The organism is Martinezella calliandrae, assembly GCF_030272695.1.
Lineage (GTDB): Bacteria > Pseudomonadota > Alphaproteobacteria > Rhizobiales > Rhizobiaceae > Rhizobium > Rhizobium calliandrae.
Map to the genome: position 1 here is coordinate 1 of NZ_JARFYN010000027.1, position 87,959 is coordinate 87,959.

Consider the following 87,959-nt stretch of genomic DNA (forward strand, 5'->3'; position numbering starts at 1 on the left):
CCTGATTCATATCTTCACTCATAGGATTCCCAGCATGATTCATGCTGAAAATGAACGATTTCCCATCCTGGCGCTACGTGGGATGGCCTACGCGCTTACCTTTCAATTGCGATCACATTGTCCATCACCTGTTTCTCCTGTGCTTTAACACCGGCATGGGCATGGCGGGTCATCAAGCTATTGAATCTACGTACACCTTGACATCAGCGGCATGCGGCCCAGTTGCAATTCAACGGCAAGCTCGCCTTTGCATGCACATTGACTCATACCCAGCTTTGGAACAAATAGGGAACATACTCGCATTTGGACGAGATGAAAACCCGATTTTGACGAAGGCTCCGAATGGCGCAGTATGGCGCGAACCTGATTGTCACCGAGCTTCGAGATCGCATCCAGCATCTTGAGGGTACGGCCGCCCGGCCGAAAACTGTCCTGCCATTTGGCGTGCGGGAGATCGACGAGCGGCTTCCAGGCGGAGGCTTGGCATATGGCGCGATCCACGAATTTGGCGGTGGCGGTGCTGGAGCTATCGACGGAGCCGCCGCAGCCATGTTCGCAGGAGGGATCGCTGCCCGGACGAAGGGCATGGTCGTCTGGTGTCTGGCTCGTCCAGACATGTTCGCTCCCGCATTGGCCCAGGTCGGCCTTCATCCGGATCGCGTCATCTATGTCGAAGCGATCAAGGAAGAATATGTCCTGGAAGCCTTCGAGGAGGCTTTGCGGTTCCGGGGACTGGGCGCGGTCGTCGCCGAAACGGTGCGTTTGCCGATGGTGATTTCGCGTCGTCTGCAGCTGGCCGCCGAAGGTTCCGGCACCATCGGTCTGATAATCCGACGATGGCGACGGCAGACTGAGGCGGGGGATTTCGGGCACCCGACGGCAGCAGCAACGCGATGGCGAATATCGGTCCTGCCGTCCGAGCCGCTTCCGGTGCCAGGTGTCGGGCGAGCACGATGGTTGGCGGAGCTGATCAGGGTCAAAGCGGGTGAAAGTGCGGATTTTGAAATAGGTGCATGTGATGCCCAGGGTCGTATCAGTCTTCTTTCCGACGCTGGCGACGGATCGGATCAGACGCGCCGATCCGTCCATACCGGTTGAGACGCCGGTCGTCGTTGTCGCCAGGAGCGGTTCGAAACGATGGTTGTCGGCCGTTGACGTGAATGCTGCGAGGGTCGGTCTGCATGTTGGCATGCCTGCTGCAAAAGCGCAGGCGTTGGTGCAGGGCCTCCATATGGTCGATGTCGATCCCGCCGCTGATCATGCAGCGCTAGAACGCCTGGCGCTTTGGGCACTGTCTCAATATTCGCCAGTAGTCGCAGCTGATCCACCAGATGGCATCGTGATGGACACCGAAGGAGCCGATCATCTTCAGGGCGGCGAAGAGCTGATGCTGTCCGGTCTCGTGAACCGGTTTCGCGCACGGGGTCTGCAAGCTCGTGCCGTCGTCGCCGATACCTGGGGAGCTGCATACGGGCTGGCACGTTCCATGATGACCGAAACGAAGATCATTCCGACAGGGAAAACGGCAGATGCAGTTGCGCGACTTCCTCTTTCGTCGCTGCGGCTGAATGCCGAGACGGTGATCAGCCTGCGCACGCTTGGCTTCCATACCGTCGGCGAGCTGGCCGCGACGCCGCGTGCGCCATTGGCCCTTCGCTTTGGTCCTGAGATTGGTCGTCGTCTCGACCAGATGTTTGACCGGGTTGCCGAGCCGATTGATCCGATCCGTTGTCCCGAGATCATCGAAGTCCACCGCGCCTTCGCCGAGCCGATTGGTGCGGCAGAGACCATCGCAAAATACATCTCGCGGCTCGTGACCAAGCTCTGTCTGGAGCTTCAGGCAAGGGGGTTGGGTGTCCGGCGTACCGACCTGATCGTCCACCGCGTCGACAACACGATCCAGGCACTCAGGGCGGGGACGGCAAAACCGGTGCGCGACACTATCTGGTTGACGAAGCTGCTGCGTGATCGCATCGAGCGCATCGATCCAGGTTTCGGCATCGAGAAGCTTAGCCTCGCCGCCACCATGGTCGAGCCCCTGGACGACAAGCAAATCGCATCCAGCCTGGTCGAGGACGCCACGGTCGACGTCGGCGCGTTCGTCGATGTATTGGGCAATCGGGGAACCTATCGCATCTATCGCATGGCACCGTTCGCAAGCGATGTTCCCGAGCGATCAATCCAACGCATATCGGCCGTCGCCCCCGACGTTGGGAAAACCTGGCCGATGATCTGGCCCCGTCCTGTGCGGTTGATGGATCGGCCCGAGCTGATCGAGGTCATGGCTCTGCTGCCTGACCATCCACCCGTCTGGTTTAGCTGGCGCGGCAAACGGCGGCGTGTGAAGCGGGCGGACGGACCCGAGCGCATCTTCGGAGAATGGTGGCAACGAACATCGGAATGGGCTGCCGTTCGCGACTATTTCACCGTCGAGGACGAAACCGGCGAGCGCTACTGGATTTTCCGGTCCGGCGACGGCGTTGATCTCGATACCGGCTCGCATCGCTGGTTCATCCATGGAATCTTCGCATGAGATATGCCGAGCTGCAGGTCACCACTCATTTCAGCTTCCTGCGTGGAGCATCATCGGCTGATGAGCTGTTTGCGACTGCAAAGGAACTGGGCATCGAGGCGCTCGGCATCGTCGACCGCAATTCTCTTGCCGGTATCGTGCGGGTGCTGGAGGCATCTCGTGCGACCGGACTGCGGCTGGTCGTCGGTTGCCGTCTCGATCTGCAGGATGGCATGTCGATCCTGGCCTATCCGACAGATCGAGCGGCCTATTCTCGGCTGACCCGGTTGCTGACGCTCGGGAAGGGGCGGGGCGGTAAAGCCAACTGCATCCTCAACCTCGATGACGTCGCGCTCTATTCGGAAGGTCTGATCGGAATCCTGGTGCCGGACCTTCCGGACGAAACCTGTGCGATCCAGCTTCGGAAGATGGCGGAGGTTTTCGGTGACCGGGCCTATGTTTCGCTCTGCCTGCGCCGACGGCCAAACGACCAGATGCGGTTGCACGAAATTTCCAACATGGCTGCTCGACATCGGGTGAAGACCGTCGTCACCAACGACGTCCTGTTCCACGAGCCCGGACGCCGCCAACTGCAAGATGTCGTCACCTGCATCCGCACAGGAACCACAATCGACGACGTCGGCTTTGAGCGCGAACGGCACGCAGACAGGTTCCTCAAACCGCCGGAAGAGATGGATCGCCTGTTCGGTCGCTATCCGGAAGCACTTGCCCGAACAATGGAGATCGTCGAGCGCTGTCGTTTCAGCATGGAAGAGTTGACCTACCAATATCCGGAGGAGGCCATCGTTCCTGGCATGACCGCCCAGCAGTCGCTGGAGCATTATGTTTGGGAATGCGTGCCCAATCGCTATCCCGAGGGGCTGCCTTCCCACGTGGAAAAGATTATCCGACATGAACTGGCGCTGATCGAGACCATGCGCTACGCTCCCTATTTTTTAACGGTTTTTTCAATCGTCCGCTTTGCCCGGTCCCAAGGAATCCTCTGCCAGGGGCGTGGCTCCGCCGCAAACTCGGCCGTCTGTTTTGTGCTCGGCGTCACCTCCATCGATCCGGATACCAACGACCTGCTGTTCGAGCGCTTCGTCAGCCAGGAACGCGACGAACCGCCCGACATCGACGTGGATTTCGAACACGAGCGTAGGGAGGAGGTCATCCAGTGGATTTACAAGACCTACGGCCATCACAAAGCGGCGCTCTGCGCGACGGTGACGCGCTACCGGACAAAGGGTGCGATCCGGGACGTCGGCAAGGCGCTCGGCCTGCCGGAGGACCTGATCAAAGCTTTGTCGTCGGGCGTTTGGGCATGGTCAGAAGCCGTCGGCGAAAAGCAGGTCAGAGACCTCAACCTCAATCCGGATGATCGGCGTCTTGCGCTGACGCTCCAGCTTGCCCAGCAGCTCATGGGAGCCCCACGTCACCTTGGACAGCACCCTGGCGGCTTCGTTCTCACGCATGATCGTCTTGACGACCTGGTGCCCATCGAACCCGCATCCATGGTCGACCGCCAGGTGATCGAATGGGACAAGGACGATGTCGAAGCGCTCAAATTCATGAAAGTCGACGTGTTGGCACTCGGAATGCTGACCTGCATGGCCAAGAGCTTCGCATTCCTCCGCGAGGAGAAGGGTATCGATCTCGATCTCGCGACAATCCCGCAGGAGGACCCGGCAACCTACGCGATGATCCGCAAGGCGGACACGCTCGGCACATTTCAGATCGAGAGCCGGGCTCAGATGTCGATGTTGCCGCGCATGAAGCCAAGGACCTTTTACGATCTCGTCATCCAGGTGGCCATCGTCCGCCCCGGTCCGATCCAGGGTGACATGGTGCATCCCTATCTGCGCCGCAGAGAGGGCAGGGAGAAGCCCGAATATCCTACGCCAGAATTGGAAGCCGTCCTCAGCAAGACCCTTGGCGTGCCACTGTTTCAGGAGTCGGCGATGAAGGTCGCGATGGTCTGTGCCGGTTTTACGGGCGGCGAGGCCGATCAATTGCGCAAAAGCATGGCGACCTTCAAGTTTACCGGCGGCGTCTCGCGCTTCAAGGACAAGCTCGTCTCCGGCATGATCCGCAACGGCTACACGCCAGACTTTGCTGAAAAGACGTTCAGCCAGCTCGAAGGTTTTGGTTCCTATGGTTTCCCCGAAAGCCACGCCGCCTCCTTCGCGCTGATCGCCTACGCCTCCAACTACATCAAATGCCATTTCCCTGACGTCTTTTGTGCGGCGCTCCTAAACTCGCAACCGATGGGTTTCTACGCACCGGCACAGATCGTGCGGGATGCCCGGGAGCACGGCGTCGACGTTCGACCGGTTTGCATCAACCAATCCCGATGGGACTGCACGCTCGAAGCTATCGACGGCTCGGATCGTCATGCCGTCCGCCTGGGCATGCGCATGGTGCGAGGCCTGGCAACGGCGGATGCGGCTCGGATCGTTGCCGCCCGTGCCGATCAGCCGTTCGATAGCGTCGATGATATGTGGCGACGGTCTGGTGTGCCTGCCACTTCGTTGGTGGAGCTTGCAGAAGCGGATACCTTTCTTCCGTCCCTTGGGCTGGAACGGCGTGATGCGCTGTGGGCGATCAAGGCACTCCGTGACGAGCCGCTCCCACTTTTTGCAGCGGCCGCTGAACGCGAGGCAAGGACGATTACTGAGCAGGAAGAGCCAACGGTCGAACTCCGACAGATGACCCAGGGACACAACGTCGTCCTCGATTACGGGCACACCGGCCTGACCCTGCGGGCGCATCCTGTCAGCTTCCTGCGTAAGGAATTGGTCGAGCGTCGTGTCGTTACCTGTGCGGAAGCAATGTCCGCTCGTGATGGTCGATGGCTTATGGCAGCTGGACTGGTACTGGTTCGCCAGCGGCCCGGCTCCGCGAAGGGCGTCATCTTCATGACGATTGAAGACGAGACAGGCGTTGCGAATGTCGTCATCTGGCCAAAGCTGTTTGAGCGGTCGAGACGCGTCGCGCTCGGGGCTTCGATGATGGCGATCAATGGCCGCATCCAGAGGGAGGGCGATGTCGTTCACCTGGTTGCGCAGCAGCTGTTTGATCTGTCTGGAAGCCTGTCAGGCCTTGCGGATCGCGATCTGGAATTCCGATTGCCGACCGGGAGGGGTGACGAATTCGGTCATGGAACGCCCGGCAGGCCGGATTCTCTGAAGCCATCGGACCAAGGAATGAAGTCACGAGACTCCTTCATTCCCGACCTTCATATCGATCAGCTGAAGGTGAAAAGCCGGAATTTTCATTGAGCCAAGAGGGGGTTTCAGAAGAATGGCCCTCCTGATGTTTACTTCGCCGCCCAATTTCCATCACCGGACGAGCGTCCTAGCCTTTCGCCGTATTAAACGCGCTGTTAACCGCCGGACAACTACCGTTGATTGAGCCAGATTCTTATACAGAAAACATTTTGGACCTTGAAATAGTGCGCCATGCGCACTATTAGTATTCGCGGAGTGATTAATGCCGGTGGTGGTCAAATTTGGAAATGTGAAGATTCATGTGTATGCGAACGACCACAATCCCCCGCATTTCACGTATCCACTCCAGATCATGATGCGCTGATTTTGATTTCCGATCTAACTGTCCTTCAAGGTCAAATTACGAAGAAGAACTTTGAGATCGTTGTCAAATGGGCTTCGGAAACTGGGAATAGAGAGAAGCTAGAAAATGAATGGAGTCGCCTCAATGAACGATGACCTCATCTCGATTGGCACCCCTCTCCCTCGCGCCGCAAAGGCTGAGTGGATTGAAAAGCGACTTGTCCGCATCACCTGGAAGTCTGGAAAGACTTCTGTTGTTGACTTGGCACCGGCTCTACTCAGCCGAAGAGTTTATATCCCACTGCGCGACGACGACAGTTTGTTTGCGAAGCTTCGTGTCGACGAGTACGGCACCGGAATCGAATGGCCAGGCGGTCTAGACTTTTCGGCTTTGTGGCTCAGCAAACTTCCATCGGTGGAATTCGACAACGAGTCATTTCGCGACGCCATGGATGACTTGGGAATGACATTGGAAGGTATGGCTGCTGCTTTGGACATCTCTAGGAGGCAAGTAGCTGACTATCGAAAGGCAAAGCCGATTCCGCGAAATGTTGCATATGCGACCCGCTATCTTGTTGAGGCCGCACATAAAAACGAAAAACGTTCGGAAGAGATGACCGCGTAACCTCAGACTATCGAAAGCGCGGCACTGCAGCTCCAGCCGAAGCTGGGTCTCGGCAGCTATAAGACTGCCTGGCTTCTGCTTCACAAGCTCCGCCGGGCGATGGTCGATCCGGACAGGCGTCCGCTGCGCGGCATCATAGAGATCGACGAGACGAACGTGCCGTTTCGCCGTAAGGATGAGCCTGAAGGCGGTGGTCAGGGGCGCAGCCCCATCGGCAAGATTTTCATGATCGGGGCGGTTGAGGTTGAGGTTGGAAAATATCCAGCACGATGCCGCCTGCAGCGCATCGTCAACATCAACCGCGAGAGCCTGCACGCCTTCATCCGGGACAACACCGCCGTCGGCAGCCTGCTTCTCACTGACGGCAACACGGCCTATAGGCGCTTGAAGGATCGTGATCATCAGGCGATCAACCTGAGCGCCGAAGATGCTCCTCCTGCCCATAAAGTCCTGCCATGGGTGCATCGCCTCTTCGCCAATTTCAAGCGATGGAGCTACGGGACATATCACGGCGTCCGCGACAAGCATGTCGACATCTACGCCGACGAGTTTGTCTTCCGCTGGAACCGCCGCCGACATTTTCAGACCAACGTCGATACCATCCTTGGTCTCGGACAGCGGATCGGGCGCATGCAATGGTTGAAATCCTACTTCGCATGCGTTCCCCCATAAATAGTCCTCCCTAAAGGCTGGACTATTCGGTACCTTCCCGCAAGCGCCTCCGATTTCTATATCGAAACTTTTGTGGTTTAGAGCAGCGTTGTACAAGTGACGCTCGATAGGCGAGTAGATGTCGTTGGACGAAGTTTCCGGATCGCGCTCGAAGAACGCGGAGTCGTGTTTACCCCGCAAAGCGAAGCTCCGGCAAGGGCGTCCCTTGGCGCTCGGGCCGGTCGAAATCCAGGTCCATCAGGTATTGTTGAGGATAATGCGGCGGCGCATTAGGGTGCTAGGCGGCTTCCTGATGTCCTTTTTGAACGCGGCGTTCATCGAGAGGAAGCGGGCCGCGGGCAGGGGATTGCGTTCGTGCGGGGATTGCTCTCAAGAATTGATAGTCAGAAGTGAAATGCGTCGCCCTATTGGAGTGAATCCGGCGGTCGCGAGTTTGTCTGAGGCGGTCACCGATGGCGCTTCAACGGTCTGAGAATCTCTAAATTTGTGTAGCATGTTGGAACTTCAATCGGTTGGCTGAATCATAATTGGTTGGTTTCGACAAGCACCCGATCCGGGGGCAGACCGCGGGCGTTGACGTCATCGATCAGATGCGCGGGAAAGCGCGTTGCAATTTCATCGAGCGTGTGCTGCGCCGTGCGCTGGATTTCGCGGGCGCGCATGAGCTTGAATATGCGAGATGCCTCGCGAAGTGCTGTGCCAGCCATGGTCATTGCTCCTTTTCGGCTGCCGCTATCGATTTCGTTAGGACTAATATGGTGCTTCGTTGACATTCAGACAAATGAAATGATATGGTGCTTAAAATCAGAAAAATTGAAGGACACCGTTATGACCGTACCTTTTCGCCGGCCCATACCGCTGCTCGACAATGAAGTTCTGCGCACCTTTGTCGCCATCGCCGAAACCGGCAATTTCTCCACAGCCGCCGATGCGGTTTACCGCACGCCGTCTGCAGTCTCGATGCAGATCAAGAAGCTGGAAGAACAGTTGGGTGTGACGTTGTTCCTGCGTGACGCGCGCTCAGTCAGCCTGACGCAGCACGGCGAGATGCTATTATCCTATGCTCGCAACATCCTGGCTCTCTCCAATGAGGCTGTGTCGCGCTTCATTATGCCCGAGCTCAGTGGCGTTGTGCGGCTCGGCGCTCCTGATGATATCGGCGAGCGCCTGTTACCGAGCATTCTGAAGAGTTTTTCGGAGAGCTATCCAGGCATCATGGTCGATGTGACCGTCGATATGAGTCTCCAGTTGAAGAAGCGCATCGAGGAGCAGCGGCTGGATCTGGCGCTGATCAACTGCGCGACGCGGCCATTCCCGACCGATGGCGAGGTTATCTATACCGAGCGCCTGGTCTGGGCCGGGGCAAAATGCGGTACGGCCTATCGGCGCGATCCGTTGCCGATCTCGATTTGGGAAGATGGATGTATCTGGCGATCAGAGGCTTTGGCGCAGCTCGAGCGGCACAAGCGGCCTTACCGCGTTTCCTACCTTAGTGCCCATACAATGGCACAGCGCGCCGCCGTGGTTTCGGACCTGGCGATTGCGCCGTTTCCGCGCTCCTATGTCACCGATGACATGACTGTCCTTGGCCCGAACGAAGGTCTGCCCGAACTCACCTCCTTCGACATCCGCCTGCTGACGGCATCGCAGATGACCGGGCCGATGAAGGCCGTGGCGGACAGCATCCGCAATGCGTTCGTGGAGATTGCACGCGCTGCAGCCTAAAGCGCATCTCTGGGATGAGACTATTGCACTTTAGGTTCTGAGTTTTCGCATGTCGTTATCGCAATACTGTTGCGCACTGTTTTGCGACTTCTCTGAGGCGGCGCGCTTTTATTATTCGCGGCTGCGGCGACGTCTGCGACCGCCGCCCTCGCTGCCTGCATCGTCGGCAAGCTGCTTGCGTTCCGGCAATGTCACGACCTTCGAAAGTTCCGGGAATGCGTCGACCTTGTTCGGCAGCGCCATGGCGTAGACGAAATGCTCCTGAAATTTTGATTCAAGAGCCGTCTCTATCTTCTCGATCCTGCTGACGGTTTCCTCGATTTCGCGGCGATGGCCGCGATTGAGCAGCGCCATACGCGCGCCGGTGCCGGCCGCATTGCCGACCGCCTTCACCTTGTCGAGGGCGCAATCCGGTATCAGGCCAAGGACCATCGCGTATTTCGGATCAATGAAAGTGCCGAAGGCGCCGGCAAGGCCGATGCGATCGACATGGCTGATGCCTTGCTTGTCCATCAGCAGCTTGACGCCGGCATAAAGGGCCGCCTTGGCAAGCTGGATGGCGCGCACGTCGTTTTGCGTCACACTAATGCGTGGCTCGCCGTCGCGCAGCAGATAGGAGTAGGTCCGCCCATTCTGCAGGATGCGGGGCGAGCGCGCCGTCATGCTGCCGTCGACGACGCCATCTTCAGAGATGATGCCGGTCAGGAACATCTCGGCGACAACCTCGATGATGGCCGAGCCACAAATGCCGGTGACGCCGACCGCAGCGGCTGCGTCTTCGAAGCCCGGCTCGTCTGACCATGGCTCGATACCGATGACACGGTAGCGCGGCTCGAGCGTGCTGGGATCGATGCGCACGCGCTCTATGGCGCCCGGGGCGGCGCGCTGACCGCTGGAAATCTCCGCGCCTTCGAAGGCGGGACCGGTGGGCGAGGAGGCTGCTACGACGCGGTTGCGGTTGCCGAGCACAATCTCGGCATTGGTGCCGATATCGACCAGCAGCATCATTTCGTCCTGCCGGTGCGGCCCCTCGGCCAGCGTCGCGGCTGCGGCGTCGGCGCCGACATGGCCGGCGATGCAGGGTAGCATATAGACGCGGGTGCCGGCATTCATCGGCAGGCCGACTTCCGTCGCCGTCAGATGCACAGCCCCGGAGACGGCGAGCGCGAAGGGCGCGCCGCCGAGCTCGGTCGGATCAATGCCGAGGAAGAGATGATGCATGATCGGATTGCCGACGAAGACTGCATCCAGAATGTCCTGGCGCGAGACACCGCCCTGGGCGCAGACCTTGTCGATCAGTCCGTTCAGCGCTTCGCGCACGGCATTGGTCATGGCGCCACGGCCATCGGGGTTCATCATGACATAGGAGACGCGGCTCATCAGATCTTCGCCAAAGCGGATCTGCGGATTGGATGCGCCGGCAGATGCCACCGTGCGGCCCGACAGCAGCGAGGAGAGGTGCATGGCGATCGTCGTCGAGCCGATATCGCAGGCGATGCCATAGGCTTCGTTCTTCAGGCCCGGATAGAGTGCGATGAGGCGAGGGCGGTCGCCCTCATGATCCCGGTGGATCGCGGCGGTAACCTTCCATTCGCCCTTGCGCAGGATCGATTGAACCTGGGGGATGATGTGAAAGTCGACTTCGAGATTGTCGTATTTCCAGTCGGCCGCCAATGCGGCTTTCAACCGGTCGAGATCGCCTGATGGCTTGTGCATATCCGGCTCTTCGACCTCGACGTAGCACATATGCACCGCCGTATCGCGAGCGATGACGCGCTCATCGGCGGCCTTGCGCACCACCTGCGCATTGATCACCGTATCCTGCGGCACGTCGATGACGAGATCGCCCTTTATGAGCGCCGAGCAGGAGAGGCGTCGTCCTTCGGGAAGATCGCGGACCTCGGCATAGCGCCTCTCTTTCGGGCCGATTGGCGAGAGATGGTCATTGGCGGAGACGATCTTGTGCTTGGCGAAATTGCCCTCCTGCACCGAGACCTGGCAACGCCCGCAGGTCGCGCGACCGCCGCAGACGCTCTCGACATAGACGCCAAGCTGGCGAGCCGCCTCCAGCACCGGTGTTCCGACTGCGAAACGGCCACGCTTGCCGGAGGGCATGAAAAGGACGAGGGGATTGGTGCTGTCGCTGGCTTCGGCCACGGATCAGCCTTTCTGTTTGGTAAGGCGGCGCACATTCGATCGAACGCGCTTGCTGTAGGGCTTTACGGTCGCCCGGGCGATTGCATCGGCGGCGCGCCGCGATGAGGTGGCGCCGCCGGTTGCGATCGCTGTTGTTGCCGTGATGTTCTGTTGGGCCATGGCGATATTGGCCGCGACGGCGCTTTCCGCCGCAGCCATCATCTTTTCTAAGACCATCCGGTTGAGTTCTGCGGTGTTCATGGCACCGCCGGTCAATGCCGCCGTCCACATTTGTTGCGTGCGCATCGCGATCACCATCGGCGCCTGAAACCAGAGCGTCGCGAGATCGTTGGAAAGCCGGCGGCTCGGATACATCGCTATTCCCTCGCAGCTCCGGTGCCCGCACGCGCAGCGCGACCGCCGCGACGTCCGCCGCCAGCGGCGGGAGCGGCCGATGAGGGTGCTGCGGCACCGCCCTCGGCCGGCTTGTAGTCGCGATACGTCATGATCCAGTTGGTGCAATTGGCGTCGGTGCCGTTCAGTACGTTTGCGGCGCGGACGGCTTCCATTTCCTGCGGGCGGCAGGGATTCATGATCGCCGAGGTCATGCCGGCGCCGATGACCATCGGGATGAAGCCAGCATTGATGCCATGGCGGTGCGGCAGGCCGAAGGAAATATTGGAAAGGCCGCAGGTGGTATTGACCTTCAGCTCGTTGCGCAGGCGGTGCAGCAGCGCGAAGACCTGACGGCCGGCGTCGCCCAGCGCACCGATCGGCATGACGAGAGGATCGACGACGATGTCATGCGGCTTGATGCCGTGATCCATGGCGCGTTCGACGATCTTTTTCGCGACGGCGAAGCGGACATCGGGGTCCATGGAAATGCCGGTCTCGTCGTTGGAAATCGCGACGACGGGCACATCGTATTTCTTCACCAACGGCAGGATGGCTTCTAGCTTTTCCTCCTCGCCGGTGACGGAATTGACCAGTGGCCGGCCCTTGGCGACTTTCAGCGCCGCTTCAATGGCCGCCGTCACCGAACTGTCGATCGACAGCGGCACGTCGACGAGGCCCTGGACGATTTCCAGCGTCTGCACCAAAAGGCCCGGTTCCGTCTCGTTCGGATTGACCGAAGTGACCCCGGCATTGACGTCAAGCATGGTCGCGCCGGCGGCTACCTGTTCCAGCGCGTCCTTGATGACGGTATCGAAGTTGCCCTCGATCATCTCGGCGGCCAGCTTCTTGCGCCCCGTCGGGTTGATGCGTTCGCCAATCACGCAAAAAGGCTGGTCGAAACCGATGACGATTTCGCGAGGGGCTGAAGCAACGATGGTGCGCGTCATATCTGATCCTCTGGTCAGTTTGCCCGATAGAGGTGGTCTATCGTGCGATGATTTGGGTTACAAGCCAGGCCGGCTCCTGCGCCCGCCTGTTGCGAATATTCTCGTTCAATGCGTTTGGTGCGGCGGATGATGGGCGGCCGCTTCGGCCATTTGCTGCTGGTTCTCCTCCATGCCCCCGCGGATATGTTCCAGGCGCTCGGCGACAAGCACGTCGGTTCGGTTCGCCTCGTGCTTCCATGGCTGGCGGCCTTTCAGCACGCCCGATTCATGCACCATCTCTGCGACATATTCTTCCTGGCGATAGGCCATGACATGGATGCCGGAAACGCCCTCGATCTCCTTCACCTCGTTGATGATGTCGATACAGAGCTTCTTGCCTTCCTTCTTTTGATCCTCGGCACCTTCGATGCGCTTGATGATCGCGTCCGGAATGTGCACGCCCGGCACGTTCGAGCGCATCCAGCGCGCGGTTCTGGCGGAAGCCAGCGGTCCGACACCGACGAGGATAAAGCACTTCTCATCAAGGCCGAGATCCCTGACCTTTTTCATGTAGTCGCGGAACATCGCCACATCGTAGCAATATTGGCTTTGGACGAACTGCGCGCCGGCTTCGATCTTCTTTGCCAAGCGATAGGGCCGGAAGTCATAAGGCGGCGCAAACGGATTGATGGCGGCGCCGAGAAAGACTTTCGGCGGTGACGTCAGCTTGCGGCCGGAGAGGAACTTTGCGTTGTCGCGCATGATGCGCACGGTCTCGAGGAGCGACATGCAGTCCAGATCGAAAACCGGTTTGGCGCCCGGCTGATCGCCTGCCTGCACGCCGTCGCCGGTCAGGCACATGATGTTGCAGACGCCCATCGCGGCGGCACCCAGCACGTCGCCCTGAATGGCGATGCGGTTCTTGTCGCGGCAGGCGATCTGCATAATCGGCGCATAGCCCATGCGCGTCAGCAGCGCGCAGATGCCGACCGAAGACATGTGGCAATTGGCGCCGGAGGCATCGACCGCGTTGATGCCATCTACCCAGCCGTCGAAGATCGAGGCGCGTTCGTAAACATCTTCGGCATCGGCGCTGTCGGGCGGGTTCAGCTCCGCGGTGACGGCGAACTCGCCGCGACGCAGCACGCGTTCCAACCGCCCGAGCGAGGAATGGCCGGGCAGGGGATCGAGCGGCAGATGGGCGCCAAGCGGATTTTCATCTATATGCGCCATCGATCAAGCTTCCTTCTTCGCCGCTTCACGCGCGGCTGCGGCCTCTGCTGTCACGCGCAGCCAGGAGGAGGTTTCGCGCAGCGACTGGTTCACCGGCTTCTGTACCTTCAAGATCGCATCGCCACCGACCATGTTGCGCGAGCCGTTCCAGGCCTGCACCCAGACGCAGGGCATGTCGGGCTCCACTTCGCAATTGCCATTGGCACGCACGCCGCCGCAGGGGCCGTTGCGCAATTGCTTCGGACAGTTCATCGGGCAGGACATGCCGGTTGACGACAACGCGCATTGCCCACACATCCGGCAGTCGAAAAGAAATCCCTTCACATTGCGCTCGACGAAGGTGATCGGTCGTTCGACGCGCTCATAGCCGATCGATTTCCAGAGTGGATGCAAAAGCAGGAACGTATCGGCGAAGCGATGATAAAACCACTCGAGGAAGCGCGAATTGCGTACGGCCCAGAGGCGGACTGTATATTTGCGGCGGGCCCGTCGGTTCGGCGAAACGCCTGATGGCGTATAGGCGCCGCTGGCCGCCTTTGCTCCAGCAGCGGCATTGCCCGGTTTCTGAACTGCATCAGCCATTGTCGCGGCCCCCTGCCTTGACCAGCGCGACGAGACGCTCGCGGTCGTAGGCAGCTTCGAGTTCGCTTGCGGCCTTGTCGGCCTCTGCTTCAAGATCGTCGGAGACGGGCATGGGATCGGCTTTGCGCCATTCTGCCAGATAGTCGTCCGTCTCCGCGGCGCCCGTGCGCATGGCGCACATGTCGATCGCCTCGGTGAAGCGAAGCGACAGTTCGCGCTTGGCTGTCTGCCGTCCCTTCTTGATGATGATCTGGGCGGGAATATCCCGCCAATAGACGACAATGCGATCGGCCATGCAAATTCTCCTCTTTGATCAAGAATGCACGTCCGCCGATCCGGGGACTGCGCTTGCGGCGACGCCGTACATGCTGAAAAACGACGTCGCGCAGAAACCGTCTTCTCTGCTGTCGCCTTTAGTCACCTTTGAGTGACATCGTCTTGTTTTTCGCGGCAATTCACGGATTTCGGCGCCGCCACCATGGTCGCGTCTCGTGGCTGCCTCAGTTAAGGAGACGGGCGGCGATGTCGTAATCAGACGGCCAGCAATTCGCGGGCGAGATCGCCGTAGCCGGTGAAGCGGTATTCATAGTCGAGGCCGAGATAGGCTGCCGCTGCTTTTGCTTTTTCCTGCAGTGCCGGGTCCTCTTCTTGCGACAGATAGACGACCTTGCGGTAGTTGCCGAAATATATTTCCTTCAGCTCCGGATGCCGGTCGAGGCCGAGCGGTACGACGACGAAGGATAAGAACTGGCGGGCTAGGAAATCGGTGAGGAAGAAAGAGGTAACGTCGTCTTCCCGGGCGGCGAAGGCCTCGTTGCCACTGAAGAAGGAATAGCAGTGGGGGCCAGAGAGGCGATCGATTTCTTCGCGCTCGCAGATCTTGTCGATGTCGCCGCCGGTGCCGCAGTCGGCATAACCGACGAAAATCTTCTTAAAGCCGCGCGAGCGCGCGTCCGCGATAGCCTCTTCGAGGGCCGGGGCGATCTTCTGTGGATAGGAGTGATAGATGGCGGGAAAACAGTGCAGGTCGATGTGATCGAGGTTATTGATCCTGGTGATCGCCAGTATCTCGCGCGCGATTGCACCGCACGCGATCACATGAACTTTTTGCGCGATTACGCGTTCATTGGGCGAGGTATTCGTCTCCGCCTTTTGCCGATCAATATCCATTCCGAAAGGGCTCCGATCATGACTGCACCGACACTCACCAAAATCGCGGCCGCCTGCGCAGTCCTTATGGTACTCGCTTCGTGCGCCAACACAATTCGCGGCATGGGCAGGGATACGGCCAATGCGGTTAACGCGACCGAAAATGCCGGTCACCAGGTAAAGAGAGCGGTCGTCAACTGATCTGGGATGCCGGTCGGCCGGCGGCAATCCCTGCCGCCGGCCTTAGCATTCGTCGAAATCAGGCGTTGGCAGCGTGGCTGTTGTGCTTGCGCTTCATGAAATCCTTGGCGGTTTCGACCGCCACGGCTGCGTCACGGCAATAGGCATCGGCACCGACTGCCTTGCCGAACTCCTCGTTAAGCGGCGCACCGCCGACGAGTACGACATAGTCGTCCCGCATGCCCTTTTCCTTCAGCGTATCGATGACGACCTTCATGTAGGGCATGGTCGTCGTCAAAAGCGCTGACATGCCGAGAATATCAGGCTGTTCGCGTTCGATCGCGTCGAGATAGTTTTCGACCGGGTTATTGATGCCGAGATCGATAACGTCGAAGCCGGCGCCTTCCATCATCATGCCGACAAGGTTCTTGCCAATGTCATGAATGTCGCCCTTGACGGTGCCGATCACCATCTTGCCGAGCTTCGGCGCGCCGGTCTGCGCCAGCAGCGGCCTGAGGATCGCCATGCCGGCCTTCATTGCATTGGCGGAAAGCAGCACTTCAGGAACGAAGAGAATGCCGTCGCGGAAGTCGATGCCAACGATGCGCATGCCTTCGACAAGCGCTTGAGTGAGGACATCATAGGGCACCCAGCCGCGTTCGAGGAGGATATTGGTCGCTTCCTCGATTTCTTCCTTCAGTCCGTCATAGAGGTCATCATGCATCTGCTGCACGAGTTCCTCATCCGAAAGTTCCGCGAGAATGATTTCGTCGTCAGACATGCGCTCCATCCCGTTTTCGTGCGATGCATCAGAGGCTTGTATAAAACACTGCTGGCTTTACCGATAGACCCGAAGCCTGACAAAACCCTTTTCGAAAGCGACGTCGCAGGGATCAATCGCGACGCATGGAAATGAAGCAATTTCGCCTTGCCCATGTCTGTCCTATGCTAGTCGCTGGCGCATAAAGAAACGTCCGGGCGACGGAATCGGTTAGCATGGGGCAATGACAGACGCATTCATGCGCAGGAGTGAGGAAGCATCATGGACGATAACATTGAGCAACCGGCCGCTGGCGGTGATGGTGGCGGACGGCGTTCGCGCAGCGAGGGCAGAGGTGCGGCCGCTCGGCGCGCATCGCGCAGCGGCGGTGGGCCGGGTCCGTCGCTTCCATATATTACCCGCAGGATTGGCGTCTACGAAGTATTGGACGAGGAAGGCCTGCAGCTCATCGAGCGCAACGCCGATACCGTGCTTGAAGAAATCGGCATCGAGTTTCGCGACGACGCAGAAGCGCTGGCGCTCTGGAAGGAAGCCGGCGCCGATGTTAAGGGGCAGCGGGTCCATTTCCCGAAGGGGCTCTGCCGGGAACTTTTGAAGACGGCACCGAAGGAATTCACCTGGCATGCGCGCAATAGCGCTCGCAACGCCCATGTGGGCGGCAAGGCGACGATCTTCGCGCCGGTCTACGGCCCACCCTTCGTCCGCGATCTCGAGGGAAATCGTCGTTACGCAACGATCGAGGATTTCCGCAATTTCGTGAAGCTCGCCTATATGGCGCCGTCGATGCATTCGTCAGGCGGCACGGTCTGCGAGCCGGTCGACATTCCCGTCAACAAGCGTCACCTCGATATGGTCTACAGCCATATCAAATATTCCGACAAGCCGTTCATGGGCTCGGTCACCGCGCCGGAACGTGCCGAAGACACGATTGCCATGGCCAAGATCGTCTTCGGCGATGACTTCGTCGAAAACAATTGCGTCACCCTGAACCTGATCAACGCCAACTCGCCGATGGTATTCGATGAGACCATGCTCGGTGCATTGAAGGTCTATGCGCGGCATAACCAGGCCTCCGTCGTCTCCCCCTTCATCCTTTCCGGCGCAATGAGCCCGGTGACGGTTGCGGGCACGCTGACGCAGATCCTGGCCGAAGTGCTGGCCGGCGCGTCCTTCACGCAGTTGATCCGCAAGGGATCGCCGGTGCTCTACGGCACTTTCGCAGCCTCCATCTCGATGCAGTCGGGTGCGCCGACCTTTGGTACGCCGGAGCCGTCGCTGGTTTCCTACGGTTCAGCCCAGCTTGCACGCCGCCTCGGCCTGCCGTTCCGTACCGGCGGCTCGCTCTGCGCCTCCAAGGTGCCGGATGCGCAGGCAGCGCACGAATCTGCCAATACGCTGAACATGACGCTGCTTGCCGGCACGAATTTCGTGCTGCACGCGGCCGGCTGGCTCGAAGGCGGCCTCGTCTCCTCCTACGAGAAGTTCATGATCGACCAGGATCAGCTCGGCATGATGCAGAAAATGGCCGCGGGCGTCGATCTTTCGGAAAACGGTCAGGCGCTGGACGCTATTCGCGAAGTCGGGCCCGGCAGCCACTATCTCGGCTGCGGTCATACGCAGGCCAATTTCCAGACGGCCTTCTACCGCTCGGCGCTCGCCGACAACAATTCCTTCGAGCAGTGGGAAATCGAGGGCCAGAAGCGCATCGAGGAACGCGCCAATGCGCTTTGCCGCTCCTGGCTTGATCACTATGAAGCGCCGCCGCTCGACCCAGCAATCGACGAGGCGTTGCTGGCATATATCCAGAAGCGCAAGGATTCGATGCCGGACGCTTTCACCTGAAGAGAGCCCGAGGCCGCCAGGGAGCAAGGCGGTGCGGTACGCGTCGCCGATCTCATCCAGAAAGAGGTCTGGCGGCCCCACTATCAATATAAGGGGCCGCGATGAGCGGCGGCTCTATCATAGTCAGCAAACTCCGTGCGGCGCTTGCTCCGCACGGAATTTTTATTCGCGGGACCGTCTCCTTTGGCAAGGGCGAGGGACCGGCATTGGCCGACGGGAAGCAGGCGCGGAGCGTGGTTCTGCTCGGAAATATCGGCGGCTCCATCTGGGAGCCGTTTTCCCGGTGGCGGCAATCGACGGAAAATGCCGGCCGCAAGGATCCGCTGGACGACTGGTCGAAGGCGATCATCCGGCCGCTCGCCGCAGCATTCGACGCCACGGCTTATTTTCCCTCCGACCCACCGTGGCAGCCGTTTCAACGCTGGGCCATACGGGCGGAGGGTTTGAAGGCATCGCCGCTCGGCATCCTGATCCATCCAGACTATGGCTTATGGCACGGCTATCGCGGCGCCCTCGGCTTTGCCGACTTGATCGGAGAAACTGAACCACAGACGGTTGTTTCACACCCCTGCGACCAGTGCGTCTTAAAGCCTTGCCTGACGGTTTGTCCTGTCGATGCCGTCGCGCCCACCGACTTCGATGTTGCCGGCTGTCGGTCGCATCTTCGCTCGGCGGCGGGAAAGGTCGGCTGCATGGTCGATGGCTGTCTGGCGCGCAATGCCTGTCCGGTGGGTTCCGGCTATCGTTACCCCAAGGGGCAGCTTGCCTTTCACATGGCGGCACTTCAATCTTAAAAGGCCGAGGGATTTCCTTCTTTTGTGCTATTTCCCCTTTGCTCCAATGTCTGCGAAATCCGCTGCGGAGTTGTGCGTTTGAGCCGATTGCTGACCATGCTTGCTGTCCTTGCCTGTGCCAGCTCGGCCTTTGCCGATGAAGCCTGCCGCAAGGTCCTGCATCTCGCAGACAGCTATACGGTCTGCACTTTCGATCCCGCCATTGATGGTATCCAGCTTTACCAGAACGACCGCAGCGGCAAGCCCTACGGCTCCTTCCGGGCACTGGAGAGGGATTTGATGCAAGATCGGCTCTTTATCCGCTTCGCCATGAACGGCGGCATGTACCGGGACGATCAGTCGCCTGTTGGCCTCTATATCGAAAATGGTAGAGAGCAGAGAGCGATCAACACCAACAAGGGATGGGGCAATTTTCATCTGCTGCCGAACGGCGTCTTCTACATCCTGCCGGGCCATGCCGGCATCATGGAGAGCAAAGCCTTCATCGCTTCCGGCATCAAGCCGTTCTACGCGACGCAGTCCGGTCCGATGCTGGTGATCGACGGCAAGCTGCATCCGTCGTTCCTCGCCGACAGCACCAGTTTCAAGACACGCAACGGCGTTGGCATTTCGGCGGACGGTAAGGTGATCTTCGCCGCATCCGACGGCGCTGTGCGCTTCCACGATTTCGCGACCCTGTTCCGCGACGACCTCGGCTGCGCCAATGCGCTCTTCCTCGACGGCGGCATCTCCAGCCTCGATATACCGGAATGGCAGAGGCGGGACGGACAGTTTCCGCTCGGCCCGATCATCGCCGTGACGCAGTCGCTGCCGCAGTGAACCGAGCGGCCCACAAGGTTGGAGCCAGCCACATTCGCTAATGGACACGACGGGAGGATCGTAGGTCCTTCGGATGCGCTGTATCGGATTGGGGCTTCGAAATCATCAATGACGGAAATTGCAAACAGGGCAAAGGCTCTGATCTTCATGACGGCGCGCGATTGCGAAATGTATGTGAGGCAATCCCTGGCGAGCCTTTCGCGGCAAACGCACGATGATCTGCACGTCCTTTTCGTCGATGATTGTTCCGAGGATGACACTGGTATCATTGCGGCAGCACTCCTCAACGATCTCTTTTTGAACCGGCACACCTTTATTCGCAACGATGCGCGATGGGGAAAGTCGCGCAACGTCTGGGAGCATCTGAGGCCGCGCACGAATATGGCGGAGTTTATCGTCATCCTCGATGGCGACGATCAGGTGATCATTCCGACCATCATCGAGCAGATGTCGCGGTGCTATGCAGACGGACAGGATGTCGTCTGGACGAACTTCATCACCGACGGCGGCGGGATTGGCGGTAACGGTGCTCTCGATCCCAATCTTTCGCCACGTCGGCAGGGCTGGAAAACCAGCCATCTCTTCAGCTTCCGTGCCTCTTTGCTGGACAATGTTCCCGAGGGCTATTTGCGTGATAGCGCCGGCCAGTGGTACATGGCAGCCTGCGACATCGCGCTTGCCTTGCCTATTCTCGATCAGACGCGCCGCTATGAGTTTATTCCGGTCAATGCGCATCGCTACACGGCGACCAATCCCTATTCTCATCACAATCTCGACCCACAGTCTCGTGGACTGAATTCCACCGCGCAGCAGCGCTCGGCGCAGGAGGTGTTCAACAAGCCGCCCCTGCCGTTGACCCGCCCGGCAAAGAATGCGACGGCGGCGCGGGTCCTTGCTCCGGCGTCCGTCGAGAGCCGCCCGCTCGCCACCGCTGTCGGAGCCGGGCAGGCGTGGCAGGAGACGGCCAGCGAAATCCTTATCGCCGGATATCCGACTTTGCTCGACGCCCAATCGGTCGCCGGTCGGGATCCGTTGACGCCGATGCAGATCTGGGCGCTTCGCCGCGCCACGTTCCAAAGGAGCGAAACGCCGAATATTCTCCATATCGGTGCGCCGCGCTCCGCCTTGGTGCTGGCGTCCCTTATTTCCGGTCTCGAGGCCGGGTTGAACTGCCTGTGTATCTCGCCGGAACAGGTCGCAGACATCGAAGCGCGCTTCATCGCCAGCGGTCAGACGGACAGGATTTCCATCATAGAGACTGAGCCTACCAATGTGAGCTTCGAGAACGTTTCCGCGATCTTTCCGGACACCAGACCGATCGGCGAGGACGTCAAGTTCGACCTGGTCGTCGTGGATCTGAAAAACACCGCCTATCCGGCCGAGAGCGCGTTGCTTGCCCTGCCGGCGCTGGCAAACAATCTGTCGCCTCGAGGTTTTAATCTTTGCGTTTTCGCCGAAGACCGCGCGATCGAAGAGTTGGCCGCCAAGCGTTGGGCGAGCGTCAGTACGGGCCTCAAATTCTGTCTCGATGCCATAGGCGGTAGCGGATTGATGGTCGTCGGCGGCCGCTGACGATGCTTGCGATCGCGCCAGCGCATCACCGTTAAGCCTCCGTGATAAACCTCTGCATATTGGAAAGTACCGCGATGACACTGCAAGCCACGGTCGCCTGTGAAGTGAACAGCTACCGGATCCCGGTCCGGTTCCACCTTCCCAATCCGAACGATCATATCCAGAGGATCATCCTGCATAGCCAAGGCTTTTACGAACGAGCCATGCTGGAGGATATCGGGTCGTCCCTGCCTGAAAATGCTTTCGTGGTCGATGTCGGCGCCAATATCGGCAATCATACGCTGTTCTTCAGCGCAGTGATCGGCGCTCGGACGCTGGCCATCGAGCCGAATGCGGAAGCATTGCGCATTCTTCGCGCCAACATAAGCCTGAACGGCTTGCAGGATCGCGTCGACGTCAAGCCGATCGCGCTGGGTGCCGAAGCGGGCATGGGGGATGTTGTCGAGGAAGACCCGTCCAAGATGGGGATGGCGCGCGTCAGGCTTGCAACCGACGGCCAGGTTCCGGTGGCGCGTCTTGACGATGTCGTTCGGGAGCAGCATGTCGACCTGATAAAAATCGATGTCGAAGGCATGGAGACCGATGTGTTGCGCGGTGCCATGGGCACGATGGTGCGATGCCGGCCGAGGTTGCTGGTCGAGGCGGCGACAGCGCAAGCTTTGCTGGATGTGGAGGCCATTTTGCGGCCGCTCGGCTATCGCAAGATCAAGGTGTACAACGAGACACCAACCTATTTGTTTGAAATGAAATTTGCCGACCCTTATCCGGACAGGCGGATTAAGGCTATTGAACCCGCACATATTGCCGCCCTGCCGCCGACGAAAGTGATCGTGGCGGGCATGGCGACGGTAGCGGGCAACGAGATCGCGCTGCGGGCGGCGGTCATGTCGCTGCTGCCGCAGGTCGATCGGCTTTATGTCTATCTCAACGGCTTTATCGAGGCGCCGCGCTTCATCGCCGAGCATCAGAAGATCCGGCATTTCATCGACACCGATGGCAGCCGTTATGGCGATGCCGGAAAATTCTGGGGACTGGAGCAGGTCGAGGATGCGATCTATGTCACCTGTGACGACGACATCATCTATCCCGACGATTTCGTTGCACGCATGATCGGCGAACTGGCGCAACTGCGTGGTCGAGCGGTCGTCAGCGTACATGGCTCGATCATCCTGCAGCCGAGCCGCGGCTACTACAAGGAACGCGGTCGCGCCGTCTTTCATTATGAGCGTAGTCTCATGCGGCGCCGGCGGGTCCACGTGGCAGCGACGGGTACCAGTGCTTTCCATTCAAGCCTGGTGAGAATGAAGCTCACCGATTTTCGTCACCGCAACATGGCGGACATCTGGCTTGCCGAGTATCTACACCGCCAGGGTATTCCGGCCTATGCCGTGCCGCGAAAGGATGGCTGGCTGCAGACGATAGAGGTGCCGCGTTCGTCGATTTATGCCCAGTCGGCGGCCGGCACCGGTTCAAGCTATGATAGCTCGAGCATGCAGGACGAGGTATTGTCTTCGATATATCCGCTCTCGCTCCTCGGATCAGACGCGGCCGATAGCTCATCGATCATCTATCTTGTCGATACCGACCGGCCGGACGGGCTGGTGGAATTCATCCTGGCGGTTGCCGGGCGCGAGCGCGATCCAACCATTTTCGTCACTTGCGATCACGAGACCGAGGATATGCGCGGTGTGGCGCTTCATCCGGATTTTCTTTGCGAAGTGCACCTCGTTGCCCGCAGCGGCGGCAAAACATCCTCCTACCTGGAACTTTTGTCGAAGAATGCGCAGCGCGTGAGGGGCTGGACCATTCGCAATGGCAATGAATTGAAGCCGGCCGCCGGCAATGAATGGGAAAAATGGTTTGAGCCGATCGCGCCGCAGGCCAGCTAGCCCAGTCATGCTTGGCCAATTGACCCTATGCTGCATCCTGCAGATCGGGGTGGTCTATGCCGCTGACCTTCGCGCTGGCGTTGCGGGTGATCTATCGAGGGCGCCTAAACCAGCAGGCTGATTTCCTTTCCAAACCTGGGGACCTGAAAGTTTCATGATCGATTTCTCCAACGTTGACCTGCTTATCGTCGGCGCAGGTTTCTATGGTGCGACGATTGCCGAGCGGGTTGCAAACCAGCTTCAAAAGAATGTTCTCCTGATCGATCGCCGCAGCCACATCGGCGGCAATGCCTATAGCGAATTCGACAACGAGACCGGAATTGAAGTCCACCGTTACGGCGCGCATCTTTTCCACACGCCGAACGAAACGGTTTGGACCTATCTGAACAGATTCACCGGATTTACCGATTATAAGCATCGGGTCTATTCGACCTATCGGGATCAGGTTTATTCGATGCCGATCAATCTCGGCACCATCTCCCAGTTTTTCAACCGGCGTCTTTCTCCGGATCAGGCACGGGCGCTGATCGCGGACCAGGCGGCCGAGATGGCGGGGCGCAATCCCGCGAACCTGGAAGAAAAGGCGATTTCGCTCATCGGTCGTCCGCTCTACGAGGCGTTCATCCGCGGCTATACCGCCAAGCAGTGGCAGACGGACCCACGCGATCTGCCGGAACATATCATCACGCGGCTGCCCGTCCGCTATACGTTCGACAACAGATATTTCAACGACAAATACGAGGGCCTGCCGATCGACGGATATACGGCGATTTTCGAGAGGATGCTGAAGCATCCCAAGATCAATATCGCCCTTGGCGTCGATTTCTTTTCGCTGAAATCTTCCCTGCCGCCGGGGCTTCCCATTGTCTATACGGGGCCCATCGATCGGTATTTCGACTATTCGGAAGGGGAACTGGGTTGGCGTACGATCGATTTTGAGAAAGAGACCCTCAACACCGGCGACTTCCAGGGCATGGCGGTCATGAACTATGCCGACGAAACCGTCCCGTACACGCGCATCCTCGAGTTCCGCCACTTCAATCCCGAGCGAAGCTATCAGACGGAAAAGACAGTCGTGGTGAGGGAATATTCGCGCTCGGCGCGGCGCAAGGACGAGCCCTACTATCCAATCGACACGCGCCAGGACAAGGACGTCTTCCTGCGGTATCGGGCGCGCGCCGAAGCTCAGACGAATGTCCATTTCGGCGGACGGCTCGGTACCTACCGCTATCTCGATATGCACCAGGCAATCGGTGCGGCCCTGAAGGCTTTCGAGAGCCGTGTCCTTCCGCATTTTGCCGAGGGACAAGCCATTGGCGGCGAGAAATAGGCAGACGGACTGAATTTGGCCGGCCACCGGCGCCTTCGGCGCCGCTTGTCATAGATCGGCGTCGCTTGGACGATGCAGCCATCCAACAAATTATCGAGCGGGATGACCTTTGACGAGGACATCCCGCTCGATTTGTTTCTAGCTCCGCCGACGGCGCTCGCGCGAAGGCGCGGCTCCGCCTTCATTGGCGGTCTTGTTGCGCAGCGGGCCGATCCGCTCGATGATCGTTTCGAGCGTCGGGCGAGGGCCGGGCGTGTAGCTGTCGAGCGCCTGGCGCATGGCGGCGAGATGGCCGCAGGAGGTGCCGCAGCAGCCGCCTATGATCTTGGCGCCGGCGTCGCGTGCAAGGCGCGCATAGTCCGCCATTAGCGGAGGCGTGCCGGAATAATGGATCTCGGCGCCGCGATATTCCGGAATGCCGCAGTTGCCCTTGACGATGACGGTCGCAGCCGGATCGGCATCGGTTATATCGAGCAGGCTCGAGAGAATGTCCGATGCGCCGACGCCGCAATTGGCGCCAACGGCGAGCGGACCTTCGCCGACATCCTTTGCAACGCCGTGAATGTCCTTGGGAGGCAGACCCATCATCGTCTTGCCGGCAGTGTCGAAGGAGCCGGTATAGGTGTAGGCGAGGCCGACCTTGACGGCGGCTTCGGCGGCGGCGTGGATTTCCTCAGGCGACGACATCGTCTCGATCCAGGCGACGTCGACGCCTCCGGCTTTCAGACCCTCGATCTGCTCGGCGAAGGCGGCAACGGCATCCTCATAGGTCAGCGCGCCAAGCGGCATGAGCAGTTCGCCGGTCGGGCCGACGGAGCCGGCGACGATGACTTTGCGGCCAGCCTTGTCGGCGACGGCACGGGCGATCTCCGCTGCCTTCTTGTTCAAGCTGTGGACGCGGTCCTGCGCATGGTGCAGCTTCAATCGATGACGTGTACCGCCGAAGGTATTGGTAAGGATGATGTCGGCGCCGGCATCGACGAAATCCTGATGCAGCTTGGTGATCCGCTCGGGATGCTGTTCGTTCCAGAGCTCCGGCGCTTCACCGGCCTCCAGACCCATGGCGAAAAGATTGGTGCCCGTCGCGCCGTCAGCAAGCAGCACGCCCTTTTCGGCAAGAAGATCGGTTAAGGGGTTGGCTGGGACGGTCATGGCGTCTCCTCGAATGGCTCGGATAAATCGGATCGAAATGTAGATATAAACATTTCTTTATATGAGTACAATACCGGGATGGAGGCAGAGGCTGCCCGATAACAGGATGGACAAGAAAAAAAGCGCCCCTGGGGCAGGGCGCTTTCAGCATTGCGACGATGATGCGCTCAGGCGGCCGCCATCTGCGCCTTTTCATGCGTTGTCGGCGTCACCATGGCGGCGATCATGGCTTGCAGATCGATCATGCCGATTGGCTTGCCAGCGGCGTCGGTGACAACGGCCGCGGTGTGTCCGCCATCGGTCATCTGTTTGGCCGCCACTTCCAGCGTCATGTCAGCGGATATGCGGACCCCATGCGGCTCGCCGGCAATTGGTTTCATGATCGTCTGGGCCTGGATGACGCGGCCGCGGTTCACTTCCTTGACGAAGGCGGTGATGTAGTCATCCGCAGGTCTTAGCACGATTTCCTGGCCGCTACCCTGCTGAACGACCTTGCCGTCGCGTAGGATGGCGATCTTGTCACCCAGCCGCAGCGCCTCGTCGAGGTCGTGGGTGATGAAAACGACGGTCTTCTTCAACTCCTTCTGCAGGTCGAGAAGCACGCTCTGCATGTCGACGCGAATGAGTGGGTCGAGTGCGGAGTAGGCCTCGTCCATCAGCAGGATGTCGGCGTCGTTGGTCAGTGCGCGAGCCAGTCCAACGCGCTGCTGCATGCCGCCTGAAAGCTGATTCGGATAGTGATTCTCGAACCCCTTCAGGCCGACGCGCTCGATCCAGTTGCGGCCCTTCTTCTCGCTTTCGGCCCGGGCCACCCCTTGAATGTGTAGGCCGTAGATGGTGTTTTCGATCACCGTGCGGTGCGGCAGCAGGGCAAATTTCTGAAACACCATCGCCGTCTTGTGACGGCGGAACTCACGAAGGGCATTCTCGCCCATCTTGCAGACGTCGACGCCATCATAAAGCACTTCGCCGACGGTCGGTTCGATCAACCTGTTGATATGCCGGATCAGCGTGGATTTGCCGGAACCCGAAAGGCCCATGACGACCGTGATAGCGCCTGCCGGCATGTCGATGCTGATATCCTGCAGGCCGAGCACATGACCATGGGCCTCATTGAGCTCGGCCTTGCTCATCCCGTTCTTGACTGCGTTCACATAGTCTCGTCCGCGAGGACCAAAGATCTTGTAAAGGTTTTTGATCTGGATCGCGTGACTAGCCATGGATGACCTCCGAGTGCTTCTGGAGCCGTCTGCCGTAGGCCTGGCTCGTTCGGTCGAAAATAATGGCGATGGCGACCAGAGCGAAACCGTTGAGGAAACCTACGGTGAAAAACTGGTTGTTGATCGCCTGCAGCGTGTTCTTGCCGAGCCCACCGACGCCGACCATCGAGGCGACGACGACCATGGCAAGCGACATCATGATGGTCTGGTTGATGCCGGCCATGATTGTGGGCAAGGCAAGCGGAATCTGCACGTTGAACAGTTTTTGCCCATGGGACGAGCCAAAGGCATCGGCCGCTTCCAGCACCTCCTTGTCGACGAGGCGGATGCCGAGATTGGTCAATCGGATCATCGGCGGGACGGCGTAGATGACAACGGCGATCAGCCCGGGGACTTTGCCGATGCCAAAGATCACGACGACGGGGATAAGATAGACGAAGCTCGGCATCGTCTGCATCACGTCGAGGATGGGATTGATGATCGATTGCAGCCGGTCGGAACGGGCCATCAATATGCCGATGGGCAGGCCGATGACGATGGCGATGAGCGTGCAGACGGTCACCATGGCAAGTGTCACCATGGTGTCGCCCCAAAGGCCGCAGACGCCGATCAGAACCATCGAGATGGCCGTGCCGGCAACGATCTTAAGATTGCGGCTGGCCGCATAGACGACGATCATCATGACGAGCAGCACGATGAACCAGGGCGTATTGGTGAAAAGCCATTCCAGGTAGTTCAAGAACCACTGCAGCGGCTGGACCACGGCATCGATGACGTTGCCGTAGGCGCGTACCATTCCCCTGAAGCCGTCATCGATGTTCTTGCGCGCGGCGCGAATGAGAGTGTCGTCGATTGCCGGGAAATTACATAGAACATCCGGCAAAAAACTGCATTGAATAGCCATGGCCTTCCCCTTCTTGTCCGGTTTTGCCCAGCTAGTGCGTGTGGCCGTCACGCCCCGATGGTAGGCAGCACTGCGACCGGTTCGTCAGGCTGCTTCAGTCTTCTTACAACATTCGCCGGCGCCATTCTGCACTTGTTGCGACTTGGGGCTGGGCCGGTCTGTCGGTATGAGTGTCACCGCAGTCGCCGTGAATGCGAAATTGGCGACCGGCAGAGCGCCAGCCGCCAATTAAGGTATCATATCAAAGCGAAGCCTTGACCTTGGTCGCTACTTCCGGAGAAACCCACTTGGTCCACATGTCGGGATAGGTCTTCAGGAAGTATTTTGCACCGTCTTCGTTCGTGCCTTGATTGTCCGTCATCCAGGCGAGAACCTTGCCGACCGTGCCGTTGTCCCATTTGCGGGTCTTGACGTAGTCCATGGCAATGCCTGCCTTAGAGGCAAAGGCCTTGGTCACCACGGTGTAGACGTCCGAAACCGGATAGGAGTTGACCTTCGGGTTGGCGCAGTCCTGGATTGCCGTGCAGGCGTCCCATTCCTTCTTGTCATGCGGCACGTTGAAGCTCAGGCGCACCATGTCGTATTTGCCGAGGATCGCGGTCGGAGCCCAGTAATAGCCGAGCCAGCCGGTCTTCTTTTCGAAGGCGCTGGCGATCGAGCCGTCAAGGCCGGCGGCCGAACCGGTGTCCACCAGCGTGAAGCCGAGCTTTTCGGCGCCGAGCGCCTTAAAGAGATTGGCCGTGGAAATCTGGCAGTTCCAGCCCGACGGGCAATTGTAGATGGCGGCCTTCGAGGGATCTTCCGGGGCGGGGAAGAGCTCCGGATGCTTCAGCGCGTCCTGGACGGTCTTGATGTCCGGATGGGCATCGGCGAGGAACTTCGGTATCCACCAGCCTTCGACGCCGCCATCGCTCAGAAGAGGCGCTGCCTCGATCAGGCGGCCTTCGGAAACGGCTTTGTCGAGCGCCGTGCGGACTGCGTTGACCCAGAGTTCGGGTGCGACGTCAGGCTCGCCCTTTTCGTTCATGGAGGTGAAGGTCGGCTGCGTGTCGCCGGTGACGAGCGTCACGTTGCAGCCATAGCCGTTCTGCAGGATGATCTTGTCGACCTGCGCGGCGACGCCGGCCGATGCCCAGTTCATTTCTGCGATCGAAACGTCGCCGCATTGCGCAGCATGTGCCGAGCCAGCCAAAGCATAGGCACCGAGTGCGAAGATGGCGGAAGCAATCAGCTTCTTCATTGGATAATGTCTCCCAGTTTCTCGTTAAGTTACCAAAATCGTCTCCAGGCAGACGCCTGTCGATTCGGCGTCAGCATGGTCGAACCACAACCGTTCATCCGCGCTGACGACGTTTGCCCGGTCCCCTGTCATGCTGTCGTGCGTTCCCTCGTTTTGCGGCGGCAAAACCCTGTCGCAGCCGTGTTCTTTTCGCATCGACTGCAAGCAGCCTAAGGATTTGAGTGAAGAAATCAACCTGTCGTCAGGCGAACGGGCTTATTGCGGCTTGTCGAAAAGCTTATATAAGCGCTTGAATTGGCCCATTTTCTACTATTCGTGGCTGTAAAATGGGCATTGAAGGTGCGCCGCGCGCGCCGCGAGCGGCGCGAAATCAATGATCGCTAAAATATCGTGTCCGACGAAGACTTTTTATATTCCATTCGCGTCGTTTTCGTCTCTCGAGACAAACCAGAAAAAATTTCGAAAAAATTTTCTGATTCATCCTTATTTAAGACCTTAATAACCGTCCGGTAACGATGTCCGGCTATCTATCGAAGCGTGGCGGGGGACACCGCTGCTTCTCCGGATCAGGTTGAGCGTACCGGAGAAAGCGAGCCTTGCAGTGTGAGAAGCAAGCGAGCCGGCGTTTTTGGCAAACCGTGTCGATCCTCGGATCGCGCGGTTTTCGCGTTTCAGGGCTTGCCCTAACGGCCTCATCGAGAATCGATGTAGGATCTCAATTGAATGATCAGGGGTGCGATGGCTGCGTGCAGCCGAATGGCGGAAAGCGCAAAGCCGCCAATGCGGTCGCATGGCGGCTTGCGGTACGATGGGCTGGTACGATGGGCTGGCGGCTTGACGGCCAATCAACCGACGCTATAGGTGCGGATGAAGCCGATTGGGCCGAAGCGGGTATCGAGCTGCTCAAGACGGCTCTCGGGGCGGCGTGACGGCAGTTTCGAGTTCCAGGCGATCTGGATGGAATTCTTGTTGTTGAAGATGAAGAGCATCGGGGTTTCCTCGGGCCGGATCGGCCGGCTGTCGTTGTTTGAATTGGTGCTGAGATAATCATCTTCAGGATGGCGAACAATGGATGAAGTCGTCATCCGATGTCGCAAATAGAATATATAAGAAAGTGATGCTTTTTTGCCTCGGAGATCTGGTTTTTGCTGTTAATCATCGCGGCGGAATCAAGGCGAAAACCCGGGGTTTTCGGTGGTAGTGCCATATCGGAGCGATGAGGGATGACGAAGGCGATCATGCTGCAGGGGACCGGCTCCGATGTCGGAAAAACGGTATTGGTCGCCGGGCTGTGCCGCCTTTTCGCCAACCGAGGCGTTCGGGTGCGCCCGTTTAAGCCGCAGAACATGTCGAACAATGCAGCGGTCGCCGAGGATGGCGGCGAGATCGGCCGGGCGCAATGGCTGCAATCGCTCGCCGCGAGGGTACCGTCGTCGGTGCATATGAACCCGGTGCTTCTGAAGCCGCAATCGGAGACCGGCAGCCAGATCATCGTGCAGGGCAAGGTCTGGGGGCAGGCAAAGGGCAGGGATTATCAGGCGCTGAAGCCGCAACTGCTCGGCGCCGTCCTGCAGAGCTTTGCGACCATGCGTGCCGGAACCGACCTGGTGATCGTCGAAGGCGCCGGTTCGCCAGCCGAGATCAACCTCAGGAAAGGCGATATCGCCAATATGGGTTTTGCCACTCGCGCCAATGTTCCCGTCGTGCTGGTCGGCGATATCGACCGTGGCGGCGTGATCGCTTCGCTGGTCGGCACGCATCATATCCTGCCGGATGAAGACCGGCGGATGATCCGCGGCTACCTGATCAACAAATTCCGTGGCGATCTCTCGTTGTTCGGCGAAGGGGTCGATGCCATCGGGGGCTTCACCGGCTGGCCATGCTATGGTGTCGTACCGTGGCTGAGGGCGGCAAGCCGGTTGCCCGCCGAGGACTCAGTGGTACTGGAACGGCTGGCGCGCGGTTCGGACGGTGCGCTGAAGATCGCCGTGCCCGTTCTGCCGCGCATCTCCAATTTCGATGACTTTGATCCACTACGCGCCGAACCGGATGTCGATCTCGTCTTCGTTCGCGCCGGCGAGCGGATACCCGCGGATGCGGGCCTCGTGGTCCTGCCGGGCTCGAAGTCGACCATCGGCGATCTCATGGATCTGCGGGCACAGGGGTGGGATCAGGATATAGCGGCTCACGCCCGCCGTGGCGGCCGCGTCATTGGCATTTGCGGTGGCTACCAGATGCTCGGCCGCAGGGTGCATGATCCGCTCGGCATCGAGGGATTGGTGACGGAGATACCGGGGCTCGGCTTGCTCGATGTCGAGACCGAGATGGCGCCGGAAAAGACCTTGCGCAACAGCCTGGCTTTTTCCAGGGAATACGATGCGCCGCTTTCAGGCTATGAGATCCATCTCGGTGTGACGCACGGCGTCGATTGTAATCGGCCCTCGACCATGATCGACGGCCGGCCGGATGGCGCGCTCTCCAGCGACGGCCTGATCATGGGCACCTATCTGCACGGGCTTTTCACCAGCGATGCCTACCGGGCAAAGCTGTTGGCGAGTTTCGGCCTAACGGGCGAGCGGGTTGATTATCGCGCCGGCGTCGAAGCCGCGTTGGACGAGATTGCGGCAGAGCTGGAAGCGGTGCTCGACCCTGCCTGGCTCGACAGCCTGGTGCATTAAATCTCGCCCGAAACCTCGCGGCGCCGACGGTCGAGTTCTTCGCTGTAGCGGCGCAGAGTGTAACTTTCCGTGAGTAGACCGATCACCTTGCGCTCGATCAGATCGTTGATCACTACCAAAGCTTCGCTTTCGGTCTCGTCGAACAGCGCTGCCGCTTGTTTCGCGTTCATCTGCGGCTGCAGGAAGTCGTTGCGATGGCGAATGAAGTCGGCAAGGCCGTGCTCTTCATCGTCCTTCTCGACCGGGCTCGCATAAATGTCCGGCATAAGCACCATGCCGGCATATTTCTCGTCCTTGTCGATGAGAATGACACGCTGGGCCGAGCCGATCGGAAAGCGCTGGCGAAATTCCTCGATGCTCATGTCGACGCGAGCTGTGTGCACATCCGGACGCATCATGCGGGCGACCGTCAGGTTGCGGATCCAGCCGACGTCATGGGCGCTGCGGATACTTTCGCCGCGCAGATGGAAGCGCCAGGTCGCGAACGAATAGCCGAATGTGGTGCGCACCACCAGCGACGACGTGATAACGGCCGCGAGTACCAGCACGGTGATCGGAAAATCGCCGGTGATTTCCAGCGCCAAAAAGGTCATGGTCAGCGGCCCACCGATAATGGCGACGGCCAGCGAACTCATGCCGACGACGGCATAGATGACCGGCGTCAGCGTGGCATGGTCGAAATAGGGAGCGCAATAGGCGAAGATTTTCCCGAGCAAGGCGCCCATGAACAGCGAAGCGAAAAACAGGCCGCCTCTGAAGCCGGAGCCGATCGATACCGCCGAGGCGAGCGACTTCAGCAAGAACAGGCCGACAAGGGCCGACAAGGTGACCTCGTTGGCAAGGTTCAGATGCAAGGCGCCATGGCCGGCGGAGAGAACCTGCGGCGAAATCATCGCCAGAAGCCCGACGACCACACCGCCGAGCGCCGGGCGGAAGGGCGGCGCGATCGAACTCTTGCGCGCCATTTCTTCAATGAAAGCGACGCCCTGCATGATCAGGATGCCTACGCCGGCGCAGAAGCCGCCAAGCAGGATCGCCGGGATGTAGTCGGCTGGGACGACCGCGCCGAATCGATTGACATCAATGGCGAATTCATCGCCCGCCAGCAGGCGGGCTATAAGGGTCGAGATCAGGGCCGAGACGACGACGGGCGTCAGCGTTAGGATCGAATAGGTGCCGATGATCAGTTCGAAAGCATAGAAGGCGCCGGTGAGCGGCGCATTGAAGGCGGCCGCGATGGCACCGGCGGCGCCGCAGCCGACCAGCATTCTAAGGTCGGCGCGGCGGAACTGCAGCTTGTGGCCGATTTTCGAAGCTATGCCGGCGGCAAGCTGAGTGTAGCCGGCCTCAAGTCCCACCGAGGCGCCGAAACCATTGGATAGGAGGTTCTGCACCGCCACCAGGATGCTGTCCGTCAAGGACAGGCGGCCCCCATGCAAGGCATTGGCTTCGATCGGGTCGACCATCGGCTTCTTGCGCGTTCGCGACAAGATGAAGATCATGAGGCCGAGCAGGATGCCGCCGGCGATCGGGGCCATCAGCAATAGCGATTTGTCGGTAATGTTGACGGCGGCTGCGCTCAGTCGGTCGTCATCGGCGATGCCGTAGACGAGGCTGTGCAGTTCGCGTGAGATCAGGCTCATCGCCGTGACGGCACAGCCGGAGGTGATGCCGACCAAGGCGCCGGCAAAGACCAGACCGAGCTCGCCACGACGGAAAAGTGCCCTTAGCCGGCTAGCGCTGACAAAGGCGGAGAGAACGCCTAGACGGCGCGGCTGGAATTTTTGCAACATGGGGAACGGACGACAGTTTTGTGCTCAGCGACATACACTCAGCTTCTATAAACTCCTAACATCAAAGAAATACGGCAAAAAGATCGCCGAAACCCGTGACTTTTGCGCCAATTTCGCTGTCGGGACAGCCGATGTCGTATCTGTCGCCTTGATTGACTTGCGGGGGGCGAAAGCCTAATCATTGCAAAATAACGAATGGTTCCTGAGCGGCGATCTGCCGCATGGGATGAAAAGGGAATGTGAAGGAGCGGACCCAAGTCGGGCGTTCTCATCACAGCCGACCCCGCGACTGTAGAGCGGTCAGGGTCTTCCATCCGGTCCGTGGGTGTTTCGCTGATGGGTCTCGCATGGTGCGGGCAGGCAAAGCAGCTTTGGGACGGAAAAGCCACTGGCGTGGCATCATGATCAACCAGGGCTGGACGCCTCTAATTCTACGAATCGTCCGCCTTTTCATGATGTTTGCCGGGAAGGTGAGGGAGATCCGCTGGTGCAGGGTCGGGGGCGACCGGTTTCGGTCCGCCCCCGCTTGCTGCGCCTCATCCGCGAGCCAGGAGACCTGCCATACGTGCCGGGCACGAGGCCCACCCCAGGGACGGATGTCCCGGCTGCCAGCACGGAGGTTGTCATGGCGCGAAACGAGTTTTTGGCGTGCAAGCGCCTGCTTTTCGGCTTCCGCGGCGTCGTGCCGGCCGTCGCCTTTGTGTTGGGACGGATATAGCCGATGCCATCCTCAACCTCTCGCGCCGTTCTTGTTCTCGGCGGTGCACGCTCCGGTAAATCCCGGCTCGCCGAAAAGCTGATCTCAGACACCGGCCTTGAACGTCACTATCTGGCGACGGGCCAAGCCTGGGACGACGAAATGCGCGATCGCATAGCGCAGCATCGCGCCGATCGCGGCGATCTTCTCTGGACGACGCATGAGGAGCCGCTTGATCTGACTGCGCGGCTGGCGGCAATCGACGGCGAGGGCAGGGCCGTTCTCGTTGATTGCCTGACGCTTTGGGTTACGAACCTGATGATGGCCGAGCGCCATATCGCGACGGAATTTGCCGCTCTCACCGAATTTCTACCAGGCGCAAAGTCGCGGCTCGTCCTCGTTTCCAATGAGGTCGGGCTCGGCATCGTGCCCGAAAACCCTATGGCGCGCGCGTTTCGCGATCATGCCGGCCGGTTGCACCAGATGATCGCGGCGGCGAGCGCCGAAGTCTATTTTATCGCGGCGGGGCTGCCGCTGAAAATGAAGGGTTGATCCGCATGAACCAGGAAAAGATTCCCGCCACCGTCATCACCGGCTTCCTTGGCGCCGGCAAGACGACGATGATCCGCAACCTCTTGCAGAGCACCGGCGGGAAGAAGATCGCCTTGATCATCAACGAGTTCGGCGATCTCGGCGTGGATGGCGACGTGCTGAAGGGCTGCGGCGCGGACAACTGCACCGAGGACGATATCATCGAACTGACCAATGGCTGCATCTGCTGCACCGTCGCAGACGATTTCATCCCGACCATGGCCAAGCTTTTGGAGCGTGAGGCGCGTCCCGACCATATCGTCATCGAGACGTCGGGTTTGGCGCTGCCGCAGCCGCTGGTGGCCGCCTTCAATTGGCCGGATATCCGCACCCAGGTCACCGTCGACGGTGTTATCACCGTGGTCGATAGCGCCGCCGTCGCCGCCGGCCGTTTTGCCGATGATCACGATGCCGTCGAGGCCCGTCGCGTCGAAGACGGCTCGCTTGATCACGAAAGCCCGATCGAGGAACTGTTCGAGGATCAATTGACCTGCGCGGATCTCATCGTCCTCAACAAGACCGATCTGATCGATGTTGCCGGCCTTGGCCGTGTCCGTAGCGAAGTTTTCTCTCGCACAGCGCGCAAGCCGACGATCATCGAAGCAAAGAACGGTATCGTTCCGGCGGCCGTCCTGCTCGGCCTCGGTATCGGTACGGAGGGCGACATTGCCAACCGCAAATCGCATCACGAGCTGGAGCACGAGGACGGCGCACCGCACGATCACGATGAATTCGACAGCTTCGTCGTCGAACTCGGCCCGATTGCCGATCCGGCGGTCTTCGTCGAGAAGCTCAAAGGCGTCATTGCCGAACACGATGTGCTGCGCCTCAAGGGCTTCGTCGATGTGTCCGGCAAGCCGATGCGACTGCAGATCCAGGCCGTCGGCAGCCGCGTCGATCATTATTTCGACCGCGCCTGGAGGCCGGGCGAAGCGCGCGCGACGCGGCTCGTGGTGATTGGGCTGCACGAGATGGATGAAGGGATCGTCCGCAAGGCGATAGAAGCGTTGGTCTAAGGCGAAGCCATGCATCTCCTCCTAGCCCAAAAGGGAACGATCAGCGACGGCGAGGAGGCGATCGATCTCGGCCAGTCGCCGGGCGATATCCTGTTCCTGTCGGCGGCCGATACCGAGCTTGCGGCGATCGCCGCCGCCCATGGGCAAGGGGAAGCCGCTCTTTCGTTGCGATTGGCGAGCTTGATGAGCCTCAAGCATCCCATGTCCGTCGACGCCTATGTCGAACGGACGGCGCGTCATGCGAAACTGATCATCGTGCGCGCGCTCGGCGGGGCCAGTTATTTTCACTATGCGCTCGAGGCGCTGCATGCCTGTGCCGCTCGTAGCGGCGCCCTCATCGCGGTACTGCCTGGGGATTCGAAACCTGATCCTGGGTTGACGCCGTTTTCCAATATCGCACTCGAAGACCTCAATGCGCTCTGGTCCTATCTGATCGAAGGCGGCGAGGCCAATTCGCGGGCATTTCTCGCCTATGCCGAGGCGATGCTGTCGGGAGCGGAGAGACCGACGCCGGCAGCGCCGTTGATGAAGGCCGGGATCTGGTGGCCGGGCAGGGGTGTGATCGGGGTCGAGGAGTGGAGCTCGATCTCCGCCTCCAGGATGGCAAGGGGGGCGGGAGTTGAACCCCCGACCGTCGCCATTTCTTTCTACCGGGCTCTTGTGCAGAGCGGCGAAACCAAACCGGTCGAAGCCATGATCGAGGCGCTCATTTTAGAGGGCATGCGGCCGTTGCCGGTGTTTGCCTATAGCCTAAAGGATCCGGTTTCGGTCGGTATTCTCGAAAGCGTTTTCGTGGAGCTGAAGCCGGATGTCGTGATCAACACGACCGGTTTTGCTGTTTCAGCGCCCGGGGCCGATCGCCAGCCGACCGTGCTGGAGGCGAGTGACGCCGTCGTGTTGCAGGCGATCTTCTCTGCATCCTCTGAGGAGGCTTGGGACGCCTCCTCGCTGGGGCTGTCGGCGCGCGATCTCGGTATGAACGTCGCATTGCCGGAGGTGGATGGGCGTGTGCTTGCGCGCGCTGTCTCGTTCAAGGCGGCAGCCCGCTATGATGATCGCGTCGAGGCCAACATCGTTGCCAGCGAGCCGGCCGAGGACCGCATGCGCTACACGGCGCGATTGGCAGCCAACTGGACGCGTCTGCGCAAGACACCGCCGTCTGATCGGCGGGTGGCGCTGGTCATGGCCAACTATCCCAACCGCGACGGACGACTGGGCAACGGCGTCGGGCTCGATACGCCGGCGGCCACGATGGAGGTTTTGAAAGCGATGCAGGCGACGGGCTATCGCCTCGCCGATCTGCCGGTGGACGGCGACGCGCTGATGCGTCATTTGATGGATGGGCCGACCAACTCCGGCCATGACGGCAAGCTCGTTCGCGAGACGCTTTCTCTAAGCGAATACAAAGATTTCCTGGCATCTCTTCCCATCCAGATTCACGATGAGATCGTCAAGCGTTGGGGAAATCCGGAAAGCGACCCCTATGTTCGCGAGGGCGTCTTTGCACTGCCTTTCACCCGTTTTGGCGACGTGCTTGTCGGCATTCAGCCGGCTCGCGGCTACAATATCGATCCGAAAGAAAGCTATCATTCTCCGGACCTCGTGCCGCCACATGGCTATCTGGCTTTCTACGCGTTCCTGCGCCAATCTTTTGCGGCCCACGCCGTCATCCACATGGGCAAGCACGGCAATCTCGAATGGCTGCCGGGCAAAGCGCTGGCGCTATCGGCGACCTGTTATCCAGAAGCAATCCTCGGGCCCCTGCCCCATCTCTATCCCTTTATCGTCAACGACCCCGGCGAGGGCACACAGGCCAAGCGCCGCACCAGCGCCGTAATCGTCGACCATCTGACCCCGCCTTTGACCCGCGCCGAAAGCTACGGCCCGCTCAAGGACCTCGAGGCGCTGGTGGACGAATATTACGAGGCCTCCGGCGGCGATCCCCGCCGTATTCGGCTGCTGCGCAAACAGATCCTCGATCTGGTCGCCGACATCGGCCTCGATCAGGATGCGGGCATTGCCAAGGGCGAAGGCGAGGATGAGGCGCTGAAGAAGCTCGATGCCTATCTCTGCGATCTCAAGGAACTGCAGATAAGGGATGGACTGCATGTCTTCGGCGTCTCGCCGTCCGGTAGGCTGCTGACGGATTTGACGGTTGCCTTGGCGCGCGTACCGCGGGGATTGGGCGAGGGTGGTGATCAGAGCCTGCAGCGGGCGATCGCGCGGGATGGGTTGGCGCAGCTTGCGTCGTTCGATCCCTTGGATTGCGACATGGCGGCAACTTGGACTGGTTACCGCCCCGATATTCTCGCCGATATTTCTGACGCTCCCTGGCGCACGCTGGGCGATACGGTCGAGCGCATCGAACTCCTGGCCGCTCGTCTCGTCTCAGGCGAAATCGCTTGCCCCGAAGACTGGCGTCAAACCCTCGCCGTTCTTGTCGAGATCGAATCCCGCCTGAAACCTTCTATTCTCGTCTGCGGTGATGCTGAAATCTCCGCCTTGCTGAAAGGTCTCGACGGTCGGTTCGTGCCACCCGGCCCTTCCGGTGCGCCGACGCGCGGCAGGCCGGATGTTTTGCCAACGGGCCGTAATTTCTATTCGGTCGACAGCCGCGCCGTCCCGACGCCGGCGGCCTATGAGCTTGGGAAGAAGTCGGCAGAGCTTTTGATCCGCCGCTATGTGCAGGATCACGGCGAGTGGCCGGTCTCCTTCGGCCTGACGGCCTGGGGCACATCGAATATGCGCACCGGCGGTGACGATGTTGCCCAGGCGCTCGCCCTGATCGGCGTCAAGCCGGTTTGGGACATGACTTCACGGCGTGTCACGGGCTATGAGATCGTTCCACCCGCCAAGCTCGGCCGACCACGCGTCGATGTGACGTTACGGATTTCGGGCTTCTTCCGCGATGCCTTTCCAGAGCAGATCGCGCTGTTCGACAGGGCGGTCCGCGCGGTCGGATCGCTGGATGAGGATGCTGCAGACAATCCCATTGCCGCGCGCATGCGGGGCGAGATGGCTCGCCTGGAAGCTGCCGGATTGGACGCGGTTTCGGCAAGCCGGCGTGCCGGTTACCGCATCTTCGGCTCGAAGCCCGGCGCTTACGGAGCCGGCCTTCAGGCGCTGATCGACGAAAAGGGTTGGGAGCGGCGCGCCGATCTCGCCGAAGCCTATCTCGTCTGGGGCAGCTATGCCTATGGTGCAGGCGAAGAGGGCCGTGCCGAGCGCGGCGTGTTCGAGGAGCGGCTGCGCTCGATCCAGGCGGTGGTACAAAACCAGGACAATCGAGAGCACGACCTGCTCGACAGTGACGATTACTACCAGTTCGAAGGCGGCATGGCAGCGGCGGCGGAGCAGCTCGCGGGCACCCGTCCGTCGGTCTACCACAACGACCATTCCCGCCCGGAAAAGCCGGTTATCCGCTCGCTGGAAGAGGAGATCGGCCGTGTCGTGCGGGGCCGCGTCGTCAATCCGAAGTGGATCGATGGTGTCATGCGCCACGGCTATAAAGGTGCCTCCGAGATATCGGCCACGGTCGACTATCTCTTCGCCTTCGCCGCAACGACGGGCGCCGTGCGCAATCATCATTTCGAGGCGGTCTATCAAGCTTTCGTCGTCGACCCAATGGTGCGTGATTTCATGGCGCAGAAGAACCCGGCCGCTTTAGAGGAAATGAAAGGGCGCTTGCTGGAAGCGATCGATCGTCAGCTATGGACGCCGCGCAGCAATTCGGCACAATTCGATCTGCAGGCTTCGACTGGGGATAGGGAGGTCTTGGCGTGAGTGTGATCGATGATCTTCTGCAGAGCTTTCACCATTACATCGCTTCACGGAGCGATCCCACACTGAGGCGTTTCGTCGAGGGCGTCGATTGGCGGATGGATGAGCGGACGCTTGCGGCCCACAGTTTGCCCGTTGTGGACTATCTGAAGGGGCTCCACCGGCCGGCCGACGCCGCGGAGGGTGTCCTGTTTTCCAGCCTCGTGGGCGCTTGCGGCGCATTGCACTGGGCTCAAACCTATAGCATCGCCGATTTCGGCGCTGATTTCCTGCAGAAATACGGTTGGGTCGAGCTTTTTGGCACGCGTGGCCACTTTGCCAGCGACGAAGTCGCCGGTGGCTTCCTGGTGCTCGGACCGGATGTGCACTATCCGGACCATCATCATATCGCCGAGGAAATCTATATCCCGCTGACGGACGGATCGCTATGGAGCAAGGATAGCCAAGCCTTCCTGCCGCGCTGGACAGGCGAGATCATCCACCACCCGTCCGATATTCGTCACGCAATGCGAACCGAGGGGACGTCGCTGGTGGCGCTTTATCTCTGGCGTGGCGGACCGCTGGCGCAGAAATCGATAATTCAAGGGAGAAAAGAATGAGCGAAGAAGTGGTCGAAACAGGTACCGACGCGCCGAAGAATGACGAGGCCCGCCATGCCGACAAGATGGCCAAGAAGAAGGTCGCGCGCGACAAGATCATGGCGACCAAGACAGACGAAAAGGGCCTGATCATCGTCCATACCGGCAAGGGCAAGGGCAAATCGTCGGCCGCCTTCGGCATGATTTTCCGTCACATCGCCCACGGAAAGCAGTGTGCTGTCGTGCAATTCATCAAGGGTGCGATGTGGACGGGCGAGCGCGATCTCATCGAAAAGCATTTCTCCGACATTTGCCAGTTCTACACCATGGGTGAGGGGTTTACCTGGGAGACGCAGGACCGTGCCCGTGACGTCGCCGCGGCACGTGCCGCCTGGGAAAAGGCCAAGGAACTGATCCGCGACGAACGCAATTCGATGGTGCTTCTCGACGAGATCAATATCGCGCTCCGTTACGACTATCTCGATATCAACGAAGTCCTCGACTTCCTGAAAACCGACAGGCCGCACATGACGCACGTCGTCTTGACCGGCCGCAACGCCAAGGAAGCGCTGATCGAGATCGCCGATCTCGTCACCGAGATGGAGCTCATCAAGCATCCGTTCCGCTCCGGCATCAAGGGACAGCCGGGCGTCGAATTCTAATTAGTTAGAGCAGCGATGCACTTCTGTCGGCGGCGGCGATGTCGAGCCTTGGATCGCCGACCCTAAAGGTTGCTGGCGACGCGAACCTCGTTTTCGGCAAGGCTGACTTCTTCGCCGTCCGCCTTGTCCTCGCGGACATGGCAGGACACTGCCGCCGACAGGTCGATGAGTGCGAACTCGATGCTATTCAAAAGTGGCCAGACGCTCGCGGACAATGTCCCGCATCTGCGCCGCCCGTTCAGCGCCGATTGAACCATCTGCCAGCGGCGGCGGCAAAGCAAGAGCGTCGAGGCCGTGCGCAAGGGCCACGGCCAGCTCATCCATGGCGGTATCCGCCGCGGCCGCCGGTATGCCCGCCGTCGCCGCAAAGCGCCTGAAATCCGCTCTTTTGAGCCGTTCGTCCTTGTCGCTGATTTTGAGCGCCATGTGGTCGCTCTGCAGGTTCGGAAACACGCGCGTCGTCACTGCGTCGTAGAGCGGCGCCATGCGGACCGAACCAAAATCCCTCCGTCGTGGCTCCGCTATTTTCAGAACGGCCATGTTCTTCAGATGCATATCGCCATCCGCGATCAGCCAGGCGAAGAGTGCCCGCCGCAAGACCAACAGCAGGTCCGCATCCGGATCAGTAGAGAGCGGGCGGAGGGCGGCCGCGATCCGCTCCATGGTGCCCGTGTATTTATCTTCCGCTCGCACGCCGAGAACGGATGCCATGTCCTCGAGCGCCAGACGGCGCATATCGTCAAGGCTTGTGCGGATATCAAACCGCTCAACTGCGAGGGCGTGCGGCATGCCATCCGGCATAGCGACGAGTGCAATGGCGGGCACGATGAACCCGGCCGCCCGGCCAAGTTCCATGGATTGCCATTCGATCGCGGGCAGCGCCTCAAATCCCGACGTTCCGGCGGGCTTGAGGATATGCGTGAACGGCTTGTTCGTACTGGGCATAAGGCTGCCGTCGGCATCGAGAAACATCGGCGCCTTGATCTGCACTCCTGACAGGCGCGGCGTTTCGCCCGTCGCGAAGATTTTCGCCAGGTTCTGTTCGAACGTATCCTGGATGCTGCCGCGGCCGGGACCGGCATAGCTTCCTGTGAACAGGTGATTTGCCGTGAAGGTGTTCAGCCGCGTCAGTAGAATATCGGCCGGAAGCGCCGTCAGCTCGCTGGCTCGCTCTACAATCGTGATGTTCGACATATACCGCTTGCCGGTGTGTAGTTCCGCCCGCTCGTCGGGGCTGTTCAGCACGCGGTTCAGCCAGCCTTCCGACAGCAGCGACCCAATGAAGGGGGGCAATCTGCCGGGCGTGGTCTGGCGCACAAGCGGCGGCCCGTCCGGATCAGACGCCTTCCATCGCCATTCGAAGCCATCATGCGTCAGGTTGCCGATCGGCGCGCCGTGCCATGCCACGATCAGGTCGAGCGCGGCCTGATTGGGAACGGCGACGGCGGCTGCAGGTTTCCGTTTGAGGAAACGTTCGGCGGCGCTGCCTTCGGCAAGCCAGTCATTGTCGCGGGCAAGCTTAAACACCGCATCCGCGGCGTTCTCCGGACTTCCATATTCTTCAATCAGCCGCGCGGCGATCGCCTCTTTCATGTCTTCGTCGAACGAGGCCGCATGTTCACTACGGATGCGGAAGGCTTCCAGAAAACGCTGGCGCAGTGAAGACACGTCCACGCGGAACTCGCCCATGTCGTCGCCAACCGCCGCTTGGGCGACGGAAGGGTGGTCCGGCGCTTTGTTCTGAATGATTTCGAGCGTCCTGATGCGCTGCCGCTGCACGCGGCGACCGGTAAGGAACAGCCGGCCATCGCGCATCGGGCCAAGTAGAACCGCACTGGCGGCCGACAGGTAGGCGTTCGGATAAAGATATTTGGCGATGCGTACAGCATGGGTCCGCACCGTCTGGTCTATATCGTCGTCGGCATCGACATAGATACCGCGCATGAGCTGGACCAACTTACCGGCTTCCGCCTGGCGATGACCGCGCATTTTGTCAATGTTTTCGCCGACGAGATGGAGAGGCACGTTATGTAACTTTCGCGTATTTCAGATACGGAAAAGTTACGTCAACTTTTTTGAAAATTCAAGAAAATGAAACTATCGCGTATCTGAAATACGCGATAGTTTCAAAATTGAAATTTACTATGGCGTTTTCCTTTAAGTCATTGATAAACAAAAGATGAGGCGGGAGCCTGTTGTGAAAGCCATTCGAAGCTATCACCATGATAAAGCCGCGCCTTGTCTATTTCGAAAGCCTTGGGGTCCGTGCCGAAAGCCGCCTGTCCCCCATCGGCGCAGGTTGTCCTGAACCCGCCCGTCTAAGGGCGTCCGGAGGATAACCCACGGCTCCCATTGAGAGCGCGGCACTGCACGACCGCGCCCTGATCGGCCTGATGATTTATTCCTTTAGCCGCATCGGCGCTGCTTCGAAAATGAAGGTCGAGGAGGAGATCGCCACAGAATGGCTTTGGACATACAATCATGAACGCCCCAACATGGGCATTGGCGGCGTCACACCCGCCCAGAAACTAAAAATGGCCGCGTGAATTCTACCGTCGAACCCCGTTAAAGCGGGGAGGATTACCGGACTAACCGCTGAATACCTTACTTCCGCCGCCTGCCAACTGATTTTGATGGCCTCGATCGGGCGGTTTCAGCTCTTCTGCACGACTGTCGCGATCTCTCTCAACGCCTCGGCTGTCGCCTGATCCGCAGGAAAAAGGGATTCGATCGCCAGTTCCGCCAGGGTAATATCGACGGGCGTGCCGAAGATTGTGGTGGTCGAAATAAACGAGAGGCGTGCGCCGTCGATGATGAGTTCCAGGGGCACGGCAATACCCGCATAATCGCGGCTTTGCGAGCTTGGCCTATGCGTTGTGGGATAGGCCGAGAGTTCCTTCAGCAAATCGGAGAGCACCGGGTCGCCGGTGGCTGTGATCTGCTGACGCAGCCTTTCAAGCAGATGCGCGCGCCACTCCGATAAATTGAAGATATTGGGTGCAAGGCCGTTCGGATGCAGGCTAAGCCGCAAGATATTCACCGGCGGCTTGAGCAGCGCAACGTCAGTGACGCGGGAGAGCAGAGGCGCGACAGCATCATTGGCGGCGATCAGGGTCCAGTGCCGGTCGATCGCCAATGCCGGAAAGGGCTGGTGGCCCTTTAGAATGACATCGATAGCCCGGCGTGCCGGAGCTAACGCCGGATCGTCGAGCGAGCGCTCAGGGAAGACCGGCGCGAGGCCGGCAGCCAACAGCATCGGATTGCGGTCCCTGAGTGGCACGCCCAGGCGCTCGGCGAGATGCATCAGCATCTCGCGGCTCGGAAGTGCGCGCCCGCTCTCGATGAAGCTGAGATGCCGTTGCGATATTTCGGCTTCGAGGGCGAATTCGAGTTGGCTCAAATGGCGGCGCTGCCGCCATTCGCGCAGCAGATCGCCGAGAGAGCGAGCGGGGATCATCATAGGGACGCTGGCGCCTGGTCGAGAAAGCCATAAACCGTTTTCAGCCGCTCGCCGTCGAGAATGGCAAAATCCGTGCCCTTGATCAGAGGCTCGTCGCCCTCTGTGCCGAGGCTCCAGGAGAAACGAAGCTTGTCGCCGTAGCGATCGGCCGGGCCGGCGAGCTTGAAGCGGAAGCCGGGAAGACGGTTATGCACGGCGGCCACCAGCGCATCGATCTCTTCATGTCCCTCACCGCGCATCAGCGGATCGACGTAGCTGCAGGGTTCCGTCCAGGCCTCGGTGATGAGGGCGCGGCGCCGTTCTGCATCGATTTCGTTCCAGACGGCGAGATAGCGTTCGGCAATGGTTGTCGCATCGGTCATCGGGTCAACTCCTTTGGATCGCCTGAACCGTTCAGGCAAGGCGATCATGGGCGAGCCCCTCAGCACTATCAATTACGTCGCAGGTAATCAAAGCCGGCTGATATCAAAACCCCAGCCAGATGCGAACGGGATTGGTCGGGTCGGCCAGCAGCTTGATGGCAAATGCGATGCAGACGATGACCAGCAGCGGCTTGATCAGCTTGGCTCCGATGCGCATGGCAAGCCGCGAGCCCGCCTGAGCACCCAAGAACTGGCCGAGACCCATGGTGAGGCCGACCTTCCAGAGGATGACGCCAGAGAAAGTGAAGACGATTAAGCCACCGAGGTTCGAGCCGAAATTCAATAGCTTGGTGTGAGCCGTCGCCTTCAGCATGCCGAAACCGACGAGTGTCACGAAAGCGAGCATGAAGAACGAGCCCGTGCCAGGTCCGAAGGCGCCGTCATAGAAGCCGATCAACGGTACGAAGGTAAAACCGAGCAGCGCCGCGCTCATGCGGCCGTGTTTTTCCATATCGTTGAGATTGGGCTTGAAGGCGAAATAAAGCGCGATGGCGATCAGCAGGAATGGCAGGACGATGCGCAGGATATCGCCTGGCATGATCGTCGCCAGTGCGGCGCCCAACATGCCGCCGATAACCGCCATTACGGCCATCGGCACTTGCGTGTGCAGCTGCACATGACCCTGGCGGGCATAGGCGATCGTTGCGGAGGCGGCGCCGCAGATCGACTGCACCTTGTTGGTGCCGAGCGTTTGCAATGGCGGGATCCCGGCAAGCAGCATGGCAGGTACGGTGATTAGCCCGCCGCCGCCGGCGATCGAATCGACAAAACCGGCGAAGAAGGCGGCGGCAAAGAGCAGAAGCAGCAGATGAAGGGTGATGTCTTGCAAAGCAGGGAACTCTGGGGGGTGAAATTCAGACGCCTTCTGGCACTAGAGGCGCGCCAGGGCAATTGCCATAGTGACACAGCCGGCGAAATTGACGGGCAGGGGTTGGATCTGTAGATGGTCAGGTGATGCGTTTTTGCCCTATCTTTGTGCATGGCCCCTCATCCTAGCCCTCTCCCGGTTCCCAACGGGGTGAAGGGACGACGGAAAAACCCGCAGGACCTTGTCACTCGATGGTGAGCGAGGAGGTCAAGGCGCTGTCGTTTCCTCTCCCTCTGCATTGCAAAAAAAGGGCTAGGGTGAGGGGCCATGCACAAAGACGCAGCAGGCGAGAACGTGCCCAATCATCACTGCCGTCGCTGAGGCCCCATGACGACCCCTGATCCTATGACCCGCCGCTACTTCCTCGGTCTCGGCTGCGAACGCGGTACGGACTGGAACGATGTGCGCTTGCTTGCCGAGCGCGCACTACAAGAGGGCGGGATAGAAGCCGATCAGATCCTGGCGATCGCCTCGATCGATACGCGCAGCAACGAGAAGGCGATCGTGGAGACGGCTGCATATCTTCGCCTATCGTTGCGCTTTTTCGACGCCGCAACGCTCGAGCGTGAGACGCCGCGTTTGAAGAATCCGTCCGAGCTCGTCTTTGCTCGCGTCGGCTGTCATGGCGTCGCAGAAGCGGCTGCGCTGGCTGCCGCCGGACCCATTGCAGACCTTGTCCTTCCGAAAATCAAATCCAGCTTTTCCACCGCTGCAATTGCGAAAATTGGCTGATTGTTGGTTCGCCGGTCTCGATTTGTCGCAATCTGTGGCGAATTCACGCGAGATTCCATCCGATATTGCAGAACTGGCGGCCGTGGCTATGGTGAGCATTTCGCCGATCGCGGTTCTCGCGTCTCCCGGCGGCCTCGCAAACATGATCCCAAAAAGTGCGGCGCGGTTTTTGGATAAGGTCAACCTTGATCAAAAGGACAATAAGGAAAAATCATGCACAAGGTCATTTACGACACGGACCCTGGTGTCGACGACGCCATGGCGCTTCTCTTCCTGCACCGCCATCCCGATATCCATCTTCTCGGCGTCACCACGGTGTTCGGCAACGCTTCCGTTGATACGACGACGCGCAATGCGCTGTTTTTAAAGCGCGAGTGGAGCATTCCGTGCCCGGTTGCCCGCGGCGCCAGCGTCACGTTCGATCCTTCACGCAAGGAGCGGGCTTGGCCGACCTACGTGCACGGTCATAACGGCCTCGGGGATATCGAAGTGCCAGCGACGATCGATCTGCCGGTCGATCCTCGCCCGGCCTATCAGTTCATCATCGATACGGTCCGCGCCAATCCGGGTGAGGTGACGCTGGTCGCCGTCGGCCGTATGACCAATCTGGCATTGGCGCTGAAGCACGACCCCGAGATCGCCAGTCTGGTCAAAGACGTCGTCATCATGGGCGGCAGCTTCTATGTTCCGGGCAACGTGACGCCAGTGGCTGAAGCCAATATCCACGGCGATCCGGAAGCCGCCGACGCCGTCCTGACAGCATCCTGGAAAGTCGTGGTCGTCGGTCTCGACGTCACTGCGGTCACGACGATGAGCCGCAGCTATCTTGCCGATATGGCAAAGGCCGGCGGCCCGTCCGTACAGTTGCTGTCAGATCTGTCGCAGTCCTATATCGACTTCTACAGTCATGCGGTGGACGACGGCATGATGGTGCACGATAGCTGCGCTTGCGTCTATGTCGTGGCACCGGAGCTGTTCAATACGGTCGAGGGCTCCGTGCGTGTCGTCTGCGGCGGCATTGCCGACGGCCAGACGATCGTCAAGCAGAACGGACGACGTTTTGCGCCGAACGAATGGGATAATCTACCGAACCAGATAGTCTGCACCGGCATTCGCTCGCAAGCGGTTATCGACCTGATCCGCGACGTGATCCTCGGCAAGTGAACCACTGAAGCCGGATTGAGAGGGCGGCTCGGCTGCCCTCTTTAAAAGCCTTGTTCTCAACGCAAGCCATTTCATAATATTATCAAATGCTTTCGCCGCCTTCCTACAATCCGGATCAAGGATTTGGAGCGATGAATCGCTTTTGCTTCCGGCGTCTTCGTCGTCTTGGGGAAAGCGAATAGCGCAGCACCGCTGCTGCAGAGACCCGCTCTGCCCTATTATCCCCGGATAGAGATGGGGGTCGAACCGAAGCCGCCTTATCCCATTCTCAAGATTGCAATTTTGCCCATCCGGGCATAGGACAGGTGGGATGAACGATACCGCATTTTCCAATCTGCCGGCGCTTGAGCCGGGCTCCGTCTGGCTCGTTGGCGCCGGGCCGGGTGATCCCGGACTTTTGACCTTGCTCGCGGCCAAAGGACTGGCGCAAGCGGATATCATCGTGCACGACGCGCTCGTCAACGAGGATTGTCTGAAACTCGCCAATCCCGGTGCTCTGCTGGAATATGCAGGCAAGCGCGGTGGCAAGCCGTCCGCCAGGCAGCGGGATATTTCGCTGCGTCTTGTCGAGCTGGCGCGCGCGGGCAAGCGTGTGTTGCGGCTGAAGGGCGGCGATCCCTTTGTATTCGGTCGCGGCGGCGAAGAGGCTTTGACGCTGGTCGAACACGGTATTCCTTTCCGTATCGTACCCGGCATCACCGCCGGTATTGGCGGTCTCGCCTATGCCGGCATTCCCGTCACACATCGCGACGTCAATCATGCCGTGACTTTCCTGACGGGCCATGATTCGTCCGGCGTCGTGCCGGACGCGATCAACTGGGAGGCGGTCGGCAAGGGCTCGCCGGTCATCGTCATGTATATGGCGATGAAGCACATAGCTCAGATCAGCGCCAACCTCATTGCCGCCGGCCGTTCGGCCGACGAGCCGGTCGCTTTCGTCTGCAATGCCGCGACGCCTGCGCAGCAGGTGCTGGAGACGACGCTCGGGCAAGCCGAAGCCGATGTCGCCGCGTCCGGCCTGGAGCCGCCGGCGATCGTCGTGGTCGGTGATGTCGTGCGGTTGCGTCCTTGCCTCGATTGGCTGGGGGCTTTGTCCGGCCGCCAGCTCCTTGCGGAGACGGAGGTGCGGGCGGCTGCGGCTCATAAGGTGTCGGCATGAGCGGCCTGCTGATCGCCGCGCCGGCCTCGGGCTCGGGCAAGACCACGGTTACGCTCGGCCTGTTGCGAGCGTTGCGAACAAGAGGAATTGCGGTGGCGCCGGGTAAAGCCGGCCCCGACTATATCGACCCTGCTTTCCTAGCGGCCGCTACCGGTTCGCCCTGTCTCAATTTCGATCCCTGGGCCATGCGCCCCGAATTGATCTCCGCCAATTCGGCGCTGCATCGTGCCGGCGGACGGATGCTGGTCATCGAAGCGATGATGGGGCTGTTTGACGGCGCGGCGGATGGTTCCGGCACGCCGGCCGATCTTGCCGCCTTCCTCGGGCTTTCCGTGGTGTTGGTGGTCGATGCTTCGCGCATGTCGCAGTCGGTTGCCGCCCTTGTCAGCGGCTTTGCCAATTTCCGCGCCGATGTCCGCATCGCCGGGGTAGTCCTAAACCGCGTCGGTAGCGACCGGCACGAGGCGATGCTGCGCCGGGCACTCGAGGCCGTGGGTATCCCCGTTGCCGCCGTCATTCGCTCCGACAAGGGGCTCGCGCTGCCGGAGCGGCATCTCGGGCTGGTGCAGGCGGGGGAACATGCCGGGCTGGAGGCGTTCATCGAACATGCGGCAGAGACGTTGTCGACGGCGTGTGATTTCGGGTTGCTGCTGCGCGCCGCTCACCAGAATATCGTCCGGCCATCCGCCGCCAACATTGCCCGGCTGATGCCGTTCGGACAGCGCATCGCCGTGGCGCGCGATATCGCTTTCGCCTTCTGCTACGAGCATATGCTGCTCGGCTGGCGGCGACGGGGGGCGGAGATTTCGTTTTTCTCGCCGCTTGCCAATGAGGCTCCGATAGCGGACGCCGACGCTATCTACCTGCCCGGCGGCTATCCGGAACTGCATGCTGGCAAGCTTGCGATTGCGACCCATTTTCACGGGGCAATACAGGCTGCAGCCGAGAAGGGCGTGCGAATTTATGGCGAGTGTGGCGGCTATATGGTGCTGGGCGAGGGATTGGTGGATGCCACCGGTACGCGCCATGAAATGCTCGGCCTGCTGCCGGTCGTTACCAGCTATGAGAAGCGCCAACGGCATCTCGGTTACCGGCGCGTGGCGCCGCTTGCCGGCTCATTCTTCGACCGGCCGATGACCGCGCATGAATTTCACTATTCCACCATCGTCTCCGAAGGCGAGGCGGATCGGCTATTTGCGGTCAAGGACGCGCTCGGGGCCGATCTCGGCACGGCGGGCCTGCAGCGCGGCAATGTCGCCGGTTCCTACATGCACCTGATCGACCTTGCCGGTGATAAGGTATGACGAGCAGGATCGTGCACGGCGGCGGCATTACGGCGGCGGCTCGTCTTTACGGCGGGCGACCGGAGGACTGGCTTGATCTGTCGACTGGCATCAATCCAAATCCCATCGCTTTGCCGGAGATCCCTTTGTCCACATGGCATCGGCTGCCGGACCAGCATCTGGCCGAACGGGCGAGGGAAGCCGCGCGGACCTATTATCGCAGTGGCGATATCCGGCCTTTGCCGGTCCCTGGTACGCAATCGGTGATCCAGCTTCTGCCACGGCTTGGATCGGCCGGTAATGCCGCCATCCTGTCTCCGACCTATGGGGAATATGCCCGCACCTTCGCGCTCGCCGGCTTGCCTGCCCCTGGGATTGCCAAGATCGATGATCTTACCCCCGAACACAAGCTGGTCGTCGTCGTCAATCCCAACAATCCGGATGGCAGGACGCTGTCGGTCGAGCGTCTGCAGCAATTGCATGATCGGCTGCGGGAACGCGGCGGCATGCTCGTCGTCGACGAAGCATTCGGGGATATGGACCCCGAAAGCAGCCTTGCCCCGCACGCAGCCTTTATGCCGAACCTCATCATCTTTCGCTCATTCGGCAAGTTCTTTGGCTTGGCCGGTCTGCGTCTCGGTTTCGTAATCGCGCAAGACTCGATCTTAGAGCGTTTCGAAGACTGGCTGGGCCCTTGGGCGGTTTCCGGGCCGGCGCTTTCACTGGCCACCTCCTTGATGACTGGCGAGAGCGCCTCCATTCGCAACCGCATTCTCGATCGCAGATCGGCGCTAGCTGCGGTACTTCGCCGGGCCAAACTCAAGACGATCGGTGGCACGGGGTTGTTCGCGCTTGTTGCCGATGATTGTGCAAGCGACATATATTCGCATCTCTGCGGCCATCATATTCTCGTCCGTAAGTTCGACTATGCGCCGAATTGGCTGCGCTTCGGCCTTGCTCCAGACGAGGAAGCCGATCGCAGGCTTGCCCGGGCGTTCGAGGATTATTCGATATGATAATCGACTTACACTTGCTTATCCTCGTTCTGGCCCTGCTGTTGGACCGCCTGATCGGCGATCCCGATTGGCTGTGGCAGCGCCTGCCGCATCCCGTCGTGCTTTTCGGCAGGGCGATTTCCTTCTTCGACCGCCATTTCAACACCAAGCATCTGCCGGGTTCGGTGCGGCGTCGCAATGGGGTGATGTCGATCGTCGCGCTGCTTTTCGGCGCGGTCATAGCCGGCTTTGCCGTGCATGGGCTGCTCGTCTTTTTCGGCCGGCTCGGCATCCTGCTCGAAGCAGGGCTGGTGGCGATCTTCCTGGCGCAGAAGAGCCTTTCCGATCATGTCGGCGAGGTGTCGAAGGCGTTGCGCACCGAAGGACTGGACGGCGGACGTCGCGCCGTAGCACGCATCGTCGGGCGAGATCCTGAAACCCTGGATGAATCCGGCGTTTGCCGCGCCGCGATCGAGAGCCTTGCCGAGAATTTTTCCGATGGCGTCGTGGCGCCAGCGCTTTGGTATGCCATTTTTGGCCTGCCGGGCCTGTTTGTCTACAAGATGCTGAATACGGCCGATTCGATGATCGGCCATAAATCCGAGACCTATATCGATTTCGGCTGGGCCGCAGCCCGGCTGGACGACGTCGCCAACTGGCCGGCGGCGCGACTATCGATCCTGTTGATTGCCGCCGGCGCGCTCGCCAAGAAGGGGATTTCCGCGCTCGGCAACACGATCCGCGTTGCGGTCCGTGACGGTGGGCTGCACCGCTCACCGAATTCGGGCCGGCCGGAAGCGGCGATGGCGGGCGCGCTGGATATCCAGCTTGCAGGGCCGCGTGTCTATGGTGGTGAGATCGTGCGCGAACCGATGATCAACGGTTCGGGCCGCGACACCGCCACCGTCAGCGATGTCGAGGCCGGCATCTCGATCTTTCATGCGGCATGCACGATGCTGACGCTCTTTACCTTTGTCGTCTTCCTGCTGCTGCTATAGATGGAGGATTCTGCGTTAACGAATTACTCACTATCTGTATTAATTTAGTATAATCTGAGAGCTGGTAGATTTGCCTTTCATCGGAATTGTTTCGAAAAGAAGCAACGGTGGAAGGGGACAAGATGAGACGAATACTGGCAGCCGTTGCCGCATGTCTGTGCGTGCAATTTCATGTCGCTTCAGCGCAGGCTGGAAGTGTAATTGCCAAAATTGATCTTCGATCGCAGACGATGACCGTTTCCGAGGACGGCGTTTTGAAGTATCGCTGGAAGGTATCGACGGCGCGCAGGGGCTATGTGACCCCGATCGGCTCCTATACGGCGAAATGGTTGTCGCGCGATCATCGCTCGAAGAAATACGACAATGCGCCGATGCCTTATGCGGTGTTCTTCGACGGCGGCTATGCAGTGCATGGCACCTATGAACTCAGACATCTCGGCCGGCCTGCCTCGCATGGCTGCATACGTCTCGAGCCGCAAAACGCCGCAACCTTCTTCTCTATGGCCTCGCAGGCCGGTCTGAGCAATACTCGCATCGTCATCAGCCAATGATCGTCGCTTGTTCATTGCTCCGGCGGTCTGCTCGTGGTTGTGGTTAATTTGCTCAGCATGGCCTTCAGGCCGCAATACTGCCGCATCTTGCTCGCATGTCGGCCGTTATTCCGGCAATTGTGCACGGCAAGTATCTTTGCTGTTTGAGCAACAGTGCTTGGTCAAATTACTGGGGTCTCAGGCGGAAACCATTGGCTTTTGGAATGGATTTCCCTATGAGGAGGGTTGAATTATCATTTCAAGAGGTATGGGCGTGACTGCTACATTCGACAAAGTTGCCGACATCATCGCTGAGACCAGCGAAATCGACCGTGAAACGATCACCCCAGAGAGCCACACGATCGACGACCTAGGTATCGACAGCCTTGATTTCCTGGACATCGTCTTTGCCATCGACAAGGAATTCGGCATCAAGATTCCGCTGGAACAATGGACGCAGGAAGTCAACGAGGGCAAGGTTTCGACCGAGGAATACTTCGTCCTCAAGAATCTCTGCGCCAAGATCGACGAATTGCGCGCCGCCAAGGGCTGAGCAACGTCTTTGCTTTTTTGACGCCCAGCCGCCCCTGAATATGGCGGCCGGGCGGTTTTGTTCCTAATTATCGCATTCTTCCCGGGCCAAGCGCGCCACCGGGTCGAATCGGAGGCGTTGATGCTGTTGGAATATTTCCAGATGATTGACCGGGTCCAATCGGTCGATCTGTCCAAGGGCGTTTTGAAGGCGCATTCGGTCGTCCCGGCCAAGAGCCCTGTTTTCGAAGGCCATTTTCCCGGCATGCCGCTCGTTCCCGGTGTCCTCCTCATCGAAACCATGGCACAGGCGTCCGGCATGCTCGTGCTCGCCGCGACGAAGTTTGCCTATATGCCGTTCCTGATGTCGGTCGACGGCGCCAAGATGCGCACTTTCGTCGAGCCGGAAGCCGAACTCGACATCGTCGCGGAACTGGAGCATGACGGTTCGGGCTTTGCGGTGACGAAGGCACGGATCACGATCGCCGGCAAGAAGATCTGCGATGCGCAGTTGAAGCTGCGCACCATGCCGTTTAATGAGGTGCCGCTCGCCGATATCGTGCGCAAGCGGGCAGGTGAGGTCGGGCTTCTCGACGCTATCGCTGCCAATGGCTGACGTTTCAGGCTTGCATGGCGCCGCATTCTAAGAGGATTGATGAATGAGCAAGGCTCTAAATGATGTGGTGATCACGGGTATCGGCATCGTCACTTGTCAGGGTGTTGGCAAGGATGTGCACGTCGCCCTGCTGAAATCGGACCAGGCGCCGCCGACCATCGTCGAAACCGAGAAATTCAAGCCCTATCCCGTGCATCCGCTGCCGGACATCGACTGGTCGCAGCAGATCCCGAAGCGCGGTGATCAGCGCCAGATGGAAAACTGGCAGCGCATTGGCGTCTTTACAGCCGGCCTGGCGCTGGATGACGCTGGATTCAAGGACGATCTCGAGGCTTGCGGCAGCATGGACATGATCGTTGCGGCCGGCGGCGGCGAGCGCGACATCAATGTCGATACGCTGATCGTCAATGAAGGCTTGAAACGTAATGATCGCGAAGTGCTTCTAAACGAGAAGCTGACGACGGAGCTTCGTCCGACGCTGTTTCTGGCGCAACTTTCCAATTTGCTCGCCGGCAATATCTCGATCGTCCACAAGGTCACGGGTTCGTCGCGCACCTTCATGGGCGAGGAGGCTTCCGGCATTTCGGCCGTCGAGACCGCTTTTCATCGGATCAAGTCGGGCGAATCGAGCCACGCACTGGTCGGCGGCGCGTTTTCTGCGGAGCGCCTGGACATGGTGTTGCTGATCGAATCGGTGAGCGCGCACGCGACGGGTGATTGGCATCCACTCTGGTCCCGCAAGCCGGAAAACGGCGGCGGCATGATCCTCGGTTCGCTCAGCGCCTTCCTGGTGCTTGAATCGCGCGCCCATGCCGAAGGCCGTGGCGCACGCATCTACGCAACGATCGACGCCATCGAAGGCGATCGCGGCAGCCGCGACGACGGCAAGTTCGAAGCGAGGCTTGAGCGCTTGCTCGAGCCTGCCAAGGGAGCTGAGGGTGACAGCACCGTCATCTTCTGCGGAACGACGGCAATTCAAGATCTCGCGACCCGCGAAAAGTCCGTGCTGGAGGCGCAGCTTCCGGCATCGGCCATTCGCGGCTATGCCGGTATCTCCGGCCATGGGCTTGAAAGCCAGTTTCCGCTCGGGCTTGCCTTGGCAGCGCTCGCGGTTGCCAACAGGGCCAAGGTGCCGCCTTTCGACGTCACGCATGAAAAGCCGATGAGCGCCGGCGCGCAGAAAGCTGTCGTGACCACCGTTGGTCATGCGCGCGGTGAAGGTGTCGCCGTACTTTCCGCCGAAGCGTGAGGAGTTAAGATCATGACCGCATCTGCCTATAAGGATCATCTTGGCCGCCCGATCGTCGCCGTTACCGGCATGGGCATCATCACCTCGCTCGGCCAGGGACTGCAGGACAATTGGAACGCGCTTTCATCGGGGACGTCGGGCATCCATGGCATCACGCGTTTCCCGACCGACGGACTTTCGACGCGCATTGCCGGTACCGTGGATTTCATCGACATTCCGGTGCCGAACGCCGTCGAGCGCTCTTATGCCTTCGCCCGCGAGACCACGACCGAGGCGCTAGCCCAGGCCGGCATTTCCGGCGATTTCAACGCACCGCTTTTCCTTGCCGCACCGCCGATCGAACCGGAATGGAGCGCACGTTTCGAGCTGGCCGACCGGTCGCCGCCGGCGGATCATCCGGGCGACGCCTATGAGCGTTTCCTCGCCGCCATGCGTGAGCGCCCCGATCCGGCTTTCCACGAGGCGGCCCTGTTCGGCGCGATTTCGGAGCGGCTCGCAGATCGTTTCGGCACACGCGGGCTGCCTGTGACCTTGTCCACGGCCTGTGCATCGGGCGTGACCGCGATCCAGCTTGGCATCGAGGCAATCCGGCAGGGCCGTACGACGCGTGCGCTGACGGTGGCGACCGATGGTTCGCTCAGCGCCGAAGCGCTGATCCGCTTTTCGCTGCTTTCGGCACTGTCGACGCAGAACGACCCGCCGACCAAGGCATCCAAGCCGTTCAGCAAGGACCGCGACGGCTTCGTCATCGCAGAAGGTGCCGCAACGCTTGTGCTGGAATCACTGGAGGCGGCGGTTGCGCGCGGCGCCAAGATCCTCGGCATCATGAAGGGGGCCGGCGACAAGGCCGATTCCTTTCACCGTACCCGCTCGTCGCCGGACGGCGGCCCGGCGATCGCAACGATCCGCGCCGCTCTGGCGGATGCGGGGATGGCCGAGGCCGATATCGGCTATATCAACGCCCATGGCACATCGACGCCGGAAAACGACAAGATGGAATACGGTTCCATGTCCGCCGTCTTCGGTGAGCGGCTGTCCAGCATCCCGGTATCGTCCAACAAGTCGATGATCGGCCATACGCTGACGGCGGCTGGTGCGGTCGAAGCGGTGTTTTCGCTGCAGACGATGCTGACCGGCACGCTGCCACCGACCATCAACTACAACAATCCCGACCCGTCGATCATTCTCGACGTCGTGCCGAACAAGAAGCGCGAAAAGCAGGTGGGCGCCATCCTTTCGAACTCTTTCGGGTTCGGCGGGCAGAATGCCAGCCTTGTCATGGCGCTTGAACCGGCTTAATCGGACTTCTGAAAAACCGGATATAATTGCGCCCGAGTGGCGAGGGACTTTGTTATGCGCGCTTTGCAACTGATCGACGACCGCAAACTTGAGATCACCGATCTGCCGGAGCCGGAGGCGCCAGCCGCGGGTGAGGTGACCCTGCGTGTCAAAGCGGTCGCCCTCAATCATATCGATGTCTGGGGCTGGCGCGGCATGGCCTTCGCCAAGCGCAAGATGCCGCTCGTCATCGGTGCTGAGGCTGCCGGCGTCGTCGAAGCGATCGGACCGGGGGTCGCCAACGTGCTGCCCGGCCAGCTCGTGTCGATCTACGGTGCGCGCACCTGCGGGCTCTGCCGCCATTGCCGCGAGGGCCGCGACAATCTGTGCGAACATGTCGGCGGCGTACATGGTTTCCATCTCGACGGCTTCGCGCAGGAGAAGGTCAATCTGCCGGCGCGCTTGCTGGTCCCGGCTCCTCCGGGTGTCGATGCGATCGGTGCGGCGCTTGCGCCCGTCACCTTCGGCACGGTCGAGCATATGCTGTTCGACAATGCCAAGCTGGAGCCGGGTGAGACGATCCTCGTTCATGCCGGCGGTTCCGGCATCGGCACGGCCGCCATCCAGCTTGCAAAGAAGATCGGCTGCACGGTCATCACGACCGTCGGCTCCGACGACAAGATCGAGAAGGCCAAGGCGCTCGGCGCCGATCACGTCATCAATTATCGTACCGACCGCTTCGAAGGCGTGGTGCGTAAGCTGACCAAGAAGATGGGCGTCGACGTCGTCTTCGAACATGTTGGCAAGGATACCTGGGCCGGGTCGATGCTGTGCATGAAACGCGGCGGGCGTCTCGTCACATGCGGGTCGACCTCGGGCGTCTCCACCGACATGAACCTGATGATGCTGTTCCAGCAGCAGTTGAAGTTGCTTGGCTCCTTCGGCTGTCGCATGGAAAATATGGCGAATGCCATGCAGAAGATGGCGCGCGGGCTGGTGCATCCGGTGATCGACACCGAAGTGAGCTTCGGCGATATCGACCGAGCCCTGGAACGGATGGAATCGCGCCAGATTTTCGGCAAGATCATCCTCAAAATGGATTGATCGGCGTGAAGCTCGTCATTACCCGGATCGTGCTTGCCGTCCGGCATTTCCGCCAATGGCTGATCGCGCAGATCATCTTCGGCTTCCTGAACTTCCTAAAACTGTTTCCGGCCGATGGCGGGATCAACTTCGCTGACTGGCTGACCCGCAAGATCGGGCCGCGCATGCGTCGCCACAAGCTGATGCTGGCGAACCTGCACAACGCTTTTCCCGAGAAGAGCGATGCGGAGATCGGGGAGATCGCGCTTTCAAGCTGGGGCAATATGGGGCGCCTGGCAGCGGAATATGTCTTCCTCGATCGGCTGTTCGATTTCGATCCTTTCAGCGAGAAGCCGGGCCGCATCGAGGTATCCGGCATTCCGATCTTTGTCGACCTCATGGAAAATCCGAGGCCCTTTATCGTCTTTACCGGACACACGGGCAATTTCGAACTGCTGCCAGTTGCGGGGGCGGCTTTCGGGCTGAAGGTTACCGTACTCTTCCGCCCCCCGAACAATCCCTATGTGGCGCAGAAGGTTTTCGATTTTCGCGCCAAGCGCATGGGAAACCTAGTGCCCTCGCATGCGGGATCGTCTTTCACCCTGGCCCGGCAATTGGAGGCCGGCAGCGGCGTCGGCGTGCTGGTCGACCAGAAATTTCGCAAGGGGCTGAAGACGTTGTTCTTCGGTCGCGACGTCAAGACCAATCCGCTGTTGCCGAAACTGGTCCGTCAGTTTGATTGCGAGGTTTACCCGGCTCGCTGTATTCGGTTGCCGGATAACCGTTATCGGCTGGAAATCGAGCCGCGACTTGAGATGCCCCGCGACGAGCGCGGCAACCTCAACCTGGCCGCGACGGCGCAGTTGCTGAACGACAAGGTCGAAAGCTGGGTAAGAGAACATCCGGAGCAATGGCTGTGGTATCACGACCGCTGGAATATCAAAAAGTCTGTCTTTTAAAGGTGTTACTTAAATAAGGCCGTTCGTAGCAGAACGGATCAATTTAATCCCTACGAGCTTCCATATTGACCTTAGGTAAGCCTCGACTTTCGGAAAAATTCGCCTTTCCCGGGAACTTCAATCTATCAGGATTGAATGTGAGGGTAAGTCATGTTATCTCAACCGCAAGAAAGTTTGGCGAGATAGCGGACGCCAGGCTGAAGATCCTTGTTCACAGCAGCTTCGGGGTTGAGGCCCGAGGCTAAACTATGGGCAAGGACAGGAGGGCAATTTGCTGGCACTCTTTCATGCCTTCTCCATAAAATGCACCCAGATTCAGCGGGCGATCAAACTGGGTGATGATGAACTGGTTGGTTCACTCGATCGCGAATTGGAGCCGCTCGTAACAGCGATCCTGTCCTATAAAGCCACCAGCCTTCTCGAAATGTACATGCAGCTGCAATTCATGAGCAACCTCATCCGCGAGGAATCGGATGATCGCTCACGGGTGGTGCGTAATTCTGCGTCGCTGTCGTCGCTGATCGATCGCTATTTTGGCGGCGCCAGTCAGGCTGCGGCTGAAGTGCTGATGGCGTTTTCCGCAAAGAAAAACGAGCAAGCAGGCGAGGCCGCGGGTTTCGACGACGACAACGTTTTGAACGATGTCATTCTCGACAGCCTGCCGGACCGTGTCGCTGTCATTACGCGCGATTATCGTTATCTCTATAGCAATGCAGCCAATTCCGAGTTTCTGGAATCGAAACCGATCGAGCTGGTCGGCCGGCATGTTTCCGAATTCATCGGTTCTGAACGGTTTGAAAACGGCGTCAAGTCAAAGCTTGACGCATGCTTCGCCGGTCAGACGGTTGAATGCCTCTATCCGTCCTATCACCCGATGGATGCCAATAAGACCCTCCATTGCCGGATGACGCCGCTGCGTGCCACCAAGTCGAGAGGCGAAGTGACCGGCGCTCTGTTGGTCGTCCATGAAGTCGGCGTCGTTCCGAGGAACATGCTGGTTGCCTGACCGGCCGTTTCAGCATCCTGACAAGGGAGTTGCGATCGCGTGCGCCATGGGGTGGGCGCAGTCGGCTGTCGTTCTCCTCATCGAAGCCTTGAGAAACCGGCCGTCGAGCCTCTATCTGTTAATTCAATTTGCGGTGCTGGAGCGGTTTTTGCGTTTCACAGCTTCGTTTTCCCGCTCTACTGCTTTGTTTTTACGCAATTGCCGGCGGAAAAGTGCGCGCAATAGCTCGCCACCATCGCCAATTGTTACCTGTCTCAGGAGAGGCAGGACTTCAGGGAATTGGCGATGCCTCGCATCAGGTTGAAATAGAGATCCGGTCCTTGCGGCAGCGTCGCAGCTTCCGGATCGAGCACGCCCGACTTAGCTGATGTACCCTGGATGACGACGTTGACAAGTTTCGGCTCGAATTGCGGCTCGGCGAAGACGCAGGTAGCGCCGAGATCGGCGACCTTGCCGTGGATTTCCGCCACCCGTTGAGCGCCGGGGATGCTTTCGGGGCTTACCGTGATCGAGCCTGCGACACGTACGCCGTAGCGGCGCTCGAAATATTGGTACGCATCGTGGAATACGATGAACGGCTTGTCCTTGATCGGCGCGATGGTCGACGCGATTTCCGCATCGAGCGCGTCCAGTTTGTCGTCCAGTGCCTTCTGGTTCGCTTCATAGGAAAGGGCGTTGGCGGGATCGGCTGCGACCAGTGTCGTGGTGATCTCGGCCGTCATCGCTTTGGCATTGTGCGGATCGAGCCACAGATGTGTGTCGAACGCTCCATGATCGTCTGAACCGCCCGCATTTGCCGCCGGTTCGTCGCCATCGTCATCCGCTTCGAACGCGCCGCCCTGGCGGAATTTCAGCTTGGCGATGCCCGGTGCCTTATCGAGTTCGACGACGAGGGCGTTCGAGCCGAGGGCCGAGAGCGGCTTCTCCAGGAAAGCTTCCATGCCGGGACCGACCCAGAAGACCACCTTCGCCGATTGCAGCGCCCGCGCATTGGAGGGTTTCAGCGCATAGGTGTGCGGCGAGGCGGCGCCGTCAACGATCAGATCCGGTGCGCCGACGCCCTGCATGATCGCTGCGACGAGCGAGTGAACAGGTTTGATCGATACCACCACTTCGGGCGGATCTGCGCTTGCCGGGGTAGCCAATAGCCCGAAAAGCAACAAGGAAGCGGTGAGGGGGAGGATGGCCTTTGCCGGGGTCATGCGATACTGACCTTGAATGAGTTTGTTATGTTATTACATCAATTGCGTTATGCTATAACGTGTGCGATAGCAAGGCGCAACAGCACAAATGGAAATTTCATGCTTTCTTCCATGGACAATAAGGGCCAGCCGCTTGTGTCGCTCCATGACGTCGGCGTTCGCCGTGGCGGCCGCTGGCTGGTGCGCGGCGTCGATTTTTCTGTGAGCCGCGGCGAGATCGTCACGTTGATCGGTCCGAACGGTTCCGGCAAGTCCACGAGCGCAAAGACTGCGATCGGCGTATTGAAGCCGGATGAAGGCAGCGTCGAACGTATTGCCGGCCTCAAGGTCGGTTATGTGCCGCAGAAACTTGCCGTCGACTGGACCCTGCCGCTCAGCGTCCATCGTTTAATGACTTTGACCGGGCCGTTGGCCGAAACGGAGTTGAAGGCAGCACTGGAGGCCGTGGGGATCGCCCATCTCGCCAAGGCGGAGGTGCAGCATCTTTCCGGTGGCGAGTTCCAGCGGGCCTTGCTGGCTCGCGCCATTGCCCGCAAGCCAGACCTGCTGGTGCTGGACGAACCGGTACAAGGCGTCGATTTCAGCGGCGAGATCGCGCTTTATGATCTCATCAAATCGATCCGCAATTCCGAAGGCTGCGGCATTCTGCTGATCTCGCATGATTTGCATGTCGTCATGGCCGCGACTGACACTGTTGTTTGTCTGAATGGCCATGTCTGCTGCCGCGGTACGCCCCAGGCGGTTACTCAGAGCCCGGAATATGTGAGGCTGTTCGGCACTCGGGCGGCCCAGTCGCTGGCGATCTACAGCCATCACCACGACCATACGCACTTGCCTGATGGCCGCGTGCAGCATGCCGACGGCTCGATTACCGATGATTGCCGCACTGACGACGGCCATCATGGCCATGGCCATGGCCATGACCATCACGACCACGACCATGAGTATGCTCACCGCGACCATGATCATCATGCCGCGGGAGAACGCCATGTTTGACGATTTCTTCCTCCGCGCCGTCGTTGCGGGCGTCGGGCTGGCGCTGACCACCGGACCGCTCGGCTGCTTCATTATCTGGCGGCGCATGGCCTATTTCGGCGATACGATCTCGCATTCGGCATTGCTCGGCGTGGCGCTGTCGCTGCTCTTCCAGCTCAACCTGACACTCTCCGTTTTCGCGGTCGCGGCGGCCGTGTCGATCCTGCTCCTTTTCCTCCAGCGTCGCCAAGCGCTGTCGGCGGATGCGTTGCTCGGCATCTTGTCGCATGCGACGCTGGCGATCGGCCTCGTCATCGTCGCTTTCATGAGCTGGGTAAGGATCGATCTCATTGCTTTCCTCTTCGGCGACATTCTCGCCGTCAACCGCTCGGATATTGCCCTGATTTGGGGCGGTGGCATTCTGGTTTTGGCGGCTATTGCCTGGCTTTGGCGGCCGCTGCTCGCCTCCACTGTCAATCCGGAACTCGCCGAGGCGGAGGGGCTTGAGCCGGAGCGGGCGAAGCTGTTCTTCATGCTGCTGATGGCCATCGTCATCGCCATCGCCATGAAGATCGTCGGTATCCTGCTGATCACCGCGCTGCTGATCATTCCTGCCGCTACCGCTCGCCGCTTTGCCGCGACGCCCGAGATGATGGCTGTTTTTGCGTCGCTGATTGGTGCCGTCGCCGTGGTTGGCGGGCTGTTCGGTTCGTTGCGTTACGATACGCCTTCCGGCCCGTCGATCGTAGTGGCGGCGCTCGTTCTGTTTATCATTAGTCTGCTGCCCCTTGCCCGCAGGGCCGGCGCGCCGGCGGCGCATCAGGGAGGACAGGAAACATGACCACTCCGATACTCACCAAGAACCAGTCGCTGGTTTTCGATGTCCTGACCAAGGCCGAGGCGCCGCTCAGCGCCTATACCATCCTCGATAAGCTGCGCGATCATGGTTTCCGCGCGCCGCTGCAGGTCTATCGAGCGCTGGACAAGCTGCTGGAATATGGCGTCGTCCATCGCCTCGAGAGCATCAACTCCTTCGTCGCCTGCGCCCATCCGGACGAGAATTGCCATAGCCACGGCCTCGTCGCCTTCGCTATCTGCGAAAGCTGCGGCCAGGTGATCGAATTCCACGACCATGAGGTGGACCATCGGCTGATGCACTGGCTGAAATCGCATAAGTTCAAGGCCGAGAAGTCGACCATCGAAATCCGCGGCCATTGCGCCAGCTGCGCCGCTTGAATTTCAGTGCGGCTTTATCCCTAAAGCGGCGAACTTTCGGGGACGCCACCTAATCCAGTCTCTTGAGGTCGCGTGCAAAACGCTGCCAGTTGGCGATGTAGTTGCGGGCCGAGCGGCGCAAGCCTTCAATCGCAGCATCATCCAGCGTGCGGATCGCCTTGGCCGGAGCGCCAACGATCAATGAGCCGTCGGGAAATTCCTTTCCTTCGGTCACCAGTGCATTGGCACCGACAAGGCAATTCCTGCCAATCTTTGCGCCATTCAAGATAGTGGCGCCCATGCCGATCAGCGAATTGTCGCCGATCGCGCAGCCGTGGATGATCGCATGGTGGCCGATCGTGCAGCCTTGACCGATGGTGGCCGGGAAGGCGGGGTCGGTGTGCACCATCGCCCCCTCCTGGATATTGGTGCCCTTGCCGATAACGATCGGCTCATTGTCGCCGCGCAGGACCGCGCCAAACCAGATGCCGACATCTTCGCCGAGCTCGACCTTGCCGATCACATTTGCGTCGGGCGCTATCCAATAGCGGCCGGGATCGGGCGTCTTCGGCACCAGGCCTGCGAGGGCATAAAGCGGCATCTCGTTTCTCCCCGGTTAAACGACGTTTAGCGTTAAGGCCGCGACGCCATCGACGGCGCAGGTGATCGTGTCGCCGCGCGCCACAGGTCCGACGCCGGCCGGCGTGCCGGTCATGATGATATCGCCCGGCGCTAGCGCAAACAGCTTCGAGAGCTCGGCAATAATTTCCGGCACCTTCCAGATCATCTGCGACAGGTCGCCTCTTTGCGCCGACTCGCCGTTGCGCATCAGCCAGATGGCGCCCTTGTCCGGATGGCCGACGCGTGTTGCCGGGACAAGAGCCGAAACGGGGGCGGAATGTTCGAAGGCCTTGGCGACTTCCCAGGGACGCCCAAGCTTCTTGGCTTCACCCTGCAGGTCGCGGCGGGTGAAATCGATGCCGACGGCATAGCCGTAGATGCAATCCAGCGCCCTCTCGGTCGCAATATCGGCGCCGCCGCCTTTCAGGGCGATCACCAGCTCGACCTCGTGATGCACATCCGACGACAGCGGTGGATAGGGGAAATCACCGTTTGCAAATAGATTGTCCGGATTTTTCTGGAAGAAGAACGGCGCTTCGCGGCTAGGGTCGTGGCCCATCTCGATTGCATGGTCGGCGTAATTGCGGCCGACGCAATAGACGCGGCGCACGGGGAAGAATGCGGTTTCGCCTTCGATCGGCAGTAGGACAGGCGCGGGCAGGGCAATGACGGTGGCAAATTGTTCGGTCATGACAATCTCTTCAAATAGTTCGTCTGCTGCCAGAAGATCCATGTCTTCCGGTTCCAACGCCAACCTAGCACCAATGGGGCAGAGGAGAAAACCAACCTTCGGAAAGGTTTGAGTATAAAGCGTCGAGGGTTTTGCGCTGACACTCTGAGGAACAGTGGCAGGACGTTTGCCCTGGCCCGCCCCCGCTCAGCCCCTGTCGATTGTCGAGATGATGGGAATTGTGGCATAACCAAACCATGGCGATAAATGTTTTGGGGGTCCACATCAATCGCGACGGCACGGGACAGGCGGCGGGCAATTCGCTTGCGTCGGCCTATTGCGTGGCGGTTGTCTGCTGGTTGCTGTCGGCTGGCGTCTATATCGCCGCGAAATGGGTGTCTCACGAAATGCCGCCCTTCGCGCTTTGCTTCTGGCGCGTGCTGATCGCCTGCGCGATCCTGCTGCCGATCGTGCGCCGGCATTTTGGCGCCATGGTTGGCCTTGCGCGGGCTCGTCCGCTCGAACTGCTGTGCATTGGCGGCATCGGGCTTGCGATTTGCCAGGGCCTGCTCTTCACCGGCCTGGAACATGCGGACGCCACGACGGCCGGCATTATCATGGCTCTGATCCCCATCATCACCATGATCTTTGCCCGCCTCATTCTGGGCGAGCCGATGGGAACCTGGCAGGTGACGGGATCTTTGATCGCTTTTCTCGGGATCGTGACCATCGTCGTCAAGGGCAGTCCGGCCGCTTTGATGCGCCTCGATATCAATCCCTCGGAGCTGTGGATCGTCGCCGGCTCCTTCTGCTTCAGTCTTTATACGGTTCTGCTCCGCCGCGCCAAATTCGACATAGAGCGCCTTGCGCTCCTGGTGTTGCTGCTCGGTGCCGCGGTGCTCACGGCGCTGCCTTTCTATATCTGGGAGCTTGCGTCCGACGAGCGCTCCGCACTCAACGGCAACGGCCTGATCGCTCTCGCCTATGTAGCGATACCTGGCGGAGCGCTGACCTATTATCTTTTCAATCGAAGCGTCGAGGCTCTGGGTGCGGCCCGGGCGGGCGTGATGCTCTACCTCCAGACAATCTTCACCGCCGTGCTCGCCTATCTGCTTCTTGGCGAGCAGTTGCAGTTCTATCATCTCGAAGGCGCGGCGATCATCATCGTCGGCCTGCTACTCGTCACCCTGCTGAAACCTAAGACCGAACTCGCGGCGGCAAAGCGCTGATGCTTGCAGTCACGTTGTGGTCAGCCAGTGCCACGCTCTCGCAGATGAGGGCTTGCCGCCTCGTTTGAACTTTGACGCCATCTCGCTTTATTCCTATCTCTGCTGTATATCGCCTCTCGAAATCGTGCCCATCTTGTTGCTATCAGCTTTTTAAGGTCGCTTTGACGCAGCAACAGACGCTTCGAGCGGGCCAGAACAAAGTTTATGCGATGAGACAAGACATGACAAAATCGGCAGAAAAGCCCGGAGTGCCGGCGGATGGCCTCTATAGCCGCAAGCCGGTTTTTGCCGTTGCACCCATGATCGACTGGACGGATCGGCATTGTCGGTATCTGCACCGGCAGATCAGCCGCCACGCGCTGCTCTATACCGAGATGGTGGTGGCGGATGCGATCATCCACGGGCCACGCGACCGGCTGCTCGGTCATGATGCCAGCGAGCATCCCGTGGCGCTGCAGCTCGGCGGCTCCGATCCCGCCAAGCTTGCCGAAGCCGTGCGGATCGCCGGGGCCTATGATTACGACGAGATCAATCTGAATGTCGGCTGCCCATCGGATCGCGTGCAGTCCGGCACGTTCGGCGCCTGCCTGATGCTGACGCCGGAGACGGTGGCGGATTGTATTGCGGCGATGAAGAAGGTTTCCATGATCCCGGTGACGGTGAAATGCCGAATCGGCGTCGATGAGCAGGCGCCGGAACAGGCGCTGCCCGATCTCATCACCCGCGTGCTCGACGCCGGCGCGGATGCGATCTGGATCCATGCCCGCAAGGCCTGGCTGAAGGGCCTGTCGCCGAAGGAAAACCGGGAGATTCCGCCGCTGGACTACGACATCGTCTACCGGATGAAAGAGCGTTGGCCCAATGAATTCATCGGCATCAACGGCGGTATACAGACGCTGGACCAGGCGCAAGCACATCTTGCCCATGTGGACGGCGTCATGCTCGGGCGCGCCGCCTATCAGAACGCGGCCGTTCTCGCCGATGTCGATCATCGCTTCTATGGCGAACCGGCGATCGAGCCGGATTGGAGCGGCCTTTGTGACCGCATGATGGCTTATGCGGAGCGCCATATCGCCCATGGCGGCCGCCTGCAGCATGTCGCCCGCCACATGGTCGGCCTGTTCGCCGGCCTGCCGGGCTCACGCCGCTACCGGCAAATCCTCTCCACCGACGCCAACAAGCCGGGCGCGGGGCCGGAGGTGATCGCGGCGGCATTCGCGGCGGTGGATTTTGTCGGCGAGGGCGAGCGCGTAAGCGCGTAAGGGCACGCCGCCTGCTCGCCCTTGGCGGGCGAGAAAGCAAAAACCTAGGCTTAGATGAGGTTTCGCTCCTCTTCTAAGTCTTTGTTTTTGCGGGATCTGGGGGTCGAAATTCCCAAAAAGAAAGAAATTGCTTTGTCGCCCGCCAGGTGAGATAGGCCATCGCGCTTGTCGTACCGAACGACCCATGGCTTGGGATACCCCCACAAACGCAAAAAAACGGCGCGGTTTTCACCGCGCCGTTCGAAACTTTAGCCAGGTATCAACTCAGACTTAGGAAGCCCGGATGTTGACAGCCTTCGGGCCCTTGCCCATACGATCCGGCTCGGTGTCGAAGGTGACCTGCTGGCCTTCGCGGAGCGACTGGATGCCGGAGGCCTGGAGAGCGGAAATATGGACGAATACGTCCTTAGCGCCGCCGTCCGGGGTGATGAAACCAAAACCCTTGTCCTGGTTGAAAAACTTTACGATGCCCTTGGTGGCCATTGGGATAGTCCTTTTCCCTTCAGTCTGATGTCTGCCCGGGCTGCCCCGAGCGGTTTAGTCTTTGCCCTACGCAAAGACCAGTCGAGAAGTCACGTACGGGGAAAGAACGTCTACGCAGAGGATAAACCTCTGAGGCTGCCTCGCGCAGTCGGCATTGCCAAATCAGTCCAGTCACCGGCAAGCAAATGCCCGAGCGGGCATATGGGTGACAGGATTTGCGACAAAAGGCAAGGGGGAATATTGGGGCAAAGCGAGAACGGCGCCAGATAGGGCGGGAATTTCAAGGGGTTGGAAATGATCCGTTGTCTCGACGCCATGGTGTGCCATGACGGAACACAGATGATGGGGTGGCTTGGCGGCCGCTTGTCTCCTAGCTTGTCTCCTTGGCATGCATTTAAGAGATAGCAGAACCTCCCAGCCGCTACGGCTTCGACGTGGCCGTTTCCCGCTGTGTTCCTCGTGATGACGGCCGGGACGTGGAAAGGGTCGATCGGGCTCCCCGGCTGTCCGCCATCAGGCTAGTTCGCCACACAATCGGCGAAGACCTGTTGACCTCCACGACGACTAATTGGGCATCACGCGATAAACGCACGCAGTTCCTTCAACTCCGCGAAGCGGAGCATCGAAGGCAACCAACCTATGCCCGGCAAGCAGAGGGCCGACGCCCGGCGCCGAAAAGAGCGCTTCGGAAATGCAAATTTCCCCTGCGCCAGCCAGCGACTGCACGCGTGCGGCAACATTGACGGTCTGGCCGAAATAGTCGAGGTTTTCGTTCAAGCTCACTGCGATCGAAGGACCGCAATGGGCTCCGATCTTCAAAATGAGGCTGGGGTCGCCATGAGCAGCATTATAGCGCTCGATAACCCCCAGAATGTGCAGCGCGGCCGAGACTGCATCGGCCGGGTTGTGGAAAGCAGCCATTACGGCGTCACCGATTGTCTTGACGATCGCGCCCGAATGCTCCTGCACCGTCGCGCCGAGCAATGCGAAATGTTCGCGAACCAGCGCATACGCATTGAGATCGCCAAGCCGCTCATACATTGCGGTCGATCCCTTGAGGTCGGTGAACAGCAGGGTCACCTGACGGATACCCAGACCTTCCTTCTCGTCAACGTTTTCCGTGCGGAACAGGCGCCGAAAGGTCTGTCGGGCAAGCAGCATCCCGGCCGACATGTAGGGATCGAAGTCGAGAACCGGCTTGATCGTCTGCGCCAGGATTTCGGGTGGCCAATTGATAAGCAGCAACGAGCCGCGTACGGCACCGGTGTTCTGCACTTCGATGATAACGGGGCCGGGCGGCACTGCCGGCAGCGAAGCGGAAAACCGTTGCCCGTCATAGCCGATCCGCAGGCGTGTCGGGTCTGTTACGGTCTCGCCTGCGATCGGCAATGCGAAACCGGCCTGGGTCTGGACATTGACGCCTGCCAGGGCGCCGGGACCGAGGTCCGCCCGCAACGTCGTGATCGAACCGGGCGGCAGGAAAGAGAGGCCGCGAACCAGTCCTTGCAGGACATTGAGAAAGCGGACTTGTTGGCCGGGTATCCGTGCGTCGCTCAGGAATCGCGCCTTCCAGTGAAAATCCTCGACCGAGAGCGAGCCGGGGTCATGAAAGGCCAGCCGGCGCAGGTGTGGCGACACGGTGAAGGTGACCTCGATGAAGTCGTCGAGATTGGTTTCACCGCTGACATCGCACAGACCGCAGACATAGTGGGTCTTCAACGTTCGCAAGGCGCCGAAACTGTCGAGCACCATACCGGACTGCGGGCACACGACGTCCCAGCTCATCGCGAACAATCCGCTTCGGGTGGCATGGAGAAACAGATCAATACTTTCCGCCTCCGAGATGGCGCGGTCGCGTGCGAATGCGAGGGGATTGACGCGGTAAAGGGACAAATCGTCGCCGCTGCGGATCAGTGATTCGAATTTGGAGATGACGAGGGGACTCCAGGACCGGGCCTGCTCGATCTCAGTGATTTTGCTTTCAAGGAGCCTTTCCTGAACGTCAGTCATGTGGCACCTGCGCTTCAGCAATCGATCAGGTTTGGCCGTGTCGTCGGACCTGTCTTGGCTACCTGAGACTATAGCAAAGAATGGAACGCGCGTCCGCTTGGGCTTAAACAACCCGGCTCCTGCAATCGCCTTGCCGATTAGCCGTGAGGGCGATGCGTCGGCTTGTCTTAAGGCGGCGATCGGGCAGGCGGCGTCCGGCCTCGAGTCTTCAGTGAGAACCCCATTTTAAAAGGACTTTGGATGGATGACTCCGTCCGGTGACAAGATGCCCGGGACGCTTGCCTAAGTCCTTCCCGAAAGCCGGCAGACTGAGCTCAATTTCTATCCTGGGATAGCGTCTCTTTACCTGAGGTCGTGCTCCCTTTTGGCAGAGCGCGACGGCTCTCCAAAAAGCGTAAAACCATACTCCCTCGTCGCCTGTGCGGGGCAAGGTCAATATCACTGACAAGCTTCGCGCCGCCCTCGCGCCGCTCCAATGTGATCTTGCGGCTATGATAGGCTTCCAGCTCGGCGCGATGCGCCACGCTGATGATGGTGACCTTCGGCAATTCGCGGATCACCGTCTCCATCATCTTATCCTGACTCTTCTCATCGAGCGCTGATGTTGCCTCATCCAGTACGATGATATCGGGATTGTGCAGCAGGAGACGCGCAAACGCGAGCCGCTGCTTTTCGCCACCAGACAGCGTCTGGTCCCATGGCGCGTCGTCCTCGATCTTGTCGTTTAGATAGTCGAGCCCGACCTTTTCGAGTGCGGCCTTGATCTCATCGAGCGTCCAGCTGTCGGCGGCGCTCGGGTAAGCGACGGCACGGCGAAGCGTCCCGGAGGGGATATAAGGACGTTGTGGTAGCATGAACAGTCGTCTGTCGGCGCGAAAGTCGATGCTGCCGTCACCCCAAGGCCAAAGACCGGCGATGGCCCGCACCAGCGTGCTCTTTCCCGTACCGGATTCTCCGGCCACCAACACCCGCTCGCCGGGTTCGACCACCACCTGGGTTTCCTTGACCACAGCAGTGCCGTCGTCAAGCGACACGGAGAGCTCGTTCAGGCTGACCATCGCTTCGCCTTCGGTTTCACCGTGCTTGATGCGTCCCACGGCGTCGCTTTGTTCCGCGCGCTCGAGCCCGTCAAGCGAGACCATCAGCGAAGCAATGCGCCGTGCGCAGGCGTTCCAATCGGCCAGACGAGGGTAGTTATCGACCAGCCAGCCGAACGCGCTCTGAACGATCGCAAAGGCAGAGGCAGCCTGCATGACCTGCCCAAGTGTCATGCTGCCTTCGAGAAACTTTGGAGCGCAAAGCAAAATCGGCACCACCGGCGCAAACAGGCTCGACCCCTGCGACACAAGCGTCGTGCGCATGTGTTGGCGCGCAAGGAGCGCCCATTGCCGGAGCACATTGGCGAAGGTCTTTTGGAGATCACTGCGCTCCTCCTCTTCACCGCCGAGCAATGCGATGCTCTCGCCGTTTTCCCGCACATGCGTCAGCGTGTAACGAAATTCGGCTTCCACCTGGTTCTTGACCTCTGAGACATGAACGAAATGACGGCCGATGACTGCCATCGAGCTGGACGTAATCGCGGCATAGAGGACCGCAGTGACGACGAGGAAGCCGGGAATGGTCACGAGCGAACCGGCGATGGTCAGGGTGAGTGCCCCGCCGATTGTCCAGAGCACAATGATGAAGGTCGAGGCCGACAGAAAGGCCGACATGACACCGGCGATGAAATCGACGGGTGATTCCGTGGCAATCCGCAAATCCTCCGAGATGCGGGCTTCGGGATTCTTGTGGTCGCCGCCGATCAAGTTCAGCTGATAGTAACGGCCATTTGCGAGCCAGCGTGTGAGGACGGCGGTCGTGAGCCAGGAACGCCAGTGACGTTGGATCGTCATGCGAAGGGAGACTTGCATGACACCGAGGGCGACGCTTCCGAGCGCGAGCGGCAGGAATACAGCGCTTAGAAAATAGACGGTGCCGGCATTGTGTAGCTCTATGGCGTCAAAAATTGCGCGATTCCAGATATTGATTCCATATTGGAGGCCAACATTGGTGCCGATCAGGGCTAAAAGCCCGATTGAGCACGGCCAAGCGAGCCGGTCGCCGCCGCGGCCCCAATAACCGCGCGCGCTGATCCAGAAACGCGCGAGCAAATACCTCTTGCGCGCCTGCTCTGCCTCCCCAGGTGTCAGTTTTGGGTCGGGTTCGACGACATCTGGCGGCGACACGACCTCGGCAGTCGAGGCCTTTTCGGGGTGCGACTGCTCTTTACCGTGCGGGTTGTTGCCCCCGACCGATATTGGATTGGATTTAGCGTCGGTCATAGCGCGACAACGGCTTAAAAATCGAAAGGTTTCATGGGGCGGGTGTCAAACACGGCGCGGGAGGGCGCGCCTGAGAAAACGAGGCGGTCGCGGCTGCAAGGACGGAGGAAATGCTCGCATGCCGCCATCGACAGCATTTTTTCGCAATTCAGTGGCGATGCCACCAAAGCTCAAGGGCCTCTTCTGGCCCATAAGCTGCCGCCAGAAAACTGAAAACCTCTTACCGTCCAGGTCGACCCGTCTTCCCCTTGGTCCGGCCCTTGCGCTGCTTCTCGTCCACCGCATCCTCATAGGACCCCACACCCGGCTTTGCTCGAATGATCGGCTTTTCCGGTACCTTGCCGAGGACCGGTTTTTCCGTCCTGCCGACGGTCATTTCATCGAGGGTGTTTTTGCGGAAGAGGGGCGTGCCGGCGTCGCTGCCGGAGCGCATCTCGTCGAGACTGGGTTTGGCGAAATAGGAGCGCTGCGTCTCTGCCTCTTTGTTCGAGACGGGCGGGCCTGCCGCCTCACCATGAGGGCTAACTCCTGATGCCGTGCCTGCTCCGTCCAGATCCTGAGGCGCGGCGATTGAAGCCCGGAGCTTCGAAGGATTGGAGCGGCCGCCTTTGCCGCCCTCGATGCTCCTTGCCTCCTCGCGGGCCATCGGGTCGTCCATGACGGCGAGTTCGGCGGCCTTGAGACGCTTGATTTCGTCGCGTAGCCGGGCCGCCTTTTCGAAGTCCAGGTCGGCTGCGGCGTCGCGCATGGATTTTTCCAGCGCATTGAGATGGGTCTGCAAGTTGTTGCCGACGAGGTGGCCGCCATCGGCGAAGCCCTTGCCGGACGCGCCACCGATATCGGCGCGGACGTGGTCCTTCTCGTAGACGCTGTCGAGGATGTCGGAAATCCTCGCCTTCACAGATTCCGGCGTGATGCCGTTTTCCTCGTTATAGGCCATCTGCTTTTCGCGGCGGCGGCTGGTTTCGTCCATCGCCCGCTGCATCGAGCCGGTAATGGTGTCGGCATAGAGGATGACCTTGCCGTCGACGTTACGCGCCGCGCGGCCAATCGTCTGGATCAATGAGGTCTCCGAGCGCAGGAAGCCTTCCTTGTCGGCATCGAGGATGGCCACGAAGCCGCATTCGGGAATGTCGAGGCCTTCGCGCAGCAGGTTGATGCCGACGAGAACGTCGAAAGCACCCAAGCGAAGATCGCGGATGATCTCGATGCGCTCCAGCGTGTCGATGTCGGAATGCATGTAGCGGACGCGCACGCCCTGTTCATGCAAATATTCCGTCAGGTCCTCGGCCATGCGCTTGGTCAGCACGGTGCAGAGGGTGCGATAGCCCTTGGCGGCGGTCTCGCGGATTTCGCCCAAGACGTCGTCGACCTGGGTGCGGGCGGAGCGGACTTCTACCGGCGGGTCGATCAGGCCGGTCGGTCGAATGACCTGTTCGGCGAAGACGCCGCCCGATTGCTCCATCTCCCAGCCGCCGGGTGTGGCCGACACGGCGATGGTGTCCGGCCGCATCGCGTCCCATTCCTCGAAGCGCAGCGGCCGGTTGTCCATGCAGGAGGGCAGGCGAAAGCCGTATTCGGCGAGCGTCGCCTTGCGCCGGAAGTCGCCGCGATACATGCCGCCGATCTGCGGCACGGTGACGTGGCTTTCGTCGATGAAAATGATGGCGTTGTCGGGGATATATTCGAACAGGGTCGGCGGCGGCTCGCCGGGATTGCGGCCGGTGAGATAGCGCGAATAGTTCTCGATGCCCTGGCAGGAGCCGGTGGCTTCCAGCATCTCGACATCGTAACGCGTGCGCTGCTCCAGGCGCTGCGCCTCCAGCAGGCGGCCGGCCTTTTCCAGCTCGGCGAGGCGGAGCTTCAGCTCCTCCTTGATCGCCTTGATGGCGCCGTTGAGCGTCGGGCGTGGCGTGACATAGTGCGAATTAGCGTAGATCTTCACCGATTTTAGGTCGCCGGTCTTCTGGCCGGTCAGCGGATCGAATTCGGTGATGGCGTCGATCTCGTCGCCGAACATGGAGATGCGCCAGGCGGCATCCTCCAAGTGGGCCGGGAAGATTTCGATGGTATCGCCTCGGACGCGGAAGGAGCCGCGGATGAAGTCCATGTCGCGGCGCTTGTATTGCTGCGCCACGAGGTCGGCCAGGAGCTGGCGCTGGTCCAGCCGGTCGCCGACATTCATCTGGAAGGTCATGGCAGTATAGGTCTCGACGGAGCCGATACCGTAAATGCAGGAGACCGAGGCGACGATGATGCAGTCGTCGCGTTCCAGCAGCGAACGCGTCGCCGAGTGACGCATGCGGTCGATCTGCTCGTTGATGGAGGATTCCTTCTCGATATAGGTATCCGAGCGCGGCACATAGGCTTCCGGCTGGTAGTAATCGTAGTAAGAAACGAAATATTCGACCGCGTTGTCGGGGAAGAAGTTCTTGAACTCGGAATAGAGCTGCGCCGCCAGCGTCTTGTTCGGCGCCAGGATGACAGCGGGGCGCTGCGTCGCTTCGATGACCTTGGCCATGGTGAAGGTCTTGCCGGAGCCGGTGACGCCGAGCAGCACCTGGCTGCGTTCACCGCTTTCCAGGCCTTCCACGAGATCGCGGATCGCGGTTGGCTGGTCTCCCGCCGGCTGATAGTCGGAGCTCATGCGGATCTCGATGCCGCCTTCGGATTTTTCCGGCCGGGCAGGGCGGTGCGGCGTCCAGATCTTGCCGTTCTTGTGTAGCGGGTTGCCGCTCTCGATCAGCGCCGACAGCGCCTCGACCGTTGCGGTGACGCCGCCGGGCGAAATCTTGTCGGCATCCTCAAGCGCGATATCCAGGCCCGCTACCGGATTGAGGCCGGCCGCAGCGCGCGTCTTCGGATCGGTCGAGCCGCCGAGGGAGACCCCGCGCGCGGTCTTGCCCGCCGTGATCTCGACCTTCTTGCGGTGCTTGCCGGCCTTGGAGGCGATCTCGCGCTGGCTTTCGACGCTGGTGGCCTCAGCCTCGACTTCGAGCTGCTTGACCCAATCTGCGACGCTGCCCGTTTGCGGCGCGCCTTCAAATGGTGCCTGCGGCGCCTCTTCGAAACCGTTCGGGGCGGGGGATTTCTTCGGTGATTTTGCCATGGGCGGAATATGGAGGGAGTCAGAGCCGATGTGAAGGGGGGAGAGTACAAAAGGGAAACAGAAGGTAGATTTTTCCACTTCCTGCCACGCAAAACATATCACGCGAAATGTGATGGAACCGGCATAAGTTAGATGCGTTGGGGACTGGCTGTCCGAGATATCCGCGACACTACCCTTGCGCGCGCATCGGAGCGGGAGCCGCGCAGCGTCGAGAAAGCCCGACCGCAATGTCGGCCCCCCTTATTTCGACGGCATCCGGAATTGCCCGCCTCGCCGCCGCCATCCGGTCGGAGGAGGACCATGATGTCAGCATTGGATAGTTTGCGCTCTTTGTCCCCACAACAACGCCACACCGTCCTTGCCGCTTATCTCGGCTGGACATTGGATGCCTTCGATTTCTTCATATTGGTCTTCGTTCTCAAATATATCGCAGAGGAGTTTCATACGGATGTCCCGACGGTGTCGGTGGCGATCTTCCTGACGCTCGCCATGCGGGCGGTCGGGGCGCTGGTCTTCGGGCTTGCTGCCGACCGTTTCGGCCGCCGCGTGACCCTGATGGCGAATGTGCTGCTTTATTCGCTGTTCGAGTTCCTCACCGGCTTTTCGACCGGGCTGACAATGTTCCTGGTACTCAGGGCTCTTTTCGGCATTGCGATGGGCGGCGAATGGGGTGTCGGCGCGTCGCTGACGATGGAAACCGTGTCCGCGCAGTCGCGCGGCATCGTGTCCGGCATTCTGCAGGCGGGCTATCCCTCCGGCTATCTGCTGGCTTCGATCCTGTTTTTCCTGCTGTTCCCGATCATCGGCTGGCGTGGCATGTTCATGGTCGGTGCCTTGCCGGCGCTGCTGGTGTTCTACATCCGCCGTAACGTGCAGGAATCGCCGGCCTTCCTGCAACGGCAGGCGGTACCGCAAAGGCCTTTCCTCGCAGTGTTGCGCGAGAACATCCCACTATTCCTGTGGGCGGTGGTATTGATGACCGCCTTCAATTTCTTCAGTCACGGTACGCAGGATCTCTATCCGACCTTCCTCCAGGTGCAGCGGCCGTACAACAGCTACACCGTCGGCGCTATCGCCATCGTCTATAATATCGGAGCAATGATTGGCGGCTTGTTCTTCGGGGCCCTGTCTCAGAGTATCGGCCGGCGGCGGGCGATCGTCATCGCTTCGGTTTTGGCGATCCCGGTCGCACCGCTGTGGGTCTATGGACAGGGGCCGGTGCTGCTCGCCATTGGCGCATTCCTAATGCAGTTCTTCGTGCAAGGCGCCTGGGGCATCGTGCCGGTGCATCTCAACGAATTGTCGCCCGACGAGGTGCGCGGGACGTTCCCTGGTTTCGCCTATCAGCTCGGCAACCTGCTGGCCTCCGGCAATGCAACGATCCAGGCGGGCCTAGCGGCGCATTGGAACGGCGACTATGCCTTTGCGATGTTGATCGTCTTGGTCATTGTCGCCGTGGTCGTGGCGCTGTTTTCCGGTTTTGGTTTCGAGAAGAAGGACGTCCGCTTCGGCGGGAAGGGGACGGAGGAGTCGCAAGGCGCGATGCCAATCTGATCGCAGCCCTCGTCGAAGCATGGCCGGCGGCCAGGAGCCGCCGGCCTCCGGCCTTATTTGCCGCAGATTTCGGAAATCTTCGCCTGTGCAAAGCTGCGGGCCAGTTCCTGTAGTCCACCCACCTGCGAGACAAGGTCGCCGATCGGTCCGCTGACACCGACATGGGAATCGGTGATCTTGCAGGCGCCGGCATCGACCGTCACCGAGGCCTCGAGCTGTCCTTTGACGGTCGCCTGGACGATGCCGTGCGACTTGCAAGCAAGATCGGCGCGGGCGTTGATCTGCACACCGCCGCCGGCGCTGCAGACGTCGAGTGACTTGACTTCGAATTTCTCCTTATGGTCCAGTCCCGGCAGCTTCTTGCAGGGGTCGGCCTCGTTCACCGATTTCTCTATCTGCGGACCGAACTTGCTTTGCAGCAGCGACCAGCAGGAGCCGGGAGCGGTCTCAGCCTGTGCAGATGCTGTGGGCAGGGGCGAAAGCGGCAGGGCGAAGGCGACGGCCAGCGTTGCCATGCGAAGCGACGGAAAGAGCGAAGAGGACAATATCGGGGACTTTTTGATCACGACGGTCGATCCTTGGCGGGTAAAATCCTTGGTGGGTAAGATACGAGATTATTTGTTTTACTCTTCCACGTCTCCAGCCGATCTAGCAATCAAGCCTCTGCGGCAAAGATGAGGCGCGACGACTGAACCCCTCATCGCTTTGCGGTCGCTGAAGTGGTCATGAATCATTTGGCCGCGCCAGACGATCAGGGGATAGATTGTCCGGATGCGTCCAAAGAGCAGAAAACCGCTAGGCAGCGGTATCCATTCATCTTATGAATAATATGTTGCCGGTCCAGCCTTTGAGGAGAGGTCACTGGCGAGTGACATATTCCGGGAGAGCTGAGATGTCGGGTTCGTTGGGCTCAGTGCTGGATGAAGCAGCGTCCGGATTGGCGCCGCTTGAGGCAAACGGCAAGATCCTGTCGATGGCAAAGAACCGTTTCGGCTATCTCGAACCCACCGATGCCGCAACTGATATGGCAACGCTTCGCGCGCAATATCAGGAGCATGGCTACCTCTGGCTCAAGAAATTTCTGAAGCGGCAGGATGTGCTCGATTTTCGCGCCTGGGTGTTTGCGCATCTCATGGACACGGGGCTGCTTCAACCCGGCTTCGACCCTGTGACTGGCATTGCCGCCAAGGGGGAAGCCGACAAGGCACTCGCCGATCGGCGGCTGATGGCGCTCGTACGTTCGGTTGCCTATGAGGGCTTCTGCACCCAGCCGCGGCTGGCTTCGTTCATGGATGAATTCCTTGAGGGCATCTCCTATCTGCACAAGCGCAAGATCATGCGCTTTACCCGGCCGAATACCGGTGTCGTCACCCCTGCACATTACGATCTGGTCTATCTGCGCGGCGGCACGAGCCGCATCGTCACGGCCTGGATACCGATCGGCGACATTCCGGTCGACATGGGCGGCCTCGTCTATCTCGAGGGATCACACCGGATCGGCGCCGATATGGAGAAGGAATTTGCGATCAAGGCTGCGTCGCTCACGCCGGAGGAACGCATTAGCGCCTTCAACAAGAACATGACCGAAGGCGGCTGGGTTTCCAAGGATCTGCCCGACATGGCGGAGCGCTTCAATACACGCTGGCTCGCCGCCGATTATGAGGCCGGCGATATCATGCTGCACAGTCCTTACATGATCCATGCGTCTACGACCAATCGCGACCCGCTCGGCCGCCTGCGCCTCTCGACCGATATCCGCTACCAGAATGTCGAGGACGAAATCGACGCCCGCTGGAACAATCATTGGAGTCTGGGGGATATGCTCTAAGCCGTAGTGTTCCCGCTCAATTCATGTGATCGAGCATGCTTTGCGCCGGCTGATAGCCCTGGGTGGCTGCTTTGCGAAACCAGCCTAGCGCCATGTTGCGGTCTCTCGTGACCCCATCGCCACGCAGATAAGCGAAGCCAAGATGGAATTGCGCCTTGGGCAGACCTTGATCGGCGGCCTTGGCAAACCATGCGATGGCCTGGGCATAATCCTGCGGGACGCCTTTTCCGAGTGCATAAAGGCTGCCGATACCATCCTGCGATGCAGCGTCGCCTCTGTCTGCCAAAGGCTGCCAATAGGCTAGGGCACCGGCATAATCGCCTTTATCATAGGCGGTTTGCCCGTCATCGGCGTGCGCCTGGAAGGCGATCGAGAGCGCCAGCGTTACTCCGAGGCCTATCTGTCTGAGCCGCATCGGCGACCTCCCATCCGTAATTCCTGTTCGGCCAAGAGCTAAAGCGCGTCGCGATCTTTAAGATCGCTCCCTGCGCTTTAGGTTTTTGATTTTGCGCATGTCGTTATCGCAAAACCGCGGGGCAATTTGCGCGACATGCTTTAAGCTCGCCGCGGTGCCGGCGCAAGGCTCGCAGCGGTTCGTCGTGCATCGCAAAGCTCAAATCGGGATGCTCTTCGTCTGCGGCGGCCTGCCCTCATTATCATCGGGCTCATTGTCGTTATCGCCCATGGCCTTGGCCTTGTCGAACCATTCGAAGGATTTCGCCCAGTCCACCGGCACGCCATCGCCATCGCGGTACATGACGCCGAGGTTGAAGGCAGCATCGACATAGTTCTGGGCGGCGGCTTTCTCGAACCAGTCGACCGCCTCCTGCCCGTTCTTGGCGACGCCTTCGCCGTCACGATACATAACGCCGAGATTGTATTGCGCTTCGACATCGTTTTGATCCGCCGCTTTGCGGAACCAGACAACGGCCTCAGCATCGTCTTCAGCAATTCCGTCGCCATCGGCATACATGGTGCCGAGACTATATTGCGCATCTGCGTCACCTTGATCGGCTGCCTTGCGGAACCATGAGGCGGCCTGATTGCCGTCCTTGGGCACGCCCTCACCGTCGCGGTACATTATGGCGAGATTGTATTCCGCTTCGATTTTGCCCTGGTCGGCGGCCTTCTGGTACCAGGTTACTGCCTGGCGATCGTCTGGGGACACACCGTCGCCTTCGTCGTACATAACGCCGAGATTGTATTGCGCGTCGGCGTTGCCCAAATCGGCGGATTTGCGATACCAGGCGATCGCCTCGGTCTTGTCCTGGTTGACGCCTTCGCCATGGTCGTACATGTCCGCGACGTTGAACTGCGCATCGGCGTCACCCTGGTCGGCTGCCTTCCTGTACCAGATGAAGGCTTGCGCCTTGTCCTCTTGCACGCCTTCGCCATTGTCGTACATCAAAGCGAGGTTGTATTGGGCGTCGCCATAGCCTTGTTCGGCGGCCTTGCGATACCAAACGACGGCCTGAGCGTCGTCGGTTGCAACACCTTCGCCTTGGTCATACATGGTGCCGACGTTGAACTCAGCCTGGGCATTTCCCTGGTCGGCCGCCTTGCGATACCAGTTGAGAGCCTGCGTGAGATCCCTCTCGACGCCGTCACCGTCTTCATACATTTCGCCGAGTTTCAGTTGCGCGGCTGCATCGCCCTTTTTTGCGAGCGGGCGCCAATAGTCCAGCGCCGCCTTGTAGTCACCCCGGTTGTAGGCGTCCTGTCCGAGATCGGCATAGGCAATGCCGATACCCGCCAGCGTAAAAAGCAATCCGATGGCCATCCTGTTGAAATGCACGATCTATCCCTCAACTCGTGATCTCTTCATATGTGAATACTAAATAATGCGCCGGGCGATGGAGCAAGACGCCCCTAGAGGCAAAGTTATCGGCTTATGGCAGTAAAAGAAGTCAGCAACTGGACAATGACCCAACCCGGCGCTTTGCTCGTTACCCGGCGAGGGATCATCAGCATAAGCAAGCGAAGTACATGAAAGTGTAAGCGCTAATCCCAATGCAAAGCTGCTGAACTTCAAAGCTACGTCCTCCCGCCTGCAAGCTATTATCGAGGTTTGTAGAATATGGAGATGGCAGCAATTTTACCGACATCGCCAGGTTCGGCGCTATTGCCTGCATGGCCGGCTCTCGATCAACCCGAGAGCACATCATAAAGACGGAAGATCCAGGTAATCTGGTAGATCAGCCCAATCGCCACAAACGCAGCCTGGAAGCGGCGATTGGCGGTGATGGCGGCGACGATGCACAGCAAGATGTAAACAACATTGCGGATCGGGTATTCCCAACCAAGCGACCGGAAATAAACCTCGCCCTTCAAAAGCGTATCGCCGAGATCGACCGCGTAGGTCACAGCGAGGAGCCCGAAGAACCAGCGTCGGCGGGAGATGAAATACTCCTCGAAGCCGCCATAGTCCTCGATCGAGGGAGGGTTCAGCAGCACGCAGAGGAAATAGAATAGGCAGCAGAAGCAGATCAGGAAAAGATAGACGCCGAAGCCTATTTCTGCCACCGATTGCAAGCGATATTCCCACCACCAGAAATGGATAATGAACAGGAACATCGACACTATCCAGCCGATATGGACCAGATAGACGCGGTGCTTGCCAGGCGATTGCACGAAACCGGCGAGGCGCATCAGGAGCTGGGCAAGCGAAAGCCCGATCACCATACTCATGACAGTCCGGATATAGACGTAAACCTCGGGCGTGCGTGCAGCTTCCATCCCGTCAGCTTTCCGAGGGGACGGGTTTTGGCGCGCCGTTCTCGTCGAGTGCCACCATGATGAAGGTGCCGGCCGTAACCTTCTCCAACTTGTTGTAGCGCGAGCGATGCGCCCAAGCTTCGACGTTGAGTGTGATCGAGGTGCGGCCGACACGTTCTATATGGGTATAGACGCTCAGCGTATCGCCGATCTTGACCGGCAGTTCGAAAGCCATTTCCTTGACGGCAGCGGTGACGACACGGCCACGGGCCCGCTCGGCAGCGCGAATGCCGCTTGCCAAGTCCATCTGCGCCATGACCCAGCCGCCGAAAATGTCGCCGGCAGGATTGGCGTCGGCAGGCATGGCCAGTGTGCGTAAAGTCAACTCGCCTTTCGGCCTGACGCTGTCGTTCATTCACTCGCTCCTATCGACAAAGCCCTTGATTCCGGCGCTGAGCCTACGCAATCGAGCTGCGATGGGGAAGACTTCGTTCGCGTTCGACAACAGGTCTGTCGATTGAAGACGGTCTTTTCGAAACGCTTCGCGCTCTTTGGGACCGCCTGCGCTGTCCGCCCTCCATTGGCCGGTAAGTATTCATTCACCGTTTTTATTTAAGTTTAGTAATAGTTGCCGACCGTGGCTGGGGCAGCAGGAGCCGATCTGGAGCATGGTGTATTTGTCCTTTCTGCGGCGGGCTGCATTGCCGTTGCTGGTGTCGTCGACACTGGTCGCCTGTACGGCCGACAGCCTGGTGCCGCCCTCGAACATCGACAGCAGCGCACGTGTCGGCTCGATTACGCCACATCGCAGCGTAGCGCCGAGGCAGTTCAGCTATCAGGGCGACCAAGCCCCCGTTAATTCCGCTAGAGCCAACTACGCCAACAGCTACAATCTTTCCGGCAATCGGCAGAGCGCGACGTCGATGCCAGCCTCGGCCGCCGGAAAACAGGGCCGTCTGCCGATGGGTAGCGGCAATGAGGCCGTGACAACCACGGACGTGGAGCAGGGTTTGGCGCAGCAGTCGGACGTGCCCTCCGAAGGCGTCAACATGGACGCCGAGCTCGGCGTCGGACCGAATGAGGAGGCCCAGTCCGAACAGGTCGTCGGACTGGCCCAGGAGGAAGAGCAAAATATTGCCGAAGGCGAGACCGACCAACCCGTCGTTGGGGGTATCGGCACGGACGCGCCGGTACAGGCCAAACGCTCCATCATTCAACGCCCCACCGCACAGGCCGAACTTAACCAGTCGCCGATCCGGCGCCAGCAGTCGGGCACGCAGGTCGCTATGCTGCCACGCGTCGGCAATCCGATGCCGCGGATCGAACAGCAGGAGGAGGCGCCGCAATCGTTGCCCGGCGGAGCGATGCCTGCTTCGGAGATTGCCTGCCGGCAAGAATTACAGCGGTTGGGCGTCGTCTATAACGACAAGCCGGCGATTTCCGATGGCCCGGCCTGCCAGGTTCCCTATCCGATTTCGCTGAGCGGGCTCTCCGGCAACATCGCTGTCAAGCCGGCAGTGACACTGAACTGTCAGGTGACGCTTGCCTTTGCCAAATGGGTAAAGAACGAATTGGCGCCGGCCGCCCGGACGCGCTATTGGACGGGCATCGGCACCATCGTGCCGCTCGGCGGCTATTCCTGTCGGCGGATGAACAATAGCCACCAACGCTACAATCCAATGTCGGAGCACGCCCATGGCAATGCGATCGATGTCGGTACCTTCATCCTGAAGAACGGCCATGTGATCGATGTCCGCAAGAAAGGGCTGTTTTCCTTCCGTGAAGGCGGGCTGCTAAAGGCGGTGCGCAGCGACAGTTGCAAGTATTTCGACACGGTGCTCGGCCCGGGCAGCAACGCCGAGCATTGGAACCATTTCCACTTCGATCTCAGGGATCGCGGGGGCGGGCGGCGCTACTGCAGCCTGTAATGCCAGGTTCGCGGCGGATTTACCGGGGGTGCAGCTGGTTTACCTCCGGACGAGTTCACAGTTAACTGCGGTTGCCGAGACAGGGAGCCTATTGGATGGCAGAGGTACCGAGAAAGAAGAGAGGTCTGGGGAAGGCGCTGATTGCCGCTCTCGTTGCGATCATTGTCGTGATCGGCGGACGCTGGTATGCCTATGTCGCCTATGCCGACAACCCGTTCGATGAAGTCGGCATCAGCCTCAACTCGATGATGCCAGGCCCGATCCGCGAAAAAGGCTGCGCGATGCTGAGGGCGCGCTTCGAAAACAAGACGCTGCCGCCGGCAGGGTGTGGCGTCAACGGCAATTGGTAAATTGCCGAGGCAACTGGTAGTTTCCCGATCTGTAGCCGGCAAAAAGAAAAGCCGGCGCTTGGCCGGCTGGAGTGGCGCTCAGCAACGACAGGGGATCTTTGCTGGCTCCGGAAAAGAAACTTCATGTTGCAATGACGTGTGCAATATGGATGCGATGGCAATCAATATTGAAGTATCAGAGGCGCGCCGACGCTGTCACCAAGAGGCGTTGGGCGGAGTGCGACAGTCGTTGCTCACCTAAGCAAATATATGCCCGACGAAGGTCACCATTTGATGACAGATTTCGTACTGTTTCTTGTCCTTAAGCGAACGCACTGTTCCATTCCCACGGGGTGGTAAAAGCCGCCGGGCGGCTATATAGCGGGCAAACGCCGCAAAACTCATCAGAAAAGCCGGACTTCGCCTGCATCATGGCCCCGATCATTTCTATTCGTAACCTTACCAAAACCTACTCCAACGGGTTTCAGGCACTGAAAGGCATTGATCTTGATGTCGAGCGGGGCGAGATTTTGGCGCTGCTCGGGCCGAACGGCGCCGGCAAGACGACGATGATCTCCATCGTTTGCGGGATTGCGAATCCGAGCACCGGCACAGTAACCGTCGGCGGCCATGATGTGGTCAGGGAGTTTCGTGCTACGCGTACGATGATCGGCCTAGTGCCGCAGGAATTGACGACCGACCAGTTCGAGACGGTGTGGAACACGGTCAGTTTTTCACGCGGACTGCATGGCAAGAAGCCGAATCCGGCGCATATCGAACAGGTGTTGCGCGATCTGTCGCTCTGGGACAAGAGGGACAATATGCTGCGCCAGCTCTCCGGAGGCATGAAGCGGCGCGTCCTGATCGCGAAAGCCCTGTCGCACGAGCCGGAGATCCTCTTTCTAGACGAGCCGACGGCGGGCGTCGACGTGACGCTCCGCAAAGATATGTGGCATGTCGTCGAACGGCTGCGGGCTTCCGGCGTCACCATCATCCTGACGACGCACTATATCGAAGAAGCCGAAGAGATCGCCGACCGCGTCGGCGTCATCAATGACGGCAAGCTGCTGCTGGTGGAGGAGAAGAAGGTGTTAATGGCCAAGCTCGGCCGCAAGCAGCTGATCCTCGACCTGATGGAGCCGCTGGGCGCCGTTCCGCATTGTCTGGACGGCAACGGCTTGTCGCTGGGGCCGAATGGCACGACATTGGTCTATGATTACGATGCCGAGCACGAGCAATCGAGCATTGCGGCGCTGCTGTCGCGCCTAGCGGCAGAGGGCATTCATTTCAAGGACCTGTCGACGCGGCAGAGCTCGCTTGAAGACATCTTCGTATCGCTGGTGGGAGAGGACAAATGAACTTCGAGGCGATCAAATCCATCTATGCCTTCGAGATGGCCCGCACGCGCCGCACTCTGCTGCAAAGCGTCGTCTCGCCGGTCATTTCCACCTCGCTCTATTTCATCGTCTTCGGTGCGGCGATCGGCTCGCGAATTCAGTTGGTGGAGGGCGTCTCTTACGGTGCTTTCATCACGCCGGGCCTGATCATGCTGACGCTGCTCGGCCAGTGCATCAGCAACGGTTCCTTCGGTATCTATTTTCCGAAGTTCACCGGCACGATCTATGAGGTTCTTTCCGCGCCGATCGCCATGGTGGAAATCATCCTCGGCTATGTCGGCGCCGCCGCGACCAAAGGCATGCTAATCGGGCTGATCATCCTGCTAACGGCGAACTTTTTCGTGCACATCACCATCCAGCATCCCTTCATGATGATCCTGTTCTTCGTGCTGACGGCGGTGACCTTCAGCCTGTTCGGCTTCATGATCGGCATATGGGCTGGGAATTTCGAGCAGCTCAACCTCATCCCCATGCTGGTCGTGCCGCCTCTGACCTTCCTCGGCGGCAGCTTCTATTCCATCAACATGCTGCCGCCCTTCTGGCAGGCTGTCAGCCACCTCAATCCCGTGCTCTATCTTGTCAGCGGTTTCCGCTGGAGCTTCTTTGGCATCGCCGACGTCAATCCGGTGCTGAGCCTTGGCATGATCACGTTTTTCCTCGTCATCTGCCTCGCGACCTTGGGCTGGATATTCAAGACGGGCTATCGGTTGCGGAACTGATGGCGGAGCAGGAGGACATCCGGATACGACCGGCAGCCGTCGCTGATGCCACGGCAATCGCCGTACTGCATGTGGCCGTTTGGCGTGACACCTACCGCGAGCTTGCGCCGGTAGAAGCGTTTCGTGTGCTTGATGAAGCCTACCGGGAAGCCAAATGGGCGGCTGCATTGGCCAAACCCGATCGTCATCAGCTGGTACTCGTCGCTGAACAGGGCAATCGCTTGGTTGGCATCGGCGCGCCATCGCAGGCCGCCTTCGAAGGGCGGGGGGAAGTACGGTCTCTCTATGTCGATCCTGCTATTAAGCGCAGGGGTGTCGGCCGCCGTCTAATGGGCAAACTGGCAGCATATCTTGCCGGCCTGCATTATCCCGGCGCCGCGCTGGGGGTTGTCGTCGGCAACGATCCGGCGATCGCATTCTATCAGTCGCTGGGCGGACGGATGATTGGGCTCTATGCCGATCCTGGACCGATCTGGCGATCGGATAACATTGTCGTCGCGTGGGACGATTTGTCATTACTGATGATGTAGCCCGCGTCGTTGATGTGTCTGAAGTCCGCCATCTTCTGTCGCTTGAGATGGCTAGGGGCGACTTTGAACCGCTGATCCAGCGCGGGCACGTTCACGAATGCACCGATCGACGCTCACCACAGTCTCGCAGAGACGGCGACACGGGTGCCCAAAGGTGTGGTGTGCCTCGGATCCGTTGTCCGTGGTTCACACGGGGAATGTCGGGTCAATAACTTTTAATGGTCCATTGCACGTTTCCTTCGGTCGCTCCTTCGGCATCCAAGGCTGAGCCTGTTCGCGTGAACGGGCCTGTTTCCATAGCCGGTTCAAACTCATCTCGAAGAGGGTAGTAGACCAGAAGTATAGTTCGACGTTACTTTAGTATTGAAAATGTAACGCAATATGTATTGCTAAGAAATGCGTTTGGCAGAGTAATGAGAAATCGACCTGAAACATAAACAATCCATTAGCTCTGTAGCTTAGTGGCATCTTATGAGTCTTCTGCCATCGTGCTCATCGTCGTAGGCAACAACGACAGCGCGCACGGTCAACCATATTGACCGCGCACATGATGAGGCTGGCCCGGGTCGCCCGAGCCAGCTTCTAGTTCGGCCGAATGCCGCCTGGAAGTTTCGCGGACACGAGGGCGAGTTCCAGCCGCTCGATCTTCTCTTCCGCTGGGTCGAGATCCTCATAGAGCTCATCGATCAAAGGCGTGGCGCTGCGATAATCATCGTTCTCCTGCTGCAGCGTGGCGATCTGGTCGAGCATATTGCCGACGAACCTGTCGGTTGCATTTGCGCTCTCGGCACCGGAGGAGATCGGGGTATTGATCGTCGCCTGAGCTTCGGCAAGCTCGGCGGCATGTCGGATCTCCATGTCGACCATCTGGCGGCGCATGGCGGTGGCGTTGAGGCGCGAGGCCAGCAGTTCCTTCTGCGCCGCGAGGGAGACGTGGCTGGCGTTGATCTCATGCTCAAGGTTGGCGACGCGGACTGCCGTCTTCGCGATATGCGCATCAAGGCTGCCGACCACCTCATGCCGTTCGGCGAGAGCATTTTCGAGTTCGCCGATGCGGCTTTCGGATTGCGAGAGGGTCATCGGTCGCTCCAGCGGTGGGTCTGGTTTCGACACAGGCGGCAGAGATGCGGGAGCGCGATGGTCGCCTCTTTTGGGCAGCGGCCGGCATTGGGCAGCGGCCGGCATTAGGCAGGCACCGGACATGTCGCGAATTCGATATTGATCAGGAACGACTGCAGCGAAATCAGCGTAAAGCGGTGATCGTGCCCGATAGATGTCGTGAAATCATTTTTGTCAGCGGCGATCGCGGCGGCGATCGCTTCCAAAGTGTCGAAGGGTCGGCTCTCGCGGCACATCCCGCGACTGTTACCGGGCGCATAATAGACGAGATCCGGATAAGCCGTCTCTGGAACTAGTTGCACGGTCGGCCACCAAAAAATACCCAATTTTCCCTGACGTCCACGTCGGCATAAATGGGGAATTTTACTTCGGCACTTCTGAGGAAAATTCACGCGGCATTGACAAGGAGGGACAAACGGTCCGCCCTGCCGCTGTCATTGCGCGCATGGACACATCAAATTTTCAGCCATTCCCCAGTCTTACGCCTGGGAATAGTATGGGTAGAATTACCATGAAGTTTTTGGCCGTCTCAATGAATCTGCCATGTTTGGGAAACTGGAAGCCCTTCTGAGGGCGGCCACGGTCGCCGGAACCGATATCCCTAGTCGGACTGCGGGACGGCCGGTGGCCGCACAGCTCGCTCTGGGACCAAAGTCCAATCCTCTTATCGCTGCTTTGTGTTACAATCCGTAAGTTTCGGTATAGAAAGGAGGCGCAAATGCGCAGTTTCGTTTCACTAATTGCCAGGGCGGCAGCGATTGCTGCCTTTACCTCCGGATCGGTTCATGCGATGCCCATGCCGGAGATCCAGGAATTCGTCGCGGCCGGACCGACACACAATATCCAAGTAGTCGACTGGCACGGCGGCTGGAGTGGTGGCCACGGCAGCGGCGGCTGGGGCGGGTGGCATGACGGCTGTGGCAGCTACCACGGCTGTGGTGGCTACTACGGCGGCTATCACCACCACAACGACGATTGGGTTCCGTTAGCGGCGTTTGGAGCAGGAGCCCTGATTGGCGCTCTCGTGGCCCAGCCCCACTACTATTCGCAACCCCACTACTATCACCGGACCTACTATCATCAGTCGGGTCATTATGCGTGGTGCGCAGGGCGATACCACCCCTATCGATGCTATGTTACGCACTATTGATCCGGATCAGCGGCGCTTCGGTGATGCTAAGCAAGCAAGCTGTCGGTTAACGCTCACCGCTCTCCAGAACCTAAACAAACCAGTGCATAGCTGATTAAAGCTACGCCGCCGTCTTGTTGTCTGGTTCCTGCTTCCCGCGCAAGTCCACGACTTGTCGCATCGAGGCTCGTTTCACGCGGGGCTTGCGTCCCGCGCCAGAGCGTTCCTCTCCACA

General features: G+C 59.8%; 81 protein-coding genes and 1 riboswitch. Of the genes, 47 read left to right on the forward strand and 34 right to left on the reverse strand.

Translation table 11 applies throughout. The features are described 5' to 3' along the window. The first annotated feature begins 342 nt into the window (after window positions 1–342). The 5 genes from PY650_RS19995 (at window position 343) to PY650_RS20015 (ending at window position 7,381) form a co-directional block, all read left to right on the forward strand. Entirely contained in the window at window positions 343–1,098 is a 756-nt protein-coding gene (locus tag PY650_RS19995) for an ImuA family protein (RefSeq protein WP_285881286.1), read from the forward strand. Then, complete coding sequence (locus PY650_RS20000) at window positions 1,019–2,533, forward strand: Y-family DNA polymerase (RefSeq protein WP_285881287.1); 1,515 nt, start codon at window positions 1,019–1,021, stop codon at window positions 2,531–2,533. The genes PY650_RS19995 and PY650_RS20000 overlap by 80 nt, the downstream gene beginning before the upstream one ends. Continuing rightward, window positions 2,530–5,793 (forward strand): error-prone DNA polymerase, encoded by a 3,264-nt coding sequence (locus tag PY650_RS20005; RefSeq protein WP_285881288.1) that lies wholly within the window; start codon window positions 2,530–2,532, stop codon window positions 5,791–5,793. Before PY650_RS20000 ends, PY650_RS20005 begins: the two co-directional genes overlap by 4 nt. A 436-nt stretch (window positions 5,794–6,229) precedes the next feature. After that, window positions 6,230–6,709, forward strand: a complete 480-nt coding sequence (locus tag PY650_RS20010) for a DUF2442 domain-containing protein (protein WP_285881289.1) — start codon at window positions 6,230–6,232, stop codon at window positions 6,707–6,709. Window positions 6,710–6,733: 24 nt separating this feature from the next. Continuing rightward, entirely contained in the window at window positions 6,734–7,381 is a 648-nt protein-coding gene (locus tag PY650_RS20015) for an IS1595 family transposase (RefSeq protein ID WP_285881363.1), read from the forward strand. Between the two features lie 521 nt (window positions 7,382–7,902). On the opposite strand, the gene PY650_RS20020 is transcribed toward PY650_RS20015, so the two are convergent. Further along, window positions 7,903–8,088, reverse strand: coding sequence for a hypothetical protein (locus PY650_RS20020; RefSeq protein WP_285881290.1), 186 nt, complete (start codon window positions 8,086–8,088; stop codon window positions 7,903–7,905). A gap of 79 nt (window positions 8,089–8,167) precedes the next feature. On the opposite strand from PY650_RS20020, the gene PY650_RS20025 reads away from it, so the two are divergent. Then, window positions 8,168–9,106, forward strand: coding sequence for a LysR family transcriptional regulator (locus PY650_RS20025; protein WP_285881291.1), 939 nt, complete (start codon window positions 8,168–8,170; stop codon window positions 9,104–9,106). A 111-nt stretch (window positions 9,107–9,217) separates the two neighbouring features. Here the strand turns inward: PY650_RS20025 and PY650_RS20030 are convergent, their stop codons facing one another. The 7 genes from PY650_RS20030 to PY650_RS20060 form a co-directional block, all read right to left on the reverse strand. Further along, on the reverse strand, window positions 9,218–11,221 hold the full coding sequence (locus PY650_RS20030; protein ID WP_285881364.1) for an ASKHA domain-containing protein: 2,004 nt from the start codon (window positions 11,219–11,221) through the stop codon (window positions 9,218–9,220). A gap of 45 nt (window positions 11,222–11,266) precedes the next feature. Further along, complete coding sequence (locus tag PY650_RS20035) at window positions 11,267–11,617, reverse strand: hypothetical protein (RefSeq protein WP_285881292.1); 351 nt, start codon at window positions 11,615–11,617, stop codon at window positions 11,267–11,269. A 2-nt stretch (window positions 11,618–11,619) separates the two neighbouring features. Next, a complete protein-coding gene (locus PY650_RS20040) occupies window positions 11,620–12,585 on the reverse strand; it encodes a methyltetrahydrofolate cobalamin methyltransferase (protein WP_285881293.1) in 966 nt (321 codons plus the stop codon). Window positions 12,586–12,690: 105 nt separating this feature from the next. Then, a complete protein-coding gene (locus tag PY650_RS20045; protein WP_285881294.1) occupies window positions 12,691–13,797 on the reverse strand; it encodes a methylenetetrahydrofolate reductase in 1,107 nt (368 codons plus the stop codon). Window positions 13,798–13,800: 3 nt separating this feature from the next. Then, entirely contained in the window at window positions 13,801–14,379 is a 579-nt protein-coding gene (locus PY650_RS20050) for a methylenetetrahydrofolate reductase C-terminal domain-containing protein (RefSeq protein ID WP_285881295.1), read from the reverse strand. After that, entirely contained in the window at window positions 14,372–14,674 is a 303-nt protein-coding gene (locus PY650_RS20055; RefSeq protein WP_285881296.1) for a virulence factor, read from the reverse strand. Before PY650_RS20055 ends, PY650_RS20050 begins: the two co-directional genes overlap by 8 nt. Before the next feature lie 236 nt (window positions 14,675–14,910). Continuing rightward, window positions 14,911–15,549, reverse strand: coding sequence for a DUF1638 domain-containing protein (locus tag PY650_RS20060; RefSeq protein ID WP_285881297.1), 639 nt, complete (start codon window positions 15,547–15,549; stop codon window positions 14,911–14,913). An 18-nt stretch (window positions 15,550–15,567) separates the two neighbouring features. On the opposite strand from PY650_RS20060, the gene PY650_RS20065 reads away from it, so the two are divergent. Continuing rightward, the gene (locus tag PY650_RS20065) at window positions 15,568–15,729 is read left to right on the forward strand and encodes an entericidin domain-containing protein (protein ID WP_285881298.1); all 162 of its coding nucleotides are present in this window, start codon (window positions 15,568–15,570) and stop codon (window positions 15,727–15,729) included. A gap of 58 nt (window positions 15,730–15,787) precedes the next feature. Here PY650_RS20065 and PY650_RS20070 read toward each other — a convergent pair whose 3' ends face one another. Then, window positions 15,788–16,489, reverse strand: coding sequence for a corrinoid protein (locus PY650_RS20070; RefSeq protein ID WP_285881299.1), 702 nt, complete (start codon window positions 16,487–16,489; stop codon window positions 15,788–15,790). A gap of 261 nt (window positions 16,490–16,750) precedes the next feature. Between PY650_RS20070 and PY650_RS20075 the strand changes: the two genes are divergently transcribed. From PY650_RS20075 to glf, 6 genes are all read left to right on the forward strand, one after another. After that, window positions 16,751–18,331 carry a trimethylamine methyltransferase family protein gene (locus tag PY650_RS20075; RefSeq protein ID WP_285881300.1) on the forward strand — a complete coding sequence of 527 codons (1,581 nt, stop codon included), beginning with the start codon at window positions 16,751–16,753 and terminating at the stop codon, window positions 18,329–18,331. Window positions 18,332–18,432: 101 nt separating this feature from the next. Next, entirely contained in the window at window positions 18,433–19,125 is a 693-nt protein-coding gene (locus PY650_RS20080) for a ferredoxin (RefSeq protein ID WP_285881301.1), read from the forward strand. A 96-nt stretch (window positions 19,126–19,221) separates the two neighbouring features. After that, window positions 19,222–19,944 (forward strand): phosphodiester glycosidase family protein, encoded by a 723-nt coding sequence (locus PY650_RS20085; protein WP_285881365.1) that lies wholly within the window; start codon window positions 19,222–19,224, stop codon window positions 19,942–19,944. 108 nt (window positions 19,945–20,052) lie between these two features. Then, window positions 20,053–21,516, forward strand: coding sequence for a glycosyltransferase family 2 protein (locus PY650_RS20090; RefSeq protein WP_285881302.1), 1,464 nt, complete (start codon window positions 20,053–20,055; stop codon window positions 21,514–21,516). 74 nt (window positions 21,517–21,590) lie between these two features. Then, on the forward strand, window positions 21,591–23,405 hold the full coding sequence (locus tag PY650_RS20095; protein WP_285881303.1) for an FkbM family methyltransferase: 1,815 nt from the start codon (window positions 21,591–21,593) through the stop codon (window positions 23,403–23,405). A 154-nt stretch (window positions 23,406–23,559) separates the two neighbouring features. Then, complete coding sequence (gene glf, locus PY650_RS20100; protein WP_285881304.1) at window positions 23,560–24,735, forward strand: UDP-galactopyranose mutase; 1,176 nt, start codon at window positions 23,560–23,562, stop codon at window positions 24,733–24,735. Between the two features lie 138 nt (window positions 24,736–24,873). On the opposite strand, the gene bmt is transcribed toward glf, so the two are convergent. The 5 genes from bmt to PY650_RS20125 form a co-directional block, all read right to left on the reverse strand. Next, window positions 24,874–25,887 carry a betaine--homocysteine S-methyltransferase gene (gene bmt / locus PY650_RS20105; protein WP_285881305.1) on the reverse strand — a complete coding sequence of 338 codons (1,014 nt, stop codon included), beginning with the start codon at window positions 25,885–25,887 and terminating at the stop codon, window positions 24,874–24,876. 167 nt (window positions 25,888–26,054) lie between these two features. Continuing rightward, entirely contained in the window at window positions 26,055–27,107 is a 1,053-nt protein-coding gene (locus PY650_RS20110) for a quaternary amine ABC transporter ATP-binding protein (protein WP_285881306.1), read from the reverse strand. Then, window positions 27,100–28,011, reverse strand: a complete 912-nt coding sequence (locus PY650_RS20115) for an ABC transporter permease (protein WP_285881307.1) — start codon at window positions 28,009–28,011, stop codon at window positions 27,100–27,102. Before PY650_RS20115 ends, PY650_RS20110 begins: the two co-directional genes overlap by 8 nt. Before the next feature lie 241 nt (window positions 28,012–28,252). Then, on the reverse strand, window positions 28,253–29,251 hold the full coding sequence (locus tag PY650_RS20120) for an ABC transporter substrate-binding protein (protein WP_285881308.1): 999 nt from the start codon (window positions 29,249–29,251) through the stop codon (window positions 28,253–28,255). An 845-nt stretch (window positions 29,252–30,096) separates the two neighbouring features. Beyond that, window positions 30,097–30,336 carry a hypothetical protein gene (locus PY650_RS20125; RefSeq protein ID WP_285881309.1) on the reverse strand — a complete coding sequence of 80 codons (240 nt, stop codon included), beginning with the start codon at window positions 30,334–30,336 and terminating at the stop codon, window positions 30,097–30,099. 138 nt (window positions 30,337–30,474) lie between these two features. Here PY650_RS20125 and PY650_RS20130 point away from each other — a divergent pair, with 138 nt between their 5' ends. After that, window positions 30,475–31,929 carry a cobyric acid synthase gene (locus tag PY650_RS20130; RefSeq protein ID WP_285881310.1) on the forward strand — a complete coding sequence of 485 codons (1,455 nt, stop codon included), beginning with the start codon at window positions 30,475–30,477 and terminating at the stop codon, window positions 31,927–31,929. Here the strand turns inward: PY650_RS20130 and PY650_RS20135 are convergent. Further along, a complete protein-coding gene (locus PY650_RS20135) occupies window positions 31,926–33,722 on the reverse strand; it encodes a chloride channel protein (RefSeq protein ID WP_285881311.1) in 1,797 nt (598 codons plus the stop codon). The two genes, PY650_RS20130 and PY650_RS20135, sit on opposite strands and share 4 nt — an antisense overlap. Before the next feature lie 179 nt (window positions 33,723–33,901). Beyond that, a riboswitch (cobalamin riboswitch) is annotated at window positions 33,902–34,300 on the forward strand. 143 nt (window positions 34,301–34,443) lie between these two features. On the opposite strand from PY650_RS20135, the gene cobU reads away from it, so the two are divergent. From cobU to cobO, 5 genes are read left to right on the forward strand one after another with little or no spacing between them, the layout of a single operon-like run. Beyond that, window positions 34,444–34,971, forward strand: a complete 528-nt coding sequence (gene cobU / locus PY650_RS20140) for a bifunctional adenosylcobinamide kinase/adenosylcobinamide-phosphate guanylyltransferase (protein WP_285881312.1) — start codon at window positions 34,444–34,446, stop codon at window positions 34,969–34,971. Window positions 34,972–34,976: 5 nt separating this feature from the next. Beyond that, window positions 34,977–36,026, forward strand: coding sequence for a cobalamin biosynthesis protein CobW (gene cobW / locus PY650_RS20145; RefSeq protein ID WP_285881313.1), 1,050 nt, complete (start codon window positions 34,977–34,979; stop codon window positions 36,024–36,026). A 9-nt stretch (window positions 36,027–36,035) separates the two neighbouring features. Next, window positions 36,036–39,809: a cobaltochelatase subunit CobN gene (gene cobN, locus PY650_RS20150; RefSeq protein ID WP_285881314.1), complete on the forward strand. Its 3,774-nt coding sequence runs from the start codon at window positions 36,036–36,038 to the stop codon at window positions 39,807–39,809. Then, a complete protein-coding gene (locus tag PY650_RS20155; RefSeq protein WP_285881315.1) occupies window positions 39,806–40,405 on the forward strand; it encodes a dimethylsulfonioproprionate lyase family protein in 600 nt (199 codons plus the stop codon). Before cobN ends, PY650_RS20155 begins: the two co-directional genes overlap by 4 nt. Continuing rightward, window positions 40,402–41,046, forward strand: a complete 645-nt coding sequence (gene cobO / locus PY650_RS20160; protein ID WP_285881316.1) for a cob(I)yrinic acid a,c-diamide adenosyltransferase — start codon at window positions 40,402–40,404, stop codon at window positions 41,044–41,046. Before PY650_RS20155 ends, cobO begins: the two co-directional genes overlap by 4 nt. Before the next feature lie 62 nt (window positions 41,047–41,108). On the opposite strand, the gene PY650_RS20165 is transcribed toward cobO, so the two are convergent. Next, entirely contained in the window at window positions 41,109–41,237 is a 129-nt protein-coding gene (locus PY650_RS20165) for a hypothetical protein (RefSeq protein ID WP_285881317.1), read from the reverse strand. Further along, window positions 41,230–43,071, reverse strand: a complete 1,842-nt coding sequence (locus PY650_RS20170) for a type II toxin-antitoxin system HipA family toxin (protein ID WP_285881319.1) — start codon at window positions 43,069–43,071, stop codon at window positions 41,230–41,232. The genes PY650_RS20165 and PY650_RS20170 overlap by 8 nt, the downstream gene beginning before the upstream one ends. A 368-nt stretch (window positions 43,072–43,439) precedes the next feature. Between PY650_RS20170 and PY650_RS20175 the strand changes: the two genes are divergently transcribed. Then, complete coding sequence (locus PY650_RS20175; protein ID WP_285881367.1) at window positions 43,440–43,592, forward strand: hypothetical protein; 153 nt, start codon at window positions 43,440–43,442, stop codon at window positions 43,590–43,592. A gap of 107 nt (window positions 43,593–43,699) precedes the next feature. Here PY650_RS20175 and PY650_RS20180 read toward each other — a convergent pair whose 3' ends face one another. The 3 genes from PY650_RS20180 to PY650_RS20190 form a co-directional block, all read right to left on the reverse strand. Then, window positions 43,700–44,506 (reverse strand): helix-turn-helix domain-containing protein, encoded by an 807-nt coding sequence (locus PY650_RS20180; protein ID WP_285881321.1) that lies wholly within the window; start codon window positions 44,504–44,506, stop codon window positions 43,700–43,702. Beyond that, window positions 44,503–44,868, reverse strand: a complete 366-nt coding sequence (locus tag PY650_RS20185) for a nuclear transport factor 2 family protein (protein ID WP_285881323.1) — start codon at window positions 44,866–44,868, stop codon at window positions 44,503–44,505. Before PY650_RS20185 ends, PY650_RS20180 begins: the two co-directional genes overlap by 4 nt. A 103-nt stretch (window positions 44,869–44,971) precedes the next feature. Further along, window positions 44,972–45,757 carry a TSUP family transporter gene (locus PY650_RS20190; RefSeq protein ID WP_285881324.1) on the reverse strand — a complete coding sequence of 262 codons (786 nt, stop codon included), beginning with the start codon at window positions 45,755–45,757 and terminating at the stop codon, window positions 44,972–44,974. Window positions 45,758–46,123: 366 nt separating this feature from the next. Here PY650_RS20190 and PY650_RS20195 point away from each other — a divergent pair, with 366 nt between their 5' ends. From PY650_RS20195 to PY650_RS20260, 14 genes are all read left to right on the forward strand, one after another. Next, window positions 46,124–46,528, forward strand: coding sequence for a cobalamin biosynthesis protein (locus tag PY650_RS20195; RefSeq protein ID WP_285881325.1), 405 nt, complete (start codon window positions 46,124–46,126; stop codon window positions 46,526–46,528). A 213-nt stretch (window positions 46,529–46,741) separates the two neighbouring features. After that, window positions 46,742–47,692: a nucleoside hydrolase gene (locus PY650_RS20200; RefSeq protein ID WP_285881327.1), complete on the forward strand. Its 951-nt coding sequence runs from the start codon at window positions 46,742–46,744 to the stop codon at window positions 47,690–47,692. Window positions 47,693–48,002: 310 nt separating this feature from the next. Further along, window positions 48,003–48,851 (forward strand): uroporphyrinogen-III C-methyltransferase, encoded by an 849-nt coding sequence (cobA, locus tag PY650_RS20205; protein WP_285881328.1) that lies wholly within the window; start codon window positions 48,003–48,005, stop codon window positions 48,849–48,851. After that, window positions 48,848–50,155, forward strand: coding sequence for a cobyrinic acid a,c-diamide synthase CobB (locus PY650_RS20210; protein ID WP_285881329.1), 1,308 nt, complete (start codon window positions 48,848–48,850; stop codon window positions 50,153–50,155). Before cobA ends, PY650_RS20210 begins: the two co-directional genes overlap by 4 nt. Continuing rightward, window positions 50,152–51,150 carry a threonine-phosphate decarboxylase CobD gene (gene cobD / locus PY650_RS20215; protein ID WP_285881330.1) on the forward strand — a complete coding sequence of 333 codons (999 nt, stop codon included), beginning with the start codon at window positions 50,152–50,154 and terminating at the stop codon, window positions 51,148–51,150. Before PY650_RS20210 ends, cobD begins: the two co-directional genes overlap by 4 nt. Beyond that, window positions 51,147–52,127 (forward strand): adenosylcobinamide-phosphate synthase CbiB, encoded by a 981-nt coding sequence (cbiB, locus tag PY650_RS20220; RefSeq protein ID WP_285881331.1) that lies wholly within the window; start codon window positions 51,147–51,149, stop codon window positions 52,125–52,127. Before cobD ends, cbiB begins: the two co-directional genes overlap by 4 nt. 122 nt (window positions 52,128–52,249) lie before the next feature. Further along, on the forward strand, window positions 52,250–52,678 hold the full coding sequence (locus PY650_RS20225; protein ID WP_285881332.1) for a L,D-transpeptidase: 429 nt from the start codon (window positions 52,250–52,252) through the stop codon (window positions 52,676–52,678). 247 nt (window positions 52,679–52,925) lie between these two features. Beyond that, the gene (locus PY650_RS20230; protein WP_003495848.1) at window positions 52,926–53,210 is read left to right on the forward strand and encodes an acyl carrier protein; all 285 of its coding nucleotides are present in this window, start codon (window positions 52,926–52,928) and stop codon (window positions 53,208–53,210) included. A gap of 120 nt (window positions 53,211–53,330) precedes the next feature. Continuing rightward, window positions 53,331–53,804 carry a 3-hydroxyacyl-ACP dehydratase FabZ family protein gene (locus PY650_RS20235; RefSeq protein WP_285881333.1) on the forward strand — a complete coding sequence of 158 codons (474 nt, stop codon included), beginning with the start codon at window positions 53,331–53,333 and terminating at the stop codon, window positions 53,802–53,804. A gap of 43 nt (window positions 53,805–53,847) precedes the next feature. Beyond that, window positions 53,848–55,053, forward strand: a complete 1,206-nt coding sequence (locus PY650_RS20240) for a beta-ketoacyl-ACP synthase (RefSeq protein WP_285881334.1) — start codon at window positions 53,848–53,850, stop codon at window positions 55,051–55,053. A 12-nt stretch (window positions 55,054–55,065) separates the two neighbouring features. Further along, entirely contained in the window at window positions 55,066–56,352 is a 1,287-nt protein-coding gene (locus PY650_RS20245) for a beta-ketoacyl-ACP synthase (protein WP_285881335.1), read from the forward strand. Between the two features lie 54 nt (window positions 56,353–56,406). Then, window positions 56,407–57,435 carry a zinc-binding dehydrogenase gene (locus tag PY650_RS20250; protein ID WP_285881336.1) on the forward strand — a complete coding sequence of 343 codons (1,029 nt, stop codon included), beginning with the start codon at window positions 56,407–56,409 and terminating at the stop codon, window positions 57,433–57,435. 5 nt (window positions 57,436–57,440) lie between these two features. Next, window positions 57,441–58,373 (forward strand): lipid A biosynthesis lauroyl acyltransferase, encoded by a 933-nt coding sequence (locus PY650_RS20255; protein WP_285881337.1) that lies wholly within the window; start codon window positions 57,441–57,443, stop codon window positions 58,371–58,373. A 271-nt stretch (window positions 58,374–58,644) separates the two neighbouring features. Beyond that, a complete protein-coding gene (locus PY650_RS20260; protein ID WP_285881338.1) occupies window positions 58,645–59,379 on the forward strand; it encodes a PAS domain-containing protein in 735 nt (244 codons plus the stop codon). Window positions 59,380–59,633: 254 nt separating this feature from the next. Here the strand turns inward: PY650_RS20260 and PY650_RS20265 are convergent, their stop codons facing one another. After that, window positions 59,634–60,581, reverse strand: a complete 948-nt coding sequence (locus PY650_RS20265; RefSeq protein ID WP_285881339.1) for a zinc ABC transporter substrate-binding protein — start codon at window positions 60,579–60,581, stop codon at window positions 59,634–59,636. Window positions 60,582–60,680: 99 nt separating this feature from the next. Here PY650_RS20265 and PY650_RS20270 point away from each other — a divergent pair, with 99 nt between their 5' ends. From PY650_RS20270 to PY650_RS20280, 3 genes are read left to right on the forward strand one after another with little or no spacing between them, the layout of a single operon-like run. After that, window positions 60,681–61,577 (forward strand): ATP-binding cassette domain-containing protein, encoded by an 897-nt coding sequence (locus tag PY650_RS20270; protein ID WP_285881340.1) that lies wholly within the window; start codon window positions 60,681–60,683, stop codon window positions 61,575–61,577. Beyond that, a complete protein-coding gene (znuB, locus tag PY650_RS20275; RefSeq protein ID WP_285881341.1) occupies window positions 61,570–62,397 on the forward strand; it encodes a zinc ABC transporter permease subunit ZnuB in 828 nt (275 codons plus the stop codon). The genes PY650_RS20270 and znuB overlap by 8 nt, the downstream gene beginning before the upstream one ends. Then, a complete protein-coding gene (locus PY650_RS20280) occupies window positions 62,394–62,792 on the forward strand; it encodes a Fur family transcriptional regulator (RefSeq protein WP_285866489.1) in 399 nt (132 codons plus the stop codon). Before znuB ends, PY650_RS20280 begins: the two co-directional genes overlap by 4 nt. A 49-nt stretch (window positions 62,793–62,841) precedes the next feature. Here PY650_RS20280 and PY650_RS20285 read toward each other — a convergent pair whose 3' ends face one another. Together PY650_RS20285 and PY650_RS20290 are read right to left on the reverse strand one after the other, a co-directional pair. Then, a complete protein-coding gene (locus PY650_RS20285; protein ID WP_285881342.1) occupies window positions 62,842–63,372 on the reverse strand; it encodes a gamma carbonic anhydrase family protein in 531 nt (176 codons plus the stop codon). 15 nt (window positions 63,373–63,387) lie between these two features. Then, on the reverse strand, window positions 63,388–64,083 hold the full coding sequence (locus tag PY650_RS20290) for a fumarylacetoacetate hydrolase family protein (RefSeq protein ID WP_285881343.1): 696 nt from the start codon (window positions 64,081–64,083) through the stop codon (window positions 63,388–63,390). 236 nt (window positions 64,084–64,319) lie between these two features. Here PY650_RS20290 and PY650_RS20295 point away from each other — a divergent pair, with 236 nt between their 5' ends. Beyond that, entirely contained in the window at window positions 64,320–65,291 is a 972-nt protein-coding gene (locus PY650_RS20295; RefSeq protein ID WP_285881344.1) for a DMT family transporter, read from the forward strand. Between the two features lie 221 nt (window positions 65,292–65,512). Further along, window positions 65,513–66,553 carry a tRNA dihydrouridine(20/20a) synthase DusA gene (gene dusA / locus PY650_RS20300; protein WP_285881345.1) on the forward strand — a complete coding sequence of 347 codons (1,041 nt, stop codon included), beginning with the start codon at window positions 65,513–65,515 and terminating at the stop codon, window positions 66,551–66,553. 270 nt (window positions 66,554–66,823) lie between these two features. On the opposite strand, the gene PY650_RS20305 is transcribed toward dusA, so the two are convergent. The 4 genes from PY650_RS20305 to uvrB all read right to left on the reverse strand — a co-directional run bounded on the left by PY650_RS20305 (window position 66,824) and on the right by uvrB (window position 74,476). Then, complete coding sequence (locus PY650_RS20305; RefSeq protein ID WP_285881346.1) at window positions 66,824–67,036, reverse strand: cold-shock protein; 213 nt, start codon at window positions 67,034–67,036, stop codon at window positions 66,824–66,826. 564 nt (window positions 67,037–67,600) lie between these two features. Further along, a complete protein-coding gene (locus tag PY650_RS20310) occupies window positions 67,601–69,046 on the reverse strand; it encodes an adenylate/guanylate cyclase domain-containing protein (protein ID WP_285881347.1) in 1,446 nt (481 codons plus the stop codon). Window positions 69,047–69,360: 314 nt separating this feature from the next. After that, window positions 69,361–71,367 (reverse strand): ABC transporter ATP-binding protein/permease, encoded by a 2,007-nt coding sequence (locus PY650_RS20315; RefSeq protein WP_285881348.1) that lies wholly within the window; start codon window positions 71,365–71,367, stop codon window positions 69,361–69,363. Between the two features lie 220 nt (window positions 71,368–71,587). Beyond that, window positions 71,588–74,476, reverse strand: a complete 2,889-nt coding sequence (gene uvrB / locus PY650_RS20320; RefSeq protein ID WP_285881349.1) for an excinuclease ABC subunit UvrB — start codon at window positions 74,474–74,476, stop codon at window positions 71,588–71,590. Between the two features lie 303 nt (window positions 74,477–74,779). Between uvrB and PY650_RS20325 the strand changes: the two genes are divergently transcribed. Continuing rightward, the gene (locus PY650_RS20325; protein ID WP_285881366.1) at window positions 74,780–76,030 is read left to right on the forward strand and encodes an MFS transporter; all 1,251 of its coding nucleotides are present in this window, start codon (window positions 74,780–74,782) and stop codon (window positions 76,028–76,030) included. A 53-nt stretch (window positions 76,031–76,083) separates the two neighbouring features. On the opposite strand, the gene PY650_RS20330 is transcribed toward PY650_RS20325, so the two are convergent. Then, a complete protein-coding gene (locus PY650_RS20330; RefSeq protein WP_285881350.1) occupies window positions 76,084–76,596 on the reverse strand; it encodes a hypothetical protein in 513 nt (170 codons plus the stop codon). 407 nt (window positions 76,597–77,003) lie between these two features. On the opposite strand from PY650_RS20330, the gene PY650_RS20335 reads away from it, so the two are divergent. After that, window positions 77,004–77,858 carry a phytanoyl-CoA dioxygenase family protein gene (locus PY650_RS20335; RefSeq protein WP_432761555.1) on the forward strand — a complete coding sequence of 285 codons (855 nt, stop codon included), beginning with the start codon at window positions 77,004–77,006 and terminating at the stop codon, window positions 77,856–77,858. Between the two features lie 16 nt (window positions 77,859–77,874). On the opposite strand, the gene PY650_RS20340 is transcribed toward PY650_RS20335, so the two are convergent. From PY650_RS20340 to PY650_RS20355, 4 genes are all read right to left on the reverse strand, one after another. After that, on the reverse strand, window positions 77,875–78,273 hold the full coding sequence (locus tag PY650_RS20340; RefSeq protein WP_285881352.1) for a tetratricopeptide repeat protein: 399 nt from the start codon (window positions 78,271–78,273) through the stop codon (window positions 77,875–77,877). A 198-nt stretch (window positions 78,274–78,471) separates the two neighbouring features. Continuing rightward, entirely contained in the window at window positions 78,472–79,653 is a 1,182-nt protein-coding gene (locus tag PY650_RS20345; RefSeq protein WP_285881353.1) for an SEL1-like repeat protein, read from the reverse strand. Between the two features lie 350 nt (window positions 79,654–80,003). Further along, window positions 80,004–80,594, reverse strand: a complete 591-nt coding sequence (locus PY650_RS20350) for a hypothetical protein (RefSeq protein ID WP_285881354.1) — start codon at window positions 80,592–80,594, stop codon at window positions 80,004–80,006. Between the two features lie 4 nt (window positions 80,595–80,598). Then, window positions 80,599–80,988, reverse strand: a complete 390-nt coding sequence (locus PY650_RS20355; protein WP_285866506.1) for an acyl-CoA thioesterase — start codon at window positions 80,986–80,988, stop codon at window positions 80,599–80,601. Between the two features lie 253 nt (window positions 80,989–81,241). Here PY650_RS20355 and PY650_RS20360 point away from each other — a divergent pair, with 253 nt between their 5' ends. The 5 genes from PY650_RS20360 to PY650_RS20380 all read left to right on the forward strand — a co-directional run bounded on the left by PY650_RS20360 (window position 81,242) and on the right by PY650_RS20380 (window position 85,476). Next, complete coding sequence (locus tag PY650_RS20360) at window positions 81,242–82,501, forward strand: extensin-like domain-containing protein (protein ID WP_285881355.1); 1,260 nt, start codon at window positions 81,242–81,244, stop codon at window positions 82,499–82,501. A gap of 95 nt (window positions 82,502–82,596) precedes the next feature. After that, window positions 82,597–82,851, forward strand: a complete 255-nt coding sequence (locus PY650_RS20365; protein ID WP_285881356.1) for a hypothetical protein — start codon at window positions 82,597–82,599, stop codon at window positions 82,849–82,851. Window positions 82,852–83,261: 410 nt separating this feature from the next. Then, window positions 83,262–84,188, forward strand: coding sequence for an ABC transporter ATP-binding protein (locus tag PY650_RS20370; protein ID WP_285881357.1), 927 nt, complete (start codon window positions 83,262–83,264; stop codon window positions 84,186–84,188). After that, a complete protein-coding gene (locus tag PY650_RS20375) occupies window positions 84,185–84,946 on the forward strand; it encodes an ABC transporter permease (RefSeq protein WP_285881358.1) in 762 nt (253 codons plus the stop codon). Before PY650_RS20370 ends, PY650_RS20375 begins: the two co-directional genes overlap by 4 nt. Then, window positions 84,946–85,476: a GNAT family N-acetyltransferase gene (locus PY650_RS20380; RefSeq protein WP_285881359.1), complete on the forward strand. Its 531-nt coding sequence runs from the start codon at window positions 84,946–84,948 to the stop codon at window positions 85,474–85,476. Before PY650_RS20375 ends, PY650_RS20380 begins: the two co-directional genes overlap by 1 nt. 582 nt (window positions 85,477–86,058) lie before the next feature. Here the strand turns inward: PY650_RS20380 and PY650_RS20385 are convergent. Both PY650_RS20385 and PY650_RS20390 read right to left on the reverse strand, forming a co-directional pair. After that, a complete protein-coding gene (locus PY650_RS20385) occupies window positions 86,059–86,556 on the reverse strand; it encodes a hypothetical protein (RefSeq protein ID WP_285881360.1) in 498 nt (165 codons plus the stop codon). A 104-nt stretch (window positions 86,557–86,660) separates the two neighbouring features. Then, window positions 86,661–86,897: a hypothetical protein gene (locus tag PY650_RS20390; RefSeq protein WP_285881361.1), complete on the reverse strand. Its 237-nt coding sequence runs from the start codon at window positions 86,895–86,897 to the stop codon at window positions 86,661–86,663. 416 nt (window positions 86,898–87,313) lie between these two features. Here PY650_RS20390 and PY650_RS20395 point away from each other — a divergent pair, with 416 nt between their 5' ends. Next, a complete protein-coding gene (locus PY650_RS20395; RefSeq protein ID WP_285881362.1) occupies window positions 87,314–87,745 on the forward strand; it encodes a BA14K family protein in 432 nt (143 codons plus the stop codon). The last annotated feature ends 214 nt before the right edge of the window (window positions 87,746–87,959 follow it).

Coding starts and splice junctions, on each gene's coding strand:
- PY650_RS19995 (WP_285881286.1), top strand. CDS start 343: ATGGCGCAGTATGGCGCGAACCTGATTGTCACCGAGCTTCGAGATCGC.
- PY650_RS20000 (WP_285881287.1), top strand. CDS start 1,019: ATGCCCAGGGTCGTATCAGTCTTCTTTCCGACGCTGGCGACGGATCGG.
- PY650_RS20005 (WP_285881288.1), top strand. CDS start 2,530: ATGAGATATGCCGAGCTGCAGGTCACCACTCATTTCAGCTTCCTGCGT.
- PY650_RS20010 (WP_285881289.1), top strand. CDS start 6,230: ATGAACGATGACCTCATCTCGATTGGCACCCCTCTCCCTCGCGCCGCA.
- PY650_RS20020 (WP_285881290.1), bottom strand. CDS start 8,088: ATGGCTGGCACAGCACTTCGCGAGGCATCTCGCATATTCAAGCTCATG.
- PY650_RS20025 (WP_285881291.1), top strand. CDS start 8,168: ATGATATGGTGCTTAAAATCAGAAAAATTGAAGGACACCGTTATGACC.
- PY650_RS20030 (WP_285881364.1), bottom strand. CDS start 11,221: ATGCCCTCCGGCAAGCGTGGCCGTTTCGCAGTCGGAACACCGGTGCTG.
- PY650_RS20035 (WP_285881292.1), bottom strand. CDS start 11,617: ATGTATCCGAGCCGCCGGCTTTCCAACGATCTCGCGACGCTCTGGTTT.
- PY650_RS20040 (WP_285881293.1), bottom strand. CDS start 12,585: ATGACGCGCACCATCGTTGCTTCAGCCCCTCGCGAAATCGTCATCGGT.
- PY650_RS20045 (WP_285881294.1), bottom strand. CDS start 13,797: ATGGCGCATATAGATGAAAATCCGCTTGGCGCCCATCTGCCGCTCGAT.
- PY650_RS20050 (WP_285881295.1), bottom strand. CDS start 14,379: ATGGCTGATGCAGTTCAGAAACCGGGCAATGCCGCTGCTGGAGCAAAG.
- PY650_RS20055 (WP_285881296.1), bottom strand. CDS start 14,674: ATGGCCGATCGCATTGTCGTCTATTGGCGGGATATTCCCGCCCAGATC.
- PY650_RS20060 (WP_285881297.1), bottom strand. CDS start 15,549: ATGGATATTGATCGGCAAAAGGCGGAGACGAATACCTCGCCCAATGAA.
- PY650_RS20065 (WP_285881298.1), top strand. CDS start 15,568: ATGACTGCACCGACACTCACCAAAATCGCGGCCGCCTGCGCAGTCCTT.
- PY650_RS20070 (WP_285881299.1), bottom strand. CDS start 16,489: ATGTCTGACGACGAAATCATTCTCGCGGAACTTTCGGATGAGGAACTC.
- PY650_RS20075 (WP_285881300.1), top strand. CDS start 16,751: ATGGACGATAACATTGAGCAACCGGCCGCTGGCGGTGATGGTGGCGGA.
- PY650_RS20080 (WP_285881301.1), top strand. CDS start 18,433: ATGAGCGGCGGCTCTATCATAGTCAGCAAACTCCGTGCGGCGCTTGCT.
- PY650_RS20085 (WP_285881365.1), top strand. CDS start 19,222: ATGCTTGCTGTCCTTGCCTGTGCCAGCTCGGCCTTTGCCGATGAAGCC.
- PY650_RS20090 (WP_285881302.1), top strand. CDS start 20,053: ATGACGGAAATTGCAAACAGGGCAAAGGCTCTGATCTTCATGACGGCG.
- PY650_RS20095 (WP_285881303.1), top strand. CDS start 21,591: ATGACACTGCAAGCCACGGTCGCCTGTGAAGTGAACAGCTACCGGATC.
- glf (WP_285881304.1), top strand. CDS start 23,560: ATGATCGATTTCTCCAACGTTGACCTGCTTATCGTCGGCGCAGGTTTC.
- bmt (WP_285881305.1), bottom strand. CDS start 25,887: ATGACCGTCCCAGCCAACCCCTTAACCGATCTTCTTGCCGAAAAGGGC.
- PY650_RS20110 (WP_285881306.1), bottom strand. CDS start 27,107: ATGGCTAGTCACGCGATCCAGATCAAAAACCTTTACAAGATCTTTGGT.
- PY650_RS20115 (WP_285881307.1), bottom strand. CDS start 28,011: ATGGCTATTCAATGCAGTTTTTTGCCGGATGTTCTATGTAATTTCCCG.
- PY650_RS20120 (WP_285881308.1), bottom strand. CDS start 29,251: ATGAAGAAGCTGATTGCTTCCGCCATCTTCGCACTCGGTGCCTATGCT.
- PY650_RS20125 (WP_285881309.1), bottom strand. CDS start 30,336: ATGACGACTTCATCCATTGTTCGCCATCCTGAAGATGATTATCTCAGC.
- PY650_RS20130 (WP_285881310.1), top strand. CDS start 30,475: ATGACGAAGGCGATCATGCTGCAGGGGACCGGCTCCGATGTCGGAAAA.
- PY650_RS20135 (WP_285881311.1), bottom strand. CDS start 33,722: ATGTTGCAAAAATTCCAGCCGCGCCGTCTAGGCGTTCTCTCCGCCTTT.
- cobU (WP_285881312.1), top strand. CDS start 34,444: ATGCCATCCTCAACCTCTCGCGCCGTTCTTGTTCTCGGCGGTGCACGC.
- cobW (WP_285881313.1), top strand. CDS start 34,977: ATGAACCAGGAAAAGATTCCCGCCACCGTCATCACCGGCTTCCTTGGC.
- cobN (WP_285881314.1), top strand. CDS start 36,036: ATGCATCTCCTCCTAGCCCAAAAGGGAACGATCAGCGACGGCGAGGAG.
- cobO (WP_285881316.1), top strand. CDS start 40,402: ATGAGCGAAGAAGTGGTCGAAACAGGTACCGACGCGCCGAAGAATGAC.
- PY650_RS20175 (WP_285881367.1), top strand. CDS start 43,440: ATGATTTATTCCTTTAGCCGCATCGGCGCTGCTTCGAAAATGAAGGTC.
- PY650_RS20180 (WP_285881321.1), bottom strand. CDS start 44,506: ATGATGATCCCCGCTCGCTCTCTCGGCGATCTGCTGCGCGAATGGCGG.
- PY650_RS20185 (WP_285881323.1), bottom strand. CDS start 44,868: ATGACCGATGCGACAACCATTGCCGAACGCTATCTCGCCGTCTGGAAC.
- PY650_RS20195 (WP_285881325.1), top strand. CDS start 46,124: ATGACGACCCCTGATCCTATGACCCGCCGCTACTTCCTCGGTCTCGGC.
- PY650_RS20200 (WP_285881327.1), top strand. CDS start 46,742: ATGCACAAGGTCATTTACGACACGGACCCTGGTGTCGACGACGCCATG.
- cobA (WP_285881328.1), top strand. CDS start 48,003: ATGAACGATACCGCATTTTCCAATCTGCCGGCGCTTGAGCCGGGCTCC.
- PY650_RS20210 (WP_285881329.1), top strand. CDS start 48,848: ATGAGCGGCCTGCTGATCGCCGCGCCGGCCTCGGGCTCGGGCAAGACC.
- cobD (WP_285881330.1), top strand. CDS start 50,152: ATGACGAGCAGGATCGTGCACGGCGGCGGCATTACGGCGGCGGCTCGT.
- cbiB (WP_285881331.1), top strand. CDS start 51,147: ATGATAATCGACTTACACTTGCTTATCCTCGTTCTGGCCCTGCTGTTG.
- PY650_RS20225 (WP_285881332.1), top strand. CDS start 52,250: ATGAGACGAATACTGGCAGCCGTTGCCGCATGTCTGTGCGTGCAATTT.
- PY650_RS20230 (WP_003495848.1), top strand. CDS start 52,926: ATGGGCGTGACTGCTACATTCGACAAAGTTGCCGACATCATCGCTGAG.
- PY650_RS20235 (WP_285881333.1), top strand. CDS start 53,331: ATGCTGTTGGAATATTTCCAGATGATTGACCGGGTCCAATCGGTCGAT.
- PY650_RS20240 (WP_285881334.1), top strand. CDS start 53,848: ATGAGCAAGGCTCTAAATGATGTGGTGATCACGGGTATCGGCATCGTC.
- PY650_RS20245 (WP_285881335.1), top strand. CDS start 55,066: ATGACCGCATCTGCCTATAAGGATCATCTTGGCCGCCCGATCGTCGCC.
- PY650_RS20250 (WP_285881336.1), top strand. CDS start 56,407: ATGCGCGCTTTGCAACTGATCGACGACCGCAAACTTGAGATCACCGAT.
- PY650_RS20265 (WP_285881339.1), bottom strand. CDS start 60,581: ATGACCCCGGCAAAGGCCATCCTCCCCCTCACCGCTTCCTTGTTGCTT.
- PY650_RS20270 (WP_285881340.1), top strand. CDS start 60,681: ATGCTTTCTTCCATGGACAATAAGGGCCAGCCGCTTGTGTCGCTCCAT.
- znuB (WP_285881341.1), top strand. CDS start 61,570: ATGTTTGACGATTTCTTCCTCCGCGCCGTCGTTGCGGGCGTCGGGCTG.
- PY650_RS20280 (WP_285866489.1), top strand. CDS start 62,394: ATGACCACTCCGATACTCACCAAGAACCAGTCGCTGGTTTTCGATGTC.
- PY650_RS20285 (WP_285881342.1), bottom strand. CDS start 63,372: ATGCCGCTTTATGCCCTCGCAGGCCTGGTGCCGAAGACGCCCGATCCC.
- PY650_RS20290 (WP_285881343.1), bottom strand. CDS start 64,083: ATGACCGAACAATTTGCCACCGTCATTGCCCTGCCCGCGCCTGTCCTA.
- PY650_RS20295 (WP_285881344.1), top strand. CDS start 64,320: ATGGCGATAAATGTTTTGGGGGTCCACATCAATCGCGACGGCACGGGA.
- dusA (WP_285881345.1), top strand. CDS start 65,513: ATGACAAAATCGGCAGAAAAGCCCGGAGTGCCGGCGGATGGCCTCTAT.
- PY650_RS20305 (WP_285881346.1), bottom strand. CDS start 67,036: ATGGCCACCAAGGGCATCGTAAAGTTTTTCAACCAGGACAAGGGTTTT.
- PY650_RS20310 (WP_285881347.1), bottom strand. CDS start 69,046: ATGACTGACGTTCAGGAAAGGCTCCTTGAAAGCAAAATCACTGAGATC.
- PY650_RS20315 (WP_285881348.1), bottom strand. CDS start 71,367: ATGACCGACGCTAAATCCAATCCAATATCGGTCGGGGGCAACAACCCG.
- uvrB (WP_285881349.1), bottom strand. CDS start 74,476: ATGGCAAAATCACCGAAGAAATCCCCCGCCCCGAACGGTTTCGAAGAG.
- PY650_RS20325 (WP_285881366.1), top strand. CDS start 74,780: ATGTCAGCATTGGATAGTTTGCGCTCTTTGTCCCCACAACAACGCCAC.
- PY650_RS20335 (WP_432761555.1), top strand. CDS start 77,004: ATGGCAAAGAACCGTTTCGGCTATCTCGAACCCACCGATGCCGCAACT.
- PY650_RS20340 (WP_285881352.1), bottom strand. CDS start 78,273: ATGCGGCTCAGACAGATAGGCCTCGGAGTAACGCTGGCGCTCTCGATC.
- PY650_RS20350 (WP_285881354.1), bottom strand. CDS start 80,594: ATGGAAGCTGCACGCACGCCCGAGGTTTACGTCTATATCCGGACTGTC.
- PY650_RS20355 (WP_285866506.1), bottom strand. CDS start 80,988: ATGAACGACAGCGTCAGGCCGAAAGGCGAGTTGACTTTACGCACACTG.
- PY650_RS20360 (WP_285881355.1), top strand. CDS start 81,242: ATGGTGTATTTGTCCTTTCTGCGGCGGGCTGCATTGCCGTTGCTGGTG.
- PY650_RS20365 (WP_285881356.1), top strand. CDS start 82,597: ATGGCAGAGGTACCGAGAAAGAAGAGAGGTCTGGGGAAGGCGCTGATT.
- PY650_RS20370 (WP_285881357.1), top strand. CDS start 83,262: ATGGCCCCGATCATTTCTATTCGTAACCTTACCAAAACCTACTCCAAC.
- PY650_RS20375 (WP_285881358.1), top strand. CDS start 84,185: ATGAACTTCGAGGCGATCAAATCCATCTATGCCTTCGAGATGGCCCGC.
- PY650_RS20380 (WP_285881359.1), top strand. CDS start 84,946: ATGGCGGAGCAGGAGGACATCCGGATACGACCGGCAGCCGTCGCTGAT.
- PY650_RS20385 (WP_285881360.1), bottom strand. CDS start 86,556: ATGACCCTCTCGCAATCCGAAAGCCGCATCGGCGAACTCGAAAATGCT.
- PY650_RS20395 (WP_285881362.1), top strand. CDS start 87,314: ATGCGCAGTTTCGTTTCACTAATTGCCAGGGCGGCAGCGATTGCTGCC.